Annotated in this window: 110 protein-coding genes, 1 tRNA gene, 1 other RNA gene and 2 riboswitches (2 of these 114 only partly in view); of the genes, 66 read left to right on the top strand and 46 right to left on the bottom strand. The window is 69.6% G+C overall.

Going from position 1 to position 110,276, the window contains the following annotated elements:
* The 3 genes from AC0IY0_RS06275 to AC0IY0_RS06265 all read left to right on the top strand — a co-directional run.
* Positions 1-727, top strand: the 3' portion of a protein-coding gene (locus tag AC0IY0_RS06275; protein WP_147905840.1) for a CTP synthase. Its footprint begins 902 nt before the window's first position; 727 of the gene's 1,629 nt are visible here — the last part of the coding sequence; its start codon lies beyond the left edge, outside the window; its stop codon occupies positions 725-727.
* A gap of 64 nt (positions 728-791) precedes the next feature.
* A complete protein-coding gene (locus AC0IY0_RS06270; RefSeq protein ID WP_471763329.1) occupies positions 792-1,244 on the top strand; it encodes a DNA polymerase III subunit chi in 453 nt (150 codons plus the stop codon).
* Positions 1,245-1,246: 2 nt separating this feature from the next.
* Positions 1,247-2,818: a S10 family peptidase gene (locus AC0IY0_RS06265; protein WP_471763462.1), complete on the top strand. Its 1,572-nt coding sequence runs from the start codon at positions 1,247-1,249 to the stop codon at positions 2,816-2,818.
* Positions 2,819-2,821: 3 nt separating this feature from the next.
* Here AC0IY0_RS06265 and AC0IY0_RS06260 read toward each other — a convergent pair whose 3' ends face one another.
* Together AC0IY0_RS06260 and AC0IY0_RS06255 are read right to left on the bottom strand one after the other, a co-directional pair.
* Positions 2,822-4,177, bottom strand: a complete 1,356-nt coding sequence (locus tag AC0IY0_RS06260; protein WP_471763328.1) for a coagulation factor 5 8 type domain-containing protein — start codon at positions 4,175-4,177, stop codon at positions 2,822-2,824.
* Positions 4,178-4,300: 123 nt separating this feature from the next.
* Complete coding sequence (locus AC0IY0_RS06255; protein ID WP_471763327.1) at positions 4,301-5,323, bottom strand: DUF4424 domain-containing protein; 1,023 nt, start codon at positions 5,321-5,323, stop codon at positions 4,301-4,303.
* A 229-nt stretch (positions 5,324-5,552) separates the two neighbouring features.
* A riboswitch (cobalamin riboswitch) is annotated at positions 5,553-5,747 on the top strand.
* Between the two features lie 34 nt (positions 5,748-5,781).
* On the opposite strand from AC0IY0_RS06255, the gene AC0IY0_RS06250 reads away from it, so the two are divergent.
* From AC0IY0_RS06250 to cobJ, 9 genes are all read left to right on the top strand, one after another.
* Positions 5,782-5,964 (top strand): CbtB domain-containing protein, encoded by a 183-nt coding sequence (locus AC0IY0_RS06250; protein ID WP_471763326.1) that lies wholly within the window; start codon positions 5,782-5,784, stop codon positions 5,962-5,964.
* A gap of 16 nt (positions 5,965-5,980) precedes the next feature.
* Positions 5,981-6,730, top strand: a complete 750-nt coding sequence (locus AC0IY0_RS06245) for a CbtA family protein (RefSeq protein WP_471763325.1) — start codon at positions 5,981-5,983, stop codon at positions 6,728-6,730.
* 7 nt (positions 6,731-6,737) lie between these two features.
* Positions 6,738-7,136 carry a DUF1636 family protein gene (locus tag AC0IY0_RS06240; RefSeq protein WP_461230815.1) on the top strand — a complete coding sequence of 133 codons (399 nt, stop codon included), beginning with the start codon at positions 6,738-6,740 and terminating at the stop codon, positions 7,134-7,136.
* Positions 7,133-8,167, top strand: coding sequence for a cobalamin biosynthesis protein CobW (cobW, locus tag AC0IY0_RS06235; protein WP_147938658.1), 1,035 nt, complete (start codon positions 7,133-7,135; stop codon positions 8,165-8,167). The genes AC0IY0_RS06240 and cobW overlap by 4 nt, the downstream gene beginning before the upstream one ends.
* Before the next feature lie 72 nt (positions 8,168-8,239).
* Complete coding sequence (gene cobN, locus AC0IY0_RS06230) at positions 8,240-11,713, top strand: cobaltochelatase subunit CobN (RefSeq protein ID WP_471763324.1); 3,474 nt, start codon at positions 8,240-8,242, stop codon at positions 11,711-11,713.
* Positions 11,710-13,071 (top strand): precorrin-3B synthase, encoded by a 1,362-nt coding sequence (cobG, locus tag AC0IY0_RS06225; protein WP_471763323.1) that lies wholly within the window; start codon positions 11,710-11,712, stop codon positions 13,069-13,071. Before cobN ends, cobG begins: the two co-directional genes overlap by 4 nt.
* The gene (locus AC0IY0_RS06220) at positions 13,068-13,748 is read left to right on the top strand and encodes a precorrin-8X methylmutase (protein ID WP_147905849.1); all 681 of its coding nucleotides are present in this window, start codon (positions 13,068-13,070) and stop codon (positions 13,746-13,748) included. Before cobG ends, AC0IY0_RS06220 begins: the two co-directional genes overlap by 4 nt.
* Positions 13,748-14,527, top strand: coding sequence for a precorrin-2 C(20)-methyltransferase (locus AC0IY0_RS06215; RefSeq protein ID WP_147905850.1), 780 nt, complete (start codon positions 13,748-13,750; stop codon positions 14,525-14,527). Before AC0IY0_RS06220 ends, AC0IY0_RS06215 begins: the two co-directional genes overlap by 1 nt.
* Entirely contained in the window at positions 14,524-15,285 is a 762-nt protein-coding gene (gene cobJ / locus AC0IY0_RS06210; RefSeq protein ID WP_471763322.1) for a precorrin-3B C(17)-methyltransferase, read from the top strand. Before AC0IY0_RS06215 ends, cobJ begins: the two co-directional genes overlap by 4 nt.
* Here cobJ and AC0IY0_RS06205 read toward each other — a convergent pair.
* Positions 15,252-16,049 carry a cobalt-precorrin-6A reductase gene (locus tag AC0IY0_RS06205; RefSeq protein WP_471763321.1) on the bottom strand — a complete coding sequence of 266 codons (798 nt, stop codon included), beginning with the start codon at positions 16,047-16,049 and terminating at the stop codon, positions 15,252-15,254. The genes cobJ and AC0IY0_RS06205 overlap by 34 nt on opposite strands.
* Between AC0IY0_RS06205 and cbiE the strand changes: the two genes are divergently transcribed.
* From cbiE to AC0IY0_RS06185, 4 genes are read left to right on the top strand one after another with little or no spacing between them, the layout of a single operon-like run.
* Positions 16,048-17,268 (top strand): precorrin-6y C5,15-methyltransferase (decarboxylating) subunit CbiE, encoded by a 1,221-nt coding sequence (gene cbiE / locus AC0IY0_RS06200; RefSeq protein WP_471763320.1) that lies wholly within the window; start codon positions 16,048-16,050, stop codon positions 17,266-17,268. The two genes, AC0IY0_RS06205 and cbiE, sit on opposite strands and share 2 nt — an antisense overlap.
* A complete protein-coding gene (locus AC0IY0_RS06195; RefSeq protein WP_246692203.1) occupies positions 17,265-17,669 on the top strand; it encodes a cobalamin biosynthesis protein in 405 nt (134 codons plus the stop codon). The genes cbiE and AC0IY0_RS06195 overlap by 4 nt, the downstream gene beginning before the upstream one ends.
* Positions 17,666-18,442, top strand: coding sequence for a precorrin-4 C(11)-methyltransferase (gene cobM / locus AC0IY0_RS06190; protein ID WP_461230810.1), 777 nt, complete (start codon positions 17,666-17,668; stop codon positions 18,440-18,442). The genes AC0IY0_RS06195 and cobM overlap by 4 nt, the downstream gene beginning before the upstream one ends.
* The gene (locus AC0IY0_RS06185) at positions 18,439-19,758 is read left to right on the top strand and encodes a cobyrinate a,c-diamide synthase (protein WP_471763319.1); all 1,320 of its coding nucleotides are present in this window, start codon (positions 18,439-18,441) and stop codon (positions 19,756-19,758) included. The genes cobM and AC0IY0_RS06185 overlap by 4 nt, the downstream gene beginning before the upstream one ends.
* An 87-nt stretch (positions 19,759-19,845) precedes the next feature.
* On the opposite strand, the gene AC0IY0_RS06180 is transcribed toward AC0IY0_RS06185, so the two are convergent.
* Positions 19,846-20,256, bottom strand: coding sequence for a helix-turn-helix domain-containing protein (locus AC0IY0_RS06180; protein WP_419830010.1), 411 nt, complete (start codon positions 20,254-20,256; stop codon positions 19,846-19,848).
* 484 nt (positions 20,257-20,740) lie between these two features.
* Between AC0IY0_RS06180 and hmuQ the strand changes: the two genes are divergently transcribed.
* Together hmuQ and AC0IY0_RS06170 are read left to right on the top strand one after the other, a co-directional pair.
* Positions 20,741-21,085 (top strand): heme-degrading protein HmuQ, encoded by a 345-nt coding sequence (gene hmuQ / locus AC0IY0_RS06175; RefSeq protein ID WP_471763318.1) that lies wholly within the window; start codon positions 20,741-20,743, stop codon positions 21,083-21,085.
* 440 nt (positions 21,086-21,525) lie between these two features.
* Entirely contained in the window at positions 21,526-23,031 is a 1,506-nt protein-coding gene (locus AC0IY0_RS06170; RefSeq protein WP_147905857.1) for an undecaprenyl-phosphate glucose phosphotransferase, read from the top strand.
* A gap of 17 nt (positions 23,032-23,048) precedes the next feature.
* Here the strand turns inward: AC0IY0_RS06170 and AC0IY0_RS06165 are convergent, their stop codons facing one another.
* The gene (locus tag AC0IY0_RS06165) at positions 23,049-23,534 is read right to left on the bottom strand and encodes a transcriptional repressor (protein ID WP_147905858.1); all 486 of its coding nucleotides are present in this window, start codon (positions 23,532-23,534) and stop codon (positions 23,049-23,051) included.
* 124 nt (positions 23,535-23,658) lie between these two features.
* Between AC0IY0_RS06165 and AC0IY0_RS06160 the strand changes: the two genes are divergently transcribed.
* From AC0IY0_RS06160 to AC0IY0_RS06150, 3 genes are read left to right on the top strand one after another with little or no spacing between them, the layout of a single operon-like run.
* The gene (locus tag AC0IY0_RS06160; RefSeq protein ID WP_281407053.1) at positions 23,659-23,793 is read left to right on the top strand and encodes a hypothetical protein; all 135 of its coding nucleotides are present in this window, start codon (positions 23,659-23,661) and stop codon (positions 23,791-23,793) included.
* Positions 23,790-24,608 (top strand): metal ABC transporter ATP-binding protein, encoded by an 819-nt coding sequence (locus tag AC0IY0_RS06155; RefSeq protein ID WP_147905859.1) that lies wholly within the window; start codon positions 23,790-23,792, stop codon positions 24,606-24,608. The genes AC0IY0_RS06160 and AC0IY0_RS06155 overlap by 4 nt, the downstream gene beginning before the upstream one ends.
* A 47-nt stretch (positions 24,609-24,655) precedes the next feature.
* Positions 24,656-25,480 (top strand): metal ABC transporter permease, encoded by an 825-nt coding sequence (locus AC0IY0_RS06150; RefSeq protein ID WP_147906000.1) that lies wholly within the window; start codon positions 24,656-24,658, stop codon positions 25,478-25,480.
* On the opposite strand, the gene AC0IY0_RS06145 is transcribed toward AC0IY0_RS06150, so the two are convergent.
* From AC0IY0_RS06145 to AC0IY0_RS06135, 3 genes are read right to left on the bottom strand one after another with little or no spacing between them, the layout of a single operon-like run.
* Positions 25,481-26,344 (bottom strand): SDR family oxidoreductase, encoded by an 864-nt coding sequence (locus tag AC0IY0_RS06145; protein ID WP_471763317.1) that lies wholly within the window; start codon positions 26,342-26,344, stop codon positions 25,481-25,483.
* Positions 26,341-27,486: a tRNA epoxyqueuosine(34) reductase QueG gene (gene queG, locus AC0IY0_RS06140; protein WP_471763461.1), complete on the bottom strand. Its 1,146-nt coding sequence runs from the start codon at positions 27,484-27,486 to the stop codon at positions 26,341-26,343. The genes AC0IY0_RS06145 and queG overlap by 4 nt, the downstream gene beginning before the upstream one ends.
* A gap of 29 nt (positions 27,487-27,515) precedes the next feature.
* Positions 27,516-28,208, bottom strand: a complete 693-nt coding sequence (locus AC0IY0_RS06135) for a glutathione S-transferase family protein (RefSeq protein ID WP_007561448.1) — start codon at positions 28,206-28,208, stop codon at positions 27,516-27,518.
* Between the two features lie 255 nt (positions 28,209-28,463).
* Here AC0IY0_RS06135 and AC0IY0_RS06130 point away from each other — a divergent pair, with 255 nt between their 5' ends.
* The 5 genes from AC0IY0_RS06130 (at position 28,464) to AC0IY0_RS06110 (ending at position 33,023) form a co-directional block, all read left to right on the top strand.
* Complete coding sequence (locus AC0IY0_RS06130) at positions 28,464-29,267, top strand: undecaprenyl-diphosphate phosphatase (RefSeq protein WP_147905861.1); 804 nt, start codon at positions 28,464-28,466, stop codon at positions 29,265-29,267.
* A gap of 96 nt (positions 29,268-29,363) precedes the next feature.
* Positions 29,364-31,241: a methylmalonyl-CoA mutase family protein gene (locus AC0IY0_RS06125; protein ID WP_471763316.1), complete on the top strand. Its 1,878-nt coding sequence runs from the start codon at positions 29,364-29,366 to the stop codon at positions 31,239-31,241.
* A gap of 34 nt (positions 31,242-31,275) precedes the next feature.
* Positions 31,276-31,683, top strand: coding sequence for a hypothetical protein (locus AC0IY0_RS06120; protein WP_471763315.1), 408 nt, complete (start codon positions 31,276-31,278; stop codon positions 31,681-31,683).
* 126 nt (positions 31,684-31,809) lie between these two features.
* Positions 31,810-32,256, top strand: coding sequence for a hypothetical protein (locus AC0IY0_RS06115; RefSeq protein WP_147938706.1), 447 nt, complete (start codon positions 31,810-31,812; stop codon positions 32,254-32,256).
* A gap of 47 nt (positions 32,257-32,303) precedes the next feature.
* Positions 32,304-33,023, top strand: coding sequence for a glutathione S-transferase (locus AC0IY0_RS06110; protein WP_471763314.1), 720 nt, complete (start codon positions 32,304-32,306; stop codon positions 33,021-33,023).
* Between the two features lie 9 nt (positions 33,024-33,032).
* Here the strand turns inward: AC0IY0_RS06110 and AC0IY0_RS06105 are convergent, their stop codons facing one another.
* On the bottom strand, positions 33,033-34,775 hold the full coding sequence (locus AC0IY0_RS06105) for a protein kinase domain-containing protein (RefSeq protein ID WP_471763313.1): 1,743 nt from the start codon (positions 34,773-34,775) through the stop codon (positions 33,033-33,035).
* Positions 34,772-36,310 carry a YifB family Mg chelatase-like AAA ATPase gene (locus AC0IY0_RS06100; protein ID WP_419829304.1) on the bottom strand — a complete coding sequence of 513 codons (1,539 nt, stop codon included), beginning with the start codon at positions 36,308-36,310 and terminating at the stop codon, positions 34,772-34,774. The genes AC0IY0_RS06105 and AC0IY0_RS06100 overlap by 4 nt, the downstream gene beginning before the upstream one ends.
* A gap of 158 nt (positions 36,311-36,468) precedes the next feature.
* Here AC0IY0_RS06100 and AC0IY0_RS06095 point away from each other — a divergent pair, with 158 nt between their 5' ends.
* The 5 genes from AC0IY0_RS06095 (at position 36,469) to AC0IY0_RS06075 (ending at position 39,579) form a co-directional block, all read left to right on the top strand.
* Complete coding sequence (locus AC0IY0_RS06095; RefSeq protein ID WP_147905868.1) at positions 36,469-36,729, top strand: PepSY domain-containing protein; 261 nt, start codon at positions 36,469-36,471, stop codon at positions 36,727-36,729.
* Positions 36,730-36,770: 41 nt separating this feature from the next.
* Positions 36,771-36,869: signal recognition particle sRNA small type (gene ffs / locus AC0IY0_RS06090), an RNA gene on the top strand.
* Positions 36,870-36,917: 48 nt separating this feature from the next.
* Complete coding sequence (locus AC0IY0_RS06085; RefSeq protein ID WP_147905869.1) at positions 36,918-38,810, top strand: DNA polymerase III subunit gamma/tau; 1,893 nt, start codon at positions 36,918-36,920, stop codon at positions 38,808-38,810.
* Positions 38,811-38,890: 80 nt separating this feature from the next.
* A complete protein-coding gene (locus tag AC0IY0_RS06080) occupies positions 38,891-39,214 on the top strand; it encodes a YbaB/EbfC family nucleoid-associated protein (protein WP_147905870.1) in 324 nt (107 codons plus the stop codon).
* A 215-nt stretch (positions 39,215-39,429) separates the two neighbouring features.
* Entirely contained in the window at positions 39,430-39,579 is a 150-nt protein-coding gene (locus AC0IY0_RS06075) for a hypothetical protein (RefSeq protein WP_471763312.1), read from the top strand.
* 36 nt (positions 39,580-39,615) lie between these two features.
* On the opposite strand, the gene AC0IY0_RS06070 is transcribed toward AC0IY0_RS06075, so the two are convergent.
* Positions 39,616-41,235, bottom strand: coding sequence for a phosphoenolpyruvate carboxykinase (locus AC0IY0_RS06070; protein WP_147905872.1), 1,620 nt, complete (start codon positions 41,233-41,235; stop codon positions 39,616-39,618).
* A 428-nt stretch (positions 41,236-41,663) separates the two neighbouring features.
* On the opposite strand from AC0IY0_RS06070, the gene recR reads away from it, so the two are divergent.
* The 4 genes from recR (at position 41,664) to truA (ending at position 44,614) form a co-directional block, all read left to right on the top strand.
* Positions 41,664-42,269, top strand: a complete 606-nt coding sequence (recR, locus tag AC0IY0_RS06065; protein ID WP_471763311.1) for a recombination mediator RecR — start codon at positions 41,664-41,666, stop codon at positions 42,267-42,269.
* A 142-nt stretch (positions 42,270-42,411) separates the two neighbouring features.
* Positions 42,412-42,927, top strand: coding sequence for a peptide deformylase (gene def / locus AC0IY0_RS06060; RefSeq protein ID WP_147905874.1), 516 nt, complete (start codon positions 42,412-42,414; stop codon positions 42,925-42,927).
* Positions 42,928-42,932: 5 nt separating this feature from the next.
* A complete protein-coding gene (gene fmt / locus AC0IY0_RS06055) occupies positions 42,933-43,862 on the top strand; it encodes a methionyl-tRNA formyltransferase (protein ID WP_471763310.1) in 930 nt (309 codons plus the stop codon).
* Positions 43,862-44,614, top strand: coding sequence for a tRNA pseudouridine(38-40) synthase TruA (gene truA / locus AC0IY0_RS06050; RefSeq protein ID WP_147905876.1), 753 nt, complete (start codon positions 43,862-43,864; stop codon positions 44,612-44,614). Before fmt ends, truA begins: the two co-directional genes overlap by 1 nt.
* Before the next feature lie 22 nt (positions 44,615-44,636).
* On the opposite strand, the gene dapE is transcribed toward truA, so the two are convergent.
* From dapE to AC0IY0_RS06035, 3 genes are all read right to left on the bottom strand, one after another.
* The gene (dapE, locus tag AC0IY0_RS06045) at positions 44,637-45,806 is read right to left on the bottom strand and encodes a succinyl-diaminopimelate desuccinylase (RefSeq protein ID WP_147905877.1); all 1,170 of its coding nucleotides are present in this window, start codon (positions 45,804-45,806) and stop codon (positions 44,637-44,639) included.
* 376 nt (positions 45,807-46,182) lie between these two features.
* Positions 46,183-48,525: an amylo-alpha-1,6-glucosidase gene (locus AC0IY0_RS06040; protein ID WP_147938679.1), complete on the bottom strand. Its 2,343-nt coding sequence runs from the start codon at positions 48,523-48,525 to the stop codon at positions 46,183-46,185.
* Between the two features lie 148 nt (positions 48,526-48,673).
* Positions 48,674-49,804, bottom strand: a complete 1,131-nt coding sequence (locus tag AC0IY0_RS06035) for a glycosyltransferase family 4 protein (RefSeq protein WP_471763309.1) — start codon at positions 49,802-49,804, stop codon at positions 48,674-48,676.
* Between the two features lie 374 nt (positions 49,805-50,178).
* Here AC0IY0_RS06035 and rpmI point away from each other — a divergent pair, with 374 nt between their 5' ends.
* The 5 genes from rpmI to AC0IY0_RS06010 all read left to right on the top strand — a co-directional run bounded on the left by rpmI (position 50,179) and on the right by AC0IY0_RS06010 (position 55,692).
* Positions 50,179-50,382, top strand: coding sequence for a 50S ribosomal protein L35 (gene rpmI / locus AC0IY0_RS06030; protein WP_007561407.1), 204 nt, complete (start codon positions 50,179-50,181; stop codon positions 50,380-50,382).
* Positions 50,383-50,432: 50 nt separating this feature from the next.
* The gene (gene rplT / locus AC0IY0_RS06025; protein WP_147905880.1) at positions 50,433-50,810 is read left to right on the top strand and encodes a 50S ribosomal protein L20; all 378 of its coding nucleotides are present in this window, start codon (positions 50,433-50,435) and stop codon (positions 50,808-50,810) included.
* 164 nt (positions 50,811-50,974) lie between these two features.
* Positions 50,975-52,057: a phenylalanine--tRNA ligase subunit alpha gene (pheS, locus tag AC0IY0_RS06020; RefSeq protein WP_471763308.1), complete on the top strand. Its 1,083-nt coding sequence runs from the start codon at positions 50,975-50,977 to the stop codon at positions 52,055-52,057.
* Between the two features lie 322 nt (positions 52,058-52,379).
* Positions 52,380-54,800, top strand: a complete 2,421-nt coding sequence (gene pheT, locus AC0IY0_RS06015) for a phenylalanine--tRNA ligase subunit beta (RefSeq protein ID WP_471763307.1) — start codon at positions 52,380-52,382, stop codon at positions 54,798-54,800.
* 10 nt (positions 54,801-54,810) lie between these two features.
* Complete coding sequence (locus tag AC0IY0_RS06010; RefSeq protein WP_471763306.1) at positions 54,811-55,692, top strand: DUF1186 domain-containing protein; 882 nt, start codon at positions 54,811-54,813, stop codon at positions 55,690-55,692.
* Here the strand turns inward: AC0IY0_RS06010 and AC0IY0_RS06005 are convergent.
* The 3 genes from AC0IY0_RS06005 to AC0IY0_RS05995 form a co-directional block, all read right to left on the bottom strand.
* Positions 55,681-56,466: a HesA/MoeB/ThiF family protein gene (locus AC0IY0_RS06005; RefSeq protein WP_471763305.1), complete on the bottom strand. Its 786-nt coding sequence runs from the start codon at positions 56,464-56,466 to the stop codon at positions 55,681-55,683. The genes AC0IY0_RS06010 and AC0IY0_RS06005 overlap by 12 nt on opposite strands.
* A 98-nt stretch (positions 56,467-56,564) precedes the next feature.
* Complete coding sequence (gene infC / locus AC0IY0_RS06000; protein ID WP_007561393.1) at positions 56,565-57,086, bottom strand: translation initiation factor IF-3; 522 nt, start codon at positions 57,084-57,086, stop codon at positions 56,565-56,567.
* 228 nt (positions 57,087-57,314) lie between these two features.
* Positions 57,315-58,538, bottom strand: a complete 1,224-nt coding sequence (locus AC0IY0_RS05995) for a glycosyltransferase family 4 protein (RefSeq protein ID WP_187278889.1) — start codon at positions 58,536-58,538, stop codon at positions 57,315-57,317.
* A gap of 170 nt (positions 58,539-58,708) precedes the next feature.
* On the opposite strand from AC0IY0_RS05995, the gene AC0IY0_RS05990 reads away from it, so the two are divergent.
* Positions 58,709-59,476, top strand: a complete 768-nt coding sequence (locus tag AC0IY0_RS05990; RefSeq protein ID WP_147905885.1) for an alpha/beta fold hydrolase — start codon at positions 58,709-58,711, stop codon at positions 59,474-59,476.
* A 21-nt stretch (positions 59,477-59,497) separates the two neighbouring features.
* On the opposite strand, the gene AC0IY0_RS05985 is transcribed toward AC0IY0_RS05990, so the two are convergent.
* Positions 59,498-59,782, bottom strand: coding sequence for a BQ00720 family protein (locus AC0IY0_RS05985; protein ID WP_147854535.1), 285 nt, complete (start codon positions 59,780-59,782; stop codon positions 59,498-59,500).
* A gap of 148 nt (positions 59,783-59,930) precedes the next feature.
* Positions 59,931-60,359: an Hsp20 family protein gene (locus tag AC0IY0_RS05980; protein WP_147906003.1), complete on the bottom strand. Its 429-nt coding sequence runs from the start codon at positions 60,357-60,359 to the stop codon at positions 59,931-59,933.
* Positions 60,360-60,784: 425 nt separating this feature from the next.
* On the opposite strand from AC0IY0_RS05980, the gene AC0IY0_RS05975 reads away from it, so the two are divergent.
* The 7 genes from AC0IY0_RS05975 (at position 60,785) to AC0IY0_RS05945 (ending at position 65,196) form a co-directional block, all read left to right on the top strand.
* The gene (locus AC0IY0_RS05975) at positions 60,785-61,276 is read left to right on the top strand and encodes a hypothetical protein (protein WP_147905886.1); all 492 of its coding nucleotides are present in this window, start codon (positions 60,785-60,787) and stop codon (positions 61,274-61,276) included.
* Positions 61,277-61,339: 63 nt separating this feature from the next.
* Positions 61,340-61,816, top strand: a complete 477-nt coding sequence (locus tag AC0IY0_RS05970) for a Tat pathway signal protein (RefSeq protein WP_147905887.1) — start codon at positions 61,340-61,342, stop codon at positions 61,814-61,816.
* A 130-nt stretch (positions 61,817-61,946) separates the two neighbouring features.
* The gene (locus tag AC0IY0_RS05965) at positions 61,947-62,642 is read left to right on the top strand and encodes a MotA/TolQ/ExbB proton channel family protein (protein ID WP_147854539.1); all 696 of its coding nucleotides are present in this window, start codon (positions 61,947-61,949) and stop codon (positions 62,640-62,642) included.
* Positions 62,643-62,791: 149 nt separating this feature from the next.
* Positions 62,792-63,265 (top strand): ExbD/TolR family protein, encoded by a 474-nt coding sequence (locus AC0IY0_RS05960; protein WP_147905888.1) that lies wholly within the window; start codon positions 62,792-62,794, stop codon positions 63,263-63,265.
* Between the two features lie 5 nt (positions 63,266-63,270).
* On the top strand, positions 63,271-64,257 hold the full coding sequence (locus AC0IY0_RS05955; RefSeq protein ID WP_419829295.1) for an energy transducer TonB family protein: 987 nt from the start codon (positions 63,271-63,273) through the stop codon (positions 64,255-64,257).
* A gap of 303 nt (positions 64,258-64,560) precedes the next feature.
* Positions 64,561-64,920 carry a hypothetical protein gene (locus AC0IY0_RS05950; protein ID WP_147905890.1) on the top strand — a complete coding sequence of 120 codons (360 nt, stop codon included), beginning with the start codon at positions 64,561-64,563 and terminating at the stop codon, positions 64,918-64,920.
* Between the two features lie 6 nt (positions 64,921-64,926).
* Positions 64,927-65,196 (top strand): BrnA antitoxin family protein, encoded by a 270-nt coding sequence (locus tag AC0IY0_RS05945; protein ID WP_147854718.1) that lies wholly within the window; start codon positions 64,927-64,929, stop codon positions 65,194-65,196.
* A 677-nt stretch (positions 65,197-65,873) separates the two neighbouring features.
* Here the strand turns inward: AC0IY0_RS05945 and AC0IY0_RS05940 are convergent.
* From AC0IY0_RS05940 to AC0IY0_RS05930, 3 genes are all read right to left on the bottom strand, one after another.
* Entirely contained in the window at positions 65,874-67,910 is a 2,037-nt protein-coding gene (locus tag AC0IY0_RS05940; protein WP_471763304.1) for a PAS domain S-box protein, read from the bottom strand.
* The gene (locus tag AC0IY0_RS05935; RefSeq protein WP_147905892.1) at positions 67,900-68,643 is read right to left on the bottom strand and encodes an alpha/beta fold hydrolase; all 744 of its coding nucleotides are present in this window, start codon (positions 68,641-68,643) and stop codon (positions 67,900-67,902) included. The genes AC0IY0_RS05940 and AC0IY0_RS05935 overlap by 11 nt, the downstream gene beginning before the upstream one ends.
* A gap of 399 nt (positions 68,644-69,042) precedes the next feature.
* Positions 69,043-69,789: a glucose 1-dehydrogenase gene (locus AC0IY0_RS05930; RefSeq protein ID WP_147905893.1), complete on the bottom strand. Its 747-nt coding sequence runs from the start codon at positions 69,787-69,789 to the stop codon at positions 69,043-69,045.
* A gap of 107 nt (positions 69,790-69,896) precedes the next feature.
* On the opposite strand from AC0IY0_RS05930, the gene AC0IY0_RS05925 reads away from it, so the two are divergent.
* From AC0IY0_RS05925 to AC0IY0_RS05910, 4 genes are all read left to right on the top strand, one after another.
* Complete coding sequence (locus tag AC0IY0_RS05925) at positions 69,897-70,250, top strand: ArsR/SmtB family transcription factor (RefSeq protein ID WP_147905894.1); 354 nt, start codon at positions 69,897-69,899, stop codon at positions 70,248-70,250.
* Between the two features lie 418 nt (positions 70,251-70,668).
* On the top strand, positions 70,669-71,526 hold the full coding sequence (locus AC0IY0_RS05920) for a manganese catalase family protein (RefSeq protein WP_147938690.1): 858 nt from the start codon (positions 70,669-70,671) through the stop codon (positions 71,524-71,526).
* A gap of 134 nt (positions 71,527-71,660) precedes the next feature.
* Positions 71,661-72,833 (top strand): zinc-dependent alcohol dehydrogenase, encoded by a 1,173-nt coding sequence (locus AC0IY0_RS05915; protein ID WP_147905895.1) that lies wholly within the window; start codon positions 71,661-71,663, stop codon positions 72,831-72,833.
* Positions 72,830-73,405 (top strand): cyclase dehydrase, encoded by a 576-nt coding sequence (locus tag AC0IY0_RS05910; RefSeq protein WP_147905896.1) that lies wholly within the window; start codon positions 72,830-72,832, stop codon positions 73,403-73,405. Before AC0IY0_RS05915 ends, AC0IY0_RS05910 begins: the two co-directional genes overlap by 4 nt.
* Before the next feature lie 97 nt (positions 73,406-73,502).
* Here the strand turns inward: AC0IY0_RS05910 and AC0IY0_RS05905 are convergent, their stop codons facing one another.
* Genes AC0IY0_RS05905 through AC0IY0_RS05895 form a run of 3 tightly spaced genes read right to left on the bottom strand, consistent with a single transcriptional unit; the run spans position 73,503 to position 75,252 of the window.
* On the bottom strand, positions 73,503-73,976 hold the full coding sequence (locus tag AC0IY0_RS05905; protein ID WP_147905897.1) for a YaiI/YqxD family protein: 474 nt from the start codon (positions 73,974-73,976) through the stop codon (positions 73,503-73,505).
* Positions 73,973-74,176 (bottom strand): hypothetical protein, encoded by a 204-nt coding sequence (locus AC0IY0_RS05900; RefSeq protein WP_147905898.1) that lies wholly within the window; start codon positions 74,174-74,176, stop codon positions 73,973-73,975. The genes AC0IY0_RS05905 and AC0IY0_RS05900 overlap by 4 nt, the downstream gene beginning before the upstream one ends.
* Positions 74,176-75,252, bottom strand: coding sequence for an adenylate/guanylate cyclase domain-containing protein (locus AC0IY0_RS05895; RefSeq protein WP_147905899.1), 1,077 nt, complete (start codon positions 75,250-75,252; stop codon positions 74,176-74,178). The genes AC0IY0_RS05900 and AC0IY0_RS05895 overlap by 1 nt, the downstream gene beginning before the upstream one ends.
* 276 nt (positions 75,253-75,528) lie before the next feature.
* Between AC0IY0_RS05895 and AC0IY0_RS05890 the strand changes: the two genes are divergently transcribed.
* Together AC0IY0_RS05890 and AC0IY0_RS05885 are read left to right on the top strand one after the other, a co-directional pair.
* Positions 75,529-76,368 (top strand): aldo/keto reductase, encoded by an 840-nt coding sequence (locus AC0IY0_RS05890; protein WP_471763303.1) that lies wholly within the window; start codon positions 75,529-75,531, stop codon positions 76,366-76,368.
* A 99-nt stretch (positions 76,369-76,467) separates the two neighbouring features.
* Positions 76,468-76,914 (top strand): DMT family transporter, encoded by a 447-nt coding sequence (locus AC0IY0_RS05885; protein ID WP_147938694.1) that lies wholly within the window; start codon positions 76,468-76,470, stop codon positions 76,912-76,914.
* Between the two features lie 11 nt (positions 76,915-76,925).
* Here the strand turns inward: AC0IY0_RS05885 and AC0IY0_RS05880 are convergent, their stop codons facing one another.
* Entirely contained in the window at positions 76,926-79,106 is a 2,181-nt protein-coding gene (locus AC0IY0_RS05880; RefSeq protein WP_471763302.1) for a transglycosylase domain-containing protein, read from the bottom strand.
* A gap of 142 nt (positions 79,107-79,248) precedes the next feature.
* On the bottom strand, positions 79,249-79,623 hold the full coding sequence (locus tag AC0IY0_RS05875; protein WP_471763301.1) for an ATP-dependent helicase: 375 nt from the start codon (positions 79,621-79,623) through the stop codon (positions 79,249-79,251).
* A gap of 415 nt (positions 79,624-80,038) precedes the next feature.
* Between AC0IY0_RS05875 and AC0IY0_RS05870 the strand changes: the two genes are divergently transcribed.
* Positions 80,039-80,284, top strand: a complete 246-nt coding sequence (locus tag AC0IY0_RS05870) for a pilus assembly protein PilZ (RefSeq protein ID WP_147938696.1) — start codon at positions 80,039-80,041, stop codon at positions 80,282-80,284.
* A gap of 10 nt (positions 80,285-80,294) precedes the next feature.
* Here AC0IY0_RS05870 and AC0IY0_RS05865 read toward each other — a convergent pair whose 3' ends face one another.
* The 3 genes from AC0IY0_RS05865 to AC0IY0_RS05855 form a co-directional block, all read right to left on the bottom strand.
* Positions 80,295-81,362: an acyltransferase family protein gene (locus AC0IY0_RS05865; protein ID WP_471763300.1), complete on the bottom strand. Its 1,068-nt coding sequence runs from the start codon at positions 81,360-81,362 to the stop codon at positions 80,295-80,297.
* A gap of 105 nt (positions 81,363-81,467) precedes the next feature.
* Positions 81,468-81,842 (bottom strand): HNH endonuclease family protein, encoded by a 375-nt coding sequence (locus tag AC0IY0_RS05860; RefSeq protein WP_147905906.1) that lies wholly within the window; start codon positions 81,840-81,842, stop codon positions 81,468-81,470.
* Positions 81,843-81,863: 21 nt separating this feature from the next.
* Complete coding sequence (locus AC0IY0_RS05855; RefSeq protein WP_471763299.1) at positions 81,864-82,703, bottom strand: alpha/beta hydrolase; 840 nt, start codon at positions 82,701-82,703, stop codon at positions 81,864-81,866.
* Positions 82,704-82,904: 201 nt separating this feature from the next.
* Positions 82,905-83,010: riboswitch (TPP riboswitch) on the top strand.
* Positions 83,011-83,084: 74 nt separating this feature from the next.
* Here AC0IY0_RS05855 and thiC point away from each other — a divergent pair.
* Positions 83,085-84,971, top strand: a complete 1,887-nt coding sequence (gene thiC / locus AC0IY0_RS05850) for a phosphomethylpyrimidine synthase ThiC (protein ID WP_147905908.1) — start codon at positions 83,085-83,087, stop codon at positions 84,969-84,971.
* Between the two features lie 22 nt (positions 84,972-84,993).
* Here thiC and AC0IY0_RS05845 read toward each other — a convergent pair whose 3' ends face one another.
* A complete protein-coding gene (locus AC0IY0_RS05845; RefSeq protein ID WP_471763298.1) occupies positions 84,994-85,602 on the bottom strand; it encodes a TY-Chap domain-containing protein in 609 nt (202 codons plus the stop codon).
* Positions 85,603-85,765: 163 nt separating this feature from the next.
* On the opposite strand from AC0IY0_RS05845, the gene AC0IY0_RS05840 reads away from it, so the two are divergent.
* Positions 85,766-86,101, top strand: coding sequence for a hypothetical protein (locus tag AC0IY0_RS05840; RefSeq protein WP_471763297.1), 336 nt, complete (start codon positions 85,766-85,768; stop codon positions 86,099-86,101).
* A 190-nt stretch (positions 86,102-86,291) separates the two neighbouring features.
* Positions 86,292-86,365, top strand: a tRNA-Gly gene (locus AC0IY0_RS05835).
* A gap of 270 nt (positions 86,366-86,635) precedes the next feature.
* On the opposite strand, the gene AC0IY0_RS05830 is transcribed toward AC0IY0_RS05835, so the two are convergent.
* The 7 genes from AC0IY0_RS05830 to AC0IY0_RS05800 form a co-directional block, all read right to left on the bottom strand.
* A complete protein-coding gene (locus AC0IY0_RS05830) occupies positions 86,636-87,799 on the bottom strand; it encodes a M20 aminoacylase family protein (protein ID WP_471763296.1) in 1,164 nt (387 codons plus the stop codon).
* 100 nt (positions 87,800-87,899) lie between these two features.
* Complete coding sequence (locus AC0IY0_RS05825; protein WP_471763295.1) at positions 87,900-89,261, bottom strand: DUF3100 domain-containing protein; 1,362 nt, start codon at positions 89,259-89,261, stop codon at positions 87,900-87,902.
* A gap of 165 nt (positions 89,262-89,426) precedes the next feature.
* Positions 89,427-90,965, bottom strand: a complete 1,539-nt coding sequence (locus tag AC0IY0_RS05820) for an aldehyde dehydrogenase family protein (RefSeq protein WP_471763294.1) — start codon at positions 90,963-90,965, stop codon at positions 89,427-89,429.
* Positions 90,965-91,849 carry an NAD(P)-dependent oxidoreductase gene (locus AC0IY0_RS05815; protein ID WP_471763293.1) on the bottom strand — a complete coding sequence of 295 codons (885 nt, stop codon included), beginning with the start codon at positions 91,847-91,849 and terminating at the stop codon, positions 90,965-90,967. Before AC0IY0_RS05815 ends, AC0IY0_RS05820 begins: the two co-directional genes overlap by 1 nt.
* 93 nt (positions 91,850-91,942) lie before the next feature.
* Complete coding sequence (locus AC0IY0_RS05810) at positions 91,943-92,851, bottom strand: LysR family transcriptional regulator (RefSeq protein ID WP_471763292.1); 909 nt, start codon at positions 92,849-92,851, stop codon at positions 91,943-91,945.
* Positions 92,852-92,965: 114 nt separating this feature from the next.
* Positions 92,966-94,132 (bottom strand): alanine racemase, encoded by a 1,167-nt coding sequence (gene alr, locus AC0IY0_RS05805; protein WP_471763291.1) that lies wholly within the window; start codon positions 94,130-94,132, stop codon positions 92,966-92,968.
* 41 nt (positions 94,133-94,173) lie between these two features.
* Positions 94,174-95,430: a D-amino acid dehydrogenase gene (locus tag AC0IY0_RS05800; protein ID WP_471763290.1), complete on the bottom strand. Its 1,257-nt coding sequence runs from the start codon at positions 95,428-95,430 to the stop codon at positions 94,174-94,176.
* 228 nt (positions 95,431-95,658) lie between these two features.
* Here AC0IY0_RS05800 and AC0IY0_RS05795 point away from each other — a divergent pair, with 228 nt between their 5' ends.
* Positions 95,659-96,099: an Lrp/AsnC family transcriptional regulator gene (locus tag AC0IY0_RS05795; protein ID WP_147905918.1), complete on the top strand. Its 441-nt coding sequence runs from the start codon at positions 95,659-95,661 to the stop codon at positions 96,097-96,099.
* 7 nt (positions 96,100-96,106) lie between these two features.
* On the opposite strand, the gene AC0IY0_RS05790 is transcribed toward AC0IY0_RS05795, so the two are convergent.
* The 3 genes from AC0IY0_RS05790 to AC0IY0_RS05780 form a co-directional block, all read right to left on the bottom strand.
* Positions 96,107-96,565 (bottom strand): type 2 periplasmic-binding domain-containing protein, encoded by a 459-nt coding sequence (locus AC0IY0_RS05790; protein WP_471763289.1) that lies wholly within the window; start codon positions 96,563-96,565, stop codon positions 96,107-96,109.
* Between the two features lie 50 nt (positions 96,566-96,615).
* On the bottom strand, positions 96,616-96,831 hold the full coding sequence (locus AC0IY0_RS05785) for a helix-turn-helix domain-containing protein (protein WP_471763288.1): 216 nt from the start codon (positions 96,829-96,831) through the stop codon (positions 96,616-96,618).
* Positions 96,832-96,916: 85 nt separating this feature from the next.
* Complete coding sequence (locus tag AC0IY0_RS05780) at positions 96,917-98,179, bottom strand: serine hydroxymethyltransferase (protein WP_471763287.1); 1,263 nt, start codon at positions 98,177-98,179, stop codon at positions 96,917-96,919.
* 179 nt (positions 98,180-98,358) lie between these two features.
* Here AC0IY0_RS05780 and AC0IY0_RS05775 point away from each other — a divergent pair, with 179 nt between their 5' ends.
* Complete coding sequence (locus AC0IY0_RS05775; protein ID WP_187278514.1) at positions 98,359-99,294, top strand: LysR substrate-binding domain-containing protein; 936 nt, start codon at positions 98,359-98,361, stop codon at positions 99,292-99,294.
* A gap of 43 nt (positions 99,295-99,337) precedes the next feature.
* Here AC0IY0_RS05775 and AC0IY0_RS05770 read toward each other — a convergent pair whose 3' ends face one another.
* From AC0IY0_RS05770 to AC0IY0_RS05750, 5 genes are all read right to left on the bottom strand, one after another.
* Positions 99,338-100,708, bottom strand: coding sequence for a D-serine ammonia-lyase (locus AC0IY0_RS05770; RefSeq protein WP_471763286.1), 1,371 nt, complete (start codon positions 100,706-100,708; stop codon positions 99,338-99,340).
* Positions 100,709-100,968: 260 nt separating this feature from the next.
* On the bottom strand, positions 100,969-101,979 hold the full coding sequence (locus AC0IY0_RS05765) for an asparaginase (protein WP_471763285.1): 1,011 nt from the start codon (positions 101,977-101,979) through the stop codon (positions 100,969-100,971).
* Between the two features lie 105 nt (positions 101,980-102,084).
* Positions 102,085-103,089, bottom strand: coding sequence for an AraC-like ligand-binding domain-containing protein (locus AC0IY0_RS05760; protein WP_471763284.1), 1,005 nt, complete (start codon positions 103,087-103,089; stop codon positions 102,085-102,087).
* Positions 103,090-103,155: 66 nt separating this feature from the next.
* Positions 103,156-104,052, bottom strand: a complete 897-nt coding sequence (locus AC0IY0_RS05755) for an amino acid ABC transporter substrate-binding protein (protein WP_147940475.1) — start codon at positions 104,050-104,052, stop codon at positions 103,156-103,158.
* An 84-nt stretch (positions 104,053-104,136) separates the two neighbouring features.
* Positions 104,137-105,318: an aminotransferase class V-fold PLP-dependent enzyme gene (locus AC0IY0_RS05750; RefSeq protein WP_471763283.1), complete on the bottom strand. Its 1,182-nt coding sequence runs from the start codon at positions 105,316-105,318 to the stop codon at positions 104,137-104,139.
* An 823-nt stretch (positions 105,319-106,141) separates the two neighbouring features.
* Between AC0IY0_RS05750 and AC0IY0_RS05745 the strand changes: the two genes are divergently transcribed.
* The 6 genes from AC0IY0_RS05745 to AC0IY0_RS05720 all read left to right on the top strand — a co-directional run.
* A complete protein-coding gene (locus tag AC0IY0_RS05745; protein ID WP_471763282.1) occupies positions 106,142-107,038 on the top strand; it encodes an amino acid ABC transporter substrate-binding protein in 897 nt (298 codons plus the stop codon).
* A 40-nt stretch (positions 107,039-107,078) separates the two neighbouring features.
* Positions 107,079-107,846 (top strand): amino acid ABC transporter permease, encoded by a 768-nt coding sequence (locus AC0IY0_RS05740; protein WP_471763281.1) that lies wholly within the window; start codon positions 107,079-107,081, stop codon positions 107,844-107,846.
* Positions 107,843-108,538 carry an amino acid ABC transporter permease gene (locus AC0IY0_RS05735; protein ID WP_147940471.1) on the top strand — a complete coding sequence of 232 codons (696 nt, stop codon included), beginning with the start codon at positions 107,843-107,845 and terminating at the stop codon, positions 108,536-108,538. Before AC0IY0_RS05740 ends, AC0IY0_RS05735 begins: the two co-directional genes overlap by 4 nt.
* A gap of 11 nt (positions 108,539-108,549) precedes the next feature.
* Entirely contained in the window at positions 108,550-109,329 is a 780-nt protein-coding gene (locus AC0IY0_RS05730; RefSeq protein WP_147905929.1) for an IclR family transcriptional regulator, read from the top strand.
* A gap of 11 nt (positions 109,330-109,340) precedes the next feature.
* Positions 109,341-110,111 carry an amino acid ABC transporter ATP-binding protein gene (locus AC0IY0_RS05725; protein ID WP_147940470.1) on the top strand — a complete coding sequence of 257 codons (771 nt, stop codon included), beginning with the start codon at positions 109,341-109,343 and terminating at the stop codon, positions 110,109-110,111.
* Between the two features lie 146 nt (positions 110,112-110,257).
* On the top strand, positions 110,258-110,276 hold the beginning of the coding sequence (locus tag AC0IY0_RS05720) for an aspartate ammonia-lyase (protein ID WP_147906005.1). Its footprint extends 1,481 nt past the window's final position; only the first 19 of its 1,500 coding nucleotides appear in the window; the start codon lies at positions 110,258-110,260; its stop codon lies off the right edge, out of view.

Raw genomic sequence — 110,276 nt, 5'->3', positions numbered from 1 at the left:
AAAGGACGCCTACAAGTCGCTCACCGAGGCTCTGATCCACGGCGGCATCAGCCACCGGGTGAAGGTCAACCTCGAATGGATCGAGGCCGAGGTGTTCGAGCGCGAGGATCCCGCGCCGTTCCTCGAGGGCCTGAACGGCATTCTGGTGCCCGGCGGCTTCGGCCAGCGCGGGGCAGAGGGCAAGATCCGGGCGGCCCGCTACGCCCGCGAGAAGCGCATCCCGTATTTCGGGATCTGCTTCGGCATGCAGATGGCCGTGATCGAGGCCGCCCGCTCGCTGGCCGGGGTGCCGAACGCCAACTCCACCGAGTTCGGCGAGACCTCCGAACCGGTGGTCGGTCTGCTGACCGAGTGGCTGCGCGGCAACGAGCTGGAGCGCCGCGCGGCGGTCGGCGATCTCGGCGGCACGATGCGGCTCGGGGCCTACGACGCACAGCTCGACCCCGATTCGAAGATCGCCAAGATCTACGGGTCGGAGCGGATCTCCGAGCGGCACCGCCACCGCTACGAGGTCAACATGGCCTATCGCGAGCGGCTGGAGGCGAAGGGCCTGCGCTTCTCCGGCCTCTCGCCGGACGGGCTCCTGCCCGAGACCGTCGAGCATGTCGGGCACCCGTGGTTCATCGGCGTGCAGTTCCACCCGGAGCTGAAGTCTCGCCCGTTCGAGCCGCACCCGTTGTTCAAGGGGTTCGTCGGCGCGGCGATCGAGCAGAGCCGGCTGGTCTGAGCGCCGGGGCGCGGCTCCGCGCCGCTGCTCGCGCCCGGGCCCCGAACCCTATATCGGTCGGATCGTGACCGAGATCCTGTTCTACCACATGCAGCGCCAGCCCCTGGAGAAGGTGCTGCCGAACCTCGTCGAGCGCTCGCTCGGCCGGGGCTGGCAGGCCGCGATCCAGGCGGCCACCGAGGAGCGGCTTCAAGCCCTCGACGACCACCTATGGACCTATTCCGACGAGAGCTTTCTGCCCCACGGCACCGACCGTGATCCCGACGCGGCCGGGCAGCCGGTGGTACTCACCTTGCGCGACGTGAACCCCAACACCGCCTCCATCCGATTTTTGGTGGAGGGCGCCGACCTGCCGCCGGACGCAGAGTGCTACGAACGGATCTGCATTCTGTTCGACGGGACCGACCAGGACGCCCTGCTGCGCGCCCGCGAGCAGTGGCGCCAGGCCAAGGAGGCGGGCCATACCGTCGCTTACTGGCAGCAGGACGATTCGGGCCGCTGGAACAAGAAGGCTTGACCGTGCTCCTCCGCAAACGTCTCGCGCATACCGCGCTCGTCCTCATCCTGACGGCGCCGCTGCCACTCCACGCGCAGGACGCACACCATCCCGGCCCTCAAGCGGAGGCCAAGCCAGCGCCTCGCGGGCCGGAGGGCCGGCGCCTTCCTCCGGATTCGACCACGCGCCAGAGCGTGACGCTCCCCGACGGCCGGACCCTCGACTTCACCGCCACGGCCGGCAGCCTGCCGCTCGTCGACGAGGCCGGGAAGCTTCAGGCCGAGGTGGCCTACGTCGCCTACACGATGGCCCCGGAGGCCGGGCGCCAGCGGCCCGTCACCTTCGCGGTCAACGGCGGCCCGGGAGCAGCGGCCGCCTACCTGAATATCGGGGCGATCGGGCCGTGGCGCCTGCCCACCGGCGGCGCCAGCATCAGCCCATCGCAACCGGTGGCGCTGACGCCCAACGACGGCACCTGGCTCGACTTCACCGACCTCGTCTTCATCGATCCGGTGGGCACCGGCTACAGCCGGGCCGCGGACGGGAACGGCAAGAGTTACTGGAGCATCGACAGCGACGCAGCCACGCTCGCGGCCGTCATCGCCCGCTACCTGCGGGTCAACGACCGCATGGCGAGCCCGAAATTCTTCGTCGGCGAGAGCTACGGCGGCTTCCGCGGGCCGCTGATCACCGAGAAGCTGCAGGAGGATATCGGTGTCGGCCTGTCCGGGCTGGTGCTGCTGTCGCCGGTGCTGGATTTCGGCTGGCTCGAGACGCCGCGGGCCAATCCCTGGGGCTACGTACTGAAGCTGCCGTCCCTGGCGGCCGGCGCCCTCGAACGGGCCGGCACGGCGCCGAGCCCGGCTTTGCTCGGCGATGCCGAGGCCTACGCGGTGGGCCCCTATCTCGCCGACCTGCTCAAGGGCCCCGGCGACAAGGCCGCCGTTGCGCGCATGACCGACAAGGTCGCGGCCTTCACCGGGTTCGACGCAGCCTTCGTGAAAGCGCAGGCGGCGCGCCTGTCCACCCGCAGCGTTCAGCGCGAGTTCGACCGGGCGGAGCAGCGCGTCACCAGCGCCTACGACACCGGCATCACGGGCTGGGACCCGAACCCGGACGCCGCACAATCGGGCTTCGAGGATCCCCAGCTCACCGCGCTCCAGGCGCCGCTGACCAGCGCGATGCTCGACCTCTACGCGCGCACGTTGAAGTGGCCGGTGCCGAACATGCGCTACGAGTTGCTGAACAACGCCGTGAACCGCGGTTGGACCTGGGGCTCGGGCCGGCAGGCCCCGGAGGCGCTATCGAACCTGAAGGGCGTGCTGGCGCTGGACGGCCGGCTCAGGGTGCTGGTCGCCCACGGCTTCACCGATCTCGTGACGCCCTACTACGCCTCGAAGCTCCTGCTCGCGCAGGTGCCGGCCTACGGCGCCGGGCGGGTCAGCCTCGCGGTCTACCCCGGCGGCCACATGTTCTACTCGCGGGACGATTCCCGGGCCGCGTTCAAGCGGGACGTCGAGCGCCTGTACCGGGATGCCGTACAGGCGCGCGGGGCGACCGCAGACCCCGTCGAGCACCGTGAGGACAAGCCCTGATCCTCAGGTGGCGTCGTCGAAGGCCAGCGCCTCGGCCGGGTACTCGATCATCATTCGGCGCTGCGCGTCGGTGTTCTGCCACGCGCCGACCTTGATATAGCGCTCCTCCAAGTCCCGGACCTCGATGACCCGGTCGATCGACGGAATACCCCGGAAGATCTGCGGCCAGTTGGACGCGAAGTAGAAGACCTGCTCGACCCGCTCGGACAGGTGGCAGATCGCCGGGCCGAAGGTCCCCAGGCCGAACACGAGGTAGCGGCCGTTGACCAAGGCCGTGACGTCGGCGATCAGCGACTCGCTCTGCGTCTCCACCGGCAATCCGAGACCCTGCGCATAGGCCTCGACCGCGGCGATCACCGGGTTCAGCCGGTTCTCGAAGACCAGCTTGATCGAGCGGATGCGGCCCTCGCCGAGCAGCCGGTCGATCACCATGCGGTAGAACGCGAAGGGCGGCTGGGGATAATGCGGGTCGACCCAGGTGCTGAAGATGTCGCCCGAGCGGATGTGGATCAGGAGCTGGTCGTCGGGCTTGGGCGGGACCGTCGCCGGCAGGCCGTTGAACAGGGGGCGGATCATCCCCTGGATGATCGCCCGTGAATCCGGCGGCGCGTCGAGGCTCACCTGCCGCTGGAACTGCGTCGGATCGAAGAACAGGCCGGACAGGAAGTACCCGTCGGTCGGCAGCGGCTCGTCCGGAGGCAGGAAGGTGATGCCGTCACAAGTCAGCCGCTCGGTCAGGAAGATGACTTTGCTGCGGTCGAACTTCGGAACCGCCACGTATTTCAGGTTCAGCGCCTTCGCGACCGACAGGGCGATGATGTACTGGATCAAGCAGTTGCCGAATGCGCCGTTCTGGAACACCGCCACGCCCACGAGGGCGCCGCTCGTGCGACCCGGACTGCTCTCCAGGGTATAGGCGGTGAAGGCGTTGGCGCCGGGCTTCTCGTTCAGGAGCGTCACGTCGAGGCCCAGCATGGCCCGCAGGGCGATCAGGTCGAACGCCGCCTCCTCGCACATGACCCGGACCGTGACGTTCGGCAACGAGGCCGGCATCGCGACGCGGACGGAACGCGTCCAGGCGCGCTCGTCGGCCTCAATGACGACCGTGCCGGCCTCCGACTCGACCGGACGGGACGTGATGCCCGGTGCGGACCAGGTCACGCCGTCCTGCGAGAACAGGATGGCGCCCTCCGCGACCGAACCACCCTCCCCGCACGGGATCCCGACAACGGACCGGACCGGGAAGCGGCCGCCGAGGTCGAGGTCCAGCCAGGTCCTATCCGCCTCGACGACCCGCTGCGGGGCGCGGCCGGCCGCGAGATCGACGAGGGCGGATGTCGGGGCGTCTTCCGGGGCCATCGTGTCTCCGAGGCGGGCTGGACCAAACGCGCCGAGGTCGGGGCCGGAGGGCGCGCCCGGCGGTGCCCGTATCGAACCCGACGCGTCAAGCCCATGGGCGCACCGCGAGGGCGCCCGACTAGTTCATTCGCCCGTCTTGGTCTTGAGCAGCAGGATCTCGATATCGCGCTGCGGGACGAAGTCCCTCATCACCGTCTCGAAGGTCGTCGGGCCGGTCTTCTTCACGTTGGCCCCGCAGAACGAGACCAGGGTCGTAGGATCCCCCTTGTCCACGACCAGCTTGAACTGGCCGATCGGGCCAGCCCAGTTGCCGCCGGAGCTGATCACGTGGGAGAGGGACCGTTCGTAGGCCTGGAACGCCCGGCTGCCGTCGGCGCTCGACCGCCGGTACAGGGCCTGGGCCGCCCGCTCGAAGGTCGGGTCCGTGCAATATCGGGTCGCGTAGTGCGCCTTCTGCGCCGGGTCGAGGTTCGGCCCGCCGTAGGACAGGCTCGCGAGACCGCCGAGGCTCGGGACGTAGCTCTGGCGCACCGCGATCTCGCGCCCGGCGGGAAAGACCTGCCGGCGCCAGAATTTCGACTTCAATGTCCAGAGCGGGGCATCCGCGATCGTCCCGTCCTTGTGCTCCTGCCGCTCCAGGATGCCGGCCGCGATCAGGTCGCGCCGCTGGCGCTCGCCGAGGCGGCGCAGGGCCGCTTCCGTCGCCGTGGTGGTTGGCACGAGCGGGATCCCCAGCGCCTTGAGCCGAGCGGTGATCTCCACGGGCGGTGTATCGCTCCGCATCAGGAACGCCCGCTGCTCGACCTGCGATTCGACGGGCTCGCCATCGACCGCGGACTGGAACTTCAGGAAGTTGTCGTGCGCCGGATCGGGGAGCGAAACCAGCATCTCGGAGTCACCGGTGATGTCGGGCATCGGGAACGCGATCGTGGTCTCGATGTCGGAATCGGTCAGGTTGCGGAACCGATAGTCGATCTGCACGGCCTGCTCGGAGAGGTACATATCCTCGGCCGCGAGGGCGATCGTGCCGGCCTTTTCCAGGACGAGCCCCCCGGCGATGAGCGCGGCGGTGCTGTCGTCGGACCGGACCGGAAGGGACGTGGCCGCCAGGACGACGAGGGCCAGCGACAAGGTACGCATCGACATCAACGCTCAAGGGTTCGAGAATCGGACAGGGGCCGGAATCGTCCACGCCGGCCGTTACACGGCGCCGGTGCCGCGGGCCAAGCGCCGACGGCGGTCGCGACGCGTCGAAGTCCGTCCCCCCAATGCGTTTCGACACTCACGGCCACCGCCCGACCCGCATATCCGTGCCGTACCCCAGGAGTCCGAAACGATTCCGCCGGGCCTCCGTTGTGCGAGAGCTGTCATGCGTCTACAACGATGGCGTGACGGTGCCCCGGAGACGGGGTGAAAAGGGAATGCGGTGAGGGGTACGAACCTCGAAACCGCGGCTGCCCCCGCAACTGTGAGCGGCGAGCGTCTGCCAGTAGGCCACCGGAGCGATCCGGGAAGGCGGCAGGCGCGCCGAGCCGCGAGCCAGGAGACCTGCCGTCACGATGAGATCCCGCAATGCCGCCGGTGGGGCGGCTGGAGACATGTTGATGACCACCTCGACCCTCGCCCCCATCGCCACCGGCATCCGCGCCGGAGAGCGTCCGGTTGCCGTCGCGCTCGCGGCCTTCCTGGGCCTCGGCCTCCTGTTCATGGCGGGCTTCTCGCCGGCGATCGCGCTGCACAACGCCGCGCACGATTTCCGGCATACCCAGAACTTCCCCTGCCACTGACGCCCCTGGCGCAGGGATGATCATCCGGCTTCTGTCGGCGGCCCTGGCCGCCGGCTTCCTCGCGGCCGTCGTCGTGACCGGCCTCGAGTTGACGCTGACGTCGCCGCTGATCGTGGCGGCCGAGCGCTATGAGACCAAGCAGACGCACCAGGCCGAGCGCAGGCTCCCGATCATGTCGGCTCAGGTCGTGCTGGCTCATGCGGGGCACGATCATGGCACACCGGACGCCGCACCCGAGTGGCAGCCCGGCGAGGGGTTGCCCCGGATGGCCTTCACCGCTCTGGCGACGCTCGTGGGCGGGGTCGGCTACGCCCTCCTGCTCGGTGCGGTGATCTTGGCCTGCGGCCGTGAGCCGACGCGGCAGGTCGGTGTCGCGTTCGCGATCGCGGGCTTCGCCAGCGTCGCTCTGGCCCCGGGCCTGGGATTGCCGCCGGAATTGCCGGGCAGCGAGGCGGCACCGCTCGCCGCCCGTCAGGCCTGGTGGGTGATGACCGCCGCCGCCACCGGGATGGGCCTGTACCTGATCACGGTCCGGCGCTCGCTGATCGCGATCCTGGGCGGCCTCGTGCTGATCGTGGCGCCGCACGTCGCCGGTGCGCCGCAGGCTGCGGAGGTGTCCTCGGAGCTTCCCGCGGCACTTGCGGCGCAGTTCGCGGCGCGCTCGCTGGCGATCAGCTTCGTCTTCTGGATGCTGATCGGCCTCGGCTTCGGCTGGGCCTGGCAGGCTTTCGGCCGTGGAAACGCAAGCGGGACGGTGCATGCCTGAGGCCGTCATGCCTGAGACCGTCCTTTACGTTTGTACGACCTGCCGCCGCCCGGGCGACGATCCGGACGGGCCCCGGGCCGGCGCGCGCCTGCTCGAGGCCCTGCGCGCGCGCAACACGTCCGGGCAGCTGCGGATCGAGGGGGTCGAGTGCCTGTCGGTGTGCAAGCGGCCCTGTTCCGTGGCGGTCGCGTCCGAGACCCGCTGGACCTACGTCTACGGCGATATGGACCCGTCCGAGTCGGCGGCGACCATCCTGGACGGGCTGGCCGCCTACGCGGCGACGCCGGACGGCATCGTGCCCTGGCGGGAGCGCCCTGCCGCATTCAAGACCGGCGTGATCGCCCGCATCCCGCCCTTTCCCGATCCCCGCCCGCTTCCGGCCGGCACCTTGGAGGCTGCGGAATGACCATCGTGACCAAGATCCCCTGCACCATCGTCACCGGCTTCCTGGGGGCCGGCAAGACGACGCTGGTCCGCCACGTCATCGAGAACGCCAAGGGCCGCCGCCTGGCGATCCTGGTCAACGAGTTCGGTGATGTCGGCTTCGACAAGTCGTTCCTGGCCGCCTGCGGCGTCGAGGGCTGCACCGAGGACTCCATCGTGGAGCTGCCGAACGGCTGCATCTGCTGCACGGTCGCCGACGACTTCGTTCCGGCGCTCGAGAGCCTGCTCGGTCGCGCCGAGCCGCCGGAGCACATCCTGATCGAGACCTCCGGCCTCGCCCTGCCGAAGCCGCTGGTCCAGGCGTTCCAGTGGCCGGCCATCCGCTCGCGGGTCACCGTCGACGGCGTCGTCGCCGTGGTGGACGGGCCGGCCGTGGCCGCGGGCGCCTTCGCGGAGGATCCCGAGGCCCTGGCCGCCCAGCGCGCCGCCGACACGGCGGTCGACCACGACAACCCGCTGGAGGAGGTGTTCGAGGACCAGCTCCTCTGTGCCGACCTCGTCGTGCTCAACAAGTCCGACCTGCTCGACGCCGAGACCCGCGCCCGGGTTCGCGCCGAGGTCGAGGCTCACCTGCCCCGCGCCGTGAAGGTGGTGGAGACCGAGAACGGCGCCATCGACCCGCTGGTGCTGCTCGGGCTCGGCGCCGCGGCCGAGGACGACCTCGACGCCCGCCCCTCGCATCACGGCGACGGCGAGGACCACGACCACGACGACTTCGAGACCGTAGCCCTGCCGATCCGCCCGGCCGTCACGGCCGGCAACCTCGCGGCCCGCGTCGAGAAGGCTGCCGAGGCCGCGGGTGTGCTGCGGATCAAGGGCTTCGCCGAGGTCGAGGGCAAGGCCATGCGCCTCGTGGTGCAGGGCGTCGGCCGGCGCGTGGCCCACCATTTCGACCGGCCCTGGCGGGCGGGCGAGAACCGGGACGGTCGCCTGGTGGTGATCGGCCTGAAGGGCTTCGACCAGGGCGCCGTCGCCGCGGCGCTCGCGGGATGATCGCGATCGCGCGCGCTCCCTCGCTGAGACGCTGCGCGCGCGCCCGATCTGGCGGGGCCTAGGAAGCGCGCCATGCATCTCGTCCGCATCGATACGGTCTCCCTCGACGAGGGCGAGGCGGCGGTGGATCTCGGGCAGGAGCCGGGCGACCTCGTCGTGCTCTCGTTCACCGACAGCGACCTCGCGGGCATCGGGCAGGCCCATGCCGGCGAGCCCGGGCTGCCGAGCCTGCGGCTCGCAAAGCTCGCCAAGCTCCGGCACCCGATGTCGGTGGATCTCTACGTCGAGCGCGTGGTCGCCCGCGCGAAGCTCGTCGTGATCCGCTGCCTCGGCGGGTTGGATTACTGGCGCTACGGCATCGAGCGCTGTGCCGCCGCGGCGCGGGCGCACGGTGTCGTGCTGGCGGTGCTGCCGGGCGACGACCGGCCGGACCCGCGCCTTGCCGGCTTCTCCACCGACCCGGATCTGGCCGAGCGGCTCGAATGCTATTTTCGCGCCGGCGGCCCGGAGAACCTGCGGCGGATGCTGCGCCTCCTGGCCGTCCGGGTCGGCGCGGGAGGCACGGTCGAGCCGCCTCAGCCGCTGCCGCGGGGGTTTCCCTGGTGCCCGGGCTGTGGCGCGCTGCCCCTGGGCGTCGCCGTCGCGGCGGCCGAGACGGCGGTGCCGCTGGCCGACATGCGGGCAAAGGCGCCCTTGGCCCTGCTCCTGGTCTACCGCTCCGCGGTGCTGGGCGGCGACACCGCGCCGTTCGTCACCCTGGTCGCGGCCCTGCGCGCCCGCGGGATCGGCGTCTTGCCGATGGCGGTGTCGAGCCTGAAGGAGCCGGAGGCGGCCCGGGCGGTGGCCGAGGCCGTGCGCGCCCGCAAACCGGATCTGGTGATCGCCGCCACCGCCTTCTCGGCGCGGGAGGACGGGATCGATTTCGTCCTCGACGGCGCCGATTGCCCGGTGCTTCAGGCCTACACGGTCGGCTCGCCCCAGGCGGCCTGGGAAGCCTCGGCGCGCGGCCTCGGGGCTGCGGACCTCGCGATGCAGGTCGCCCTGCCGGAATTCGATGGCCGACTCTCCGGCTTTCCGATCTCGTTCAAGGAAGAGGCCGCCGAGGTCGCCGGCTTCGCCGAGCGCCGGGCGGTTCCGTATCCGGCCGGCATCGAAGCCTTGGCCGAACGGGCGGCGGGTTGGCTGCGTCTCGCCGCCCTCCCCCGGGCCGAGCGGCGGGTGGCCGTCGTCCTGTCCGATTATCCCGCCCGTGGCGGCCGGGCCGGCTTCGCGGTCGGCCTCGACACGCCCGAAAGCGCCCGCGCGATTTTCTCTGATCTTGCCGGGTCGGGTTACGCGACCGGTTTGCCGCCCGAGCCGGCTGCACTGATGCAGGCGCTCACCGAGGGCGAGGCGGGCTTCGCGGTACCGCTTGGGGATTATGTCGCTTGGCTCGCCGAATTGCCGGCGGCGCAGCGTGAAGCGCTGACGGCTGCCTGGGGCGAGCCAGCGGACGACCCGACGTGCCGCGGTGGTCTTTTCCGGTTCCGGATGGTCACGGCGGATGCGGCGGCCCCTCCGCTCACCGCAGCCGACCGGATACGCCCGCGGCCGATCGCATCGCCGGTCCCCTCTCCCGTGCAGGAGGGGGAGCACGCCGCATGTTTCGCGGGCCGGGGCGCGAACACCGACGCCTTTGGGATGGCGGGCGGACACATCGCGCTCTTCCTCCAACCCGACCGCGGCCGCGACCCGGATCGGAAGACCGGCTACCACGATCCGGAGCGCGTCCCGACCCACGCCTACTTGGCGTTCCACCTCGGGCTCCGGCAGCGTTTCGACGCGCTGGTGCAGCTCGGAACCCATGGGACCACCGAGTGGCTGCCAGGCAAGACGGTGGCGCTCTCGCCGGATTGCTTTCCAACGCTCTGCGTCGGCGGATTGCCGGTCATCTACCCGTTCATCGTCGACGATCCGGGCGAGGCCGCACCGCTCAAGCGCCGGCTGGGCGGGATCGCCCTCGGCCATCTCACCCCCGATACCGAGGTGCACGCCCTCTCGCCGGAGGCCGCGCGCCTGCGCGAGCTGGTGGAGGAGTATTCCGCCGCCAGCGTGCTCGATCCGCGCCGGGCCGGACTGATCGCCACCGCGATCCTTGAGGATGCGGACGCCGCGGGGCTTCTGTCGGGCGCCGGGATCGGGCCGGACACGCCCATGGACGAGGCGCTCACCCGCCTCGACGCCCATCTCTGCGATCTTGGCGAGACGACGTTCCGCGACGGGCTTCACGTCTTCGGGCGCGCCCCGGCCGATGCACGGGAGACGGTCCTGGCGAGCGCCGCCGGCGAGCGGGCGGGCCTTCTGGCGGCCCTGGACGGCCGCTTCGTGCCCCCGGGCCCCTCGGGCTCGCCGTCCCGCGGCCGTGCCGACGTGCTGCCCACCGGGCGCAACCTCGCGACCCTCGACCCGCGGGCGATCCCGAGCCGCGCCGCAGCGCTGCTGGGCGAGAAGGCCGCCGCCTCCGTGGTGACGCGCTACCTCCAGGACGAGGGCGAGTACCCGGCCCGGATCGTCATGGATCTCTGGGCGTCGCCGACCCTGCGCACCGGAGGCGAGGACGTCGCCCACGCCCTGGCGCTGATGGGCGTCCGGCCGGTCTGGGACCATGCCAGCACACGGGTCACCGGCTTCGAGGTGCTGCCGCTGGCGATGCTCGACCGGCCGCGCATCGACGTGACGGTCCGCGTCTCGGGCGCGTTCCGCGACACCTTCCCGGATACGCTGGCGCTGCTCGATCGCGCCGCCCGTGCGGTGGCCGAACGGGACGAGGAGGATTGTGAGAATCCCCTGGCCGCCGCGCGCCGCCGTGGTGAGACGACCGCCCGGGTCTACGGTGCGGCACCGGGTCGCTACGGCGCCGGCACGGCCGCCACCGCCCTCGACGGCGCCTGGGACGTCCGGGCCGATCTCGGACGGGCTTACCTCGCGGCCAGCAGCCACGCCTACGGCGACCGCGAGGGGCCGGACGCGGAGTTCGGCGCCCGGATCGCGGCGGCGGACGCCTATCTGCACGCCTTCGACGTGGCCGAGCGCGACCTGTTCGACGGCGATGCCGCGGTGGACGCCATGGGCGGGTTCGCGGCCGCCGCCACGCTCCAGGGCGCCAGCCCCACCTTGTACAGCCTCGACGTCTCTGTTCCCGACCGCCCAAAGGCCCGCACCGCCCGGGAGGATGCAGCCCGGCTGATCGGTGGCCGCCTGGCAGACGCCCGCTGGATCGCGGGCCAGCTCCGCCACGGTTACCGCGGCGCGCAGGAATTGGCCCAGGGCCTCGACGCCGTGTTCGTGCTGGCCGCAGCGAGCGACGCCGTGACCGATGCCGGCTTCGACCGCCTCTACGCGGCCTGGATTGCCGATGCCGACGTCTTCGACCGCCTGCGTGCCGCCAACCCAGCCGCGACCCGGGCGATCCTGGAGCGGTTCGACGAGGCCCGCGACCGTGGCCTGTGGCACAGCCGGCGCAACGCGCTGCCGGCCGACGCGCTGATGCCGGAGGCCGCCGAATGAGCGCCTCCACCCATCGCAGGGTTCTGCCCCAGGCGCCCGCGCGCCGGGGCTGGTGCCCGGGGCTCAGCCGCCCGATGCCCACCGGCGACGGCCTGCTCGCCCGGGTGCATCCGCCCCTCGGGATCCTGACCCTGGCGCAAGCACACGCCGTAGCCGACGGCGCTCGTCGCTTCGGCAATGGCCATCTCGACCTCACCGCCCGCGCCAACCTCCAGATCCGCGGCGTGTCCGAGGCGACGCGCACGCCGCTCGCCCGGCTGCTGGAAACCGCCGGCCTCGGCGACGCGCGCAGCGATGGCGGTCCGCAGCGGCTGACGCTCACCAGCCCGCTCGCCGGCCGCGATTCCGCGGAAACGCTCGATGTGCCGGCCCTCGCGCGTGCCGTGGAGGCGGCGGGACTCGCGGTGGCGGGGCTGCCGGCCAAGACGCTGGTGGTGGTCGAAGGGCGCCTGGGTGCGGAGGTGCCTGAGGGCGATGTCCGTATGTTCCCCTGTGCCGCCGGCGATGTCGGGATTGCGGTCGCCACGGAGCACGGTCTTCACGATCTCGTCGCCTGTACCCGGGAGGAGGCACCGGCGGCGGTCGCAGCGCTGCTGAACGCCTTCGCCCGGACCGGCCGGCGGCGGATGCGCGATCTGTCGCCCGATGAGTTCGGCGCGGTGGAGAATGCCGTTGGGCTCGCGATGCAGGTGCTAGTCCCCCCTCCCATGCGGGAGAGCGGGCGCGGTAGCGTCTCTCCGCAGGGAGCGCCTTTCTCGCCGCTGACCGGCGTCACATCTTTGGCGCCGGGCCAATCAATGCTCGCCGTGGATGCGCCGTTCGGTCGCTGCACAGCCGCTGCCCTCGACCACCTCGTGGACCTTGCCGCTCGCCTCGGCGCCGAGGAGATCCGCTTGTCCCCGGCTCGCGGCTTCGTGTTGCTGCCGCGTCAGGATCCGTCCGCCGCCGATCTCACCGCTCTGGCCCGAACCTTCATCATCGCCCTCGATGATCCGCGGCGCAGCGTCGCCGCCTGTACGGGGGCGCCGGCCTGCGCCTCCGGATCGACGCCGACGCTCGTGGATGCCGCGCTTCTCGCGACGATATTCGCGCCACTCGGCCTGGAGGGGCGCGTGGCCCACGTCTCCGGCTGTGCCAAGGGCTGCGCCCGGCCGGGCCCGGCCGACCTGACCCTGGTCGGCCGGGATGGGCTCTACGGCGCCGTCATTGGCGGCGCGCCGGGCGATGAGCCGGCGATACACCTCCCTATCGAGGCGGTGATGGAGCGGTTAGGAAGGGCCAAGACCGTCGGGCTCGCCGCCGCCTTCGCGCCGGGGAACACCGTGACGGAATTTGGGAGGTACGAGAGACCGGCATGAGCGCGAGCCAGAACGCCCTGCGCCAGGCAGGTTCGGAGCCGGAGGCGGCCTCCCGGTACGACTATATCCGTGACGGTGCGGCGATCTACGCCCGCTCCTTCGCGATGATCCGGGCCGAGGCCGACCTCGCGCGCTGGTCGGGTGCGGCCGAGCGCGTCGTCGTCCGGATGATCCATGCCTGCGGCATGACCGACCTCCCGGTAGACGTGGAGATGTCGGATGGGTTCGCCGAGGCGGGGGTCGCGGCGCTCCAGGCCGGCGCCCCGATCCTGTGCGATGTCCGGATGGTCGCCGACGGCGTCACCCGGACGCGGCTGCCCGCCAAGAACGCGGTGATCTGCACGCTGGGCGATCCGCGCGTGCCGGACCTCGCCAAGAGCCTGGGCACCACCCGCTCGGCCGCCGCCATGGAACTGTGGCGGGAGCACCTGCCGGGCAGCATCGTCGCAGTCGGCAACGCCCCCACCGCCCTGTTCCGCCTGCTCGAACTGCTCGACGCCGGCGTGCCGCCCCCGGCCGCCGTGATCGGCATCCCGGTGGGCTTCGTCGGCGCGGCCGAATCGAAGGATGCCCTGGCCCGGGACGGCCGGGTGCCGTTCGTGGTCGTCCACGGCCGGCGCGGCGGCAGCGCGATGACCGCGGCGGCGGTCAACGCGCTCGCCAGCGAGGTCGAGTGATGGACGGGTTCGAGCGCGTCGAAGCCCCCGTCGAGGAGATCCCCGCGATCGCCGTGACCGGCACCCTCTACGGGGTCGGCATGGGCCCGGGCGACCCGGAACTGCTCACCGTGAAGGCGCAGCGCATCCTGATGCGCGCACCGGTGCTGGTGCATTTCTGCAAGCGTGGCCGGCGTGGCAACGCCCGTACCATCGCGGACGCGATCCTGCGCGACCCCGCCCGCGAGATGCCCCTCGCCTACCCCTACACCACCGAGATCCACCCGGAGCACCCGGATTACGTGGCGGCGCTGGCCGCCTTCTACGACGACGCAGCCGGCCAGCTCGCCGACCATCTCGGCGCCGGGCGCGACGTCGCGATCCTTTCGGAGGGCGACCCGTTCTTCTACGGTTCGTTCATGCACCTGTGGCGGCGCCTCAAGGACCGCTTCCCCGTGGAGGTGGTGCCGGGCGTCACCGGCATGTCGGGCTGCTGGACCCGGGCCGGCACGCCGATCACCTGGGGCGACGACATCCTCACGGTCCTGCCGGCCACGCTGCCGCTGGACGCGCTCACCGAGCGCCTGCGCGGCACCGACGCCGCCGTATTGATGAAGCTCGGCCGGCACTTGCCGAAGGTGCGGGCTGCGCTCACCGCCGCAGGGCTGCTGAACCGGGCCGTCTATGTCGAGCGCGGCACCATGGCGGGCGAGCGCGTGGTGATGCTCGCCGACAAGGCCGACGACGAGGCGCCCTACTTCTCGATGGTCCTCCTGCCCGGCGAGGGGCGTCGGCCGTGAGCGGCAGCGTCACGGTGGTCGGCCTCGGCCCCGGGGATCCCGGGTTGCTGACCGAGTCCGCCCGCCGGGCCCTCGACGCCGCGCAGGATCTGATCGGCTACTTTCCCTACGTGGCGCGCGTGCCCGAGCGCCCGGACCTCATCCGTCACGCCAGCGACAACCGCGTCGAAGTGGACCGCGCCCGCCACGCCCTGCAGCTCGCCGCCTCCGGGAGGCGGGTGGCGGTGGTGTCCGGCGGCGATCCGGGCGTTTTTGCCATGGCCTCGGCCGTGTTCGAGGCGGTGGAGCACGGCGAGCCCGGATGGCGCGACCTGACCATCACGGTCGAGCCGGGGATCACCGCGATGCTGGCCGCCGCCGCCCGGCTCGGCGCGCCGCTGGGCGGCGATTTCTGCGCCCTGTCGCTTTCGGATAACCTGAAGCCCTGGCCGGTGGTGACCGCCCGGCTCGACGCGGTGCTGCGCGCCGACTTCGTGATCGCGCTCTACAACCCGATCTCGGCCGCCCGGCCCTGGCAGCTCGGCGCCGCCTTCGATCTCGCCGCCGGGATCCGGGCGCCCGAGACGCCGGTGATGTTCGCCCGCGCGATCAGCCGGCCGGACGAGGCGATCCGGGTCTCGACGCTCGCCGAAGCGCATGCCGTACCGGCCGACATGGCCACGATGGTGATCCTCGGCGCCTCGACCACGCGGCTGATCTCACGGTCCGGCGGCGTGCCGTTCGTCTACACCTCGCGCAAGGTCGCGGGCCCGGCATGAATGCCGGTCTCGAGCCAGCGCAGAGCGCCCGCGGCGTCGGGGACGCTCGGCACGTCCGGCTTCTCCGGCCGGCGCACCATCACCACCGGGATCGCGAGGCTGCGCGCCGCCGCGATCTTGCCGTAGGTCGCCGCACCGCCGGAATTCTTGCTGACCAGGATTTCGGTACCGGTGGCACGCATCAGCGCGGCCTCGGCCGCCGCGTCGAACGGGCCCCGCGCCTCGATGGCCGTGAGGTCCGGCACGGGCAGAGCCGACCCGAGCGGCTCGACGCTCCGGGCCAGATAACTGTGCTGCGGCGCCACCGCGAAGGCGCCGGCCTCCTGACGGCCGATCGTCAGGAACACGCGCCGGGGCGCCGGCCCGAGGGCCGCGACCGCCTGTTCCATGGTCGCCACCTCGGTCCAGAGGTCGCCCGCCTCGCGGCGCCAGCCCGGCCGGCGGATCGCCAGCAGCGGCACCCCTGCGACCTCCGCGGCGGCGGCGGCGTTGGCCGAGATGGTCGCCGCGAACGGGTGCGTCGCGTCGATCAGGCGATCGATAGCCCCCGCGCGCAGATAATCGGCGAGGCCCACGGCGCCACCGAACCCGCCGATCCGGGTCGGCACCGGCTCGGCCTTCGGGGCCGCGGTCCGGCCGGCCAGCGACAGCGTTACGGCGTACGCGTTCCGGTCGGCCAGCGCCCGGGCCAAGGCGCTCGCCTCGCCGGTGCCGCCGAGGATCAGGATTCGCATCGCACCGCGGTTCATGGGGGTCTTGTCCATGAGCGCTGATCCCCTGTCGAGCCACCGCTGGCTATCGATCGTCGGCATCGGCGAGGATGGACGCTCGGGCCTCGCGCCGGCGGCTGCCGCGGCGCTCGATGCCGCGCAGGTCGTGTATGGCGGGCGGCGCCACCTCGCCCTGGCCGCCCCCCTCGACGCCGAGACCCGGACCTGGCCGAGCCCGATCCACGACGCCTATCCGGAGATCCTGGCCCGGCGTGGACGGCCGACCTGCATCCTCGCGACCGGCGACCCGTTCCACTACGGCATCGGCGCCGAGGTTGCCCAGCTGGTGCCACCCACCGAAATCCGCGCCTTCCCGCAGCCCTCCGCCTTCAGCCTCGCCTGCGCGCGGCTCGGCTGGCCGCTGGCCGAATGTGGTCTCGTCACCCTGCACGGGCGGGCTCTGGCGCGGATAGTGCCCCACATCCAGCCAGGGGCCCGGCTCCTGGTCTTGTCCTGGGACGGCACCACACCGTCGGCGCTGGCGGGGCTGCTCACCGAGCGCGGCTTCGGCGCCTCGACCATCACGGTGCTGGAGGCGATGGGCGGCCCGCGCGAGCGGGTCCGCAAGGGCCGGGCCGATGTCTTCGACCTCGGTACGATCGACCCGCTCAACACCGTGGCCATTGCGGTGGCAGGCGCAGGACAGGCCCTACCGCTGGCGCCCGGCCTCGACGACGGGCTGTTCGAGAATGACGGGCAGCTGACCAAGGCCGAGATCCGCGCCCTGACGCTGGCGGCTCTGCAGCCGCATCCGGGCCAGCATCTCTGGGATGTCGGGGCCGGGGCGGGGTCCATCGCGATCGAGTGGATGCTGCGCCATCCGAGCCTGCGCGCCACCGCCATCGAGGCTCGGCCGGACCGGGCCGAGCGGATCCTCCGGAATGCTCAGGCCCTCGGGGTTCCGGACCTGTCGGTGGTCACAGGCGCAGCCCCGGCAGCCCTAGCCCGTTTAGCCGCCCCGGACGCGGTCTTCATCGGCGGCGGCGTTTCCGAGGCGGGGGTTCTGGCGGATACGCTCGGTTCCCTCCGGCCGGGCGGGCGCTGCGTGGCCAACGCGGTCACGATCCAGGGCGAGGCGGCGCTGCTCGCGGCCTTCGCCCAACATGGCGGAAGCCTGCGGCGCTTTTCGGTCGATCGGGCGAGCCCGGTGGGGGGGATGCATGGCTGGCGTCCCGCGATGCCGGTGACCCAATGGGCCTGGACCAAGCCATGACCGACCCGCTCGTAGCCGGGATCGGGTTCCGGCGCGGCACCGGCGCCGACGAGATCGCCGCGCTCATCGCCCGCGCCCTCGGTGCCGTCGGTGCCGCCCGGACCGATCTGACGGCCATCGCCACGGCGTCAGACAGGGCCGCGGAACCGTCTATCTGCGCGGCGGCAGCGGCGTTCGGTCTTTCGCCCTGGCCGGTCGAACCGGCAGCCCTGGAAGCCTGCGACCCAAAAGTCGTCACGCGCTCGGCCCGGATCGAGCGCCTGCGCGGCGTCGGCTCGCTGGCCGAGGCGGCCGCCCTGGCGGCGGCGGGTTCCGAGAGCCGCCTCGCCCTTCCCCGCATCGCCAGCGCCGGCGCAACCTGCGCCCTCGCGATCCCGCACCAGACCGCTCGGCACCCATGACCGTCCACTTCATCGGCGCCGGACCCGGCGCTGCCGACCTGATCACTGTGCGCGGGCGCGACCGCATCGCCGCCTGCCCGGTCTGCCTCTACGCCGGATCACTGGTGGCGCCCGAGATTTTGGGCTGGTGCCCGCCGGGCGCCCGCATCGTCGACACCGCACCCCTCGATCTCGATGCAATCATGGCTGAGATCGAGACCGCGAATGCGGGCGGGCACGACGTGGCGCGGCTGCATTCGGGCGATCTGTCGATCTGGAGTGCGCTCGCCGAGCAGATGCGCCGGCTCGACCGGCTCGGCATCGCCTACACGGTGACGCCGGGCGTCCCGGCCTTCGCGGCCGCCGCCGCGATGCTGCGCCGGGAGCTCACGGTGCCGGGGGTATCGCAATCCGTCGTGCTGACCCGCACCTCGGGCCGGGCGAGCGCGATGCCGGAGCGCGAGACGCTCGCCGCCTTCGCGGCGACCGGGGCGACGCTGGCGGTGCATCTCTCGATCCACGTGATCGAGAAGGTCGCGGCCGAGCTGATCCCATTCTACGGCGCGTCCTGCCCGGCGGCGGTGGTGTTCCGCGCCTCCTGGCCGGACGAGCGGGCGCTGACCGGCGACCTCGCCGGGCTCCCCGCCCTCGTGGCGGGGGCCGGTCTCGAACGCACCGCCCTGATCCTCGTCGGGCCGGCGCTCGGCGCAGCCGACTTCCGGGAAAGCGCGCTCTACGCCCCCGATTACGACCGGCGCTACAGGCCGGGCGGGACCGTGGGGGGCGCGGTATGAGCGCCCCCGGCCTGCTGGTGGCCGCCCCGCGCTCGAGCTCGGGCAAGACCACCGTCACCCTCGCGCTGATGCGCGCGCTGACCCGGCGGGGCCTGCGTGTCCGCGGTGCCAAATGCGGGCCGGACTACATCGATCCCGCCTTCCACCGGGCGGCGACCGGCCAGCCGAGCTTCAACCTCGACAGCTTCGCCATGGCGCCCGGGCTCCTCGACGCGCTGGCGGGCGAGACGGCCGCGCGGGCCGATATCGTGGTCGCCGAGGGCTCCATGGGCCTGTTCGACGGGGTCCGGGCCGCGGAGAACCGGACCGGGGCAAACGCCGACATCGCGGCCCGCTTCGGCTGGCCGGTGGTACTGGTGATCGACGTGTCCGGCGCGGCGCAATCGGCCGCCGCCGTGGCGCTCGGCTGCACGCTCTACGACCCGCGAGTCCGTATAGCCGGGGTGATCCTCAACAAGGTTGCGAGCGCCCGCCACCGCCGGCTCGTGGAGGCCGGCCTTGAGCGCGTCGGCCTCCCGGTGCTCGGCGCCCTGATGCGCGATGCCGAGCTAGTCCTGCCCGAGCGCCATCTCGGCCTCGTCCAGGCGGGCGAGACCGCCGACCTGGAGGCGCGGCTCGACCGCCTCGCCGACCTGGCGGAAGCGGGTATCGACCTCGATGCCGTGATCGCCTGCGCCGGCGGCAGCGCTCCGTCGTCGGTGGGCGTGCTGCCGCGACCGCCCGGGCAACGGATCGCGGTGGCCCGGGACGCGGCGTTCAGCTTCCTTTACCCGCATCTCGAAGCCGGATGGCAGCTGGCTGGGGCCGAGATCGTCCCGTTCTCACCCCTCGCCGACGAAGCGCCGCCGGAATCGTGCGACGCCTGCTGGCTGCCCGGCGGGTATCCGGAATTGCATGCCGGGCAACTCGCTGCCGCGACCCGCTTCCTCGATGGCCTGCGCGCCTTCGCGGCGACACGGCCGGTCCACGGGGAGTGCGGCGGCTACATGGTCCTGGGTCGGACGCTCGAGGATGCGGATGGCAACACCCACGCCATGGCGGGGCTGCTGCCGGTCGCCACCTCGTACCGCAAGCGCAAGCTGCATCTCGGCTATCGTGTCGCCCGCCTCAGCAGCGACGGTCCGCTGGGCCACCGCGGCGCCCGGATCGTGGGCCACGAGTTCCACTATGCCAGCGAGCTGTCACCCTCCGCCGCGGAGGCGGACGCCCTTGCTCGCGTCACCGATGCGGAAGGCACGGATCAAGGCTTGGCCGGGCACCGGGTGGGCCTGGTGGGCGGAAGCTTCTTCCACCTCATCGCAGCCGAGGAGCTCTAAGAGGCACTCAGCGTGCGGGATCGTCGCGGCCGAAACGCGATGGATTTGATTGCCTGATGTGTACGGGACCGCCCCGGTCGAAACCGTTCAGACCGGATCGGCTGCGGGCGGTACGGTGCGGGCCTGCGCCAGCCGCGCGGCGCTCCGGACCAGCGCCAGGACGTCCCGGCGCATCTGCTCGTCCTCGATCAGCGCGTAGGCGCGCAGCAACTCGATCGCCCCGTGGGCGCTGAGGAAGCCGAACACGTCCTCCTGGGCGTTCTCGCGGGGCTCGCTCTCCTCGAAGAAGGCCGACACCGGCACCTCGAGCAGGCGCGCGATCTCGCGCAGCCGGCCCGCACCGACCCGGTTCTGGCCCTTCTCGTATTTCTGAACCTGCTGGAACGTGACGCCGACGGCGTTGCCGAGCGCGGTCTGGCTGAGGCCGCGGGCCTTCCGCAGCGCGGTGATGCGAATACCGACCAGACGATCGACGTCGGTGGTCTGCTTCGGCATGATCTGACTGGTCACGTCCTTGTCCGCGCTTTGAACAGCGTCCCCTTGCGGATCCGGTGTTCTCGCCTCGCCATCGCGCCGCTTCACCGTCCGACCCTCAATCTCATAACGCGCCTATACCTAACGTGCGGTGCCGCACGCTAGAGCAGCAACCGAATGCATTGCAAACGGTACCGGCTCTAAGCCCTTATTGTCACTTGCTCCCGTGCGCCGAACAAATTTTCGCGTCGATTGCGAGCGGTATAGCAATCGGATGACACCCCGACTGCGACACAATATGGACCGTCCCGCAATTGGACACGAAGTTGTTAAGCTCCGCAAGTCTAAGCATACATCTTGTGGTTTAACCTGGCGTATCTTCGAAACATTGTTGCTGAAATGTCGATCGGATAAGTCTGCGCAGAGCTTCGCGCGCGCCCCGTCGCCGCAGCAGGGCTCGCCCGGACCGGCTTCGGGGCCTAAATTCAGCCTCTCAACGGAGAACAGCATGTTTATCGCGATGAATCGCTTCAAGGTCGTTAAGGATGCGACCGAGGACTTCGAGGCCGTCTGGCTCGGGCGCGACAGCCATCTCGGCGAGATGGTTGGCTTCGTCGAATTCCACCTGTTGCGTGGGCCGGAGCAGGAGGATCATGTCCTCTACGCCTCGCACACCGTCTGGCGCTCACGCGCCGAATTCGAGGCCTGGACGCGCTCCGAGCAGTTCCGCAAGGCGCACAGCCGGGCCCCTTCGACCAAGCCGCTGTATCTCGGACACCCGCAATTCGAGGGCTTCGAGATGGTGCAGACCGTCGGCGGCGCCGAGACCGCGAAGCAGGCCGCTACCGCCTGACGTTGCAGTTACTGCCTTCATGACCCGCCGCCGGACCGAAATGTGGTCTGGCGGCGTGACGACGTAAGGTTGGGCGACCCCGTCGACGGCCGCGCGCAGGAACCGCGCCGCCCCTGTGTCCGGGATACCGCGAGACTCGGCCAAGCTTCTTGGTCCGCCAGAATTCAACCCTTCAGCAACGTCCCGGCATTACCACGCAACTGCTGGTATCAAGCCGTCGAACGGTCACGCACTGCATGTCTCCGTATTCTGGTGACTCAGCATTTACCATGTATTGCCGACCGGCAGACGTTCGCTTACATGGGCGGCCACCTCGAAGCGGCCGGACTACCGGATTTCGCGGCTCACCCCTTGCTCCGTCATCGGCAGATGCCGGCGCTGAAATCTTTCGTGTTTCAGACCGGTACAAAGTCCGATCAAACCGGGACGCGGCGGGCAACATGTTTCACGAGCGGGTTCCGGAGACGTTCCAGCCCCTTCCGACTTCGGCCGAACGCCGTCGCAGCGTGTGGTCGGCGCTCCTGCCGCGCCGCGGTCGGGCGTTCGCGCGAATCGTGATGTCGTCGTCGCTGGCCGCGGCAGAGATCGGGGCGATCGTCGCCGTCATCCTGGCCGTCGAGTTCGGCTACCAGATCGCCTTCGAGGGCGACAGCGTGTGGGTGACCGCCTTCCGGGGCCTGCGCCTGGCCGCGCTGCTCAGCGCGATCATCGTCTCTTCGAACATCCTGCGCGAGGATTACAGCCTCGACGGCATCATGGCGCAAAAGCTGAACGTCCAGCGCATAGCCTCGCTCTGGCTGGTCGCCTGGGCGGCGGTGCTTGTGGTCGGCTTCCTCACCAAGACGACCAACGATTACTCGCGCATCGTCTCGATCACGGCGTTCCTGCTCGGCCTGCCGGCTCTCCTCCTGACCCGCACCGTGGCGACCCGCCTGGTGCGCCGGAGCCTGACGGCGGGATCGGCCTCGGCCAGCCGCGTCCACCTTGTGGGGTACGAGGAAGACATCGCCCGGTTCTACGCCAGCCACGAGGCCGAGCAGCTCGGGTCCCGGATCGTCGGCACCAGTTACCTGCGCCGGGTCGATCCGGGCGCCGACACCGTGTCGCGGCACGATCAGCTCCAGGAGGATCTCGACCTCGCCGTGTCGGTGGTCCGGTTCCTGCGCCCGGACGACGTGTTCGTGCTGGTGCCGTGGACCGACACCGCCGAGGTCGAGCGCTGCATCGACGCGTTCCTGCGGGTACCGTCGGCCCTGCACCTGCGGCCCGGCAGCGTCCTCGACCGGTTCCCCGACATGCAGGTCGCCCGGGTCGGCGGCGTCTCCGGCATCAATATCGGACGCCGGCCGCTCAACGTGACCGAGATCCTGCTCAAGCGTGCCCTCGACCTCACGGTGGCGGCGATCGCCCTGGTGTCGCTTTCGCCGCTGCTCGCGGCCATCGCCGTGGCGATCAAGCTCGACAGCCCAGGTCCGGTCTTCTTCCGCCAGAAGCGCTACGGCTTCAACCAGCAGCCCTTCGGCGTGTTCAAGTTCCGGTCGATGCGAGCGGACGCCAACGCGGTGTTCAAGCAGGCGACCCGCAACGACAGCCGCATCACGCAGGTCGGCGCGATCCTGCGGCGGACCAATCTCGACGAGCTGCCGCAGCTCCTGAACGTCCTCAAGGGTGAGATGTCGCTGGTCGGCCCGCGCCCCCACGCCCTGGCGCATGACCGCAGCTTCGAGCGGCGGATCGCGCTCTACGCCCGGCGGCACAACGTGCGCCCCGGCATCACCGGCTGGGCCCAGGTCAACGGCTATCGCGGCGAGACCCTGACCGACCTCGACATGGAACGTCGCGTCGCCTGCGACCTGCACTACATCGACAACTGGTCGATCTGGTTCGATCTCCAGATCATGGTCCAGACCATCGTCTCGCGGCGGGCCTACAAGAACGCGCGCTGAACGACTCGGGACGCGCCTCAGGTTTCCTGCGCACGCTCCCGGCAGGCCCCGCAATCACCCTCGACTTCCAGGATGCTGTGGGCCGGCGTGAAGCCCGCCCGCTTCAAGGTGCGGCCGAGGCCGTCTTCCAGCTCCTCGGACGAGGCCTCGTCGACGCCGCCGCAGGTGCGGCAGATCAGGAACACGACCCCCTCCCCCGGGGCATGCCCGTGGGCGCAGGGTATGAACGCGTTGCGGCTTGCGATCCGGTGGACCAGGCCCTGCTGCATGAGGAAGTCCAGGGCGCGGTAGACCGAGACCGGCGCCACGCGCTTGCCCGGCGCACTGAGCTTCTCGGCGATGTCGTAGGCGCCCTGGGCCTTCCCGGCCTCCGCCACCGCTTCCATCACCTCACGGCGCAGCGGCGTGAATTGCAGCCCGCGCTCGCGACAGACGGCTTCCGCCCGCGCGAGCATGTCGCCGACGCCCGCCTGGCACGCGTCGTGACCCTCGTGACGGTGCATGATCGCTCCAACCCCGAAACCGCCAGTTGTCCGGCGGGTTTGTTACAGTGTATCACCGCGGCCCCGGAACGCACCAGTAGCCCGACCGGTCCCCGCGCCGGCCCGAGCGCGCGACGAGGACGTCTTGCCCCCGATTTCCAGCCCACGCCAAGCGGCTCCGCGATCCCTGTTCCGCAGCGGCATCGGCCCACGCCTCGCCCTGGCGGTAACGCTGTCGGTCGTGGTCTGGCTGGCGATCGCCTGGGCGCTGGCCGCATGAGCGACCGTCCCGCCATGCAGGATGCGATCCGGCTGGTCGGCCTGACCCTCGGCTACGATCGGCATCCGGCAATCCACCACCTGTCGGGGACCGTGCGCGCCGGCGACCTGCTGGCGCTGGTCGGGCCGAACGGCGCCGGCAAGTCGACCCTGCTCAAGGGCATGGCCGGCGAGATCCGCTGCCTCGAAGGGTATATCGAGCGCTCGGGCGCCCTCGCCTACCTGCCCCAGGCCGACGAGATCGACCGGAGCTTTCCGCTGAGCGTGATGGACCTCGCCGGCATGGGCCTGTGGCGGAAGGCCGGATCCTGGCGCAGCCTGGGCCGGCGGCGGCCGGAGATCGCGGCGGCCCTCGAGGCGGTCGGGCTCGGCGGCTTCGAGGCGCGCCCGATCAGCACCCTCTCGGGCGGGCAGTTCCGGCGGGCCCTGTTCGCCCGCCTGATCCTGCAGGATTGCCCGGTGATGCTCCTCGACGAGCCGTTCACCGGGATCGACAACCGCACCGTGGACGACCTGCTGGCGCTGATCCGGCTCTGGCACGGCCAGGGCCGTACCGTCGTCGCCGCTCTGCACGACCTGTCCCAGGTGCGCGAGCATTTCCCGACCACGCTCCTGCTGGCCCGGGAAGCCGTGGCCTGGGGGCCGACCGCCCGAGTCCTGACGCCGGAGAACCTGGCGCGTGCGCGCAACCTCTCCGAAGCCTGGGATGAGGACGCGCCGGTCTGCATCGGGCCCCGGACAGCCGACGCGCGCGGGCATGATCACGGGTCGCACGGCCCGGACGCCCACGACCATCATCACGAGGACGCGGCGTGATCGATCCGTTCGGGCCGCTGCTGGCACCCTTCGTGGAGTTCGGCTTCATGCGCCGGGCGCTGGCGGGCTGCCTCGCTCTGTCGGTCTCTGCGCCGCCGGTCGGGGTCTTCTTGACCCTGCGCCGGATGAGCCTGATGAGCGACGCGATGAGCCACGCGATCCTGCCGGGTGCCGCAGCCGGCTTCCTGGTCGCCGGCCTGTCGCTGCCGGCGATGACCCTTGGCGGACTGGTCGCCGGGCTGGCGGTGGCGCTTCTCGCCGGCGCGGTCACCCGGGCCACGGTGGTGCGCGAGGATTCGAACCTCGCAGCCTTCTACCTGATCTCGCTGGCCGGCGGCGTTCTGCTGGTCTCCCTGCGCGGCTCGCAGATCGACCTGATGCACTTCCTGTTCGGCTCGGTGCTGGCCCTCGACGACGCCGCGCTGATCCTGCTCGGCGGCATCAGCACGCTGACCCTGGTGGTGCTCGCCGCGATCTACCGGCCGCTGGTGATGGAATGCGTCGATCCGCTGTTCCTGCGCACGGTGAGCCGCAGCGGCGGCCCGGTGCATCTCGCCTTCCTGGCGCTGGTGGTGGTGAACCTCGTCGGCGGCTTCCAGGCGCTCGGGACCCTGCTGGCGGTCGGGCTGATGCTGCTGCCGGCCGTGGCGGCCCGATTCTGGGCGCGCGACCTGGGCGGCCTGATCCCGATCTCGATGCTGATCGCCGCGGTGGCGAGCGTGACCGGGCTCAGCCTGTCCTACCAGCTCGACCTGCCGAGCGGCCCGGCCATCGTGCTCGCCGCCGGCGCGCTCTACATCGTCTCGATGCTCGCCGGCCCGCGCGGCGGCCTGCTCCGCCGCCTCGTCCGGCCGCGGCACCTGGAAGCCTGATCAGGCCTGATCTTTCAGGGCGGCCAAGCCCTCGCGATAGGTCGGGTACGCCAGCGCGACGCCGAGTTCGTCGCGGATCAGCCGGTTCCGCACGCGCTTGTTCTCGCCGTAGAAGCTGCGCGCCATCGGTGACAGGTCGGCGGTCTCGAAGTCGACCTCCGGGGGCAGCGGCAAGCTGGCGAGCGCCGCGGCGTGCTCGGTCACGGTCTGAGGCGGCGCCGGCTCATCGTCGGTGACGTTGTAGACCGCCCCCGGCCTCGGACGGTCGAGCGAGGCCATCAGGGTCGTGGCGATGTCGTCGACATGGATGCGGTTGAAGACCTGGCCCGCCTTCACGATGCGTTGAGACCGGCCCTCGCGCAGCTTCACGATCGGGTTGCGCCCCGGGCCGTAGATGCCCGACAGCCGGAACACCTGCACGGCCTTGCCGGTCCGGGCGCCGAGATCGAACCAGGCCGCCTCGGCCTCGAGCCGGATCCGGGAGCGGGCGCTGCGCGGCGCGGCCGGCGTGGCCTCGTCGATCCAGGCGCCACCCTGGTCGCCGTACACGCCGATGGTCGAGAGATAGCCGATCCAGCCGACCCGGCTCGCCGCGATCGCGTCCTCGTAGCGCCGGAGCACCGGGTCGCCCCGCTCGGAGGGGGGCGCCGAGACGAGGAGCGCGTCGGTGTCGGCGAGGTCGTCGGCGATCCGGGGATCGTCCGCCTCCGGCCCGAAGGCCCGCATGGTGAAGCCGGTCTCGGTGGCGATGCGCTCGGCACTCGCCGGGTCGGTGACGGTGCCCCGCACCGTCTGGAAGCGGTCGCGCGCCCGCTCGGCAAAACGGCGGCCGGTGAAGCCGAGCCCGAAGATGAAGAGATTCATGCCCGGGATGTCTCGCCGGTCCGGAGTTCCGTCAAGGCGGTGGCGGCGATCCACTCGCTGCGAACATGAGAATCCGTCTCGGCTGCTTCGTGCTGTTGGCGCAGTGCCTGAACGGAGGCGGGCTTCAGCAGGCGGCCGCAGGCCCACACCGCCATGCCCCGCACCAGCGGCGAGGCGTCCGCGAGCCGCGCGATCGCCGCATCCGCGAGGTGGGGATCGCCGGAATTGCCGACTGCGATCATGACGTTCCGCAGGAACCGGTCCCGGCCGGTGCGCTTCACCGGGGTTCCGGCGAACAGTTTCCGGAAGGCCGCGTCGTCCAATCCGGCGAGGTCCGCCAGCGCCGGAGCGGCGAGGTCGGCCCGGGCAGCCAAGCGGGCATCGGCCGCGGTCCGGGCGAACTTGTTCCAGGGGCAGACCGCCAGGCAATCGTCGCAGCCGAACACGCGGTTGCCGATCGCCGTCCGGAACTCCGTCGCGATCGGCCCGGCATGTTCGATGGTGAGGTACGAGATGCAGCGCCGCGCATCGAGCCGGTACGGAGCCGGGAAGGCGTCGGTCGGGCAGATGTCCAGGCAGGCCCGGCAGGAGCCGCAATGGCCGCGCCCGGGATCGTCGGGCTCGAACTCGGCGCTGGTGTAGATCGCGCCCAGGAGCAGCCAGTTGCCGTGCTCCCGGGAGAGCAGCACCGTGTGCTTGCCCTGCCAGCCGAGCCCGGCCGCCTCGGCAAGCGTCTTCTCCATCACCGGGGCGGTGTCGCAAAACACCTTCACCCGGACGTCGCCCTTGGCCGACAGGTAGCCCCCTAGTTCCTTCAGGCGGCCTTTCAAAACGTCGTGATAATCCCGGCGGCGGGCATAGGCCGCGATCGCGCCGCGCTCCTTCAGGGCCACGAGGTCGAGCGGATCGTCGTCCGGGCGGTAGCTCATGGCGAAGACCAGGATGCTGCGCAGGCCCGGCCAGAGGCCGACCGGGCTCGCGCGCTGGTCGGCGCGGTCCGCCATCCAGTCCATCGTGCCGTGGGCGCCTTCCTCCAGCCAGGACGACAGGCGCGCGGGCAGGTCCGGGAGCCGGTCGGGCCGCGTCACCCGCATCCCGCAGAAGCCGAGATGGCGCGCCCGCCCCTCGACGAGGCGGCGCAGGTCGGCACCGTGATAGGTCCGTCGTGCGCTCAGAAATCCAGATCCGCGTAATGGGCCGCCGGTGGCATGCCGGCCACCCGGTCGGCCAGCAGCCCCCGGAACGAGGGCCGCGACTTGACCCGGGCATACCAGTTGCGGGCCATCTCGTCCTCGTCCCACGGCACGTCGCCGAGATAGTCGGCGCAGGAGAGGTGGGCGGCGGCCGCGAGATCGGCATAGGTCAGGTTGTCGCCGGCGAGCCAGCGTCGGCGAGCGATGAGGTAGCCGATATACTTGAGATGGTAGCGCACGTTGGTGCGCGCCGCCCGAATCGCGTTCATGTCTGGCGGGCCGCCGCCCTCGTGCGCCGACATGAAGCGCTTCGAGATCTTCTCGTTGACCAGATAGCCGGTCACTTCGGAGTCGAACTTGATCAGGAACCAGTCCAGCAGGCGCCGGACCTCGACGCGCTCCACCGTGTCGTCCGGCAGCATGCGCCGGCCGGATAGCCCGAGGCCCCTCGTCTCGTCGAGGTATTCGGCGATGACGCCGGCGCCCGGCACGACCAGGCCGGTCTGCTCCAGCAGCACGGGCGTGGAGCCTGCCGGATTGATCAACAGGAAGTCGTCCCGGCGCTCCCACGGGCGCTCCTCGAACAGCGTCGGTTCGAGACCCATCTCGGCGAGCACGAGACGGATGAACCGGGAGTTCGCGCAGAAGGGGAAGTGGTAGAGCGTCGCCATTGAGGCCGTGAGGACAATGCGTTCAGACGGCGCGGACAGTCCCACGCCGGTCGTCGGCCCCGGCGCGTTAGATTTCGGCGCGCAGGACTTCAGAGCGAGCGTTATTGCTCGATCGTTGCCGAGCCCTTAACACGCGCGGCCCGCTCCGGTAACCGCTCGTCAACCCTGATGGGCGAAGCCTCCGGGCACATTCTTTGGACGGTTCGCGACGCGCCTGGTTCGGGCCGGCGTGCGCCCGCGGCGCGAGGCTCGACAATGGATCCGGTAAGCATCGGGAAGGCGGTCCTTCTCGCCCTGGTGGAGGGCGCGACCGAGTTCATCCCGGTCTCGTCCACCGGTCACCAGCTCCTGGTCGGCCACTTCATCGGCTTCCACTCCCCCAACAACACCTTCGAGGTGCTGATCCAGCTCGGGGCGATCCTGGCGATCCTGACGGTGTATTTCCGCCGCCTCGTCGGCATCGCCACCGCGCTCCCCACCAACCCGCAGGCTCGCCGCTTCGTGATCGGCATCCTGGTCGCCTTCCTGCCGGCCGCGATCATCGGCGGCCTCTTCTCGAAGGTGATCAAGGCCTACCTGTTCAACCCGTGGATCGTATGCGCGACGCTGGTGGCCGGCGGCCTGGTGCTTCTCGTCCTCGACGACACCGACCTCGAGGTTAAGAAGACCGACGTCTACGACTTCTCCCTGCCGATGGACCTGAAGATCGGCATCTTCCAGTGCCTGGCCATGATCCCGGGCGTGTCGCGCTCGGGCGCGACCATCGTGGGCGCGATGCTGATGGGCGCCGACAAGCGCTCGGCCACCGAGTTCTCGTTCTACCTGGCGATGCCGACCATGGCCGGCGCCTTCGCCAAGGACCTGTTCGACAATTACAAATTCCTCTCGCGCGACGATATCGGCCTGATCGTGATCGGCTTCATCGTGTCGTTCGTCTCGGCCCTGTTCGTGGTCCGCGTGCTGCTCGACTACGTGTCGCGCCACGGGTTCCGGCTGTTCGCCTGGTGGCGGATCATCGTCGGTGCATTGGGCTTCGCCGGGCTGATCATCCTCGGATAACAATCCTCGCCCAACGGGCGATTGCCTCCGGGCGAGCGGCGTGCGAGGCAAGTCCCCGAAAGCGGTGCACAAGACGCCGCGCCCGGGGATTTTCCGATGGACGACACACCGCTCGCCGACCTGTTCAAGCCCGCCGACCGGGCGCGCTGGCTCGGCCTTGTGGACAGCGTCCTGAAGGGCGCAGACTTCGAGAAACGGCTGGTCTCCCGGACGAGCGACGGTCTGCGGATCGAGCCGCTCTACGAGCGTGCCGAGCCGACCGCGCAACCGTTCCGGGAGCCCGGTCCCTGGCGCGTGTCCCAGCGGGTCGATCATCCGGAGATCGCAAGCGCCAACATCCAGGCGATGACCGACCTCGAAGGCGGCGCCGACGCGCTGGCCCTGGTGTTTTCCGGCGCGGCTGGCGCCCGGGGCTACGGCTTGACCGCCCGCAGCGTCGAGGATCTCGACGCCGTGCTTAAGGGCGTGATGCTGCCGCTGATCGCCCTGCGGTTCGACGCGGGCGCGTCCGGCCTGGAGGTCGCCGGCTTGGTGAAGGGCCTCGCGGCCCGCCGCGGGGAAGACCTCTCCACCTACGACCTCGACCTCGGCATCGATCCGGTCGGGACGCTCGCCGCCACCGGCAGCCTCGGCGCGGTGTGGTCCGAGATCGCCCCGCGGCTGGCCGCCACCGTCTCGGACCTCGAAGCCGCGGGCTTCACCGGCCGGGCGCTCCTGGCCGACGGACGGCCCTACCACGAGGCCGGGGCCGGCGAGGCGGCGGAGCTTGCCGCCGTCCTGTCCACCGCGGTGACCTACCTGCGTGCCCTGGAGGCCGCGGGCCACGACCTCGCCACCGCCCGCGACCGGATCTCGGTGCTGCTCGCCGCCGATGCCGACGAGTTCGTCACGGTGTCCAAATTCCGCGCCCTGCGACGGCTCTGGGCCCGGATCGAGCAGGCCTGCGGGCTGGATCCGAAGCCCCTGCGCCTCCATGCCGAGACCGCGTGGCGGATGATGACCCGGCGCGATCCGTTCGTGAACATCCTGCGCACCGGCATGGCCGCCGCGTCGGCCGGAATGGGCGGCGCCGACAGCGTCACGGTCCTGCCCTACACGCTGGCGCTCGGCCTGCCCGACGCGTTCGCCCGGCGGGTGGCACGCAACAGCCAGATCGTCCTGCTCGAAGAATCCCACCTGGCGCGGGTCAGCGATCCGGCGGCCGGTGCGGGCGGGTTCGAGACGCTGACCGCCCAGCTCGCCGAAGCGGCCTGGGAGGCGTTCCAGGCGATCGAGGCCGAGGGCGGGATCGTCGCCTCCCTCAGCGTCGGCAAGCTGCAGCGGCGCATCGAGCTGACCCGCGAAGCTCGCGCCAAGGCCGTGGCCACCCGTCGCGAGGCCCTGACCGGCGCGAGCGAATTCCCGAACCTCGCCGAGAAGCCGGTCACCGTCCTGGACGTGAAGCCGGTGACCGCCGGCCCGGCCTCGAATTTCGGTTCCGGTTCGGCCGTCGCCTGCGATGCGCTGCCGGCGATCCGTCTGGCCGAGCCGTTCGAGGCGCTGCGCGACGCATCCGACGCCGTCCTGGCGAAATCCGGGCGCCGCCCCGCCGTGTTCCTCGCCAATCTCGGCACGGTCTCCGTTTTCAACGCCCGGGCGACCTTCGCGGCCAACGCCTTCGCGGCGGGCGGCATCGAGGCGGTGTCGAACGACGGCTTCACGGACCCGGCCGCCCTCGCGGCGGCATTCCGGGAATCCGGCGCGCTGCTCGCCTGCATCTGCTCGACCGACGCGCTCTACGCCGAGCACGCGGTGGTGGCCGCAGAGGCCCTCAAGAAGGCCGGCGCCGGATCGATCTACGTCGCCGGCAAACCAGTGGACCTGATCGATCCCCTGAAGGCGGCGGGCGTCCACGCCTTCCTGCATGTCGGCTGCGATCTGGTGAGCCTGCTCGACGGTGCCCTCCGTGCCGCCGTTCGGCCGCCCGCCACCTGAGACGATCACGAGACCGCCTGCCCCGATCATCGCCATGAGCCGACGCCGTTTCGGGTGCCTGACCGGCGCCGCTCTGATCCTCGAACTCGCGGTCCCCGCTGCGGCGACGCCGCGGGGCGTCCGGATTCCGGACCGGTTCGACGGCACTTCCTGGTTCGACGGCACCTGGAGCGTCGAGATCCTCACCGAATCCGGTCCCTGCGACCGGGCCTACCGATACCCGGTGGGCATCGAGCACGGGCAGGCCCGCTTCATGGGGACGGCCTTCGTCGTGCAGGGCAGCGTCGCTCAAAATGGTATTGTCCGGGGCTCCATCGCCAACGGTCTCGGCACCGCCGACGTCGCCGGCCGGCTCGGCGCGAACGGGTTCGGCGCCGGCACCTGGGTCGCGTCCGGCGCCCTCGCCTGCCGCGGCCGCTGGCAGGCCGAGCGGCGGCGCTGAACGCGGTCGCGAAATCGTCCGCATCTTGCCCGAGATCGGGCGGATGCAACGTCCCGTCAGCCGCGATCCCGACGCAATCATGAGGGAATGCTGAACGCCATTCGGACACCCGACGAGGCCGCCCGCATGAAGTCCACGATCCTCGCCACCTTCGCCGTCCTCGCGCTGGCATCGACGGCTCAGGCGCGTCCCCACCGCCATCCCGCTGCCCCGGTGGTGAACAAGGCGGAGGCCGAGAAGGTGCTGGGTCCGCTGCGACAGGCGGCGACGGAATGCTTCGCCGAGACCGTGCTGGCGAACCCGAAGGCGACGGCCGAGGCCCGGGCCGGCCACTGGTACGAGGCGGTGGGCATCACCGGGTTCCTGTGCCGCCCGGAGGTGGCCGCGATGATCCAGGCCCACGACCGGCTCTACGGCGCAAAGACGGGTGAGCGCTACTTCAAGGGCGCCTACGTCAAGCATCTGGACCAGCAGCTCGCCGAGCACCTGCAGCCGATGCTGGCCCACAAGGCGGTCGCCAGCGCCGAGCCGCTGCCCGAGAAGGCGACCGACGGCGACGCCCCCGGCAACTGAGCGGGAACCACGCGCCGGCATCGCGCCTTCCCGGTGGAGGAGACGCGATGCCCTACGAGCTGCATTACTGGCCGATGATCCAGGGGCGCGGCGAGTTCGTCCGCCTCGCCTTCGAAGAGGCCGATGCCGACTATGTCGACATCGCGCGGCGGGACGACGAGGCCGGCGGCATCGAGCCGATGCTCGACCGCCTCACCGATCCGGGCAATCGCCGACCGCCCTTCGCACCGCCGTTCCTGCGCGACGGCGATGTCGTGATCGGACAGAGCACCGCGATCCTGCTGTATCTCGGGCCGCGCCTCGGCCTCGTCGGCGCATCCGAGGCGGACCGGATCTGGACCCATCAGCTGCAGCTCACCATCGCGGACGCGGTGGACGAGGCCCACGACACGCACCATCCCCTCGGGGTCGGCCTATACTACGCCGACCAGAAGCCGGAGGCCGCGCGCCGGGCCGAAAGGTTCCGCCAGGACCGCATCCCCAAATTTTTCGAGTATTTCGAGCGCGTGCTGGCGGCGAACGGGAGCGAACGCCTGGTCGGATCAAAGCTGTCCTACGCCGACCTATCCCTGTTCCAGCTGGTCGCCGGATTGCGCTACGCCTTCCCGAACGCATCCAATGCTGCCCTGCGAGACACGCCGCATGTCGCCCGGCTGCACGAGGCGGTGGCGCAGCGTCCGCGCATCGCCGCCTATCTGGCGAGCGAGCGCCGCATCCCGTTCAACGAGGACGGGATCTTCCGCCGGTATCCCGAACTCGACGGTTGAAGCGCCGGGTCACCGGGGCGGGTGGGCGATCAGGATGCTGGCCAGCCCGAGTGCGATGAGGCCCAGCACCAGCGACAGAAGCCGCCAGAACAGCAGCGGATCGCGCTCCAGCAGCGACGCCCGGCGGGTCTCCGTCAAACCGGGATTGGGGTACCGGAGATCGTGGACGAATTCCGAGAGCGCCTGGTACCGCCGGGCGGGATCGGGATGCACGGCCTTGCGCAGCGCCCCGTCGACCCAGGCCGGCAGCAGCGGCCGGGCGTTGCGGGCCGAGACGTAGCGGAGCTTGCGCTGGGCCGCGCGCGTCAACGCCCGGGGCACCCGGTCACCGTAGGGCAGCCGGCCGGTGAGCATCTGGTACGTCATCACGCCCACCGCGAAGATGTCGGAGCCGGCCGTCGACGGCTCGCCCAGGAAGCCTTCCGGCGCCGTGTACTGCACGGTCCCCAGGATCTCGGCGGCATCGTTCCGGGGATCGCCCTCCACCACCCCGGCCACCCGGGTGGCCCCGAAATCGATGACCTGGACGGTTCCGGCGGTGTCGATCAGGACGTTGTCGGGGCGCAGGTCCTGATGGACCATCTCCTTTCGGTGGAAGGCTTGCACGCCCTTGGCCATCTGCTCGACGAGGCCGCGCACCGCTTCCAACTCGGGCGCAGGGTGATCGCGCATCCACTGGGTCAGGGTCTGGCCCTCGACGTAGCGCATGACCGTGTAGAGGTGGCTGCGGCGGCGGCTCTGTGGATGGGCCTTGAGCACGTGCGGGCTGTCGATGCGCCGGGCGATCCACTCCTCCAGGGCGAACCGCTTGCGCTGGGCCGGGTCGTCGCGCAGATCGAGCGAAAGGACCTTCAGCGCGACCGGATCCCCGGTCTCCGCGTCAAGCGCCAGGTAGACCCGGCTGCGCGGCCCGGAATGCAGGATGCGCAGCAGCCGGTAGCCGTCGAAATCGGCCGGCGGATCGAGCAACGGCGCGGGATCGAGTCCCTCGACGCCGCCGAGCAGGTCGGCCGGCTCGCCATCGGGCACGGCTTCGATGCGGATGATCTGGACCGTGAGGTTGTCCGGGCTGCCGGCGGCGTGCGCGGCCTCCACGATCGCCCAGGCGGCGGCGTCGAGATCGTCCTCGGCGGCCGCGATCATCGCGGCCAGGTCGCGCGGCCGGACGTGCTCGTGAACGCCGTCGGTTGTCAGCACGAAGACGTCGCCGGCGTCCAGGCTCGCCGTGTGGTAGTCGATCTCGACATGACCGCCCGCCCCGAGCGCGCGGCCGAGATACGATTCCGCCGCCGAGACCACGACCCTGTGATCCTCGGTGAGCTGCTCCAAGGACCGGCCGGCGACACGCCAGATCCGGGCATCGCCGACATGGAACAGGTGCGCGGTGCGCGCCTTCAGGATCAGCGCATCGAAGGTGGTGACGTAGCCCTTGTCGGCATCGTAAGGATCGCGCCCGCGCCGCGTCTGCGCGTAGAGCCAGGAATTCGTTGCCGCGATCACCCGCTGCGCCGAACTCTTCACCGCCCACGTGTCCGGGGTGGCGTAATAGTCGCCGAGGAAGCTCTTGACCGCGGTCTCGCTCGCCAGCGCGCCGACCGCGCTGCTGCTGATGCCGTCGGCCAGCGCCACCGCGATGCCCTTGAGACCGAGTGCCGGCTGCACCGGCACCAGGGCACCGTGGAAATCCTGATTCGCGTCCTTGCGGCCGGCCGCGCTGGCCTGTCCGATCGTGACGGTCAGGTCCGTACTCACGCGGCCGCCGCCGACGCGTCGCTCCGGCCGCGATAGGACAAGGCCTCGGCCAGGTGCAGCCGGCGCACCTGCGCCTCGCCGTCGAGGTCGGCCAGCGTCCGCGCCACCCGCAGGGTGCGGTGGAAGCCGCGGGCGGAGAGCCGCATGCTCTCGGCCGCCTGCCGGATCAGTGCCGTGCCCTCGGCATCGGGGCTTGCCACCGCCTCAATCAACGTCGCCGGGCATGTGGCGTTGGTGGTGGCTGCCGGCAGGGCGTGGGCGGCGTAGCGCGTCGTCTGTCGATTGCGGGCTTCGGCGACCCGGGCGGCGGCCTCGCGGGAGCCCTCGGCCGGGGGCGGCAGGATCAGGTCGGCGGCCGTGACCGCGGGGACCTCGATGCGCAGGTCGATCCGGTCGAGCATCGGCCCGGAGATCCGCGATTGGTATTGCGCCATGCAGCGCGCGTTCGGCCCGCGCCGGCAGGCATAGCCGGGCTCCAATCCTTGCCCGCAGCGGCATGGGTTCATGGCCGCCACGAGCTGGAAGCGCGCCGGGTAGGTCACCCGGTGGTTCGCCCGGGCGATCATCACCTCCCCGGTCTCCATCGGCTGCCGCAGGCTGTCGAGCGCCTGCGGGTTGAACTCGGGCAGTTCGTCCAGGAACAGCACGCCGCCATGGGCGAGCGACACCTCCCCGGGTCGCGCGCCGAGGCCGCCGCCGACGAGCGCGGCCATCGAGGCCGAGTGATGCGGTTGCCGGAACGGCCGGCGGTTCGAGAGCGCGCCGCCCTTCAGCTGGCCCGCCACCGACTGGATCATGGAGATGTCGAGCAATTCCCGCGGCGTCAGCGGTGGCAGGATCGACGGCAGCCGGGCGGCGAGCATCGACTTTCCGGAGCCGGGCGGCCCGTTCATCAGAAGGTTGTGGCCACCCGCCGCCGCGATCTCCAGGGCCCGCTTGGCGCCCTCCTGACCCTTGATGTCGGAGAGATCCGGCAGCGGGCCGGCCAGGCTGGCCACGGACGGTTCCGGCCGGGCCATGACCTGGCTGCCCTTGAAGTGGTTGGCGAGTTGGATCAGCGAGCGCGGGGCGAGCACGTCGAGATCGCCTCCCGCCCAGGCCGCCTCGGACCCGGTCGCGGCCGGGCAGATCAGCCCGAGGCCGCGGGCCCCCGCCGCGATGGCCGCCGGTAGGACCCCGCTCACCGCCGTGATGCTGCCGTCCAACGCCAACTCGCCGAGCACGCAATAGCCCCCCAGCGCATCGGCCGGGATCGCCCCGATCGCCGCCATGACGCCAAGGGCGATCGGGAGGTCGTAGTGCGAGCCCTCCTTGGGCAGGTCGGCCGGGGCCAGGTTGACGGTGATGCGCTTGGCCGGCAGCGCAAGACCCGAGGCGATCAGCGCGCCACGCACCCGCTCGCGCGATTCGGCCACCGCCTTATCGGGCAGGCCGACCACGTTGAAGACGACGTTGCCCGGGATGATCTGGACCTGCACGTCCACGGCCCGGGCCTCGATCCCCTCGAACGCCACGGTGGCGACGCGTGTGACCATAGGTCGGCAGTCCTGGGCCGCGGCGCCGGAGCGGCGCAACGGGCAACCTTAGCTGTGCGGGAAAATCGAAGCGGCCTCAAGAGGATCGCGGTTCACGCGGAACCTGGGCGCGGTCTTCCTGTTCAAAGGCGGCACGCAACACCGAAACGGAGCCCCTCATGCGCCTCGCCGCCCCCCTCCTCGCCCTCACCCTGGCCGCCGGCCTCACTAGCGTCGCCCGGGCCGACGAGAAGCTCCCGCCCGACCAGCAGGCCAAGGTCGAGGCCATGCTTCGCCAGGAGGGCTTCACCAAGTGGAAGGAGATCGAGCTCGACGACGGCATGATCGAGGTCGACGACGCGATCGACGCCAACGGCAAGCAGTTCGACCTGAAGCTCGATCCCAAGACCCTCGCCGTGGTCAAGCGCAAGGCCGAGTAGCCGGCGCTTGCGTTCGGCAAAGAGCCCGGCCATATAGCCGGCGGGGGGTTGGCGAGGGACGTTTCACTCGCCAACCGGGTCAGGTCCGGAAGGAAGCAGCCCTAACGAGACCGAGCGGGTCTTCGTCCAGCCTCCCACCTTATTTCTTGCCTCGTTTCTTGGCGCTCGGCAGCCCGACCCGATACGGCATGGACGCTACGACCGGCACGCCTGACGACGAGCCGGGCCTGCCCGGGTTCGCGAGCCCCGCTGGCGCGGTGACGCCCTATCGGGTGCTGGCGCGGAAATACCGTCCGACCAATTTCGGCGACCTGATCGGCCAGGACGCGATGGTCCGGACGCTGGCCAACGGGTTCTCGGCCAACCGCATTCCCCAGGCCTGGATGCTGACCGGCGTGCGCGGGGTCGGCAAGACCACCACCGCCCGCATCCTCGCCCGCGGCCTCAACTACGCCCGCGCCGGCGTCCCCGATACCGGCCCGACCGTCTCGATGCCGGAACTCGGCCTGCACTGCGCGGCGATCATGGAATCCCGGCACATGGACGTGCTGGAGATGGATGCCGCCTCGCACACCGGCATCGACGACGTGCGGGCGATCATCGACGGCATCCGGTATGGGCCGGTCTCGGCCCGCTACAAGGTCTACATCGTGGACGAGGTCCACATGCTCTCCGAGAAGGCGTTCAACGCCTTCCTGAAGACGTTGGAGGAGCCGCCGCCCCACGCCAAGTTCGTGTTCGCCACCACGGAGATCCGCAAGGTCCCGGTGACGATCCTGTCGCGCTGCCAGCGGTTCGACCTGCGCCGGGTCGAGGCGCCGGTCCTGCACGCGCATCTCGCCAAGGTCTGCGCGGCCGAGAAGGTCGAGGCCGAGGACGAGGCGTTGAGCGCCATCGTGCGTGCGGCCGAGGGCTCGGTCCGCGACGCGCTCTCGCTGCTGGACCAGGCCATCGCGCACGGCGCGGGCGCCGTCACCGCACAGAGCGTCCGCGACATGCTGGGCTTGGCCGACCGGGCGCGCATCCTCGACCTGTTCGAGGCGGTGATGCGCGGTTCGGTGCCGGCGGCGTTCGCCGAATTGCGGGCGCAATACGATTCCGGTGCCGACCCCTCGGTGGTGCTGTCCGACCTCGCGGCCTTCACCCACCTCGTGACCCGCCTGAAGGCCGTGCCGGAGACCGCCTCCGACCCGACGCTCAGCGAGACCGAGCGGGTCCGCGGCGGCCAGTTCGCGGAACAGCTCTCGATCCGCGCCCTGTCGCGGGCCTGGCAGATCCTGCTCAAGGCGATCCCCGAGGTCCAGGCTGCGCCCCGCCCGCTGGCGGCGGCCGAGATGGCGATCGTCCGCCTAGCCTACGCGGCCGACCTGCCGACACCGGACGAGGCCCTGCGCCAGCTCAAGGCCGAGGCCGCGGCGGCACCGACCGAGGAGGCGCCGCCATCCTCCGGCCGTCCGCCCCTGCCGCCGATTCCCGACCTGCGCGGTGGTGGGCAGACGGCAGCGGCCGTCGCACCCCGTCCCATGTCGGTCTCCGCACCGATGGCGGCGCCCGCTGCCGCTTCAATGGCGGCGCCGGTGGCGATGGCCGCCCCCTCCGTCATGGCCGCCCCGGCCGAGCGCCCGGCTGCGCCGCCCGCGCCACGGCTCGCCCGGTTCGAGGACGTGGTGGCGCTGGCCGATGCCAACCGCGACATCCTGCTGAAGACCGCCCTGGAGCGCGACGTCCACCTCGTACGCTTCGAGGAGGGGCGGATCGAGTTCGCCCTCGCCCCGGGCGGCCGGGCGACGCTGGCCACCGACATCGCCGCCGCGATCCTGCGCTGGACCGGCCAACGCTGGGTCGTCGCGGTCTCGAAGGAGGCCGGCGCCCCGACCCTCGACGCCGCCGTAAAGGCCGCGACAGAGACCCGCCGCGAGAATGCCGCCGCCGACCCGTTCGTCCGTGAGGTGCTGACCCGCTTCCCCGGCGCGGAGATCGTGGATGTGCGGGAGACCGCGCCGCTCCCCTCGCCCGATCAGGAGATCCCGGGGGACGGCGATCCGGTGCCGGCGGACGAGGCCCCGGACGACGACTTCTGACACGCAGGCGCCGTCCCACATGGCGGCGGGCCGACGCGATACCCAAGTAGACTGACCGAGACACCACACGAGAGAGCTGCATGCGCGACCTGATGGGCATCATGAAGCAGGCTCAGGCCATGCAGGAGAAGATGGGCTCCCTGCAGGCCGAGCTCGACGAGATCGAGGTGACCGGCGCCTCGGGCGGCGGTTCCGTGCGGGTAACCATGTCCGCCAAGGGTCAGATGAAGGGCGTCACGCTCGACCCCTCCCTGTTGGTCGCCGACGAGCGCGAGATCCTCGAGGATCTGATCGTGGCCGCCTGCAACGACGCCCGCGGCAAGGCCGAGGCGACCATGCAGGAGCGGATGGCCGAGTTGACCAAGGGCCTGCCCCTGCCGCCCGGCATGAAGCTGCCGTTCTAGGCGCGGGCTCGAGCCGCGTCCGCGTCACCGCGGCCGGCGGCTCACCAGGACGACCCTGGCCAGGATGAGCGGAATTGCCAGCGCGAGGATCGGCGGGAAGCTCTCGCCCAGCAGCGCAACCGCGAGGCCCTCGCCGGTGATCGCAGATCGACCACCTGGAGAAAGCCGATCTGATCGAGCGGCGCAAACATCCGACGGACCGACGCGGGACATTGGTGGCGCTGACGGATGCGGGCAAAGCGCTGATCGACACCCTGCTGCCGGTCCATGTCGAGACCGAGCGCAAGATCCTTGCCGTCCAGACGGATGGCGAGCAGCGCACGCTGAACGCGCTGCTGGCGAAGTTGCGGAGCGGGCTCGGGTGAACGGGCGGCAGCGGCAACCGCCGCCCGATCCACATGTTACGCGGCAATGGCCTGCGCGGTCGGCCCGGCGGCGCGCACGTCGGCATCGACGTGGGCCTCGAAGCGCTTGAAGTTGTCGTCGAACATCTTCACCAGCCGCGCCGCCGTCTCGACGAAGGCACTCTTGTTGCCCCAGGTCTTGACCGGGGTGAGGATCTCCGCCTCGACGCCCGGGACCGAGACCGGCACCGCAAAGCCGAAATACGGGTCGCGGCGGAACTCCGCCTGGGCGAGAGATCCGTCGAGGGCTCCGGCGAGCAGGCGGCGGGTCACGCGGATCGGCATGCGCCGGCCGGTGCCGACGCCGCCGCCGGTCCACCCGGTGTTGACCAGCCAGCAATCGACGTCATGCGCGGCGATCAGGTCGCGCAGCAGGTTGCCGTAGGCGCTCGGATGCCGGGGCATGAACGGCGCGCCGAAGCAGGTCGAGAACGTCGCTTCCGGCCCGGTGAGGCCGCGTTCAGTGCCGGCGACCTTGGCGGTGTAGCCGGACAGGAAGTGGTACATCGCCTCGGCGCCGGTGAGCTTGGCGATCGGCGGCATCACCCCGAAGGCGTCGCAGGTCAGCATCACGATATTCTTCGGATGCCCGGCCCGGCCGGTGACGCTGGCATTGGCGATGAAGTCGAGCGGGTAGGCGCAGCGGGTGTTCTCGGTGAGCGACCCGTCATCGAAATCCGGCACGCGGCTGACCGGATCGATCACCACGTTCTCCATCACGGTGCCGAAGCGCTCCGTGGTGGCGTAGATCTCGGGCTCGGCATTGCGCGAGAGGCGGATCGTCTTGGCGTAGCAGCCGCCCTCGAAGTTGAAGATGCCCTCACTCGACCAGCCGTGCTCGTCGTCGCCGAGCAGCTGCCGGGACGAATCGTTCGACAGGGTGGTCTTGCCGGTACCCGACAGTCCGAAGAAGATCGCCGAGCCCCCCTCGGCGTCGAGCGCCGCGTTGGCCGAGCAATGCATCGGCATCACGTTCTGGCCGGGCAGGATGTAGTTCAGGTAGGTGAAGACCGACTTCTTCATCTCGCCCGCGTAGGCGGAGCCGCCGATCAGGACGAGCTTCTTCGAAAAGTCGATGGCGATCACAGTCTTGGACCGGCAGCCATGCCGGGCCGGGTCCGCCTGGAAGCTCGGCAGGTCTATGATCGTCAGGTCCGGCACGTAGGACGCGATCTCGGAGCGGTCCGGCCGGATCAGCAGGTTGCGGATGAACAACGAGTGCCAGGCGAGCTCGGTGAACACCCGGGCTTTGACCCGGTGGGCCGGGTCGGCACCGCCGTAGAGGTCCTGGGCGAACAGCTCCTTGCCCTCGGCGTGCTTGAGGAAGTCCTGGTGCAGGACCGCGAACTGCTCCGGCGTGATCGCGCCGTTATTCTCCCACCAGATCTCGTTCTCGGTGCTGGCATCGCGCACCACGAACTTGTCCTTGGGCGAGCGGCCGGTGTGGCTGCCGGTGGTCGCCACGAAGGCGCCGCCGCGGGCGAGCTGGCCCTCCTTGCGGGCGAGCGCCTCTTCGTAGAGGCGCGGAGCCTCGAAATTCCAGTGGACGGCCTTCAGAGCGTTGAAGCCGGCCGCGTCGGCATCGTGGGCCGCGTTGTGATCACCGATGTTGGTCAAGAGCGTATCTCCCGGGGCCCCTGTTCGTGCCGTCCACGCGACAAGACCGGACGCCAGGGGCGCCCGGGACTTCCCGGGGGACGTCCGTGCGGGCGTACAGGACCGCCGCACGCTGGATCACCGTTCCCCGGTTGCTCGCCCCCATACTGGATAGGCGGCCAAGCGTTGCCGTCTTACTGGGTGTTGCTGAACGCCCGCAACATCATGAAGCGTGTTTGACCGCAGTGCTGATCGCAAGAGGCCGTTCATGTAACGCGTTGCTGATCGGTATTCTTAATTTTGGCCCGAGCAGAACGCGTTCGGAAAACCTATATCCTGGCTGGGCTGAGATGCGCCCTTGCGCGTTGCCCGGTGACGGCTATGCCCGCCGGACGTTTCGAAGGTTCGACCTTCGAAATCCCCACTGTCGATCCCCGCCAAGAGGTACGATGCCCCAAGCCGTCGCCGGCCCCGAGATCGAACGCCTGATCCAGCTTCTGTCCCGGATGCCAGGTCTAGGGCCGCGTTCCGCGCGGAGGGCCGCGCTCCAACTCATCAAGAAGCGCGAGACCTTGCTGGCCCCGCTGGCCGATGCCATGCGGGTGGCGGCCGAGCGCATCGTGGTGTGCACGAGCTGCGGCAACGTCGATACCTCCGAGCCGTGCACGATCTGCCGGGACGTCGAGCGCGATCCCACGATCCTGGTGGTGGTGGAGGACGTGTCGGACCTGTGGGCGCTCGAGCGGTCCGGGGCGGTCAAGTCGCGCTACCATGTGCTCGGCGGCGTGCTGTCGGCACTGGACGGCGTGCGGCCCGAGCACCTGAACCTCGCCAGCCTCGTGGAGCGCGCGGCCGATCCGTCGGTCAAGGAGATCATCCTTGCGCTGAACGCCACCGTCGACGGCCAGACCACCGCCCACTACGTCACCGAGTCGATCCGGCACCTCGACCGCAAGGTGACGCGCCTGGCCCACGGCGTCCCGGTCGGCGGCGAACTGGATTACCTCGACGAAGGCACGCTCACCGCGGCGATCCGCAGCCGTACGGCGTTCTGAGCACAGCCGGCGGTGCGGACGGCGCGGCAACCCTGGATAGGAGGGTTCGGAGGACCGGAATTTGACCGGCCCCCACCCACGCCATATTGCCTCGGGATCCCCGGGGCACACGTTCGATGCGCGCCCCCTGCCGGTTTCCGCCATGACCATCCGTCCGCTCGTCATCCTCCCCGACGCCGTCCTGCGCCGCGTCTCCGATCCGGTCGGGCCGATCACGCCCGAAATCCGCACCCTCGTCGCCGACATGTTCGAGACGATGTACGACGCGCCGGGCGTCGGGCTGGCGGCGATCCAGGTCGGCGTCGCCAAGCGGGTCGTGACCATCGACACCTCGAAGGAAGAGGGCGTGCGCGACGCGCGCGTGTTCATCGATCCGGAGATCGTCTGGGCATCGGAGGAGAAGCGGGTCTACGACGAGGGCTGCCTGTCGATCCCGGAATATTACGCCGAGGTCGAGCGGCCTGACCGGGTCCGGGTGAAGTTCCGCGACATTGAGGGCGAGGTGCAGGAGATCGAGGCGGACGGCCTGCTGGCGACCTGCATCCAGCACGAGATCGACCACCTGAACGGCGTGCTGTTTATCGACCACATCTCGAAGCTGAAGCGCGACCGGGTGATCAAGCGCTTCGCCAAGGCGGCCAAGCGCGACGCGGCGTGACGGCCATGCGCGTCGTCTTCATGGGCACGCCGGATTTCGCGGTGCCGACCCTCGCACGTCTCGCGCAGGACGGGCACCAGATCGTTGCGGTCTACACCCGCGCCCCGGCCAAGGCCGGCCGCGGCATGAGCCTGCGCCCCTCGCCGGTCCACGCGTTCGCGGACACACTCGGGATCCCGGTTCTGACTCCCGGGACCTTGCGGACACCGGAGGCCGCCGAGACCTTCGCCGGGCACGCGGCCGATGTCGCCGTGGTGGTCGCCTACGGCATGCTGCTGCCCCAGGCGATCCTCGACGTGCCCCGGCATGGATGCCTCAACCTGCACGGATCGCTGCTGCCGCGTTGGCGCGGCGCCGCGCCCATCCAGCGCGCCGTGATGGCGGGCGATGCCGAGAGCGGCGTCGGCATCATGCGCATGGGGGTTGGGCTCGATACCGGACCGGTGGCCCTGGAGGCACGGGTCCCGATCACGCCGGGCATGATCGCTGGTGAACTGCACGATGCGCTGATGCCGGTTGGTGCCGCGTTGATGTCCCAGGCCCTCGAATGCCTGAGCCGCAGCGACCTGACGTTCACGCCGCAATCGACCGAGGGTGTGGTCTACGCGCACAAGATCGGCAACGACGAGGCGCGGATCGACTGGTCGCGTCCGGCCGGGGAGGTGGCGAACCATATCAACGGCCTGTCGCCGTTCCCCGGCGCGTTCTTCGAACTCGATCTCGGCAAGGGGGCGGAGCGGGTGAAGGTGCTCCGGGCGTCGGCTGCCGAGGGCGCCGGGGCACCGGGGACGCTCCTCGACGCCGAGGGCCAGGTCGCCTGCGGCGCGGGCGCAGTCCGGCTGCTGGAACTGCGGCGGGCCGGCAAGGGCGGCAGCGCCAACGGGGCCGAGTTCGTCCGCGGCGCGCGCATCGCGCCCGGCACGCATCTCGGCTGATGCCCCGCTACAAGCTCGTCATCGAATACGACGGCACGCCGTTCTACGGCTGGCAGCGCCAGCCCGAAGCACCCACGGTGCAGGGTGCGATCGAAGCGGCTGTCACCCGCTTCTCGGGCGAGCAATCCCGGCTGACCTGCGCCGGCCGGACCGATGCCGGGGTGCACGCCATCCATCAGGTCGCCCATCTCGACCTCGTCAAGGATTGGCGGGCCGACACGGTGCGGGATGCGCTGAACGCCCATCTGCGCCCCAAGCCGGTGGCGATCCTCTCGGCCCGGATCGTCCCGCCGAGCTTCGACGCGCGCCATTCCGCGATCCGCCGGCACTACCGCTATCGGATCCTCAACCGTCGAAGCCCCGCCGCGCTCACCCGCGCCCATGTCTGGCAGGTGCCCTGGCCGCTCGATCCGGACGCGATGGACCGCGCCGCGCAGCGCCTCGTCGGCCACCACGATTTTTCCGCGTTTCGGGCCGCCGAGTGCCAGGCCAAGAGCCCGATGCGGACCTTGGAACGGCTCGACGTCGCCCGCACGACCATGGCGTTGCATGAGGAGATCGTGGTGACGACCTGCGCGCGCTCGTTCCTGCACCATCAGGTCCGGGCCATGGTCGGGACGCTGATGCTCGCCGGCTGCGGCCGGCTCTCGGCCGACGATGTCGCCGACATCCTGGCTTCGGGCGAGAAGCGCCGGTGCGGGCCGCTCGCGCCGGCGGCCGGGCTGACGTTCGTCGGGGTGGATTACGCGTGACGATTCGAGGCGTATGCTGGACTCAGCTCCAGGGTCGAAAATACGCCTCCAGCACCCGCTCGTAGATCGCCGTCAGCCGGTCGAGATCGGCCACCGCCACGCATTCGTCGACCTGGTGCATGGTCTCGCCGACCAGCCCGAACTCGATCACCGGGCAGGCATCCTTGATGAAGCGCGCGTCCGACGTCCCACCGGTGGTCGACAGGGCGGGCGTCAGGCCGGTCTCGACCCGGATCGCCTCGGAGACGAGGTCCACGAAGGCGTCCGGTTGGGTCAGGAAGGCGGGTGCGTTCGACGGCTGCAGGTCCAGGCTGAAGCGGATTGCGTTGCCGGCCGCCTGCTCCAGCCGCCTGCGGAGTTCGGCGCCCAGGCTCTCGGCGGTCCAATCGTCGTTGAACCGGACGTTGAAGGTGGCACGGGCGGTCGCCGGGATCACGTTGGTGGCCGGGTTGCCGACGTCGATCGTGGTGAATTCCAGGTTCGAGGCATCGAAATGTGCCGTGCCGCGGTCGAGCGGCTCCGCGACCAGCGCCGAGGCGAGCCGCAGCAGCCCGGGAATCGGGTTCTCGGCCTTATGCGGGTAGGCGACGTGGCCCTGGCGGCCCAGCACGGTCAGCTTGCCGGTGAGCGAGCCGCGGCGGCCGATCTTGATCATCTCGCCGAGCTGACCCGGATTGGTCGGCTCGCCGAGCAGGCAATGGTCGAAGCGTTCGCCCCGGGCGCGGGCCCAGTCGAGCAGCTTGACCGTGCCGTTGACCGCCGGCCCCTCCTCGTCGCCGGTGATCAGGAAGGCGATGGAGCCGGCGAAGTCGCTGCCCCGGCGGCCCAGGAACGCCAGGGTCGCGGCCAGCATACAGGCGATACCGCCCTTCATGTCGGCGGCGCCGCGGCCATAGAGCATGCCGTCCGCCACCGCCCCGTCGAACGGTCCGTGGCGCCAGGCCCCGTCGCCTTCCGGCACTACGTCGGTGTGGCCGGCGAAGACGAGGCAAGGACCACGCGTGCCGATGCGTGCGTACAGGTTCGGCGTATCGGGATAACCCGGCTCGGCGAAGACCGGCCGCTCGATCGCGAATCCAACCGCGCCGAGAGTCTGCGCAACCACATCGAGGGCGCCGCGATCCTCAGGGGTCACGGACGGGCAGCGGATCAGCGCTTGAGCGAGCGACAGAGCGGAATGGTCGGTCGGCATGGGGCGTGTCCCGGAACTGAGGAATTCGGGCGGCCCCTTACAGCAAGTCGGGCCGCCCGGAGACGGGAGATGAGCGAGACCCTGACATCCCAGAGCGTCGTTGTTTCCGCAGCGCTTTTCCCGGAGTGCATACAGCGGCAGCGGGATGCAATCCGGGGTCCAGCACGAAGGCACGCGCAGCGTCCACCGGATCGTCTGTGCCGCTTCTCGGCGCGTTCGTCACCTGGATACCGGATCGCCTTCCACCGACCCGGCAGGCGGCCAGGAAAGGGCGGCCAGCGGTTCCGTCCTCGACCTGCCACGAAAGGCCGTGGGCTGGCCTCGGCCACGGACCGCCGCGGCACCGTCATCGGGCCGCGGCGGCTGGCGGGCCCGCCTACTTCGTCACGATCAGCTGCACGTCACCGTGGCGGCGCAGCACTGAGACCGTGACGTCGTCGTCGTAGCGCTGAAACCGGATGTCCAGGCGCGAGTGCCCCAGCTTGACGTTGTAGAGCGTCACACCGTCGAGGAAGCCGGGCAGGACCGGGTTCTTCAGCCGGACGCTGTTGCGGTCGTGATCGAGCTCCAGGCCCAGGCAGGCGGCCAGGAACGCGAACGGTGCCGCCGCCGCCCAGGCCTGCGGGCTGCAGGCCACTGGGTATGCCACCGGCCCGCGCTGGCGCCGGCGCATGAAGCCGCAGAACAGCTCCGGCAGCCGCTTCTGGTCCTGGTAGAGCGAGGTGTCGAACATCCCCTGGAAGATGCGCGCCGCCTCGTGCTTGCGGTCGTAGCGGGCCAGCCCCATCGCGATCAGGGCGTTGTCGTGCGGCCAGATCGAGCCGTTGTGGTACGACATCGGATTGTAGCGCGCCTCGCCCTTGGCGATGGTGCGCACGCCCCAGCCGTTGAAGCCGTCCTTGCCCAGCAGGGTCTCGGCGACCCGGGCGGCCCGCTCCGGCTTGGCGATTCCGGTGAACAGCGCGTGCCCGGCATTCGACGAGCGCACGGCGCACTGCTTCTTGGAGCCGTCGAGCGCGAGTGCGTAGGTGCCGATCTCCTCGTTCCAGAACGCGGCGTCGAAGCGTTCGCGCAGGGCGGTGGCTTCGTGCGACAGGCGCTCGGCCATCGGATCGTGCCCGAGCAAAGCCGCGAGCTTGGCCATGCCATTTTTGGCGGCGTAGACGTAGCCCTGCACCTCGCACAGCGCGATCGGCCCCTTGGCGAGTTGGCCGTCGGTGTGGAAGATCGAATCGTGGCTGTCCTTCCAGCCCTGGTTCTCAAGGCCCTTGTCGGTGTCGCGGGCGTATTCGACGAAGCCGTCGCCGTCGCGATCGCCGTACCGGTCCATCCATTCGAGGGCGAGTTCCAGGGACGGCCAGATCGCCCGGATGGTCTCGAGATCGCCCGTGACGGCGTAGTACTCCCAGGCCAGCATCACGAAGAGCGGCGTGCCGTCGATGGTGCCGTAGTAATGACGGAAGGGTACCTCGCCGAGCATCGCCATCTCACCCCGGCGTGTCTCGTGCAGTACCTTGCCGGGCTGGGCATCGGCTGCCGGATCGACCGCCCGGGCCTGGGTCGCCGCGAGGTAGCGCAGGACGCCGCGGCCGAACTTCGGATCGATCCACAGCGCCATCATGGCGGTGATGATGCCGTCGCGGCCGAACACCGTGGAGTACCAGGGGATCCCGGCGAACGGGTAGATCCCCTCCGGCGTGCGGCTCGCCAGCATGTAGAGGTCGGCCGTGGCCCGGCACAGGCCCTCGTTGAACTGGTCGTTCGACGAGATGATCGTGGTGATCCCCGCCGTCAGCTCGCGCAGGTCCCGGCGCGAATCGCGATAGGCCCGGGCGAAGATCATGCCCTCGGCGAGGTCCTTCGGCTCGCGACGGGCGCCGCCGACATTGGCCGCCAGGGTCAGCTTGGCGGCCGCGTCCTCGCCGACCATCTCGGCACCCGGGGGCTTGGTGAAGGCCCGGTGGGCCTCGAAGGCCACGCGGATGAACAGGGAAGCACGGCCCTCCGGCGGCAGAGACACGTCGAAGGCGACGCGGCCCGGCTCGATCACGTCCGGCTTCGGGCCGAAGTGAAGGGAGGTCGTGCGCACGATCTCATCGAGCCCGACATAGCGGAACTGCACCTCCCGGTCGCTCGCCACCAGGACGCCGCGCTTGCCGCGCTCCTTGCGGTCCGTGCCGCGCACTTCGAACAGGTCGCGGTAATCGGCATCGAACGTGATGGCGATGCGCAGGCGCCGATGCTTCGAATCGAACGAGCGCAGGCCGATGCGGTCGTAGCAGGCGCCCCGGAACAGGAACTTGGTGCGCTCGATCGCGATGGTCTCGCGCGGGATCGAGGTCTCGTCGTGGGCGTCGAGGCGGATGTCGGGCGTCGTCATGTCGACGCTCAGAGCGCCGTTGTCGTCCTGCATGACCGAGGACAGCATCAGCGGACGCTGGCCCTCCACCGTGAGCTCGAGGCGGGACAGATACCGGGTGTCCTGGAAGTACAGGCCCTCCGGCCCGGGCTGGACGCCGATATCCCCGTAGGAGTCCAGGACCCCGAACGCCTCGCCGAACTTCAGGGCCCGCAGCGGGCGCTCGACCAACGAGGTGTGGGCCTCGATGTGGTAGGTCGGCAGCACATCGTCAGCGTCCTGAAAGCCGGGCGCCACCGAGACGGTGCCGCCCTGTGTCCGCGCGGTCGCATCGTGGGCCGCCGTATTCTCCGCCGCCATGCAGAACGTCTCCGAGTGCGTGTGAGGGGTACGAATCGAGAGGGCCGCCGCATCGGTACTGATGCGGCGGCCCTCGTGACCATTCGGATGAGGCGCCTTTGCGACGCTAGGCCGGGCTGGCCGTTCCTCGCAAGCCCGATGCCGAATCTCAGGCCGGCATCGCGGCGACCGAAATGGCCGGACGCGCGGAGCCGTTGACGTCACCGTAATGCGGCTGGAACCCGGACTTCTGCATCTGGATCACGTCGGCGCCCCGGGACAGAAGCTCCTCGTAGGCGGCGACATACTTCTTGACCATGCACTCAGCGGTGAACTGGCTTTCGAAGTGGCGGCGCACGCCCTCGCGGCTCATGGTCTTGACCTTGGCCACCGCGTTCACCGCGTCGTCCATCGTCTCGCAGAGCACGCCGCTGACACCGTCCTTGATCACCTCAGGCACGGAGCCGTTCCGGAACGCGATCACCGGGGTTCCGGCCGACATTGCCTCGATCATGACGAGGCCGAAGGGCTCCGGCCAGTCGATCGGGAAGGCGAGCGCCAGTGCGTTGCCGAGGAAGGACTTCTTCTGCTCTTCGTTGATCTCGCCGATGTACTCGACCAGCGGGTGATGGGTCATCGGCTCGATAACCTCGTCCCAGTAATCCTGGTCCGCCTTATCGACCTTGGCGGCGATCTTGAGCGGCGTGCCCGAACGGATCGCCATCTCGATGGCACGGTCGGGGCGCTTCTCCGGAGAGATGCGACCCAGGAACGCCAGATAACCGCCGGCGGCCTCGGGGGTGTACGGGCAGTTCTGCGACGGCAGGCCGTGATGGATCGTGGCCAGCCAGTTGACGTTCGGCGGCATCGGCTCGCGCTGGTTGTCGGAGATCGACACGAGCGGCATGCCGGTGAAAGTGCGGTAGACGGGCATGAAGTCCGGAACGTCGAGACGACCATGCATCGTGGTGATGCACTTGTGGTTCAGATCCTCGAACATCGGATACTGAAGCAGATCGATGTGGAAGTGCAGGATATCGAACTCGTGCGCCCGGCGATGGACCTGATGCAGCATAGCCAGGTGGCTGGCGGTGTGATCCCGGTAACCGAGCAGACGCAGGCCTTCGGGCGTGCAGGCCGCAAGCTTGGCCGACGTCTCCGAATCGCCGCTGGCGAACAGGGTGACGTCGTGGCCCTGGCGGACCAGTTCTTCCGTGATCCAGCTGACGACGCGCTCGGTGCCGCCGTAGAACTTCGGAGGGACGGCCTCCGACAACGGAGCGATTTGGGCAATGCGCACGAAGTGTCTCCTGGTTGGCCGACTTTGACGAAAGATCTAACCCTGCCGGCCTGAGCGGGACATGAATGAAACCGACGGCCAAGGTTATGGTTCCTGCGCCTGCAGGTTGTCTCGATAACTTTTGTGCAGCGCGGAAGCTGTCCCCGCATTCCCCGATGCGCGCCCACCCTCGGGCTTCGGCTGCGGCGCACCCCGATGCCACCGAAGCCGTTGCCGTGGCTTCGCGTTTCTGTCATAAGCCGCCCCGCGTCGAACCGCCCGGCCGATAGGGCTGCCGTGGCGGCTCGTGCTGCTCCACCAGAAGCATCATCGCGCACACCTCATCCGACCCTCACGGGTCGGCCCGGAGGAATTTTCGCGCAACGGAGAGCCAAATGCCCAAGCTGAAGACCAAATCAGGCGCCAAGAAGCGCTTCAAGATCACCGGCACCGGCAAGGTGATGTACGCCCAGGCCGGCAAGCGCCACGGGATGATCAAGCGGACGACCAAGCAGATCCGCAACCTGCGCGGCACCACGACCCTGTTCGAGGGCGATGCCGCCAACGTGAAGAAGTACTTCCTGCCGAACGCACGGTAAGCCTTCGACACCCGTTGCCACTGTCTTTCGTCGAAACCAGGAGATAACCGATGGCCCGCGTCAAACGCGGCGTGACCAGTCACGCGAAGCACAAAAAAGTTCTGAAGGCCGCCAAGGGCTATTACGGCCGGCGCAAGAATACCATCCGCATCGCCAAACAGGCGGTCGAGAAGGGCATGCAGTATGCCTATCGCGACCGCAAGAATAAGAAGCGCACGTTCCGCGCCCTCTGGATCCAGCGCCTCAACGCGGCGGTCCGGGAGCATGGCCTGACCTATTCGCGCTTCATCAACGGTCTTGCCAAGTCCGGCATCATCGTCGACCGCAAGGCGCTGTCGGAGCTGGCGATCCACGAGCCGGCGAGCTTTGCCGCCGTGGTCGAGAAGGCCAAGGCCGCCCTCCCCGAGACCACCGCCAAGGCCGCCTGACTTCAGGCCCTCGGCGAGACACAGGAAGGCGCGGCTCTCCCCCGAGAGTCGCGCCTTCTGCGTTCCCGGGGCGCGGCCCGGCCACGCGCGCGCTTGCGCGACGGCGAACAACGCGCGAGAGCACGCCGCGACGGCGGCTCCGACAACCCTGCTCGAAGGCAGCGATGACCGATCTTGATACCCTCGAACGCGACCTCCTGGCTCAGGTGACGGCGGCCTCCGACGAGGCGGCGCTCGACGCGGTGCGCGTCGCCGCACTGGGCAAGAAGGGCAGCGTCTCGGACCTGCTGAAGACGCTGGGCGCGATGACGCCGAACGAGCGCAAGGAGCGCGGGCCCCTGATCAACGGCCTGCGCGACCGGATCCAGGGCGCCGTCACCGCTCGCAAGACCGTCCTGATGGAAGCCGCGCTGGAGGCTCGCCTCGCCTCCGAGCGGGTGGACGTGACGCTGCCGCTGCGGGACGCCCCGGAGGTCCGCGGCCGGATCCATCCGATCACCCAGGTGATCGACGAGATCACGGCGATCTTCGCCGACATGGGCTTCGCCGTCGCGGAAGGCCCCGATATCGAGACCGACGAACTGAACTTCACGGCGCTCAACTTCCCGCCCGGCCACCCGGCGCGCGAGATGCACGACACCTTCTTCCTGGCGGCCGACCATGCCGGAAAGCGCAAGGTGCTGCGCACCCACACGTCACCCGTCCAGATCCGCACGATGCGGTCGCAGGCGCCGCCGATCCGGGTGATCATCCCGGGCCGGACCTACCGGCACGATTCCGACCAGACGCACACGCCGATGTTCCATCAGGTCGAGGGCCTGGTGATCGACACGGCAGCCAACATCGCGAACCTGAAATGGGTGCTGGAGGCGTTCTGCAAGGCGTTCTTCGAGGTCGATGGGGTGAAGATGCGCTTCCGCCCATCGTTCTTCCCGTTCACCGAGCCGTCGGCCGAGGTCGACATCCAGTGCTCCCGCAAGGGCGGCGAGATTCGCTTCGGCGAGGGCGACGACTGGCTGGAGATCCTGGGCTGCGGGATGGTCCACCCGAACGTCCTGCGCAATTGCGGCCTCGATCCGGACGCGGTGCAGGGCTTCGCGTTCGGGGTCGGCATCGACCGCATCGCCATGCTCAAGTACGGCATGCCGGACCTGCGTCCGTTCTTCGAGGCGGATGTCCGCTGGCTGGACCATTACGGTTTCCGGCCGCTCGACGTGCCGAGCCTGATCGGCGGTCTGACGGGGTAGGGAGAGGTTTGGGGGGGACCATGATGACGAGTGCGAGCGCGGAGATCCGTAATGCCGCGTCTCGGCAATTCCATCATCTCCGATCTTCTTGAAGTGGCCGAAATGCCAGCCCACCAGAGCGGTCGGATGAACTTGCGCACGGCACCGCTGCGACGTGCCGTGAGCACTGTCTATTACACCGTCTCCCACGGTCTTTGTTTCGATGGCTCGCGCCCGAGAGGCCGTGGAGGCCCTTGAGTCCCTGGGCGACGACCAGCGCCGCAAGCTGGCTATCCTCCTCATAACGAAAGCCCGGCTCTCCTGAGCCAAGAGGTTACGATCGATGAAATTCACCCTCTCCTGGCTCAAGGACCACCTCGACACCGAGGCTTCCCTCGACACCATCACCGAGACGCTGACGCGCATCGGCCTCGAGGTCGAGGGCGTCGAGGACAAGGCGGCCGCGCTCAAGCCCTACGTCGTCGCCCGGATCCTGACAGCCGAGCAGCATCCGAACGCCGACCGTCTGCGGGTCTGCACCGTCGAGACCGGGGCGGGCGTGCCGATCCAGGTGGTCTGCGGTGCGCCGAACGCACGCGCGGGTCTCGTGTCGGTGTTCGCGCCGCCCGGCACCTATGTGCCCGGGAAGGCGATCACCCTCTCGGTCGGCACGATCCGCGGCGTCGAGAGCCACGGCATGCTGTGCTCGGGGGCGGAACTCGGACTCGGCGAGGACCATGATGGCATCCTCGAACTCCCGGCCGATGCGCCGGTCGGCCAGGGCTACGCCCTCTATGCCGGGCTCGACGATGCGGTCATCGAGATCAACCTGACGCCGAACCGTCCGGACTGCACCTCGGTGCACGGCATCGCCCGCGACCTCGCGGCGACCGGGATCGGCAGCCTCAAGCACGAGGCCGCGCCGGGCGTGCGCGGCGAAGGTCCCTGCCCGGTCGAGGTCGACCTGGCCCTCGCGCCGGAGGATCGCGGACTTTGCCCGCTCTTCGCCCTTCGACTCGTGCGCGGCGTGAAGAACGGTCCGTCGCCGGCCTGGATGCAGGCCAGGCTGCGGGCGATCGGTCTTCGACCGATCAACGCCCTCGTGGACATCACCAACTACGTCACCTTCGATCGCGGCCGGCCGCTGCACGTGTTCGACGCCGCCAAGGTCTCGGGCAACCTGACGGTGCGGCGGGCCCACGGAGGCGAAAGCCTCCTGGCGCTCGACGGACGGACCTACACGCTCACCGACGACACCGTGGTGATCGCCGATCAAGCCGGCGTCGAATCGATAGCCGGCATCATGGGTGGCCAGGCCTCCGGCTGCGACGAGTCCACCACGGACGTGCTGATTGAATCGGCGCTGTGGGACCCGGCCAACATCGCCCAGTCCGGGCGCCGGCTCGGCATCATCACCGATGCGCGCTACCGGTTCGAGCGCGGCGTCGACCCGGCCTTCACGCTCCCCGGCCTGGACCTCGCCACGCGCCTCGTGGTCGATCTGTGCGGCGGCACGCCCTCCCAGGCGACGATCGCCGGCGAGCCCCCGGAATCGGAGCGGATCATCGATTTCCCGTGGACCGAGGTGCGGCGCCTGGCCGGCATCGAACTGCCGCAGACCGAGATCAAGCTGATCCTGGAGACGCTGGGTTTCCAAATCTCCGGCACCGGCGACCGGGTGGAGGTCCTGACACCGTCCTGGCGGCCCGATGTCGAGGGCAAGGCCGACTTGGTCGAGGAGGTCATCCGTATCGCCGGCCTGGACCGGATCGAGCCGAAGCCGCTGCCGCGGATTGCCGGGATCGGCCGGCCGCTGCTCACGGTGATGCAGAAGCGCACCCGGACGGCCAAGCGGGCCCTGGCGAGTCGCGGCCTGATGGAAGCGGTGACCTGGTCCTTCGTCCCGCATTCCGATGCCGAGCTGTTCGGCGGGGGCGGCGCCGACCTCGTGCTCGCCAACCCGATCGCGTCCGAACTGTCGGACATGCGCCCGAGCCTGGTGCCGGGTCTGCTGCGGGCGGCGCAGCGCAACGCCGACCGCGGCTATCCGGATGCGGCCCTGTTCGAGGTCGGTCAGTGCTTCGCCTCGGACGAGCCGGAAGGGCAGAGCATCCGCGCCGCCGCAGTGCGTCGCGGCAGCGCAACCCTGACGGGTGCCGGGCGCCATTGGGACGGCTCGGCCGGGACGGTGGACGTCTTCGCCGCGAAGGCCGACGCCCTCGCCCTGCTGGGCGCCCTAGGCGTGCCGACCGGCGGCCTCCAGGTTACGGCAGGCGGCCCGACCTGGCTCCACCCCGGACGCTCGGGCACGCTGCGCTTCGGGCCGAAATCCGAGATCGGCTGGTTCGGCGAGGTCCATCCGCGGACCCTGCAGGCCCTCGACCTCAAGGGCAGCCTGGTGGCGTTCGAGATCGTGCTCGACGCCCTGCCTTTGCCCAAGCACAAGCCGACCAAGGCCAAGCCCGCTCTGGCCCTCTCCGAGTTCCAGCCGCTGTCCCGGGACTTCGCCTTCCTGGTCGGCCGCGACGTCCCGGCAGGCGACATCGTCAAGGCGGCGCAAGGGGCGGAGCGCAAGCTGGTCACCGGCGTCGAGGTCTTCGACCTCTACGAGGGGACCGGCGTGCCGGACGGGTCCAAGTCGGTGGCCATCGCGGTTCACCTGCAGCCGGTGGAGCGCACCCTCACCGATGCCGAGATCGAGGCGGTGAGCGCCAAGATCGTCACGGAAGTCTCGCGCCGGACCGGCGCGACCCTGCGGTCCTAAGGAAAACGGCATGAACCGGATCGCAGCGCTCATCGAGGACCTGGCGGCGTCCGAGCACCTGCCGACCAAGGCGCTGCGGGAAGCGCTCGGACATCCGGCCGAGATCGCCGATGCGACTCTGCCGCTGCTCGAAGCCGCGGCCGAGGGGCGGGAGATCTCGCCGGAGGACGCCAACCTCCTGTTCTGGGGCGTGCACGTCCTGGCGCATGCCCGGGATACGCGCGCCCTCGCGCCGCTCCTCAAGCTCCTCCGGCAGGACGAGGAAACGCTCGACGCGATCCTGGGCGACGCCGTGACGGCGACGCTCTCCAAGGTCGTGGCGAGCCTGTTCGACGGCGATCAACTGCCGCTGTTCCGGCTGATCCTCGACAGCACGGTCGATGACCTCACCCGCATGGCGCTGCTGTCGGCCTGCACCTTCCTGACCCTGGAGGGCCGGATCGACCGCGACGCGATGCACGCGCTGCTGGTCCGCTTCGACGACGCGCAGGCGGCCGTCGAGGAGGGACCGGCCTGGGTCGGCTGGGAGGAGGCGATCGCACATCTGGGCTTTCGCGATCTCGCCCCGCGTGCCGCGGCGGCTCGGGCGGACGGGCGGATCACCGACGAGATCAGCGACGCGGCCTGGTTCAAGGAGGCGCTGCGCAAGGCCGAGACCAAGCCGGAGGACCGGGACCGGCTCGGGCCCTACCAGTACGGCTATCTCGACGATCCGGTCGAGGCGCTCGACTGGACCGCGGAGGGCGCCGGCGAGCCGCAGCGCAATCCGTTGAAGGATGTCGGGCGCAACGATCCGTGTCCCTGCGGCTCGGGCAAGAAGTTCAAGAAGTGCTGCCTCGGCAAGCAGGAGGCCGAGGGCCCGTGGATGCCGCCGGGTGCCCTATTGGGCTGAGGCCGCGGTGCCGCTGAGCGGATTGTCCGGGTCCCAGCCGTAGCGCAGCGTCTCGAATCGCATCGAGCGGGCGTCCACCATGAGCAGGCGCCCGACCAACGGTTCGCCGAATTGGGCCACGGCGCGGATCACCTCCATGGCCATCAGCGAGCCCATCACGCCGGCCAGCGCCCCGAGCACGCCGGCCTCGGCGCAGGCCGGCACGCTGCCGGGCGGCGGCGGGTTCGGGAACAGGCAGCGATAGGTCGGGTTCGGCTTGCCGTCCGGGCCGGTCTCGTGCGCGCGGATCGTGGTGAGCGTCCCGTCGAACCGGCCGAGCGCAGCGGTCACCAGCGGTCGCCCGGCGTGGAAGCAGGCATCCGAGACGGCGTAGCGAGTGGCGAAGTTGTCGGAGCCGTCGGCCACGAGGTCGTAGCCGGCGATCAGATCGACGGCATTGTCCGGCGTGATGCGGAACGGATTCGGGACCACCGACACGTGCGGGTTGAGGCGTTCGACCGCGTCGGCCGCGCTCTCGACCTTCGGCCGGCCGAGATCCGGCGTGCCGTGAATCACCTGGCGCTGCAGGTTCGACAGCGAGACGGTGTCGTCGTCGACGATGCCGATCGTGCCGATGCCGGCGGCCGCAAGATACTGGATCAGCGGCGCGCCGAGCCCCCCTGCCCCGATCACCAGCACCCGGGCCGCCTTGAGGCGTGCCTGCCCGGGGCCACCGACCTCGGCCAGGACCAGGTGACGGGCGTAGCGTTCGATCTCTTCGGGAGCGAGGGCCATAGTCAGGAGATAGTCGCCTCCGCGGCTTTGCGGAAGCGCTACAAATACGAACGCCGCCCCGGGTCAGGAGGCGGCGTAAATCGCTGTGGCCGAGCGGATCAGCGCGGCGCGAGGATCATGATCATCTGGCGGCCTTCGAGCATCGGCTCGCTCTCCACCTTGGCGATCTCGGCCGTCTCGTTTTTCACGCGCTCCAGGAGGCGCAGGCCGATATCCTGGTGAGCCATCTCACGACCGCGGAAGCGCAGGGTCACCTTGACCTTGTCGCCCTCCTCGAAGAAGCGATGAACCGACTTCATCTTGGTATCGTAATCGTGCTTGTCGATGCCGGGGCGGAGCTTGATCTCCTTGACCTCGACGGTCTTCTGCCGCTTGCGCGCCTCGTTCTGCTTCTTCTGCTCGTTGAAGCGGAAGCGCCCGTAATCGAGCAGCTTGCAGACGGGCGGCACCGAGTTCGGCGCGATCTCCACGAGATCGAGGCCGGCCTCCTCAGCGAGAGTCAGCGCGTCGAAGAAGGGGACGACGCCGCGGTTCTGCCCGGTATCGTCGATCAGCTGCACTTCCCGCACCCCGCGAATGTCGCGGTTGGCGCGCGGCCCGTCCTTCTGCGGGGCCGGCATGGCTCTCATCGGTCTACGAATGGCTTCGGTCTCCTGCTGCAACGACGAAACGGCGGATCTGGCGACCCGTTCCGTGGATCCCCTGACCGCCAGCCGTTCCGGTCTGTCCCGGACCTACTACGTTGGAGGAAGCTCCACGAGAGTCAACGGGTCGCCGGCGTGGTCGGTGAAATAATCGCCACCCCGTGGTCGTCTGGCCGGCCCACAGTGCCCAAAGGCGCAGGTTTCTCAGCTCTGCCGCCCCAGCAGCTGGGCGTAGACGGCCAGGGTGTCGCCGGCCATGCGCTCCAGCGAAAAATTCGCCTCCACATGGGCGCGCCCGCGCCGGACCAGCGCATCGCGGGCGCTGGCACCGAGAGACAGGGCTTCGGTGAGGGCTGCGGCGAGGGCGCCGGCATCGCCGGGTGGCACCCGCCAGCCGGTCCGCTGGCCGGACGCGACGTCCGGCGGCGCCAGCACCGTCTCGGGGACCGCGCCGAGATCGGAGACGACCACAGGCGTGCCCAGCGCCTGGGCTTCCACGGCCGAGCGGCCGAACGCCTCCGGCTCCACCGACGGGACGGCCACCACGGACGCCGCGCGGAACGCCGCGGGCATATCGGTGCAGTGGCCGACCCGGCGCACGATGCCGCCCAGGCCGCGGGCGGCGATCAGCGCATCGAGCTCGCGCTCGTAGGATGTCCGGCCTTGCGGGTCTCCGGCGAGCACCACCGCGAGGTCCGGCACGCCCCGATCCCGCATCTGCGCCGCGGCGTCGATCAGCACCCGATGCCCCTTCCAGGCGGTCAGGCGGGCAGCGAGCAGGATCACCCGCTCGTGGGGTGCCACGTTCCAGGCCCGACGCAGCGCCTCGACCCGTCCGGCGCCCACCGCCACCGGATTGAACACCGCGAGATCCGTGCCCCGGTGGATGACCCGCACGCGATCGCCGGCCTGCTCGGCGTGCAGGCGATGGATCAGGTCGGCGGTGTAGCGCGAGTTGGCGATCACCACGTCGCCCCGGGCCATCACGGAATTGTACAGCACCTTCACGCCGGTCCGGCCGGAATAGCTGCCATGGTAGGTCGTGACGAACGGCAGGCCGAGCCGGCGTGCGGCCCCGAGGGCGACCCAGGCCGGCGCGCGCGACCGGGCGTGGACGATCTGCACGCCCTCTCGCCGACACAGCGCCATCAGCCGCACGACGTTCACCGCCATGCCGACCGGATTCTTCGACGCGGCCGGGAAACGGAGCCAATGCCCGCCCTTCGCCTGAAGCTCGCCGATGAGGCGGCCGCCCTCGGTGGCGACCAGGGCCCGGGCGCCCACTGCGGCCAAGGCGCCGGCCACGTCGACGGTCGTCCGCTCGGCGCCACCGGCATCGAGTTCCGGGATGATCTGCAGGACGCGGGCGCCCGCAAGGACATCGATTTCGGCGGGGAAGCCCGTCAGGCCGCGCGTCACATCACCCATCCGCGCTCGTTCGGCGTGGAGACGCAAGCCTCCCGCTGGCATCTGCAACATGCTGGTACCCATTGCCCCAGCATCGCGGTCGCGCTTTACGGTCTGGTAAACGCAGGTTGAAGCCGTTCCGGTCAGGGATGGACTTCTTCAAGCCCGAGATAGGCCTACCGGAGAGATCGATGACCGATACAGGGCCGACCTTCATCAGCGTCGGTGAAGGTGACGCAGCACGCAAGATCGCCGTGCGGGTTCGAGAAGGCGCCGGGCCCCCGGTGGTCTGGCTCGGGGGATTCCGCTCCGACATGACCGCCACAAAAGCCGCGGCCCTGGACGCGTGGGCCACCGAGGAAAAGCGCGCCCTGGTGCGGTTCGACTATGCCGGCCACGGCGCCTCCGGCGGCACCTTCGCCGACTGCACCATCTCGTCCTGGCTGGAGGACGCGCAAGCCGTCCTGTCGGCCTACGTGCCCGAGCCGCCGATCCTGGTCGGTTCGTCGATGGGCGGCTGGATCGCAAGCCTGGCCGCCCGCGACCGCGCCGCACGCGGCCAGACGACTGCGGCACTGGTGCTGATCGCACCGGCCCTGGACTTCACCGAGGATCTGATCTGGTCCAATCTCGACGGGCCCGCCCGCGCAGCGTTGACGCGAGACGGCGTGCTCCGGAGGCCAAGCGACTATGCGCCGGAGCCAGATCCGATCACCCTGGCGCTGATCGAGGACGGCCGGAGCAACAGGCTGCTCGAGCACCCCTTCGACCCTGCCTGCCCCGTCCACATCCTGCAGGGGATGCGCGACCGGGACGTGCCGTACCAGCACGCCCTGAAAACGGTGAGCCGCCTTCCCGCCGAGGGTACCGTGCTCACGCTGATCGCGGACGGAGACCACCGCCTGTCACGACCGCAGGACATTGCGCGGCTCGTGGCGGCGGTGGCAGCAATCAGCTGACCGAAGACGGTCTGCCCGGCGTCAGTGCAGGCTGACGGCGTGGAGATCCTGGGCCACGGCATTGGCCAGCACCACGTCGCGGGAATCGGCCAGCATGATCGGCTCCCCGCTCGCCGAGAGGAGTGCGAACAGGTCGAGGCCGGGCATCAGTTCCGGAGCCTGCGGGAACAGGCGACGGACCTCATCGGAACGTATCGGGCGAACGTAGGCGATATGGCCCTCGCCGAGCGCCGCGAGATCTGCCGGGTTGAACTCGGTCGGGTCGAGATCGGCGGGGGTGAGGGGCGATGCGTTCAAGTTCGTCATGTTTAGCCCTCCTAGGGTGGCAGAGCGTCTACCTCCGGTCCCGGAGGCACCGGTGGTTCCATCCTGATGTGGTGTGTTTCGGCGGCCAATCAATCGACCACGGGCATCGCCGGGCTGCGTTCACGCCGCACCCGCGATCGCCGTTGCACTAGCCACGCGCGCCGATATCGATCTTGCGCACGATCCGGTCGGGCTCCGGGCGGACGAGATCGATGGAGAGCAGGCCGTTGGCGAGATCTGCCCCCAGCACTTCCATGCCGTCGGCCAGCAAAAACGTCCGCTGGAACTGCCGCGCCGCGATGCCACGGTGCAGGAAGTGCCGCTCACGCTCGTCCACCTGCCGGCCGCGGACGACCAGCTGATTTTCCTCGAGCGTCACGTCGAGTTGATCCTGGGTGAAGCCAGCCACCGCAAGCGTGATGCGCAAGCGTTCGGGCTCGCGCTCCGTGCGGGGCAACCGTTCGATATTGTAGGGGGGATACCCGTCGTTGGCGCCCTTGGCGACCCGGTCGAGCGCCTGCTCGATCTCGTCGAAGCCGAGCAGGAACGGGTGCCCGAAAGGCGAGGGTCGAGTCATCGCGGCCGCCATCCTCACAGCGAGGCCTCCGACACGAGGGCTAGCCGCAGCCCGCGGATCTCCGAGCACCTCGACTCCATGGAGCCCGTCCGGGACAGCGCTCCGCCGGGCGGAACGCCGCCGGTAAATCGGATATGGCCAAGCGCGCCAACCCCATCAAGGGAACCGGGAAATTTCCCCGTGGGAAGGAGAGGTGCACCGCGAAAACCATCGAGGAATTGGGATCTTTCGGCAGATTAGGCCAGGATATTCCAGCAAGTCCGAGAACGGCCACGCTTCCAACTAACAGTTTGGAACTGCTCTGATTTTCTCGTCGGGCCTTGATCCAGGAAGCGCCCATAGCTACTGCCCCGACTGGTGATCGTCCGGTTCGGGCGGACACTCGCCGGAAGTTCCCGAACCCGACGGGACGGAGCGGAGTCCCGATGAGCGCGCCTTCGACACCGGCCAGTCATGCGGCGATGCAACGGGTCGCCGACGTGTGCGGCGATGAGGCCGATATCCTGGCCCTGTCGGTCGCTCGGTTCGTCGCGGCCGGATATATGACCAGCGACATCGCCTGTTGGAATGCCGCCTACGACGGCGCGGAGCAGCTGCTCGGAGCAACGGAAGGCTGCCGTTTCGTCGCGAGCGTGGTTGCGATTGTGCGTGCGCTCCGGGCGGAGCGCGAGGACGACTGGTCCTTCATGCCTGCGAGCTGTTGCCGGGTCACCGGCCACGAATGCGCCCTGGTCGCCCTGATCGGTCGTGGACGACGTCGGCTCTGGGCGGAACTTGAAGAGGCCGCCGCCGAAATCACGGGGCGGGAAGCGGCGCCCCGCCTGGTCGAGGCGGTCCGTGCCGCCGTGGCGACCCTCGACGCGGCGGCGGAGCGCCTAGCGCCGGCAGCCTGCCCGCGGCGGGTCGTGCTTCACTGAGTCGGCCGCTTCGACGGTCTGGTCCGGCGACAGCCGACCCTGAGAAAAGAGGAAATCAGCCTGGTGCTTGCCCTGAGCGTCCCACTGTACCGCCGACGGATCGGTCGGATCGCCCTCGATACGGCCGCGTGCTTCGCACTCTCGGCGCTCCTTGTCGCCTCTGCGCTGGCGCAGGACGCCGGCGCCGATAAGACGCCGCTGAAGCTGCAACTCAACAAGCTGGAGACCGCGGGCGAGGCCTGCCGGGTGACCATGGTGGTCGACAATGCCAAGGGCGTTGGCCTCAAATCGTACAAGGTCGACTTGTTCGCGTTCGATCCCGAAGGCGTCGCCCAGAAGCGCGTCGCGGTGGAACTCGGCCCCCTGCCGGCCCGCAAGACCATCGTGAAGATCTTCGACTTCCCGGGCATCGCCTGCGGCAAGGTCGGACGAGTGCTTCTGAACGACGTTCTGGCCTGCGATGGCGGCGATGCCGCCCGCGAGGCATGCCTGGAGCGGACTGAGACCGAGAGCAAGGCCGGCCTCGCCTTCGACCGTTGATGCGGGCGCCATAAGGGTCTGTTCGACCACACCGCCCGGCGGCGCGCCGCCGGACGGCCAGCGGCTTTCGCCGCCCCTCGATGCGATGGCGGCCCCCGGCCGCGTGACACCACGATCCCAGGAGCCCGCGATGGACCCGACACAAGCCCCGACCGAGGTCGCCCACGACTTCTCGTTCCTCGGCCTGTTCCTGCAGGCCGACCCGATCGTGAAGGGCGTGATGATCCTGCTGGTCATCGCCTCGATCGCGTGCTGGACGGTAGTGTTCGAGAAGATCATCCGGCTCTCCGCGGCCCGGCGTCAGGCGAAGGCGTTCGAGAAGCTGGTGCGGTCCGGTGGCAGCCTCGACGGCAATCACAAGGGCCTGACTGGCCACGTCGTGAAGGCCGCCATCGATGCGTGGCGCGACCAGGACCCGACGGAGACCCGGGCCGAGCGGCGCGAGCGGATCGAGCGGGCCATGCGCGGCGCGCTGGGCCTCGAGGTGAAGCGTTTGCGCACCGGCCTGTCGCTGCTGGCAACCTCGGGTTCGACAGCCCCGTTCGTCGGCCTGTTCGGCACGGTCTGGGGCATCATGAACTCCTTCTCGTCGATCGCACGGAGCCAGGACACCTCGCTCGCCGTCGTCGCCCCCGGCATCGCCGAGGCGTTGTTCGCCACCGCCATCGGCCTGGTCGTCGCGATCCCGGCCGTGATGGCCTACAACAAGCTCGCGGGCGACATCGGCGGCATCCAGAGCTCTTTCACGTCCTACATCTCGTTGCTGGGCGATCGCCTCGCCCGCGAGCGGACGGGGGCCGGACAGCACCGCGCAGCCGCCGAGTAGGTCTCCTGCGGCGCAGGGGCCCTTCGCGACCGGGCCCGGCGCGCCGCCCCTGATCCAAGGCGCCCAACCGGTCGGCCACGTGCTGCGGCCGAGGACGCCTCGAACCCTGGCTCGAACCGGGCCGAACACCTTCATTCGGAGACGCCGCCATGGCGATGGCATCGCCCCGCGCAAGCGACGATGACGACAACGACGACCTGCCGATGTCGGACATCAACGTGACCCCCATGGTCGACGTGATGCTGGTCCTGCTGATCATCTTCATGGTCGCCGCGCCGCTGATGACGACCGGCGTGCCGGTACAGTTGCCCAAGACCGCAGCCGCCAAGGTCGCGCAGTCGAAGAAGCCGCAGGAGGTCACGGTCGACAAGGACGGCAACCCGTCGATCGCCAAGGAGGTGTTCACCATGGACAGCCTGGTTCCGCGCCTGCGCGAGATGGCGTCGGCCGACAAGGATCAGGTGATCCTGGTCCGGGGTGACCGGGACGTGCCCTACGGCAAGATCATGCAGGTGATGGGCCTCGTCGGGCAGGCAGGCTTCACCAAGGTGTCGCTGATCGCGCAGTCGCCGGGCGGCCCCGCCCCGGCGGCACCGGCCGCCCCCGCAGAGACCGCCCGCTGACATCCATGAGCACGCTGACTTCGACGGATCTGTCGGCCGGGCCCGGCGAGCCGCGCCCGACCGGGCTGCTCGCCGCCTTCCTGGTCGCGTTCGCGCTGCACGCGCTCGTGCTCGTGGCGGTGATGTTCTATCGGCTGACACCGCCGGCGCCCCCCGGCGAGCAGCAGATCTCGATCGATCTGGCGCCGGTGATGACCGAGGCCTCGACCGAGGCTCCGGCGGAGCAGCAGATGAGCCAGGCCGCGCCTCCGGAGGCGAAGCCGGTGGAGCTGCCGCCCGACGAGGCCGTGCAGCCGCCACCGCCCGAGATGACCGAGGTCAAGCCGGACGAAACCGAGGCCGTCACCGAGCCGCCGCAGGAGGCCGTTCCGGTAGAGGCCCAGAGCGAGGTCATCACCTCGACAGCCGAGTCCGCCGAGCCGCTGGCGCCGCCGCCGACCGAGGTCGCCAAGACCGAGGAGCCGCCGAAACCGACGCCGGATCCGGCCAAGATCAAGGCCGAGCGCGAGGCGAAGCTGCGCAAGATCCGCGAAGAGAAGCTGCGCGAGCAGAAGCGCGAGGAGCGTCTCGAGGAGATCCGCGAAGCGAAGCAGAAGGCAGCCCGCGAAGCGAAGGCGAAGCAGGCCAAGGCCCAGCAGGGGGCCGAGGCGCGCAACTCGGCGTCGGCATCGCGCCAGAACGCCGCCGGCCGGGCCGCCGCGGGCAGCGATCCGAGCGCGCTGCGGCAATGGACCGGAGCGATCAGCGCGGCGATCCATGGTCGGATGAATCCAGGCGCCGCCGCCGGCACCGCCGGAGGTACCGCCATGGTCCGGTTCACGGTGATGCGTTCGGGGGCGGTGTCGGGCGCGGGCCTCGCCCGGTCCAGCGGCGTAGGCCAGATCGACAGCGCCGCCCTGGCGGCGGTGCGGGGCGGCCTGCCGCCGGCGCCCCCCGGCGTGACGCAACCGAGCCTTTCGGTGACGATCCCGCTCAACTATCGCGTGCGCTGAGAGCGAATAGACGGCGCGCGCCGACGCAGAGGCGCCGGTTTCGATTGAACAGGCGCTCCACGATCCGAGACGAATACGTTCGTCTGTCGAGCACGATCAACAGGCCGGATTCGCCATCCGGCGCGGGAGCGTGCTAATGCCTTTTCGATCACGGCCTCGAACAGTCGTCTCAGGACGGCGCGGCGGGGCGGATCATCCGGCCTTGCCCCTTCACCCCTCGAACAGGCCGGACCCGCTCCAGAGACCGTTCCGGCGCGCGACGCGCAGGACGCGGTTCCGCTGGACCGGGGCGAAAGGCATAGGATGAGCGACGAGACTGAGACCGACCTCGACGAGGCCGAGGACATCCGCGACGCGGAAGCGGAAGCGAAGACCCGGGCCGACAACCGCGCCGAGCGTGCGGAGCGGGCCGAGCGCATGGCCCGCGAGGGCGCGCAGGCGATGGCCGAGCACCACGCGTCGATCAAGGCGATCGACGAGCGGACGCTGAAGCTGCGTTCGCTGCGTCTCGCCAAGGAAGCGGCCGAGGCCGAGGTCAAGGCCGCCGAGGTGCAAGCCAAGGTTGCCGAGAAGGAAGCCAAGGCCGCCGCCAAGATCGCGAGCAAGACTGCAAAAGGTGCCGCCAAGAAGGCCGCGCCGAAGAAAGCCGTCGCGAAGGACTGAGGGCCGATGGCCGACGATCGCAACCGCCGCCGCTTCACCGATCCGCGCGCGGCCGCCGAGGCGGCTTTCAAAGCCGCCACGACCGCCAAGCCCGCCGCTGCTCCTCCACCACCCGCGCCGTCGGCTCCCCGCCCGACGGCGGTCCCGGGCGCGCGCGAGATGGTCACGTTGCGCCTCGACAGCGCCGTGTTGGCCCATTTCCAGAAGGACGGCCCGGGCTGGCAGGACCGCGTCAACGAGGCGTTGAAGACCCTCGTTCCAGCTGACGACGCGTAGGGCGGATCGGGACTTTCCGATTGGATAGCCGGGCTCCTCAAAGGCGCCGGGTGTTCGCGGCCGCTTGCGCGCGCCGCCGTTCCCCTCTGGGCCGGCCCACCGCTTGCCGTCGGGGTGGATCGATCGTGCTCGAAGTCTTGGCCTGCGGCATTGCGCTGATACGCTCAGGCTCTCCTCACGGTCCCCGCGTTCACGCAGGTGTTGACGGCGAACCAGCTTCCACGTCGGTAGCGAGCGGCCTCACGCATCGTGCTCCCCGAATGCTAAGCCTTCCGGTTCGCCGCTCCGGGCAGAGGATGCGGCGCGCCCGAGATCTTCCTGTCCCCGTCCAGAGACGGGACATTCCCGAAGGCTTGCGGGCCAAAGGCAATGGTAGACAGTGAACACCCGATCCCGTCGGCAAGCAGTTGCCGTCATCTGCAAGTGCAAGACGCGCAGGTCTCGACCCTTCCCAGGTGTTTGCAGCAACGGGCGGCATATGGCTGCCCCGCCTGGCCGGCAACCATGGTCTCCGCGACGGGGCAGCGGCTGAAGGGTCCGCGGAAACCTTGGATCCGTGGATGAGTATGGCCCTCTGTGGCCCGTCGCTCTTACTTCCATGCCGCGTTCTCGGCTGCCACTCGGGCGGGAGATTGGCGCATGCCGTCGGACCTGGCCCGCGTCTCTGAGCCGGAACGTCACCCTCGCGGCTCGATCTCCGTCATCGTTTGCCCGAACGCCGGCGACAGCACGCGGCCGAGAATGCGGCCGAGCTGATCGGCCGAGTATGGCTTGTGGATCAGCTCGAACCCGTGCAGCCCGTCCTGGGCCAGGACGTGACTGTAGCCGGTCGCCAGCAGCACCGGCAGGTTCGGCATCCGGCGCTGGAGCAGCCGCGCAAGCGCGATGCCGCCCATGCCGGGCATCACCACGTCGGAGAACACCACATCGAAGCCGGCGCCGTCCGGCCCGAGCTTCTCGATCGCATCCTCGGCGTTGGCCGCCCAGGTCGCCTGGTAGCCGATATCCTCCAGGATCTGGGTGGCGAAGCGCCCGACCTCGACATTGTCCTCGACGATCAGGACGTGCTGGCCGCCGCCCGCCGGAAAACCCTCGCGGAGATAGGGGACCACAAGGTCCTCCGGCGCCACGACGTCGATCTCCGGTAGGTAGAGCGTGAAGGTCGTGCCACTACCGACGACGCTGTGAACCGCGACGTCGCCACCGGATTGCTTGGCAAACCCGAACACCTGGCTGAGCCCGAGGCCGGTGCCCTTGCCGACCTCCTTGGTGGTGTAGAACGGCTCGAAGATGCGGCTGAGCATGTCCGGCGCGATGCCGGTCCCGGTATCGGTGAGCGACACTGCCGCGAACGGACCGAGGGCGGCCGCGTGGCCGCGGATCGGCGGCAGGGCGCTGGCGCAGGTCAACCGGAGCGTGAGCGTGCCTTCGCCGTCCATGGCGTCACGGGCGTTGACCGCCATGTTGACCAAGGCGGTCTCGAACTGGCTGAGATCCGCCTTCACGTAGCAGGGTTCGGCCGGCAGGTCGGTGCGCATCTGGATGCGCGCACCCGTCAGGGTGTTGAGCATGTCGGCGACGCCGCGCAGGCGCTCGCCGACTTCGAACGCCTCGGGCTTGAGCGTCTGGCGCCGGGCGAAGGCCAGGAGCTGGCTCGTCAGCTTCGTGGCGCGGTCGACCGTGTCGGACACGGCATCCATGTAGCGGTCGCGCCTGTCCGCCGGCAGGTCGGGGCGGCGCAGGAAGTCCACTGACGAGCGGATGATGGTCAGCAGGTTGTTGAAGTCGTGGGCGACGCCGCCGGTAAGCTGGCCGACCGCCTCCAGCTTCTGCGACTGGCGCAGCGCCTCCTCCGCTCGCTGAAGCGCGTCGGCCTGCTCGTGCTGCGCGGTGGTATGCCGGCCGGTTCCGTAGATCTGCCCGTCCTCGAACGCCCCCGTCCAGGCGAAGCGGCGATAACTCCCGTCCACGTGCCGCAGGCGGGACTCGAACGGGACACTCACGGGAGCCGTCACGATTCCGGCCAGCGCAGCCTGGGCCGCCGCAAGGTCGTCCGGGTGGATGAACGCGGAGACTTTTTGCCCGACGAGATCGGCGGACTGCCAGCCGAGCAGGGTCGTCCAGGCGGCATTCACGGCCGTCACGACGCCCACGGCATCCGCCGCCACCAACAGATCCGGGGAGAGCCGCCACGCCCGATCGAGGGCGCGGGCCCGTTCCGCCACCCGGGCCTCCAGCGTCAGGTTGAGGTCTTGCAAGGCGATCCTTGCCTGGTCGGCGTGGCGGCGGGCCTCCAGGAGATCGCGCTCGTAGCGGCGGCGGTCCGAGGCATCGAACGCGGTGATCCGGATGAAGCGGACGTCGCCCGCGTCGTCCCGGCGGACGACTGCGTTGGCGATGACCGGCAGGGTCGTTCCGTCGCGGCGCACCAGATCGAACGCCACCTCCTTGAACGATCCCTGCAGGCGCAGGAGCGGCGCGAAATGGGTCTCGTAATAGATCTTGCCCGCAATGGTCAGCAGATCGAGGAACCTGCGTCCGACGAGTTCCGCGGGCGGATAGCCCAGCCAGTTGGCCAGCGTCCGGTTGACCCGGGAGAACCGCCCGTCCGGCAGGGCCGAGGCGTAGCCGCACGGGGCGTTCTCGAAGAGGTCTTCGAGGTCGTCGACGTCCGGCCCGGGGGCGCAGGGCGGCGCGTCGCCCTTAGCCGCCAAGGACGAAGGCCTCGATCGCCGCGATGGTCTCCTCCGGGGCGCTCAGGTTCGGGCAATGGCCCGACGCCTCGAAATGGACCAGCGTGCTGTTCGGCAGCTTGCGGTGGACATACGCGCCGACTTGCTGCGGCGCGACGATGTCGTCCGAGCACTGGATGACGAGGCATCGGGCGGTGACGCCATCCAGGTCAGCCCGGTTGTCCGACGTGAAGGTGGTCCGGGCGAAGCGCTTGGCGATCTCGGGATCCGTGCGGCAGAAGCTGTTGGTGAGTTCCTGCCCGAGTTCCGGCCGATCGGGGTTGCCCATGATCACTGGGGCCATCGTGTGCGACCAGCCCATGTGGTTGCTGTCGAGGAAGTCGAGCAGTTCCTCCACCTGCGCCGGAGTGAAGCCGCCGACGTAATCGCCGTCGTCGATGTAGCGCGGCGACGGGCAGACCAGGACGAGGCTGTCGAACAGGTCTGGCGCCCGCTTCCAGGCGAGGATGCCGATCATCGCGCTCACCGAATGGCCGACGAACACGCCGCCCCTCACGCCGAGCGCACGCGACACCGCCACGACGTCGTCGGCGTAGCCCGCCAGGGTTGCGTATTTCACCGGGTCGTAGGCCGACAGATCCGACCCGCCGGCGCCGATATGGTCGAACAAGACGGTGCGGAAGCGGTTCTCGAACGCAGGTGCCACGAAGCGCCACATGTTCTGATCACAGCCGAACCCGTGGGCGAAGACCATGGCAGTCTCGCCGGATCCTGCGACCCGCACATTGTGACGTTGGAGGACCGACACGTCCGCTCCCTTCGACCGCGTTTCGGTCTAAGGCCGTTCCGGATCGTGAAGCAATCCGGACCGCGTCGCAGCCCTACAGGGAACGCACCCCTTTTTGGCGCCATCGGCGCCGATCACGGCAGCGGGCGGCCCGCGCTTCGTAATAAGGCGGCGTGCTGTCCCGGAACTGGTGCCCGTCTCCACCGTACAAGGCTTGGCGTATCGTCCCGAACGGCAGAAGCCAGCTGTCGAGACGAATCACCTGGAATACCCGCCTCGGGGCAACGGCGTGCGCCTACGGCACGACCGTTTCGGGAACCCGCGCGGCCCCGTCGCCGATGACCACGCGGAATCGGGCGTTGCGGATCAGCGGATTCCGCCGCTGGCGGTGATCACCTCGCCGGTCAGCCATCGGGCGTCGTCGGAGGCCAGGAACGTGACCACGCCAGCGATGTCGTCCGGTCGTCCGGCGCGGCCGAGCGGCGTTTGGGCGATGAAGCCGGCCTCCATCTCGGAGCCGACGATTCCGGCCGTATGCGTGCCCTCGGTCACCACGAAGCCCGGGCTGACCACGTTCACGCGAATCCGGCGGGGCGCCAGCTCATTGGCCAGGACGCCCGAGATCGCGTTCAGCGCCCCCTTGGTCCCGGCATAGGCCGCGGCGGCGGGCGTGTGCACGTGGGTGATGGCCGACGAGATGTTGATGATGCTCGCGCCTTCGCCGAGATGCGGCGCGGCGGCCTGGCTGGTCAGCAGGACACCCAGCACGTTGACGTCGAACAGCCGGCGGTAATGCGCCTCCGTGATCTCCTCCAGCGTGGCGAACTCGTAGACGCCGGAATTGTTGACCAGCACGTCGAGCCGGCCGAACTGCGTCACGGTGGCCGCGATCAAGCCCTGCGCCTGGGCAGCCTTGGATACGTCGCCCTGCACCGCGATGGCCTTGCCGCCCTCCGCGTTGATGGCCGCGGTCACGGCCTCGGCATCCGCCCGGCTGCTGGCGTAATTGACCACGACCGCGGCGCCCTCCCGCGCCAGCGCCGTTGCGATTCCGGCCCCGATGCCCTTCGATGCGCCGGTGACCACGGCGACCTTGCCCTCGAGCTTCGACATGTGTGCTAACCTCGGCACGGGACCGGCGCCGGTATGGCCGCCTTAGTCCCATAGTTCGGAATTTCGGAACTAACGGTGCGCGGATCAAGACCCTACATGCGGAAATCATGAGGCCGCTGTTTCACCCCGCCATCGAGGACATCCGACCGGAGGCGATCCTCCACGCCCTGTCCGACCCGAATCGGGCGGCGATTTACGCGCAGATCATGCGGTCGGGCTGCGTCGAAGCCTGTTCCGCCGTCTCCGCCCTGGGCGACCGGGTCATCCCGAAATCGTCGCTGTCCGCGCACTTCAAGGTGCTGCGTGAGGCGGGCCTGATCCGGAGCGAGCGCCACGGAGTGGAGATGCGCAACCACTCGCGCTGCGCCGAGGTGGAGGCGCGGTTTCCGGGCCTGCTGGCGGCGATCCTCAACGCCTACGCGTCGGACGCCGGCAAACAAGCGCGCGGGCCCGACGCGTAACGTTCGGCACTGGGTACCGCCGACCCGGCCGCGTCGCACGCTTGGGCCGGTCCGCAGACAAGGCCCCCTCCCGTCGATCACCAGCACCGGCCGAAGCTCGCCGCAGCCTTATCGCCGGCATACCCACACGCTTATTCCCGGCGCCGGGAACAACCCGGGCGCATGGCACAACATATGTTGGTCCATCATGTCGGGTTAAGCGCGGCAATTGGCTAAAAAACTAACATCGTTTGGTTCTCGCTCTTCAAAATCGCCATCCGCGGCGCAAAAAGCGCATCCTGATCGGAAGAAATACTGAACCGCTCCCGCCAAACGCGGTTGATCGGATAGCGCGACGGGATACCCCGACGGTATCGAGCCCGCACGAGTTTGCGCGCCGAAAGCCGGCGCCCATCATCATCAGCGAGGAGCAAACCGCATGTACTACCTCGACAAGCGTCTCCAATACCCGGTCAAGGTCGACAGCCCAGACCCGATCTACGCGCGGATGCTTCAGCAGGCGATCGGTGGAATCGAAGGCGAGATCCGGGTCTGTATGCAGTATTTCTTCCAGGCGTGGGGTAATCGCGCGCCGACCACGAAGTATCGCGACATGCTGCTCAACACCGCCACGGAGGAGCTGGGCCATATCGAGATGCTCGCCACCGCGGTGGCGATGAACCTCGAGACCGCACCGACCAAGGTGCAAGAGGCAGGTGCAGCCGACGCCATCGTCGGCGCCGTGATGGGCGGCGAGAACCCGCGCCACATCGCTGAGGGGATGCTGCACAAGACGCTGCTATCCACCGGCATGGCGGCTTTCCCGGGTAATTCCGACGGCCTGCCGTTCGACATGAGCCACATCTACGCCAGCGGCAACATCGCCGCCGACATGTACTGCAACGTCGCCGCCGAGAGCACCGGCCGGGTGCTGGCCGTGCGCCTGTACAACGCGACCAACGATCCGGGCATGCGCGACATGTGGAGCTTCCTCATCGCCCGGGACACGATGCACCAGCAGCAATGGCTGTCGGTGATCGAAGAGCTGGGCGGCCATACCGGCACCCTGCCGATCCCGAACTCCTTCCCGCAGGAGAAGGAGAACCAGAAGTTCAACTACAACTACTTCTCGTCCTCGGCTGACGGCTCGCCGCCGCCCGAGGGCCGCTGGACCCAGGGCCCGTCCCTCGACGGCAAGGGCGAGTACAGCATCGTGCAGAACCAGCCGATGGGTCAGGAGCCCGTGCTCGGTCCTGCACGTCCGGACAGCGGCGCCCAGTCCGAGCAGATCGGCTGATGACTCAGCCTTCCGAGGCGCGGGCGTGACGCCCGGCCCCGGGGGGCAATCGACGCACGCGGACAGAAGAACGCCGGAGTTCGGGTCGGTCCGACGCCGATCGGACGACGAACAGAAGCGGGAAGAACGCCCCCATGAAGGCACTAGTCTGGCACGGCACCGGTGACGTCCGTTGCGATTCGGTCCCGGATCCGGAGATCGAGGACGAGCGGGATGCCATCATCAAGGTGACGAGTTGCGCAATCTGCGGCTCGGACCTGCATCTCTACGACCATTTCATGCCCGGCATGAAGTCGGGCGACATCCTGGGCCACGAGGCCATGGGCGAGGTTGTCGAAGTCGGCAAGGACAACAAGGCTCTCAAGCCCGGCGACCGGATCGTCGTCCCGTTCACCATCACCTGCGGCCAGTGCGATCAGTGCCGGCGCGGCAACTTCTCGGTGTGTGAGCGCTCCAACCGCAACAAGGCGCTCGGCGATACCGCGTTCGGGCACACCACCGCCGGCCTGTTCGGCTACACCCATCTCACCGGCGGCTACGCGGGCGGCCAGGCCGAGTACCTGCGCGTGCCGTATGCCGACGCGACGCACATCAAGGTGCCGGACGGCATCTCCGACGAAAAGCTCCTGTTCCTGTCCGACGTCTTCCCGACCGGGTGGCAGGGCGCGGTCCAATGCGACATCCAGCCAACCGACACGGTGGCGATCTGGGGCTGCGGGGCTGTCGGCCAGATGGCGATCCGCTCGGCGATCCTGCTCGGCGCAAAGCGTGTCATCGCGATCGACCGGGTCCCGGAGCGCCTGAGGATGGCCGAGGCCGGGGGTGCCGAGGTGATCGACTACAACACGGAATCCAACATCGTCGGCCGCTTGAACGACATGACCGACGGCAGGGGCCCGGAGAAGTGCATCGACGCGGTCGGGCTCGAAGCCCATGCCACGGGCGCGGTCGATGCGGTCTACGACCGGGCGAAGCAGGCGATGTTGCTCGAGACCGACCGGGCCCACGTGCTGCGCCAGATGATCATGGTCTGCCGTCCGGCCGGCGTGCTCTCGGTCCCGGGCGTGTATGGCGGCCTGATCGACAAGTTTCCCATCGGCGCGCTGATGAACAAGGGCCTGACGGTCCGCACCGGGCAGACGCACGTCAACAGGTGGACACCGGACCTGCTGCGGAGGATCGAAGACGGGCAGATCGATCCGTCCTTCGTCATCACCCACACCATCGGGCTGGAGGACGGCCCGGAGATGTACCGGGTGTTCCGCGACAAGCAGGACGGCTGCATCAAGGTGGTGATCCGGCCATGAGCGATAAACAGCATTCGCAGACGACCCGGGGCGCACCAGGGCGCGGTCCCGAGACCGGACACGACGCGCTGGCGCGCGGGCTCGGCTGGTTCTCGATCGGCCTCGGCATCCTGGAGCTGACGGCCCCGCGCGGCCTGTGCCGGGCACTCGGCCTGCGCGGTCGGGAATCGCTGGTGCAAGCCTACGGCGTCCGTGAGGTCGCCACCGGCGTCGCGATCCTCATGAGCCATGATCCGACGCCCTGGATCATCGGGCGCGTCGGCGGCGACGCGCTGGACCTCGCCACACTGGCGACCGGCTTCGAAGGCGACAACCCGAAGCGCACGAACCTCGCCGCCGCGACCGCCGCCGTGGCGGGGGTGACGGTCCTCGACGTCATATGTGCGCAAGGGCTGATCGGGCAGAAGCGCCTGTCACCCCCTGGGACCTTCGATTACGGCGACCGGAGCGGCTTCCCGCGTGGCGCCAGGAGTATGCGCGGCGCTGCCTCCGACTTCGCGCCGCCGGCCGATTTCCGCATCCCGGAGCCGCTGCGGCCATGGTCGGGCGAGCGCGTCGCGCCAGGAACCTGAAGGGTCGTTCCGAGAGGTGGCCGTCGGCTTTCGGTGACAGGCGACCCTAGACGAGGGTCCGGCGCATCGTGCCGGTCCCGATACCCGGCGCGATGCGCTAGGGCCGGTCCCGCAGAATCCGCATCACCGCCCGGTCGAGGGCCGACAGGAACGCCGAGCGGTCGGCCCGGGAGAACGGCGCCGGGCCACCCGTGATCGTGCCGGCCTCGCGTAGGGACTGCATCAGGTCGCGGGTAGCCAGCGCCATGCCGATCGAGGATTCGCTGAACGGCTTGCCGGTGAAGGCCAGGACCGTGGCGCCGGCCTTCACGCAGCGAGCGGCCAGCGGCACGTCGGCGGTGAGCACGATGCTGCCGTGCCCGGCCCGCTCCGCGATCCAGTCGTCGGCGGCGTCGAGGGCGGAACCGACGACGACGCGTACGATCCAGGGCTCGCGCGGCAGGTTAAGCACGCTGTTGGCGACGACGTGGACGGTGAGGCCGTAGCGCGCCGCTACCCGGTAGGTCTCATCCTTCACCGGGCAGGCATCGGCATCGAGATAGATCGTCGGCCGGTTCTCGGTGGCGCTCATCGCCGGGGCACCAGCTTCGAGGTGAAGCCCGCTAGGATCAGGAGCGCCCCGAGGGCGAACTGCCAACGCTCGATATCCCCGCCGATCGACAGCACCACCGCGCGGCCGATGACGATCAGCCCGAGCAGCGGAAAGCCGAAGCGCAGGGCCATCTTGACGACGATCAGTGCGGTCCGGGGTCTGGCCTGGGCTGGTGCCATCAGCGGATCGCCGCGACCCTGCGCGGGGCCGGATCCTCGGTCACCGCGACGCCGGCCTCGTCACCGCGCTCCAGCGTCGCCACAGACAACGGTGCGCCGCGGCCACGCAGGGCGTGGGCGCCCAGCGAGCGCGCCCGCACCCCCGCGGGCAGGCGTGGCAGCCGGCCCAGGAGATCCTGCGAGATCAGGATGCCGACCCCGAGTGGCCGGCACAGGGCTTCGATCCGCGAGGTCACGTTCACGGCGTCGCCGAAATACGCGATCTTGTGGCGGTCGACGCCGACTTCGGCGGTGACCACCGAGCCGCCATGCAGCGCGGCGCGCAGCTTCGGCACCGTGCCGAACCGGCCGGTCCACGCGGCCTCGTCGGCCTCGATCCGGTCGATGACGTCGAACACGCAGGTGACGCAGCGCGCGTCCTTCAGGCCGCGGCTCATCGGCCATGTCACCATGGCCAAGTCGCCGATATAGTCGTCCACCGATCCGCCGTTGCGGCGCACCGGCTCGGCCAGCGTCGCGAAGACCGCGCTGAGATATTCCTGCGCGCGCAGGTCGCCGTGCGCCTCCGCGAAGGCGGTCGACCCGACCACATCCAGGAACAGGAAGATCCGCTCTTCGGCCACCGGCTTGTGGTAGCGGCCGATCATGAAATTCACGAAGATCTCGCCGCCGACGAGGTCGCGCATGCGGATGACGAAGACCAGCAGGCCAGCCACCGCCAACGCGTAGGCGAGGACGCGGGCCGTCATCCGGGTCGCCACGGCGAGTTCGTCGCCGGTCAGGCCGAAGCTCCAGACGATCAGGCCGCCCAGCGCGTTGCCGGCCACGATCATTAGCACGTAGGCCAGTTCGGCCGCGATGACGTAGAGCCAGGCCGGGAGCCGGCGGATCCGGGCCTGCAACCCGGCCAGGATCAGGCCGCGGTCGAAGGCCAGCACGGTGGCGCCCATGGCCAGGCCGTAGGTGAAGCCGGCGAGCGGCGCGGCGGCATCGGCGAAGATGACGTTGTACAGCAGCCCGGCGCCGGCGGCGGCTAGGAGGATCAGCGACCAGAACATCCGGTGAGCCGGCAGCATCAGCGCGTCCCCCCCAGGGTCGGCTCGGCGCCGGCGCCGCACGGGGCGCTCCAGGCCCGCGCGGGCAACCGGGCAGGCCGCTTGGTAGGCCCTGTGGCGGCCTCGTTGAGCGCGGTGTGAGACACTGGCCTAAAGTTCAACACCGGAGCGGCGACGGCCCATTGCTCATCCCCCCAAGATGGCGCGAGTAAGGCGCAGCGGGGTCCGCGTATCGGCTCGATCGGGTCGGGCGGACGATCAGAACGAGACCCCGCGCGGCCGGAAGGGAGCGCTGCCATGTACGCCAGAAGCTTCGGGGCGACGCGCGTCTCGGTGCCGGTCATCGGCCAGGGCACGTGGCATATCGACGGCTCGGACAGGGCAGACGCCGTTCGCGCCCTGCGGGCCGGCATCGATGCCGGGATGACGCATATCGATACCGCCGAGATGTACGGCGACGCCGAGGCGATCGTGGCCGAGGCGACCGCGGATTGCCGCGAGGAGGTGTTCCTCGTCTCGAAGGTGGTCCCGGGCAACGCCACGCGCCGCGGCGTCGTGCGGGCCTGCGAGGCCTCCCTGCGGCGGTTGAAGACCGACCGGCTCGACAGCTACCTGCTGCACTGGCCCGGCCAGCATCCCCTGGCCGAGACGATCGCGGGGTTCGAGGACCTGCGCCGGGCCGGCAAGATCCTGTCCTGGGGCTTGAGCAACTTCGACGTCGACGACCTCGACCGGGTCCTGGCCATCGCCGGGCCGGACCGGATCGCCTGCAACCAGGTGCTGTACCACCTCAACGAGCGGGCGATCGAGCACGCGGTGCTGCCGTGGTGCGAGAGGCACGGCGTCGCGATGGTCGGCTACTCGCCGTTCGGGAGCGGCGAGTTCCCCGACCCTTCCAGCGCCGGCGGCCGCGTGCTCGACGGCATCGCCAGCACCCACGGCACGACGCCCTACGCGGTGGCCCTGGCCTTCCTGACCCGCCTGCCCGCGACCTTCACGATCCCCAAGACCGGCCGGCCGGCGCGGGCGATCGAGAACGCGGGCGCCGCGGAACTGCATCTCGGCCCGGCCGAGATCGCCATGATCGACGCGCATTTCCCCCGCGGGCCCCGGCCCCGGATGCTGCCGATGTTGTGAGCGACGGGGGCAGCCGGATACCGTCGACGCGAATGGCGGGAGGCGGGGAATCGCTGTACCGCGGCCGTCACGCGCGCCGCCCGAAAGCCCCCGACCGTCATGCTGAAATCGCTCCTGCCCTCGGCGCTCGCCCTCACGGCGGGCGTCAGCATCGTCATCCAGCAGGCGCTGAACGCGAATCTGCGCACCGCCCTCAACTCGGCTGCCCTGTCGGGGGTCGTGAGCTTCACGGTCGGGGTGGGCTGCATGGTCGTGTTCGCGCTGGTCGCCCGGGACCCGATGCCGTCCGCCGGGGTGCTCGCGCGGATCCCCTGGTGGGCGTGGAGCGGCGGGATGTTCGGGGCGATCTTCATCGGCCTCGGCATCGTCCTGGTCCCGCAGCTCGGGGCCGGAACTTTTCTGGCGCTCCTGGTCACCGGCCAGATGCTGGCCTCAGTCCTGTTCGACCATTACGGCTGGCTCGGCCTCGCCCAGCGCCCGGTCGACCTGCCGCGGGCGCTCGGCGTCGCGCTGCTGATCGGCGGCGTGGTCCTGATCCGGCGCTGAGCCGGGCCGGCTTACTCGCCGATCCCGAACAGCTTCTCGACGAAGTTGCGGTCGTCCTTCGGGACCGCCCGGCGTGCCGGGGCCTGCTGGCGGGGCGCGGGCGCGGCCGGATCGCCGAAGATCTGGCTTAGGAGGTCGGCCGGGGAACTCGGCGCCGCGCTCGCCACGGAAGCCGTGGTCTCGGGCGGCGGCTTGCGCCAGCGGTTCAGGCCCGGCAGCGGAACCGGGTTCTGGCCCTTCAGCGCCTGGGTCATGTAGGTCTTCCAGATCTCCGCCGGCAGGTTGCCGCCGGTGACCTTCTTGGTCAGCTCGCCGTCGTCGTTGCCGAGCCAGATCCCGGTGACGAGGGTACCCGAGTAACCGATGAACCAGGCATCGCGGAAATCCTGGGTCGTGCCGGTCTTGCCGGCCAGCTCCCAGCCCGGGATGTCGGCCTTCTTGGCGGTGCCGGACACGAAGGTCTCGTGCATCATCGCGTTCATCATGCCGTCGGCGTTGGCGTCGATGACCCGGCCGAGACCGTTGTCGGAACGCTTGTACAGCATCTTGCCGGCGGCACTCTTCACGGAGGTGACCACGTACGGGATCACCCCGGTGCCGCCGTTGGCGAAGGCCCCGTAGGCGCCGACCATCTCCAGCAGGGTCACCTCGGAGGTCCCGAGCGCGATCGAGCCGTTGGCCTGGAGCGGCGAGGTGATGCCGAGGCGCTGGGCGGTCTGCACCACCGTCTTCGGGCCGACTTCCTGGCCGAGCCGCACCGCCACCGTATTGAGCGAGTGCGCCAGCGCCATGCGCAGCGTCACCGGGCCTTCGTAGCGGTGCGAGTAGTTCTCCGGCGCCCAGGTGCCGATCCGGATCGGCGCGTCCTCCTTCACCGTGTCGGGGGTCGCCCCGTGCTCCACGGCGGCGAGGTAGACGAACGGCTTGAACGAAGAGCCGGGCTGCCGCTTGGCAGTGGTCGCGCGATTGAACTGGCTCTGGGCGTAGTCGCGCCCGCCGATCAGCGCGCGGATCGCCCCGTCCGGCCGCATCGAGACCAGGGCGCCCTGTCCGACGTTGAAGCGCGTGCCCTTGGCGTTCAGCTCGTCGGTGAGCGCCTTCTCGGCGAGCGCCTGCAGGCCGGTGTCGACGGTGGTCTGGACCGTGATGTCGGTGTCGAACTTGCCGACGTAATCGTCGAGCACGTCCATCACGAGGTCGGCCACGTAGTTGGCCGAGCCGCCGCCGCGCGCGTTGGCGGGCCGGGCCGGCTGGGCGAGCGCCACCTTGGCGTCCTGCGCCGGGACGAAGCCGAGTTCCTGCATGGCAGCCAGCACCTGCGCGGCGCGGGCCTGGGCGGCGGGCAGGTTGCGGTTCGGGGCGAGCCGCGAGGGCGCCTGCACGAGGCCGCCGAGCATCGCGGCCTGGGCCAGCGACACCTCCTTGGCGGGCTTGCCGAAGTAGCGCTGCGCCGCGGCCTCGACGCCGTAGGCGCCGGCGCCGAAATAGACCCGGTTCAGGTACAGTTCGAGGATCTCGTCCTTGCTGTACTTGTGCTCCAGCCACAGGGCGAGGATCGCCTCCTGGATCTTGCGCGAGGCCGAGCGCTCGGGGGTCAGGAACAGGTTCTTGGCGAGCTGCTGGGTCAGGGTCGAGCCGCCCTGCGCGACGCCGCGGCGTGTCAGGTTCTGGCCAATCGCCCGGAGGATGCCCACCGGGTCGACGCCGAAATGCTGGTAGAACCGCCGGTCCTCGATCGCCACGAAGGCGCGGGGCAGGTAGGGCGGCAGCTCCTTGATCGAGACCACCCGGCCGCCGGTCTCACCCCGGTTGGCCAGCAGCGAGCCGTCGCTCGCCAGGATGGCGATGTTGGGCGGGCGCTTGGGCACCGCGAGCTGGTCGATCGGCGGCAGCTGCGAGGCATGGTAGGCGATGAGGCCGGCGACGCCGATCACCGCCCACAGGCCGAGCACCACGGTGCCGTAGGCGATCCGGCCAAGCCACGAGCGCCGGCGCCGGCCGGACTTCTTCTGGGTCCGGCGTGGCGCCGTCTTAGCCGGAGCCCGCGCCATCTCGTCCGCTCGCTTACCCACGCGTTCCCCTGTCGCGGCCCGGTCGTCCCGGGACAGGCGCAGGTCGAGTTCGCCGCGATCCCGGACGCGCCCTTCCGGCACGTCGAAATTCGGCTCCATCCTGCCCCGACCCTTGGCCATGCATCCCGTCTTCGAACGATCCGAAACCAGCGCGCGCGTGCGTTGCGGCGTAGCCCGGTTACGGCACGCTAAATGCGGCGGTTTAAGGGGTCGTTAGCGTTCCGTTCAGCACCCCGGCCCCGGCCGCTAGCATCCCGGCGCCTTAACCCGAGGCGGTCGGATCCTGCCCCAGCACCCGCCGTGCCTCGGCGAGCAGCACGGGGTGCCGAACCGATTGCGGGCCGGAATCCGGCGTCTCGCGGCCGAGCCGGGCGATACGCGCCGTGAACAGCTTCCGGCGCAGGCCGAACCGGCCGATGCTGGCCGTGAGCGCCAGCAAGACGACCCGCACGGCCTCGGTGCGCTCCCGCTCCTGCACGATCTCGTTCTTCAGCGCCTCCTCGCGCTGCAGGGCGGCATCGAGTTCGAGCCGGACGGCGGCCCGGCTCGCCTCGTCCCGGCGCGCGGTCTCCAGCTGGATCCGGCATTCCTGCAACGCGCTGAGGATCATGAGCTCCTGCGCCGACGCATCCCGCATTGAGTCCTCCCGGTGCACCATCGCCCGGTGAACAACCCGGCACGCGCCCGATCCCTGTCATGAAAATTCGGCCCCGACCTGCGAAGGCGTCGAAGGGCGGACCGTCGCTGCGGTTCGCCTTACCGATGCCGGGCGCCAGCCGGAAGCCATCGCCCCACGATATCGAGGTCGCGATCAGCGGCGAAGCCGGGATCGACGCCATGCGTTGCAGGATTGCCGTAGCCCTGGGGGCATCCTGAACGCCGCGAAGCTGGCGAGCCTGCAGCGGCGGCGCATCTCCTGGATGACCCAAACACGTATTGAGTTTCGGCCTGGGATACCAGTCTCCGCCCGCCATCCAGCCCGTTAACCGTCTCGCCGTATTGTTCAGTCCGCGCGCCTGGGTGTCGCGGACCGGGACCGGAGAGAGGGTGCGATGACGGAGGATCGCCGCGGGGCATTCCGCAAGAACGCCTTCACGTTCGGCACGCTGCTGCTCGCATGCGGCGAGGTCGGCTGCCTCGTCTGGGACGCCACCGAGACCGGCGCTCAGATCGAGGTCGAGGAGGATCAAGCCGTGCCGGACCGCTTCCCGCTCCGTCTGACGGACGGGGCCGACCCGCGGCAGGCCGCCGTGGCGTGGCGGCGCAGCCGCCGGATCGGCATCGCGTTCGAGAGCTGAGCTGCCGGCCTCAGGTGGCCGCGAGGGACGGACGCGGGCGCGGCGCTCCCGCCAGCCGGAACCAGGCCGGACGCACGAACAGCAGGGCGAGCGGCGTGTGGCGCACCAGCCGCTCCAGGGCCAGCGGCACCAGCAGCGCCGCCGCCATGACGATCAGGCTCGCAAGCCCGATATCGTTCACGAGCCCGGTGCGGACCAGGATCTCGCGGGTCGCGGCCATCGGCAGCGAGAAGGCAAGATAGATCACGATCGAGCGCTGGCCGCAGGTCCGGAGGGCTTCGGCGACGGCGGTCCCCGACCGCTCGATCAGCGCGGCCACGACTACGATCGCCAGGGCGCCGGCCGCCCCGAGGGCGAGGCTCGCGATCGGCAAGCTGGCGAGGGTCGGGTAGGCCGGATGGCCGGCGGGCGTCAGCGCCATCCATCCTTCCAAGACGGCCCAGGCGGCGAGGCCGCACAGCGCGGGGCCGACATGCCGGCGGGCCGCGTCGGCCAAGGCGAAGATCCGGCCGGCGAACAGGTAGCCCGCCACGAAGTAGACGTAGCGGCCGCAGAACTCCTCGACGAGGGTCGCATCGCTGCGGATGTCGGCGACCTGCAGCAGGGCCGCGCCGGCCAGCAGCAGCGCCCCCGGGCACCGGCGCAAGACCTTGGTCACCACGGAGAAGACCGCCAGCAGGTAGACGAACCACAGGCTGGAATACGGCTCGACCAGCGCGTGGGCGAGATGGGCGGCGAAGGCGCCCGGCCCGGCATCGCCGACGATACCGCCGTAGCGCGCCGCCGACTGAATCACCAGCCAGAGCCCGTAGAAGTAGGCGAAGTGCAGGACCCGGCGGTCGGCGAACAGGCGCCAGTCCCGGTCGATCACCCGCCCCAGGAACAGGCCGGACAGCAGGAAGAAATCCGGGATCCGAAACGGTTTGGCGAAGGCCACCACCGGGTGCAGGAATCCCTCGCCGCCCAGGGCCGCACCGGTGCCGATGACGGAATGCATCATCACCACCAGGAGGATGCAGATCCCCTTGGCGATATCGACCCAGGCCAGCCGGCCGTCCGCGTCCCCTGCCCCGCCCATCGTTCAGCTCCCAGACCGGGGCCAGTGTGGATCGACAAGGTTGACGGGGTTGCCGGCCCGGGACCGGAACCTGCAGATGTCCTGAGCGCCGGGTAAACGGCTACCTCAATCCCGACGCTTGCCCGCGCGGCGGTCGCGGGTCATGCGCGTGGCGGCGTGGAAGTCGTCGGGCTTGCCGCGGATCCAGACCACGAAGCGCGCGATCTCGGGATCGTCCCGCAGCGCGTCCACGTCGGCGAGCCGACGGGCGATCTCGGCCTCGCTGTAGCGGGCATGGATCGCCGAGTGGCAGATCTGGTGCAGCCGCACAGTGCCCTGGTGGGTGCCGCCCTTCAGCTTCGGGGTGAGGTGGTGCAGGCTGGATCGGGCGCGGGGCGGGATAGGCCGGCCGCAGAGCGGGCAGACCGGATCCATCCGGGCAACCGCGCCGGGCATCTCCGGATCGTCGGCGTTCCAGCGCCGGGAGCGGCGTCCGACCAAACGATGTCTCCTCCCGTCCTTTCAGGGCACAGCCTGATCCGGCGTCCTGCAGGCCGGCCCCACACGTCCGCGGAACCACGCCTCGGCCTCGCGATCCCGGGACCCGAAGATCGACATGTGGTCGCCCGGCACCAGCTCGAACCGCGCTCGGGGCCCCGCCGCCGTAGCGAGCGCCCGGGCGAGCTCGGCCGGCACCACCGGGTCGTCGGTGCCCTGGACGATCAGGACCGGCGCGGACGTGCCTTGGATGCGCCGGTCCGAGCGATAGGTGTCGCGCAGGAGCCAGGATGGTGCCAGCGGGACATGCAGCCGCACGGCATGGGTCAGCGAGTCGAACGGTGCTTCAAGGTAGAGCCCGATCGCCTCGACTTGCCCGGCGATCGCGACCGCCACCGCGGCACCCAGGGAATGGCCATGCAGCAGGATCGGCGCCCCCGGAGACCGTGCCTCAGCGGCCGCGACCGCCGCCAGCCCGTCCCGGATCAGGCCGTCCTCGCTCGGCGTGCCGGTCGAGCCAGGATAGCCGCGATAGGCCGGCGCCAGCACACCCCAGCCGGCCGCGCGCCACGGATCCGCGGCGAAGCGGGCCGCGTGCGGCTCGGGTTGGGAGCCGTTGCCGTGAAAGCTGATGACGATGCCGCAGCCGGAATGCGGCGGCCGCCACAGGGCGAACAGCCGCTCGCCGTCCACTGTCGCCACCGTGACCGGCTCGGTCCCGGGCGGTGCCGCCTGGATGCGCACGGGTTGCCCGTTCCAGGCCGCGCCCGGGTAGATCAGCCGCCGCTGGAACAGCACCAGGGCGACGAGCCAAGCCAGGTAGAGCACCGCCAGGGCGGCCAGCAGCAGGAGCAGGATGCGCATCGTTTCTTGAAGGTTCAAAGATGGGCATCGTAGCCAAGTTTGTTTGGCCCAGGACGGCTTTGATGAGTGGTTGGGCGGCCCTGCCCCTACACAGGGCTCTTGTCTTTGGGCGACCGGAGCTTCTCCCGCCGGACAACACCAGCCTGTTATCCGCTCGGCTCGCCGCAGCATTGACAAACCCATCCCCGGGGCCGAGTCTTGAACCGTTCCGAGGGGGGCCCTGAAGGGGGCTGAGATTGGGCATGCTGCCCTGACCCTTGAACCTGATCCGGCTCATACCGGCGGAGGGACGGGAACCTGCGGCTGCTCGCGTGCGTGCGGCCGGATCTCATCTCAGCCATCGCGTGGTCCGGAGCGCTCCAACACGAGGAGAGGCCCACGATGAACGCACCCGTTCTCCCCAAGGACGTGAAAGGCAGCCCCGAGACCGTGACCACGGGTCCGGTCACCGGGTCGCGCAAGGTCTACGCGAATCCGGTCGGCCGGCCGGACATCCGGGTGCCCTATCGCGAGATTGCCCTGTCCGATCCGAAAGAGGAGCCGGTGCGGGTCTACGATCCGTCGGGCCCCTACACCGAGACCGACGCCCGCATAGACCTCACCGCCGGCCTGCCCGGCGTGCGCGAGCCCTGGATCGCGGCGCGCCGCTACACCGCGGTTGAGCCCCGTGCGGTCAAGCCGGAGGATAACGGCTTCGCGGGCGACAAGCTCGTGGCGCCCTGCCCCGCTACCCGGACGATCCGCATGGCGGCCCCCGGGCAGATGGTGACGCAGTACGAGTTCGCCCGAGCCGGGATCATCACCGAGGAGATGATCTACGTCGCCCACCGCGAGAACGCCTGTCGCGACGCGATGCTGGCGGGCGCCGAAGCCACGCTGGCAGACGGCGAGAGCTTCGGTGCGTCGGTGCCGCCGTTCATCACCCCAGAATTCGTGCGCGACGAAATCGCCCGCGGCCGCGCGATCATCCCGGCCAACATCAACCACACCGAGCTGGAGCCGATGGCGATCGGCCGGAACTTCCTGGTCAAGATCAACGCCAACATCGGCAATTCGGCCGTGACGTCGTCGGCCGCGGAAGAGGTCGAGAAGCTGGTCTGGTCGATCCGCTGGGGCGCCGACACGGTCATGGACCTGTCCACCGGCCGCAACATCCACAACATCCGCTCGTGGATCATCCGGAACAGCCCGGTGCCGATCGGGACCGTGCCGATCTACCAGGCGCTCGAGAAGGTCGGTGGCGACCCGCTCAAGCTCGATTGGGAAGTCTTCAAGGACACGCTGATTGAGCAGGCCGAGCAGGGCATCGACTACTTCACCATCCATGCCGGCGTGCGGCTGGCGCACGTGCCGCTCACCGCCCGTCGGGTCACCGGCATCGTCTCGCGGGGCGGCTCGATCATGGCGCGCTGGTGCCTGGCCGGGCACCGGGAATCGTTCCTGTACGAGCATTTCGACGAGATCTGCGACATCATGCGTGCCTACGACGTGTCGTTCTCGCTCGGCGACGGCCTGCGTCCGGGCTCGATCGCCGACGCCAACGACGCCGCGCAGTTCGGCGAGCTGGAGACGCTGGGCGAACTGACCAAGATCGCCTGGGACAAGGGTTGCCAGGTGATGATCGAGGGCCCCGGCCACGTGCCGATGCACAAGATCAAGGTCAACATGGAGAAGCAGTTGCGGGAGTGCGGCGAGGCGCCGTTCTACACCCTCGGCCCGCTGACCACCGACATCGCCCCCGGCTACGACCACATCACCTCGGGCATTGGCGCCGCCATGATCGGCTGGTTCGGCACCGCGATGCTCTGCTACGTCACCCCGAAGGAGCACCTCGGGCTGCCGGACCGCGACGACGTGAAGACCGGGGTGATCACCTACAAGATCGCCGCCCACGCCGCCGACCTCGCCAAGGGCCACCCGGCCGCCCAGCTGCGCGACGACGCGCTGAGCCGCGCCCGGTTCGACTTCCGCTGGGAAGACCAGTTCAACCTGGGCCTCGATCCGGATACGGCCCGTCGCTACCACGACGAGACCCTGCCCAAGGACGCCCACAAGGTCGCGCATTTCTGCTCGATGTGCGGGCCGAAGTTCTGCTCGATGAAGATCACCCAGGACCTGCGCGCCGAGGTGCTGGCGATGGAGGAAGCGGGCGAGGTCGTGGGCGCGTCGCCCGCTATGTCGAAGGCCGAGGCCGAGGCCGGCATGCGGGCCAAGTCCCAGGAGTTCCTGGCCGAAGGCGGCAAGCTCTACATCGACGCCGCCGAATGAGGAGCCGGCACGCCCCGTCCGCTCAAGACGTGGGCGTGCCGCACCCGCCGCCGCCGCCGCGCGGTGCCGTGATCTCGATCGCCGAGTCCGGCTCGGCCCCGTAGGCATCGTAGAGCGCCGCGAGCATCAGGTCGGCGGCGATGCCGACATCGGGAGGATCTCCGAGGCTGACGGTGCGCGAGAAATTCGCTTCTCCGTCGGCTTGGGCATACTGAAGGGCCCGGAGGGCGGCCTGGGATTGCGCCTGGAGCCGAAAACCCGTTTTCCCGTAGGCGCCAGACGAGGCTTCGCACAACATCACGGTATCGAAGGGCTGGAAGATGCACTGGACATAGTGCATCGGCCGATCGCGCAGCGCCACCACGATGAAGCGATCACGCGACGTTTCGACGGGCCCGCGCCGATGGATCGCGTCAAGGCGCGCCACGACCTCGCAGCGATGCTGCCGGATGAACGCCCCCGGGGTGATAATCCTGATCGCGCCTGTCCGCTGACCGGTGGTGCCTCGGCAAACGCCGCAATCGGGAGCGCCACCGCTATTCGGGTCCAGCGCATGGATACCTCCGGACGCGTGCCGTTCCCCGTGGCGCAATAGCGACACGGATCGCCCCACCCGCGCGGTGCGCGGCATCAAGGACCAGACGAATCGCAAAATGATGCCGTTCCGGTAACGCGATCTTCATCGCGACTCCGGCTGCCGCGCAACCATCCCCTGCGCCGGGGGGGGCCGTTAACGGACGCTTAGGCGGCAGAACCGCTGAATCCCTCGATCACAGGATCGCAGGAGATCAGCCATGGATATCCGTCCGCTCAATGCGACGACGCCGGGGCCGCAGGGTCTCGAGTCGCTCGCGGCATCGGCCGCTCCGGCCGCCACCGAGGACACGACGCCGGCCCAGGCCGCCACCGCTCCGCTGGAACCGGCGGTCAAGCTCGACATCACCCCCACCAGCGACAAGGCGCGCTACATCCAGGATCCGGACACGAGCTCGATCGTGTTCCAGGTGGTGGATTCGCGGTCCGGCAACGTCGTCGAACAGCTGCCCAGCGAGACGGCCCTGCGCAACCGGGCCTATGACGCCGCCCGCGAATCGCACGCCGCCGCGGGGAACCTGTCCCGGATCGCCTGAGACGCTGGCTCCGGCGCAGGTCGCTCCACTGGGCGAGGTCCGGCTTGCGAACACGCTTTCCTGCAGAAACCGAAAGACCCCGTTTGACGGACTTGTCGGCGGGCTGCTAGATCGCATTCATACACGGGTGCACGGAGCACCCACGAGGCCCCGGCCTTGTGGGCGCCACTCCACCGCACCGGCCGTGTCCGCGGGCGTAGTTCAGTGGTAGAACGTCAGCTTCCCAAGCTGAATATGCGGGTTCGATTCCCGCCGCCCGCTCCACTTTTTTCTACTTTACATCAGCCCGTCAGTTCCGCTCGCCGCGACTGATCAGCCCCACGGGGAGGCGAGATGTGTTCGCCACGGGCGCGTTGGCGCCCGGGGCTCGAGACGCCTCTCAGGGACGCATCCTGTAAGATCAGCGTGTCGAGCGTCAGATCTGCGATTACCGGCAAAAGATGCCGGTTCTCCGTCTCAAGATCCATCATCCGCCTGCGAAGCCGTTCGGCAACTTCGCAGGCTCGGGCCTCGATACCCGAAGCGTCGGCAAGCTTACGTACGGGCCGCTTCGAGCATGCCGGTCGCCAGGGCCACCCAATAGGCGGCCCCGATCGGCAGGGCGTCGTCGTTGAAGTCGTAGCCGGGATTGTGAAGCGGCCGGCCGGGCTCGGCGCCGTCGGTGCCGAGCCAGACGTAGGCGCCGGGGCAGGCCTGCAGCATGTAGGCGAAGTCCTCCGAGGCCATCGACGGCGCGACATTTCCGTGCCGGGTCGGTATCGCCGGGACCCGGGCCGCCGCGGCGAGCGCGAGCGGGACGGCGTCCGGTGCGTTGACCGTCGAGGGATATCCGGTGTGGTAATCGACCTCGGCGGCGCCGCCATGCGTGCGGGCGGTGCCCGTGGCGATCTCCGTGATGAGAGCCGCCACCGTCCCGCGCACGCTCTCGGACAGGCAGCGGACGGTCCCCCGGATCGTGGCGAGGTCCGGGATCACGTTCCAGGCGTCGCCGCCGTGGACCTGGGTGATGCTCACCACCGCGGGATCGAGCGGGGCGATCCGGCGGCTGACGATCGTCTGCAGGGCCAGAACCGTCTCGGAGGCGATCACCAGCGTGTCGATGCCCCGCTCCGGCATGGCGGCGTGCGTCCCCGAGCCCCTGACGCGTATCTCGAACGTGTCGAGGGAGGCCATGATCGGGCCCGGGCAGGTGGCGAAGGCTCCGAGTGGCAATCCCGGCCAGTTGTGCAGGCCCCAGACCGTGTCGCAGGGGAACATCCGGAATAGGCCGTCCTCGACCATCGCCCGGCCGCCGCCCTCGCATTCCTCGGCCGGCTGGAAGATGACCCGGACCGTACCGCGCAGGTTCTCGGCGCGGGCGAGCTGGCTGGCGGCGCCGAGCAGCATCGCGACATGCCCATCATGCCCACAGGCATGCATCACCCCCGGGTTCCTGGAGGCGTGGGGCAGACCGGTCGCCTCGTGGATGGGCAGCGCGTCCATGTCGGCGCGCAGGCCGACGATCGGGCCCTCTCCCCGGCGCAGCGTCCCGACGACGCCCGTCCGGCCCAGGCCGCGATGGACCTCGAAGCCGCAGGCGGCGAGCTCGCGCGCGACGAGGTCCCCGGTTCGGACCTCCGCAAAGGCGAGCTCCGGGTGGGCGTGCAGGTCGCGCCGCCAGGCGACCATGCGACCGAGGATGTCCGCGTCTATGCTCATGCCGTTCGCTCCCTGGCCGTCACAGGTCCGATCCCGGCCATCCCTGCGGGTCGGTCGATCCACCAACAAACCCCGGCACGGTCGCGGATCGATCGGTGTCTCACGTCACCGGGACATGCATCCAGAACTGCGCGATCAGGGTCGCGCCCAGGAATGTGCCGGCATTCGCCATGAACGAGACCACGACGATGCGCCAGCCCAGTTGCCGGAAGGCGGGGATGTCCTTGGCTATGGACAGGCCGGCGAATGTCAGGATCGGAGTGGCCAGGGCGAGAAAGTTGATCTTGCCGGTCATCGCGGCGATCTCGGCCGCGTACGGCATCGCCGGATAGGTCAGCGCCATGCCGATCAGGGAGACCCAGATCACCGCGGGAAGCTTCCGCGCCGAGATCACGTAGAGACCCCAGCCGAGGATCACGACGCCAATGATGATCGCCATCCCGCCCACGACGGCGGCGTCGGGGATCACGCCGTAGGTCAGATAGTTGCCGATGAGCCCGTAGGCGCCGATCAGCAGCCACGCCACCAGCATCTCGGCGAACCCGATCGTCGTTTCCTCGTGCGCCGGGGTCACGGCGACGGCCGAGGGCTCCCGGACCGTGTTGGGGCGGTTGCGTCCGAGGATCGGTTCGAGCTTGCCGTAGGCCCAGATCGTGAAGGGCAGCGACAGGAAGAGCGTGAAGTAGGTTCCGATGGTCGTGGTGATCAGGTTGCTCGCTGCCGCGAAGGTGGCGACATCCTTGGCCACCTCGGGGGTCTGCTGCGCCGCGATGGCCCCCGACGCGGCGGCCATCATGCTGCCGGATCCGACGCCGGCCCCCATGGCGAGCGCGAGGGGATTGAAGATGTTCAGGCTGGCGATGAGACCGGCCAGGACGGCGATGAAGACGGCCCCGAACACTGTCCCGGTGAGGTATTCCGCGAGCACGCCGCGCCCCTCGGGGGAATCCATCCCGTAGCGCTCGCCGATGATGGCCAGGCTCGGCTCCCGGCCGACCGAGAAGGTGGCGCCGATGGCCTCTCGCTTGATGCCGAGGAGAAGGGCGACCGGAAGGCCGAACACCATGGTGCCGAAGAAGTGGCCGAACTCCTGGAACACGAGCGACCATCCCGACGCGAAGATCCTCGGCAGCGAGCCGCCGACCAGCAGGCCGAGCTTTGCGATGAAGACGAGGAGGGCCGGCTGCAGGAAGGCGGCCGCGGCCGACTGCGTCGAGGACCGCAGGCGCAGGAGGGCCGGGAGCCGGGGGCTCGCCAGACCGAGGGCTCCGCCGAGCAGGAGGGCCCACAGCAGGGGCAGCAGGACGATCTTTCCGGTCCCGACGGGGATGTTGATGTTGCCGATGGCCTCGGCGATGACGACGATGACCAGGGCGATCAGGAACAGGCGGACGCGGCTCGGTCTTTCGGCCGGGTTGGCCTCGACTGGGACCGGGCCTCGATGGATTGCTTCCTGTGCCATGGCTGTTGTCCTCCCTGCGATGGGTCGCGGCGCTTAGGGTCCTGATTGTTGTTCTTGCGCCGGCGTCGGGGCCCGCGGACCTGGTTGTGGGCCCGCGGGGCGTCGAGGGCGTCCGTGTGGCGGCGGCCCGTTCGGGCGGGCGCCGTTTGGTTCAGCCCACCCGGCTCAGCCGACGTAGCCGAAGGCGACGCCGGGTTGGGCTGCGGTCTCGACCCACACGCTCTTGGTCTGGGTGTAGGCCATCAGCGCCTCGCGCCCGGAGGACCTGCCGAAGCCGGAGCGGCCGAACCCGCCGAAGGGCGAGGCGACGTTGATCGTCTTGTAGCCGTTGACCCAGAACGTCCCGGCCCTGACGGCGGCGGCGACCCGGTGAGCGCGGCCGACATCGTTCGTCCAGACCGCGCCGGCGAGGCCGTACGGCGTGGCGTTGGCGATCGCGACCGCCTCGTCCTCGGTCTCGAACGGCAGGACGGTCAGGACCGGGCCGAACACCTCGTCCCGGGCGATCGCCGCATCGGGCGTCACGCCGTCGATCACCGTCGGACCGAAGTAGAAGCCGCCGGTGTCCCGCAGGTTGGCCGGACAGGCGCCGCCCGCGGCGATGCGGGCGCCGGCATCCACGGCCTGGCCCACCATCGCGGCGATCTTGTCGCGTTGCCGCCGGTTGTTGATCGGGCCGATCTGGGTCGTCGGGTCGGTGGGCGCGCCCACCGGGATGCGGCCGGCGGCGTAGGACAGCCGCGCCACGAAATCGGCGTGCACCGACCGGTGGACGAGGAGGCGCGAGCCGGCCACGCAGCTCTGCCCGGCGCCGCCGAAGATCGCCGCCTGCGCGCCCACCAGGGCACGGTCGAGGTCGGCATCGGCGAACACGATGTTGCCCGACTTGCCACCGAGCTCGAGCACGCTCGGCACGATGTTGCGCGCTGCCGCGGCCGCAATCTGCGCCCCGGCCTCGGCGGAGCCCACGAAGACCACCAGCCGCGTGTCGGCATGGGCGACGGCCGCCGCCCCGGTGGTCGGGCCCGCGCCCGCCAGCACCGAGACCAGGCCGCGCGGGATCCCCTCGGCCCGGTCGCACAGCATCCCGAGCGCCAGGGAGGTCAGAGGCGTCAGCTCGGAGGGCTTCAGCACCACCGCGTTGCCGGCGCACAGCGCCGGGGCGATCTGCCAGCCGGCGGTGAAGATCGGGGCGTTCCACGGCGTGATCTGCACCACGGTGCCGAACGGCTCGGCGCGGGTGTAGTTCAGGTGCGAGGTCGGGACCGGGATGACCTCGCCGTGCAGCTTGTCGCACCAGCCGGCGTAATATTCGAACATCTCCGCGACCTTGCCGACCTCGCCGCGCGTGTCGCGGATCGGCTTGCCGGCCGACAGGGTCTCCAGCTCGGCCAACGCGTCGGCGTTGTGCCGGATCAGGGCGGCCACCGCCCACATCGCCCGGCCGCGGGCCGCCGCCGTCATGCCCCACCAGGTCCGCTGGGCGGGCCGGGCCGCCGCCATGGCGGCATCCACGACGGACGCGCCGGCATCCGCAAAGCTCGCCACCACCCGGCCGTCCGCCGGGTTCACGAGGTCGAGGGTTTCCCCCGTTCCCATGAGGATCTCGCCGGACACCAGGCTGCCGATGCGGTCGCCCAGGGAAAGGGCGGACAGGAGGTCCCGGATGCGCTGCGCCGCATCGCCGTGCACGCTGGTCGACATCAGTTGGCTCCGTTCGAGTTGCGGTAATCGGCCATGCGGGTGAAGTCCGCGGCGTCCGGGATGGCGTCGCGGGTGGTCGCCCAGATCTGCGCGACATGGGTGGACAGCGGCAGGTCGGCGCCGCTCTCGGCGGCCAGCGCCATGGCGAGGCGCACGTCCTTGCGCATCAGCCCCGCGGAAAAGCCGCTGTCGAAGGTGTTCGACACGATCCAGCGGGGAAACATCACCTCGCTGATCGCGCTGCGCCCGGTGGCGGTGTTGACGACCTTGATCGCCTCCTCGGCCGACAGGCCGGCCGCCTCGGACAGGCGCATCGCCTCGCCCGTGGTCACGAGGTGGGCGGCGACCAGCAGGTTGTTCACGAGCTTGACGATGTTGCCGGCGCCGGACGGCCCGACATGCGGGGCGCGGGCCGACATCGCCGAGAGCACCGGCTCGGCCAGGGCGTAGTCGGCCTCCGAGCCGCCGACCATCATCGTCAGCGTGCCTTCGGCGGCCCCCGAGGGGCCTCCGCTCACCGGCGCGTCGAGCAGGGCATGGCCGGCCTCGGCGAGGCGCGCCGCCAGCCGCCGCGTGGTGCCGGGATCCGAGGTGGAGGTATCGACGACGACGACCTTCCGGTCGGTCCGGGACAGCAGGCCGCCTTCCGCCGTGACCACGGCCTCGACATCGCGGGCCAGGGGCAGCGAGAAGACCAGGGCGTGCGCGCGACGCAGGACGTCGGTCAGGTCCGGGACGAACGAGACGCCGGCCGCCTCGACGGCGGCGCGCCGGGCGTCGCTGATGTCGTAGCCGATGACCGCGAAGCCCTTGCGCGCCAAGGTCGCCGCCATGCCGAGACCCATATTGCCGAGCCCGACGACACCTATCGTCTCAATGATCATTTCGACACCTTCCGTTTAGGAAATGGTATCGATCGTCGATACGGTCGCTACAAGACTTGCTTTGCGAACAAGTCGTTCTTGTAAAGGCAACACTCAGCGTTGCGGCTGGAAGGCGACCAGGTGTTCGGTGAGCCAGCCCAGCAGCCGGCCCATCGCTTCCGGCAGCCGCCGTCCCGAGCGCACGACGAGGTGTGCGCTCGCCTCGGACAGGACCGGGTCGAGCAGGGGGATCACGGAGACGGTGCCGGTCTGCAGCTCGGCCGCGACGGCGAAACGCGGCAGGAACGCGACGCCCAACCCCGCCGTCACGAAGCGCCTGTGCAACTCGAACGACGCTGTCTCCAGGCGTGCGACGAGCCGGAAACCGCCATCGGCCTCGACGCGTCCCAGCAACTGGCGCACGCCATGATCGGAGGGAAGCAGGACGACCGGCTCGGAGGCGAAGGTGCGCAGGCCCACGGAGGTCGAGGAACCGGCGAGGGGATGGTCGTTCGGCAGGACGGCCAGCAGCGGGTGCCGCGCCGATACGACGCCGCGCACGTCCGGATGGGCGGGCGGGTTGTAGGCGAGACCAATATCCGTATCGCCCTGTGCGACCGCCGACAGCACACTGTCCGTTGTCCCAAGGGAGACCTGAAACGAGATTCCGGGGTAGGCCGTGACGAAGTTGGCCAGGCCGTTATCGAGCAGGTCGACTAGGAAGCCCGCGCCGCAGGTCAGCCGGATCGTCCCCCGCTGGACGCCGCGCAGCCGTTTGAGGTTGTCCTCGAGAAGGGCAGCCTCGTCGGCCTGGCGCTGCGCGTGCTGGGCGACGAGGCGCCCGGCCTCCGTCGGCACGACGCCGCGCGGCAGCCGCTCCAGAAGGTTCTCGCCGCACTCGGCCTCCATCTCGCTGATGTGGCGGCTGACCGCGGAGGCCGCGACGTTGAGCGCCTCCGCGGCGCCTCGGACGGAGCCGGTCCGGACGACGGCCAGGAAGTATCGCAGCGCTCGATCGTTCATCGTCAGGCGAGCCTGCGCTTTGGTCCTCCGCATATCAAGGCGTGAGCCCGCATCGACGGGGCCGAGCCATGCCTTCTGCCCATCGACCTTCGCCTGTGCCGCGCGGCCGGTCGCCTACCGTCGAGGCCCGACGCTCGGATCTCGCGTCGGACCAGCGGTGTCCGCCCCGTGGACGTACCGGCGGTCGAACCGATCACCCAGGCCGGTCAGCACCTCGTACCCGATGGTACCCGCATCGGCCGCGACCGCGTCTAGCGAGCGGTGCGGGCCGATGATCTCAACCGCGTCGTCCTCGGCCAGCGCCCGGGGCGGGAGAGCCGAGGCGTCCACCACGATGCTGTCCATCGATACCCGGCCGAGGATGGGCAGCGCGACGCCGCCCGCCCAGACCGCGCCGCGACCGCTGGCACTCCTCAGAAATCCGTCCGCATAGCCGACCGCCACGGTCGCGAGGCGCGACGCGACCGCCGTCCGTGCGGTGTAGCCGTATCCGACCGCCGTCCCGGCCGGCACGTCGCGCACCTGCAGGACGCGGGCCTCCAGCTTGATCACCGGCTGCAGGGGGTTGGGACGCCCAGCAACCGGCGCCACCCCGAACAGGGCCGCACCCGGCCGCGCGACATCGTAATGGTAATCCGCTCCCAGGAAGATGCCGGAGGACGCGGCGAGGCTGGCGCGCATGGGCGGCAGCCGGCGCCGCGCATCCTCGAAGCGGGACCGTTGCGTCGGGTTCGCATCGCTGTCGGGGGCGTCCGCGCAGGCCAGGTGGCTCATGATGAGCCGCCACGCCACGGCATCGTGCTCGCTCGCCCGACCCGCGACGGCCGCGACTTCGGCGGGAGACAGGCCGAAGCGGCTCATGCCGGAATCGACCTGCAACAGCCCCGGCAACCGGCATGCCCGCGTCCGGGCCAGCGCGGCCCAGCGCGCGAGCTGGCCCGGCGTATTGAGGACCGGCACCAGCCCGTGCTCCAGGCACTCGGCTTCGGCCCCGCGGGGGGCTCCGTGCAGGATCCACACGGCGGCGGCCCGGGGAACGTGCCGCCGGAGGGCGATCCCTTCGTCGAGATGGGCCACGAAGAAGGTTCGGCATCCGGCGGCGGACAGGACGGGGGCAACGCGCGCGGCGCCCAGGCCATACGCGTCCGCCTTCAGCACCGCGGCACATTCCGCCCCGGCGAGGCGGCCTGACAGGATCCGGTAATTGGCCGCGATGGCGTCGAGATCGACCGTTAGAATTGCCCCCGCGTGCGGACGCCCGCCATCGTCGAACGCGTCCACCCTATCCGCCTCCCGATCACACACGCGCGCGTCCACCGGTCTCAGGCCGCGTAACGGCCGACGGCGAGGTCTTCGTGGGCGATGTCGGGCGCCCGGGCGGACATCAGGTCCGCAAGGAGCCGGCCTGACCCGCAGGCCATGGTCCAGCCAAGGGTGCCGTGGCCGGTATTCGTATACAGGTTGTCATACCGCGTCGCCCCGACGATGGGCGTCCCGTCCGGCGTCATCGGGCGCAGGCCCGTCCAGAACGTCGCCCGGCTGAGGTCGCCCCCGGCCGGAAACAGGTCGTGGACGCATCGCTCCAGGGTCGCGCGGCGGGGCGGGCGCAGGGCCTGGCTGAAGCCGGCGAGCTCGGCGGTGCCGCCGACCCGTATGCGGTCGCCGAGCCGGGTCAAGCCGACCTTGAACGTCTCGTCCATCACGGTGGAGACCGGAGCCGCCTCCGGATCCGTGACGGGCAGGGTCAGGGAGTAGCCCTTGACCGGGTAGATCGGCAGGTTCAGCCCGAGCGGCCGCAGGAGCGCCGGGGTGAAGCTGCCCATCGCCGCCACGTAGGCGTCGGCGCGCAGCACCTCGGACCCGCAGGCGACGCCGGTCACGCGACCGCCCGAGGCCTGGAGCCCCGTCACGGTCATGGTGTAGCGGAACGTCACGCCGAGCCCCTCGCAGATGGCGGCGAGCCTCTGGGTGAACAGGTGGGCATCCCCGGTCTCGTCACGGGTGAGACGCAGGCCGCCCGCGATCTTGTCCTTCACGCGGTCCAACGCCGGCTCGGCGGCGACGCAGCCCGCCGGGTCCAGGACCTGATAGGCCACGCCGTAGGCGTCCAGGACCTTCGTGTCGTCGCCCACGTGGTCGAGCTGCTTGCGCGTGCGGAACAGCTGCAGCGTGCCCTGTTCGCGGTGGTCGTAGGCGATGCCGGTCTCGTCGCGCAGGTCGCGCAGGACGTCGCGGCTGTATTCCGCGAGCCGCACCATCCGGCCCTTGTTGCGGGCGTAGGCCTCCTCCGTGCAGTTCGCCAGCATGCGGGCGAGCCAACCGTAGAGACGGGGCTCGACGGACGGCCACAGGACCAGGGGGCGGTGGCGCATCATCAGCCACTTCATCGCCTTGACCGGGATACCCGGCGCGGCCCAGGGGGCGGAATATCCGGGGGAGACCTGGCCGGCATTGGCGAAGCTGGTCTCCAGGCCGGAGGCGGGCTGCCGGTCGATCACCGTGACCTCATGGCCGGCCTTCGCCAGATAATAGGCAGAGGACACGCCGACCACGCCACTTCCCAGAACCAAGACCCGCATGATCGCTCTCCTCGGCACCGAACATCCGCATTCGGCGCTCAGCCGCCACCCGGAACGCCGCGATCGCGGAATCCTCAGAGAGGTCTGCGGGAAACGCGTCGCCCGGTCGCCGGCCGAGGTGTATCGAACATCGAAAGCCGCGCACGATGCTGCGAACATGTTGCAGGTTCTGCCAAACCGATGCCATGCAACGACAGGAACTGCCACGGAACGACAGATCGTTGCGCGATGCCACAGGATGAAATTGACACCGCCATCCTCCACGCCCTGCGCGCGGATGCCCGGATGCCCAACGCGGCCCTGGCCAAGCGCGTCGGCCTGTCCGCTTCCGCCTGCCTGCGCAGGCTGCGGATGCTGGAGCGGGACGGGACGATCCGAGGCTACACCGTGCTGCTCGACGCGTCGGCGGCATCGGGCCTCGTGGTGATGACCCAGATCGAGCTGGAGCGGCAGACGGAGGATTACTTGAACCGATTCGAGGCCGCCGTCCGCCGCTGCCCGGACATCCAGGACTGCTACCTCATGACGGGCAGCTCGGATTACCTGCTGAAAATCCGGGTGGCCGATGCCGGGGAGTACGAGCGGCTTCACCGATCCGTGCTGTCGAAGCTGCCCGGTGTATCCCGGATCCAATCCAGCTTCACGATCCGGAGCGTCGTCGGCCGCTGACCTGCGATCACCCGATATCCGGCCAGCATGACGGGCAATCCGCGGCCGAACGGCCATCACCGGATCCAGCGCAGGCGGCCTGCCCCCGATCGCGGCGGCCGGCTGACACGCCATCGCATCGCGGGACGGGACATCCGTCGCCCGCGCCGAGGCCTGCGGGACGGCGGCGATCGATAGGTTGGGTCCACCTATTCCGGCGGAACGCCCACGAGATCCGCCGGGCGATGGGCGAATCGCGCTCGATCAGACACAGGCTTCGGCCGGTGCCCCCCAGCCTGAAGTGCGGTCGGATCGCGACGCAGCAGCCGGCCTCCACGATCGCCTGCACGACCTCGAAACCGTGACGATGCGCCTGGATCTTCGGCTCGCAGCCGACGGGGCGGCAGGCCCCGACTACGATCTCCGGATAACCTTTGTCGGGGTTGTCCAACGCGCGGATTTCGATCCGCAGGTCGTGGAGCGTCACGGCCGCCCTGCCGGACGAGGCGGAGGCGGTGTTCGGAGAGATGACCCCGATTACCGTCTCGGCGTGCAGGACGAGGCGTGCGCCGGCGGGTGAGGACGGATGCCCCCTCGGCCGCGCCCTTCGACCAGGGTGATGCCCAGCTCGGCTTCGAGGCGAGCGATCTGCTGGGACAAAGCCGCCGGCGAGACGCCCAGCGCTTCGGCCAGCGAAGCCGTGGTCCCGCGCACGGACAGCTGCCGGAGCGTGCGCCGGAGCGTGGGAGCCATTGCCCGCGCCCGGCTGGTGACTGTCTCCACGACGGCGCCGGCCGCCGGAGCCCCCGGCTTCGCGAGCCGAGGGGCACCGGTTCGATTACGGGTAGATCGGGAAGCGAGCGCAGAGTTCCGTGACCTGCCCATGGATCGCGCGGACGAGGGCCTCGTCGGACGGGGCCTTGACGATCTGCGCGATCCAGGTGCCGATCGCGCGAAACTCGTCGCCCCCGAAGCCGCGCGCGGTGCCGGCGTTGCTGGACAGGCGCAGACCCGACGGCGCCTCCGGGGGGCGCTCGTCGAACGGGATCTGGTTTTTGTTCACCGCCAGGCCCGCGTGCTCCAGCGCCTTCGCGGCGATGTCGCCGGTGATACCCTGGTTGACGAGATCGACGAGCATCAGCCCGCAATCCGTGCCGCCGGCGACCAGGCGGACGCCGGCCTCCGCCAGCGTGGCGGCCAGCATCCGGGCGTTATCGAGCACCGCCTGGTTGTAGCCCTTGAATTCCGGCCGGAGGGCCTCGCCGAAGCAGGCCGCCTTGGCGGCCACGATGTGCAGCATCACCGAGCCCTGCACGCCCGGGAAGATGCCGTAGTTAATCTTGTCGCTCAGCGCCTCGTCGTTCCAGAGCACGAGGCCGCCGCGGGCACCGCGGAGCGACTTGTAGGTGGTCGAGGTCACCACATGCGCGTGCGGCAACGGATCGGGATAGATCCCCGAGGCCACCAGCCCGGCGAAGTGGGCCATATCGACGACCAGGTAGGCGCCGACCTCGTCGGCGATCGCGCGCAGTCCGGCGAAGTCCAGGACCCGGGCGTAGGCAGACCCGCCCGCGATGATCATCTTGGGCTTGTGCTGGCGGGCGAGGCCGCGAAGCTCGTCCAGATCGACGAGTTCGGTGTCGCGATTAACGCCGTACCGGACGATGTTGTAGTCCCGCCCGGTCAGAGTGGCGGGATGTCCGTGGCTGATATGGCCGCCCGCGGCGGTGTTCATCGACAGGATGGTGTCGCCAAGCTTCAGCAAACCAAGGAAGACGCCGCCATTCGCGTTCGATCCAGAATGCGACTGCACGTTCGCGAAGCGCGCGCCGAAGAGTTTCTTGACCCGCCGAAGGGCCAGATCTTCCACCGCGTCGGCGAATTCTGCGCCGCCGTAATACCGCGCGAAAGCGAAGCCCTCGACGGTCTTGTTGGTGAGGGCCGAGCCCTGCGCCTCGAGGACGAGGCGGGACACGATGTTCTCGGACGCGATCAACTCGATCCCGTTCTGCTGGCGTCGCAGCTCCCCGCGGATGGATGCCGCGAGTTCGGGATCGGCGTCGAGCCCCTCCGTGAAGTAGCCCTTGTGGAGGTATGTCATGTCGAAAGGCCCGGGCCGCAGAGAAGGAGGGAGACGCGGGTCGGCAGCCGTCGGGGCGCCGCGTGGGCGTGCCGCCGACCGCCCGTCCGCGATCCGTGATCGCCCTTTGGATGCGGTTTTTGCCGAGGGTCCGCAAACGACATATCGTGGCTGCGAGACCAAGCTCACCTAGGCCTTCGATGCCCCTTTCGCCGCCACGGCCGTCCCTCCCCTCGCTGAAGGCGCTCCGTGCCTTCGAGGCGGCCGCCCGCCACGAGGGCTTCGTCGGCGCGGCCGACGAACTCTGCGTCACCGCGGCCGCGATCGCGCAGCAGGTTCGCGCGCTGGAGGATTGGGTCGGCAGGCCGCTGTTTCACAGGAAGGCCCGGGGCCTTCAGCTAACGAGCGAAGCCCGGGCGATGCTGCCGCGCCTTGTCGAGGCGTTCGATGCCCTGGCCGGCGCGGCCCACGGCCTCCGTCGGCACGCTGACCGGCGGGAGATCCAGATCGCGGCCCTCCCCTGCGTGGCGCAGCTCTGGCTCTCGCCGCGCCTCGGGGCGATGCGCAAGGCGTTCCCGAACCTCGAATTCTCGGTGGTCGCGCTGGAGAACCCGCCGGACTTCACCCGGGAGCTGTTCGACCTCGGCCTGTTCTTCGTGGACGGAAGCCTGCCCAATTGCACCGCCCACACGCTCGTGGAGGACCGGCTGTTTCCGGTCTGCTCGCCCCAACTCCTGGCCGGGCGCGGGCACAGCCTGGATCTGGCGGGCCTGGCCGACATGACGCTGCTCCACGACGCGCGATGGCGCAACGACTGGGCGCGATGGCTGCGACATGCCGGCGACAGGCGGGTCGACGCCCGCCGCGGATCGACGTTCTCGCTCTACAGCATGGCCGTGGAGGCGGCGATCGAGGAGGCCGGACTGCTGATCGGCCACAGCAGCCTCCTGCAGGCCCCATTGGGGGACGGGCGCCTGCTGGCACCGATCGATGATGGGGCCGCCCTGCTCGGTCCCCCACTCTCGCTGATCCTGCCCGAAGGGCGGGGGCTCGAGGAGGGAACGGAAGCCGTGGTCGCGTGGCTGCGCGAGACGGCGTCGCCCCCCCGCAGCACGGTAGGCGACCGGGCAGGCTGATCGCCTCAACGGCCGCTGCGCGCGTCGCGGATCGCGACACCTGTCACGCTGAACGTGCCACCCCTGTACCGGCCCGGCGGAGGTATGCGCGCGCCTCCTCCGGGGGGACCATGCTGCCGCCGGTAGCCCAGATGATATGCGTGGCCGCCTCCAAGCGGTCGCGGTCGAGGTTCAGGCGGGCGCGGTAGGCGTCGTCGGCCACGATGCGGGCGGGGCCGGGTGCGCCCGCGACCGCGGAGGGTTCCAACATGAGGCCTTCGCTGGCCTCGAGCAGAGCCAGGAGGTCGAGCAATTCCTGGTCGGCCACCGTGAAATAGCCATCCACCAGACGCTGCATCGCCCGGCCGACGAAGCCCGACGGCCGCCCCACCGCAAGACCGTCCGCGACGGTCGCGTTGGAGATGCCGAAATCCTGAACCGCGATCTGCTCGTGCAAGCCGGTATAGACGCCGAGCAGCATGCAGGGCGAGGGCGTGGGCTCGGCAAACAGGCAGCGGACCGCATCCCCGAACACCAGCTTGAGCCCGAACGCGACCCCGCCCGGGCCACCGCCGACCCCGCAGGGCAGGTGGACGAAGAGCGGGTGCTGCGCATCGACCGGCACGCCGAGGGCGGCGAGCTGCGGCTTCAGCCGCAGGCCGGCGACCGCGTAGCCAAGGAACAGATCCTTCGAGTGCTCGTCGTCGACGAAATGGCAGTTCGGATCGGCGTCGGCCTCGGCACGCCCCTGGGCCACCGCGGCCCCGTAATCGCCGGCATGCTCGACCACCGTGACCCCGAAGGCGCGCAGGCGGTCCTTCTTCCACTGCCGTGCATCCGCCGACATGTGGACCGTGGTTCGGAACCCGATCTTGGCGCTCATGATGCCGATCGACAGGCCGAGATTGCCGGTGGAGCCGACCGCGACGCTGTAATCTGCGAAGAAGGCGCGCGCGCTTGCCCCGCCGAGCGCCGTGTAGTTGTCGCCGGTCGTGATCAGCCCGGCTCCGAAGGCCAAGGTCTCGGCCCGCTTCAGCACCTCGTAGAGGCCGCCGCGCGCCTTGATCGAGCCCGAGACCGGCAGGTGGCTGTCCTTCTTCAGCAGAAGCCGGCCGCCGCCCTCGTAGCCGTAGCGCCGACGGAGGGCGTCCGCGAAGGCGGGTACAGCGACGAGGTCCGACTCGATGATCCCCCCGGTGGCGGCGAGATCCGGGAAGAACCGGACGAGCAGCGGAGCGAAGCGCGCCAACCGCGCGCTCGCATCCTCGACGTCCGACAGGGTGAGCCCGGCATCGGCGAGCCCGGTCGCCGCCGGCGCGATGCCGGGGTTGAACCACGCGGTCTCCCGGCCCGCGATCAAGTCGCCGATCAGGGGATGAGTGGAGAGCCACACATCGAGCGGCCGTCCATGGATCGAAGGGGCTTGCCGGGTCATCGGGAGGGTCCTGGCTGGTCGACGCTCCGGCCCGGCGATCGCCGGGCGCCGGGTCGCAGACGGCGGGTCAGACCGTGTCATAAACCGGGACGCCGAGCGCGCGCAGCTCCCGGAGGATCGCCGCGCGGGTGCTGGCAAGCGCCCGGCTGACGCTCAGTCGATTCTCAGGGCGTTCGTGCGAGCGATCGAACGGATCTTCCTCTGGAGCTCGGGACCGGCGAGCCCCTCACCGTCCCATCCGCCCGCTCGCAGCCCTGCATTCAGTATCGCGAGAACATCTGCTGTATCTGCTTGGCATCGCTCGTTTTCGTGAGCGCCAGCATCAGAAGGACCCGGGCCTTCTGCGGGTTCAGGGTGTCCGACGTCACGGTGCCGAGGGCGTCGTCGTCGTGTTCGCCATTGCGTTCGACCAAGCCGCCGTTGACGCGGGACGAACGCACGACGACCACTCCCTTGCCCACCCCGGCCGCGACCGCCGGCTGGACGGCCTTGGGGATGCTGCCGTTACCGGTTCCGGCATAGACGATGCCCTTGGCACCGTCTCCGATGGCCGCGTTCAGGAGGGCGGGGCCGACATCGACGTAGGAATAGACGATCGCCACACGCGGCAACGCGCGCAGCGTGGAGACGTCGAACTCCGTCGCGGCGGTGTGCGGTCGCGTCGTCGTCCGGTAGAAATGCGGCTTGTGCCCCTGCATGATGCCCAAGGCACCGATATCGGGCGCCTTGAACGCGTCCAACCCGGTGGTGTTCGTCTTCGTCACATCGCGGGCGGCATAGATCCCGTCGTTGAGCGTGACCAGCACGCCGGCCCCCCTGGCGGTGGGGTCCGCGGCGATGGCCACGGCGTTGGCCAGATTCGCCGGTCCGTCGGCGCTGACGGCGCCCGATCCCCGCATGGACCCGACCACCACGACCGGCTTATCGCTCTTGACGACGAGGTCGAGGAAATACGCCGTCTCCTCCAGCGTGTCGGTTCCGTGCGTGACCACGACGCCGTCCGCGGCGCCGGAGGCCAGGACCTCGTCGATCCGACGGGCCAGGCGCAGCCAGACCTCGGCGGTGATGTCCGGGCTGGAGACCTGCGCGATTTGCTCGGCGCTGACGTCCGCGGCGGCATCCAGCCCTGGGACCGCGGCGACCAGCGCAGAGCCCGACAGGACGGAATCCTTGCCGGTCGTCTGCGCGATGGTCCCACCGGTCGCCAGGACCAGGACCCTCGGCTTCGCTTGCGGTCCGGCCGCGGAGGCGGGCGCGCCGCCGAGGGTCATGACCGCCGATAGGGTGGCGACGGTCGCGCCGATACGTCCGAGCGTGTCTGATTCTGTCCTTCGACGCGGCCGGACCACGAGCCGGCGGGTGGATGTTCCAGGGAGCTACGATCGGGGGGACGCAGCTGCAGGCGCCGTCGGACCCGGTCGTGCGTTCATCAGTGCCGCGTGACGATGCTCGCTGGGAGCCATCCCGTAGCGTGCCTTGAAGCGGCGGGCGAAGTGGGCTTGGTTGGCGAAGCCGCAGCCATAGGCCAGGGCGCCGATGGACAGGTGCGTGCAACCCGGATCGGCTAGGCGGGTGGCGGCCGCCTCCAGGCGTTTTTGCCAGATCCAATCCGAGATGTGCTGGCCGCGCTCGTGGAACAGCTCCTGCAGCCGCCGCAGCGAGACGCCGACGGCTGCCGCAAGCATGGGCGGATCGAGGGTCGGGTCGCCGAGGTTGGCCTCGATGAACGCCTTGGCGCGCTGGATCACGAGCGTCCCGTGCAGCGGTCGCGGCACCTCCTGTGCGAGGCGCTCGGCGAGGCAGGCGACGATGAGATCGATCCCGACCCCGACCATGCGCTCGGCGCTGTGAGCCGGCAGCCGATCGCCCTGATGCAGCAGGTTGGTCAGGAACGAGCGGGCCAGGGTCGTGACCGGCCGGTCGCCGTCGACGGTCAGGCCGGCGAAGATCCGGGCTGGGCCGAGCACGCTCTCCAATCTCTGCCGCGGGATCGCGATGGCCAACACTTCGCTGTGGCCGCTATGCTCGATCGTCCAGGGCGTGTTCGTATCACGGACCGCGAAGTCGCCGGCCCTGTCCGTGCTCGAGCGATCGTTCTGATCCGAGCGCACGGTACCGGACAGGACCATGCTGACGAAGAGATGATCGGTCCGATGATTCTCGTGCCGGAGCGTTCGCGGTGTCGTCGATGCTCTGAGATTGCGCAACGAAAACATGCTGAAGTCCAAGCCGCCGAAACTTGCCCCGTCGATCGTCGCGTCGAACGTCTCGTCACCGAGGCATGATTGTTCCATCGGGACGATACGGTCTTCGCAGACATCCCGCCAATGGCGAAACCGATCTTTCGGCGGCAGCCCGTCTGTCGAGAAGATGGTCTGCATCGCGCTCAACTCTATGCGGATCGGGAGTCGTCGTGCCGCATCGGAACGAGCGCGCTCGGCGCGCGGTCAGAACTCGATCGCGTCGCTGGGGTGCGCGACGCGCTCCTTCAGGGCGTCCGACATCGGGAAGGTCAGGTTCTCGCCGCGGGGTGGGATCGGGCTCTCGAACCACTTGGCGTAGAGCGTGGCGAAGGCTCCCGAAGCCATCATGCCCTTCAGGACGCCGTCCGCGAGCGCCTTGAACTCAGGATCCTCCCTGCGCAGCATCAGGCCGTAGGCCACCAGGTCGTAGGTCTCCGGGAGGAAGGTGAGGGCGGCCGGATCGGGCGCGCGGGACTTCAGGCTGGCGAGCAGGATGTCGTCCTCCATGAAGGCGGCGGCCCGCCCGCTTTGGAGCACCAGCATCGACTCGCCGTGATCCTTGGCCTGGATGACGGTGAAGGTGCCGCCCTTGGCCTTGATGCCGAACGCGAAGCCCACCGCGTTCGACCCCTGCGTGACCACCACGGTCTTGCCGTCGAGGCCCTTCACGTCGTGGATGCCCGACGAGACCTTGGTCAGCCACCGGGCCGAGGACACGAAGGTCGCGACCGTGAAGGCGACCTGCTTGAGCCGGGCGGCGCTGCTGGACGTGCCGCCGCATTCGATGTCGATGGTCCCGTTCTGCATGAGCGGGATGCGGTTGGCGGAATCCACCGGCTGGAGCTTGACCGCGAGGTTGTCGAGCTTGAGATCGGTCTTGATCTCGTCCACGACCTGCGCGCACAGATCCATCGAGAAGCCGACCGGCTTCTGATCGACGTCGAGGTACGAGAACGGGATCGAGGCCTCGCGATAGCCGAGCGTTATGGTCCCCGTGCGCTTGATCTTGTCCAGCGTCGGGCTCTCGGCCGACGCGGCCGTCGCGGCAAGACCGAGCGCGAGCGCGCCTGATAGTCGAACGAACGCTCCGTGCAGGGACATCGGTTTTCTCCTCTCGACGGTTGCGGGTCTTGCGAGGCCTAGCGGCGCGGGCGCCGTCAGCGATACGGGGAGGGGTTCGGGGGCCTATCCGAGCGTGGACAGCACGGCCGTACGGGCCTGCATCGACGGCGCGTTGCGGGCGCGGATGGCCTCGATCAGCCGGTCGATATCCTCAGCGGTGTTGAACATGCCGAGGGAGACGCGGATGCCGTCGCGCTCGGGCGAGACGCGGATGCCGCTCAGGGTGAGGTAGTCCAGCCACTCGCCCGCAGGCAGGGCGATGACGTAGATGTGCGGGGCCCGGTGCCGCCGCTCGCGCGGACCGACCAAGTCGACGCCGAGCTGGTCGAGCTGCTCGATCAGGTAGTCGCCCAGATCGTAGCAGTGAGCCTGGATCTTCTCGACGCCGATGGAGCCGATGAGGTCGAGGGCCGCCCCGAGCCCCTGGATCGCCGGCAGGTTGAAGTTGCCGAGCTCGAACCGGCCGGCCGAGGGAGCCAGCGCCATGTTGTCCGGGCGGGCGATGAAGTCCGAAGGCGGCGCGGCCAGGCTGATCGCCGCCATGTAGGCCGGCTCCAGCTCGGTCAGGCGCGTGTCCCACCACAGCAGGCCGAGCCCCTGGGGCGTGAGCAGACCCTTGTGCGTACCCGAGCCGACGAAGGTGGCGTGGAGCGCCTTCACGTCGAGCGGGACGACGCCGATGCCCTGCATCACGTCGACCACGAAGTAGAGCCCCTTCTCCTTGCACAGCCGGCCGACGCTCTCGACGTCGAAGCGATGGCCGGCGTGGAAGGTCACCTGCGACATCGAGATGACGCGGGTCTTGTCGTCGATGTGCGGCCGGAAGCTCTCGGCATCGACGACCTCGGTCATCGGGATGAACGCGATCTCGACGCCCTTCTTCTTCAGGTTGAGGAACGCGTAGGCGTTGTTGGGGTGGTCGCCATCGATCATCAGGACCTTGTCGCCCGGGCGCAGCGGCAGCGCGTTGGCGGCGATGTTCATGCTCTCGGAGGTGTTCTTGGTGAAGGCGACCTCCTCGGGCCGCGCCCCGATGAAGTGCGCGAGCTTGGTGCGCGTCTCCTCCAGCCGGTTGAGCCAGACCTGCTTGGGACCGGCGGTCTCATAGCCCTCGCGCAGGAAGCGCTCGTAGGCTTCCTTCACAGGGCGCGCGAGCGGCGTCTGGAAGCCCGCGTCGAGGTAGACGATCGACTCGGCGGCCGGAAACGCCTTCCGCACTGCGGCGACGTCGTAATGCTGGGACATATCTACACTCCTGCATGAGGTCGATGAAGGTCGGCTGGCGGCGTCGGAGGCGGCCTGGTCCAACCCGCGGGCTTTCATCGGCGCGGGCCCGAGGTCAGAACTGGGATGGTCCAGGCGCGCGAACGGCTGATCGTTCTCGCTTCGGTCCCCGGGTTGAATCGACGGATGCGCGCCCAAGCGGTCGATGACAGCGTCCGCGGTCAAAGAATGACGTGGGATGACAACTGGCCAGATCCCGCAACGAGATCAGCCTCCATGTCCGCAATCCTTAATCTCACCTCCCGGGATCTGAAAAGTCTTTCTTTCGACTATCTTTGTCGATGTATCGATTTATGAGACTCTGATCGGAATTCGAGACATGTGATCGTGCAAGCGGTTCCTGTAACGGGACCGGCCCGAAGTTTTCGCGGTGCCGCAGACAAGTGGTTGCCGGTTGTGCACCTGCGAATTAATTCACCCCGCGCTGTCTACCGGCTAAGCAGATGGCTCGATCGGGAACCCGGTGCCACGAGCAGGTCGTCTCAAAATCCGGACAGACTTTTCCGTTACCATTCAATAGCTTGATCAAGCTGTGGTGCGAAAGGCTGTCCGACGGGATCACTGGGCGTGAGACAAAAAATATCATTTTTTGAGACCGGATTGACGGCACAATAGCTCGTTCGTCATAACTGTTCCGAAGCCCGGCCTCGTTCCTCCGCAGTACATCGTGGCGTGTTTCGGCCGCGGGCCCCTGGTGTTATTTTCGGCATGGGATCGAACACTCGTCCAAAAATTAACGACGAGTTGGCATCTCGACGATTACTGTATAACTTCGGAGATGCGAATGTACGCCCGTATCCATCTCGTCACGCTGTCGCTCGCGATGGCACTTGGTCTTCTCACGACGTCCGCATCTGCGGAAAGCCCGACCCTTGCCAAGATCAAGCGGACCGGAACGGTGACGTTGGGCTATCGCGAGTCTTCGATCCCGTTCTCGTATCTGGGCGCGGATCAGAAGCCGATCGGGTTCTCGCTCGACCTGTGTTCGCAAGTCGTCGACAAGATCAAGGAGGACATCAAGCTCGATAAGCTCGCCGTCACCCTGCAGGCGGTGAATTCCTCCAACCGCATCCCGCTCATCCAGAACGGCACCGTCGACATCGAATGCGGCGGCACTTCCAGCAGCGCGGCACGGCTCAAGCAGGTCGCGTTCACGGTCGCGACCTTCGTCAGTTCGGCGCGCTGGATGACGAAGGCGTCGTCCGGCATCCAGGACGTGAAGGCGCTCGACGGCAAGACCGTCGTAGTCACGCAGGGTTCGAACGCCGTCGGCTTCGCGCAGGGGATCAAGGCCAAGGGCGCGACCTTCGCGATCGTCCAGGCCAAGGACCACGCGGAATCGATGCTGATGCTCCAGAGCGGACGCGCGGCCGCCTTCATGGAGGACGACATCCTGCTCGCCAGCCTGCGGGCCCGCGCCCCGGACCCGGCGGCCTTCGCGTTCCTGCCTGAGACCTACGAGAAGGTCCCCTACGGCCTGATGCTTCCGAAGGACGATCCGGAGTTCAAGGCCCTCGCGGACGGCGTGCTCAAGGGCCTGATGGCCTCTGGCGCCTTCACCAAGCTCTACGCGAAATGGTTCGAGAGCCCGATCCCCCCGAACGGCGAGAACCTCAGCTTCCCGATGAGCGACGCCTTGAAGGAGCGTGTCGCCCATCCGAGCGACGCCCTCGACTTCTGATCGTCCTCGCCCGCCGCGCACCGTCACGAAGGCGACGCCGATGTTCTCCGTGCTCTTCGAGGAGGCCCCCGACGGCCAGCGTTACATCGACTGGCTGATCTCGGGCCTCCAATGGACCGTGGCGCTCGCCTTCTTCGGGTGGTGCATCGCCTTCGTGATCGGGGTCGCGGTCGGCGCGGGCCGCACCTCGCCGAGCCGGGCCATCGCGATCCCGTGCCGGTTCTACACGGAGTTCTTCCGCAACATCCCGGTGCTGATCCAGATGTTCCTCTGGTACTTCGTGGTGCCGGAATTCCTACCCTTCGGCCTCGGCGATGCCATCAAGCAGATGCCGCCGCCCTGGGGAGCCTTCTGGCCGGCCCTGATCTGCCTCAGCCTCTACACCTCGGCCCGCGTCTCGGAGCAGGTCCGGGCCGGGATCGAGGCGCTGCCCAAGGGACAGCGCGAGGCCGCCAACGCGCTCTCGCTCTCGACGTGGAAGACCTACCGCTACGTGCTGATCCCGCAGGCGCTCCGGCTGATCGTGCCGAGCCTGACCTCGGAGGTCATGGGCATCTACAAGAACACCTCGGTGGCGCTGACCATCGGCCTGCTCGAACTCACGGCTCAGGCACGGCAGATCAGCGAGGCGACGTTCCAGACCTTCGGGGCCTTCGCCAGCGCGACCCTGATCTACCTCGCCCTCGCCCTGGTCACGTTCCTGATCATGACCGCCGTCGAACACGCGGTCCGCATCCCCGGCCAGGAACCGGCGACCGGCCGGAAGCGGCCGCGCAAGCTCGCTCTGGCCCAGGAGCCGAAGCCGTGAACAGTCTCGACTTCTCCATCGTCGGGCAGTCGCTGCCCTACCTGCTGCACGGGCTCGCCTTCTCGCTCCAGCTCACGGTCTTCGCCTTCCTCACCGGCCTGGGGCTCGGCATCGTACTGGCGCTCGTGCGGCACCTGAAGGTGCCGGTGCTGGCGCAGCTCGTGGTCGGCTACATCACGCTGATCCGCTCGATCCCGCTCATCCTCGTTCTGTTCTGGTTCTTCTTCCTGGTGCCGATCCTGCTGACGCCGTTCTCGGTGGACGGGCGGCCGATCCCGGTCGGCGCGGGCCCGACGGCCTTCGTCACCTTCAGCCTGTTCGAGGCGGCCTACTACGCCGAAATCATCCGCACGGGCCTGCGGTCGCTCAGCAAGGGCCAGTTCGAGGCGGCGGCGGCCCTCTCGCTCTCGACCTTCAAGACCTACCGCTACGTGATCATCCCACAGGTGATCCGCGTGGTGAGCCCGATCCTGCTCACGCAGACCATCATCCTCTTCCAGGATACCTCCCTGGTCTACGTCCTGTCGGTGGTCGATCTCACGGGAGCCGCGGTCAAGATCGCCCAGCTGAACGGAAGGCTCGTCGAGATGTATCTCGTCGTCGCCCTCGTCTACCTCGCGATCTGCTCCACCGCCTCGCAGGCCGTGGCCATACTCAGGGAGCGCCAGATGCGCACCCTGCGGACGCGATAGGGAGACCGCCCATGCCCCCGGTGCGACGCCCCGGCGTGACCGTCTCTCCCGACGTTCCCGCCCCCATCGGACGGATGCTCGCGATCGTCGAGCTGGTCGCCGTGACCGGGACGATCTCGGTGGCGCAGGTCGTGGAGACGCTCGGCATCCCGCGGCCGACGGCCCACCGGATGGTCGCGATGCTGGAGGCCGTCGGCTACCTCCAGAAGCTGCCGGGGCGCACGGGCTACGGCCCGGCCCCGAAGCTGGTCTCGCTCGCCTCCGACATCATGGCGTCGACGGTCGTCTACTCGGCCCTCAACACCACGCTCACCGAACTCGCCGCGCGCATCGGCGAGACGTGCAGCCTGGCGATGCTGTCGGGCGGCGACGTCGAATATATCGCCAGCGCGTTCGGCGGCTCGCCGCTGACGCTGCAATTCCAGGCCGGGCAGAAGACGCCGATCCACTGTACGTCGAGCGGCCGGATCTTCCTCGCCAACCTGTCCGACGAACGGCTGGAGACCTTCCTGGCTTCCGGCCCCTGGCAGCCGGTCACGCCCCAGACCCTCACCGACCCGCGCAGGTTGCGCGAGGAGCTGAAGGTCATCCGTGAGCAGGGCTACGCCCTCAACGATTCCGAGTTCATCGTCGGCGTGGTCGGGGCGGCGGTGCCCGTCCGCAACACGGAGGACCGCGTCCTTGCGGCCCTGACCGTCTCGGCCCCGAAGAGCCGCGTGCCGCTGGACAAGCTGAAGACCTTCATTCCCGCGATGAAGAGCGCGGCCGCGCGCATCGCCCGATCCCTGTGAGGAGACCGACCATGGCCGCGACCCAATCGACCGCGGGGACGTCCGCCGGCGCCGAGGCGGTGACGATGATCGACGTGAACAAATGGTACGGGTCGTATCAGGCGCTCACCGACGTCCGGCTCAACGTCGCCCCCGGAGAGAAGATCGTCGTCTGCGGCCCGTCCGGTTCGGGCAAGTCGACCCTCATCCGGTGCATCAACCGCATCGAGAAGCATGATGGCGGCCGGATCATCGTCAACGGGACCGAGCTGACCGCCGAGACCCGCAACATCGACCACGTCCGCCGCGACGTCGGCATGGTGTTTCAGAGCTTCAACCTGTTCCCGCATCTCAGCGTGCTCGACAATTGCACGCTGGCCCCGATCAAGTCCCTCGGCATGGGCGCGCGGGAGGCGCAGGAGCTGGCGATGCACTTCCTCCAGAAGGTGCGCATCGCCGATCAGGCGAAGAAGTACCCCGGGATGCTCTCGGGCGGCCAGCAACAGCGCGTCGCGATCGCGCGGGCGCTGTGCATGAAGCCGAAGGTGATGCTGTTCGACGAGCCCACCTCCGCGCTCGATCCGGAGATGGTCAACGAGGTGCTCGACACCATGGTGGCTCTGGCGCTCGAAGGCATGACCATGATCTGCGTCACGCACGAGATGGGCTTCGCCCGAAAGGTCGCCGACCGGGTCGTGTTCATGGACCGGGGACAGATCGTCGAAGTGGCCTCCCCCGAAGCGTTCTTCCAGTCGCCCAAGACCGAGCGCGCCCGCGAGTTCCTCGCGCAGATCATTCACTGACCCAGGCGGGACCACCCGTGAAGATGCCCGCCGCGTCCCCGACGGATCGAGCCAAGTACCGCCGCCGCGGGCGGCGAGCCCCCATCGGCACCAGCGAACGGATGGACAGCGTGAGCACCGAGACAGCGCAGGCCAACCTCCCGCCAATGACCCCCGTGGAGGATT

This window comes from Methylobacterium sp. AC315, assembly GCF_979253755.1.
Note: the sequence above shows the minus strand (reverse complement) of the source record. Positions and strands in the feature narration are given on the sequence as shown.

What these genes read in the sequence shown, in the direction of transcription:
- AC0IY0_RS05900 (WP_147905898.1), bottom strand. Translation starts at nt 74,176, where the DNA reads ATGGCACCAGCCCAGGCCAGACCCCGGACCGCACTGATCGTCGTCAAG.
- AC0IY0_RS06005 (WP_471763305.1), bottom strand. Translation starts at nt 56,466, where the DNA reads ATGGCCCTCGCTCCCGAAGAGATCGAACGCTACGCCCGTCACCTGGTC.
- AC0IY0_RS05920 (WP_147938690.1), top strand. Translation starts at nt 70,669, where the DNA reads ATGTACTACCTCGACAAGCGTCTCCAATACCCGGTCAAGGTCGACAGC.
- AC0IY0_RS06260 (WP_471763328.1), bottom strand. Translation starts at nt 4,177, where the DNA reads ATGGCCCCGGAAGACGCCCCGACATCCGCCCTCGTCGATCTCGCGGCC.
- hmuQ (WP_471763318.1), top strand. Translation starts at nt 20,741, where the DNA reads ATGTTTATCGCGATGAATCGCTTCAAGGTCGTTAAGGATGCGACCGAG.
- AC0IY0_RS05855 (WP_471763299.1), bottom strand. Translation starts at nt 82,703, where the DNA reads ATGCGCATCCTGCTCCTGCTGCTGGCCGCCCTGGCGGTGCTCTACCTG.
- AC0IY0_RS05755 (WP_147940475.1), bottom strand. Translation starts at nt 104,052, where the DNA reads ATGTCCCTGCACGGAGCGTTCGTTCGACTATCAGGCGCGCTCGCGCTC.
- AC0IY0_RS05955 (WP_419829295.1), top strand. Translation starts at nt 63,271, where the DNA reads ATGAGCACGCTGACTTCGACGGATCTGTCGGCCGGGCCCGGCGAGCCG.
- AC0IY0_RS05765 (WP_471763285.1), bottom strand. Translation starts at nt 101,979, where the DNA reads ATGACCCTCGGCGGCGCGCCCGCCTCCGCGGCCGGACCGCAAGCGAAG.
- AC0IY0_RS06245 (WP_471763325.1), top strand. Translation starts at nt 5,981, where the DNA reads ATGATCATCCGGCTTCTGTCGGCGGCCCTGGCCGCCGGCTTCCTCGCG.
- AC0IY0_RS05935 (WP_147905892.1), bottom strand. Translation starts at nt 68,643, where the DNA reads ATGGTCTTCGCCCACGGGTTCGGCTGTGATCAGAACATGTGGCGCTTC.
- AC0IY0_RS06110 (WP_471763314.1), top strand. Translation starts at nt 32,304, where the DNA reads ATGCCCTACGAGCTGCATTACTGGCCGATGATCCAGGGGCGCGGCGAG.
- AC0IY0_RS05785 (WP_471763288.1), bottom strand. Translation starts at nt 96,831, where the DNA reads ATGGCTCCCACGCTCCGGCGCACGCTCCGGCAGCTGTCCGTGCGCGGG.
- AC0IY0_RS06145 (WP_471763317.1), bottom strand. Translation starts at nt 26,344, where the DNA reads ATGAATCTCTTCATCTTCGGGCTCGGCTTCACCGGCCGCCGTTTTGCC.
- AC0IY0_RS05885 (WP_147938694.1), top strand. Translation starts at nt 76,468, where the DNA reads ATGCTGAAATCGCTCCTGCCCTCGGCGCTCGCCCTCACGGCGGGCGTC.
- AC0IY0_RS05725 (WP_147940470.1), top strand. Translation starts at nt 109,341, where the DNA reads ATGGCCGCGACCCAATCGACCGCGGGGACGTCCGCCGGCGCCGAGGCG.
- AC0IY0_RS06010 (WP_471763306.1), top strand. Translation starts at nt 54,811, where the DNA reads ATGAACCGGATCGCAGCGCTCATCGAGGACCTGGCGGCGTCCGAGCAC.
- AC0IY0_RS05810 (WP_471763292.1), bottom strand. Translation starts at nt 92,851, where the DNA reads ATGAACGATCGAGCGCTGCGATACTTCCTGGCCGTCGTCCGGACCGGC.
- AC0IY0_RS05905 (WP_147905897.1), bottom strand. Translation starts at nt 73,976, where the DNA reads ATGAGCGCCACCGAGAACCGGCCGACGATCTATCTCGATGCCGATGCC.
- AC0IY0_RS05840 (WP_471763297.1), top strand. Translation starts at nt 85,766, where the DNA reads ATGGATATCCGTCCGCTCAATGCGACGACGCCGGGGCCGCAGGGTCTC.
- cbiE (WP_471763320.1), top strand. Translation starts at nt 16,048, where the DNA reads ATGAGCGCTGATCCCCTGTCGAGCCACCGCTGGCTATCGATCGTCGGC.
- AC0IY0_RS05845 (WP_471763298.1), bottom strand. Translation starts at nt 85,602, where the DNA reads ATGCCGCGCACCGCGCGGGTGGGGCGATCCGTGTCGCTATTGCGCCAC.
- cobM (WP_461230810.1), top strand. Translation starts at nt 17,666, where the DNA reads ATGACCGTCCACTTCATCGGCGCCGGACCCGGCGCTGCCGACCTGATC.
- AC0IY0_RS06040 (WP_147938679.1), bottom strand. Translation starts at nt 48,525, where the DNA reads ATGGCGGCGGAGAATACGGCGGCCCACGATGCGACCGCGCGGACACAG.
- AC0IY0_RS05880 (WP_471763302.1), bottom strand. Translation starts at nt 79,106, where the DNA reads ATGGCCAAGGGTCGGGGCAGGATGGAGCCGAATTTCGACGTGCCGGAA.
- cobG (WP_471763323.1), top strand. Translation starts at nt 11,710, where the DNA reads ATGAGCGCCTCCACCCATCGCAGGGTTCTGCCCCAGGCGCCCGCGCGC.
- AC0IY0_RS05995 (WP_187278889.1), bottom strand. Translation starts at nt 58,538, where the DNA reads ATGGGTGATGTGACGCGCGGCCTGACGGGCTTCCCCGCCGAAATCGAT.
- AC0IY0_RS05925 (WP_147905894.1), top strand. Translation starts at nt 69,897, where the DNA reads ATGAGGCCGCTGTTTCACCCCGCCATCGAGGACATCCGACCGGAGGCG.
- AC0IY0_RS05760 (WP_471763284.1), bottom strand. Translation starts at nt 103,089, where the DNA reads ATGCAGACCATCTTCTCGACAGACGGGCTGCCGCCGAAAGATCGGTTT.
- AC0IY0_RS06080 (WP_147905870.1), top strand. Translation starts at nt 38,891, where the DNA reads ATGCGCGACCTGATGGGCATCATGAAGCAGGCTCAGGCCATGCAGGAG.
- infC (WP_007561393.1), bottom strand. Translation starts at nt 57,086, where the DNA reads ATGCCGGCCCCGCAGAAGGACGGGCCGCGCGCCAACCGCGACATTCGC.
- AC0IY0_RS05870 (WP_147938696.1), top strand. Translation starts at nt 80,039, where the DNA reads ATGACGGAGGATCGCCGCGGGGCATTCCGCAAGAACGCCTTCACGTTC.
- AC0IY0_RS05795 (WP_147905918.1), top strand. Translation starts at nt 95,659, where the DNA reads ATGCCACAGGATGAAATTGACACCGCCATCCTCCACGCCCTGCGCGCG.
- AC0IY0_RS06215 (WP_147905850.1), top strand. Translation starts at nt 13,748, where the DNA reads ATGGACGGGTTCGAGCGCGTCGAAGCCCCCGTCGAGGAGATCCCCGCG.
- AC0IY0_RS05830 (WP_471763296.1), bottom strand. Translation starts at nt 87,799, where the DNA reads ATGAGCATAGACGCGGACATCCTCGGTCGCATGGTCGCCTGGCGGCGC.
- AC0IY0_RS06165 (WP_147905858.1), bottom strand. Translation starts at nt 23,534, where the DNA reads ATGCACCGTCACGAGGGTCACGACGCGTGCCAGGCGGGCGTCGGCGAC.
- cobN (WP_471763324.1), top strand. Translation starts at nt 8,240, where the DNA reads ATGCATCTCGTCCGCATCGATACGGTCTCCCTCGACGAGGGCGAGGCG.
- AC0IY0_RS06135 (WP_007561448.1), bottom strand. Translation starts at nt 28,208, where the DNA reads ATGGCGACGCTCTACCACTTCCCCTTCTGCGCGAACTCCCGGTTCATC.
- AC0IY0_RS06195 (WP_246692203.1), top strand. Translation starts at nt 17,265, where the DNA reads ATGACCGACCCGCTCGTAGCCGGGATCGGGTTCCGGCGCGGCACCGGC.
- AC0IY0_RS05875 (WP_471763301.1), bottom strand. Translation starts at nt 79,623, where the DNA reads ATGCGGGATGCGTCGGCGCAGGAGCTCATGATCCTCAGCGCGTTGCAG.
- AC0IY0_RS05865 (WP_471763300.1), bottom strand. Translation starts at nt 81,362, where the DNA reads ATGGGCGGGGCAGGGGACGCGGACGGCCGGCTGGCCTGGGTCGATATC.
- truA (WP_147905876.1), top strand. Translation starts at nt 43,862, where the DNA reads ATGCCCCGCTACAAGCTCGTCATCGAATACGACGGCACGCCGTTCTAC.
- AC0IY0_RS06250 (WP_471763326.1), top strand. Translation starts at nt 5,782, where the DNA reads ATGACCACCTCGACCCTCGCCCCCATCGCCACCGGCATCCGCGCCGGA.
- AC0IY0_RS06115 (WP_147938706.1), top strand. Translation starts at nt 31,810, where the DNA reads ATGAAGTCCACGATCCTCGCCACCTTCGCCGTCCTCGCGCTGGCATCG.
- AC0IY0_RS05980 (WP_147906003.1), bottom strand. Translation starts at nt 60,359, where the DNA reads ATGACTCGACCCTCGCCTTTCGGGCACCCGTTCCTGCTCGGCTTCGAC.
- AC0IY0_RS05780 (WP_471763287.1), bottom strand. Translation starts at nt 98,179, where the DNA reads ATGACATACCTCCACAAGGGCTACTTCACGGAGGGGCTCGACGCCGAT.
- def (WP_147905874.1), top strand. Translation starts at nt 42,412, where the DNA reads ATGACCATCCGTCCGCTCGTCATCCTCCCCGACGCCGTCCTGCGCCGC.
- AC0IY0_RS06120 (WP_471763315.1), top strand. Translation starts at nt 31,276, where the DNA reads ATGAGCCGACGCCGTTTCGGGTGCCTGACCGGCGCCGCTCTGATCCTC.
- AC0IY0_RS05930 (WP_147905893.1), bottom strand. Translation starts at nt 69,789, where the DNA reads ATGTCGAAGCTCGAGGGCAAGGTCGCCGTGGTCACCGGCGCATCGAAG.
- AC0IY0_RS06095 (WP_147905868.1), top strand. Translation starts at nt 36,469, where the DNA reads ATGCGCCTCGCCGCCCCCCTCCTCGCCCTCACCCTGGCCGCCGGCCTC.
- AC0IY0_RS06130 (WP_147905861.1), top strand. Translation starts at nt 28,464, where the DNA reads ATGGATCCGGTAAGCATCGGGAAGGCGGTCCTTCTCGCCCTGGTGGAG.
- AC0IY0_RS05950 (WP_147905890.1), top strand. Translation starts at nt 64,561, where the DNA reads ATGAGCGACGAGACTGAGACCGACCTCGACGAGGCCGAGGACATCCGC.
- AC0IY0_RS06255 (WP_471763327.1), bottom strand. Translation starts at nt 5,323, where the DNA reads ATGTCGATGCGTACCTTGTCGCTGGCCCTCGTCGTCCTGGCGGCCACG.
- AC0IY0_RS05800 (WP_471763290.1), bottom strand. Translation starts at nt 95,430, where the DNA reads ATGCGGGTCTTGGTTCTGGGAAGTGGCGTGGTCGGCGTGTCCTCTGCC.
- AC0IY0_RS05915 (WP_147905895.1), top strand. Translation starts at nt 71,661, where the DNA reads ATGAAGGCACTAGTCTGGCACGGCACCGGTGACGTCCGTTGCGATTCG.
- cobW (WP_147938658.1), top strand. Translation starts at nt 7,133, where the DNA reads ATGACCATCGTGACCAAGATCCCCTGCACCATCGTCACCGGCTTCCTG.
- fmt (WP_471763310.1), top strand. Translation starts at nt 42,933, where the DNA reads ATGCGCGTCGTCTTCATGGGCACGCCGGATTTCGCGGTGCCGACCCTC.
- AC0IY0_RS05965 (WP_147854539.1), top strand. Translation starts at nt 61,947, where the DNA reads ATGGACCCGACACAAGCCCCGACCGAGGTCGCCCACGACTTCTCGTTC.
- AC0IY0_RS05750 (WP_471763283.1), bottom strand. Translation starts at nt 105,318, where the DNA reads ATGTCCCAGCATTACGACGTCGCCGCAGTGCGGAAGGCGTTTCCGGCC.
- AC0IY0_RS06205 (WP_471763321.1), bottom strand. Translation starts at nt 16,049, where the DNA reads ATGGACAAGACCCCCATGAACCGCGGTGCGATGCGAATCCTGATCCTC.
- AC0IY0_RS05910 (WP_147905896.1), top strand. Translation starts at nt 72,830, where the DNA reads ATGAGCGATAAACAGCATTCGCAGACGACCCGGGGCGCACCAGGGCGC.
- AC0IY0_RS05775 (WP_187278514.1), top strand. Translation starts at nt 98,359, where the DNA reads ATGCCCCTTTCGCCGCCACGGCCGTCCCTCCCCTCGCTGAAGGCGCTC.
- AC0IY0_RS05745 (WP_471763282.1), top strand. Translation starts at nt 106,142, where the DNA reads ATGTACGCCCGTATCCATCTCGTCACGCTGTCGCTCGCGATGGCACTT.
- AC0IY0_RS05890 (WP_471763303.1), top strand. Translation starts at nt 75,529, where the DNA reads ATGTACGCCAGAAGCTTCGGGGCGACGCGCGTCTCGGTGCCGGTCATC.
- AC0IY0_RS06150 (WP_147906000.1), top strand. Translation starts at nt 24,656, where the DNA reads ATGCGCCGGGCGCTGGCGGGCTGCCTCGCTCTGTCGGTCTCTGCGCCG.
- AC0IY0_RS06220 (WP_147905849.1), top strand. Translation starts at nt 13,068, where the DNA reads ATGAGCGCGAGCCAGAACGCCCTGCGCCAGGCAGGTTCGGAGCCGGAG.
- AC0IY0_RS05975 (WP_147905886.1), top strand. Translation starts at nt 60,785, where the DNA reads ATGAGCGCGCCTTCGACACCGGCCAGTCATGCGGCGATGCAACGGGTC.
- rpmI (WP_007561407.1), top strand. Translation starts at nt 50,179, where the DNA reads ATGCCCAAGCTGAAGACCAAATCAGGCGCCAAGAAGCGCTTCAAGATC.
- AC0IY0_RS05990 (WP_147905885.1), top strand. Translation starts at nt 58,709, where the DNA reads ATGACCGATACAGGGCCGACCTTCATCAGCGTCGGTGAAGGTGACGCA.
- pheT (WP_471763307.1), top strand. Translation starts at nt 52,380, where the DNA reads ATGAAATTCACCCTCTCCTGGCTCAAGGACCACCTCGACACCGAGGCT.
- AC0IY0_RS06100 (WP_419829304.1), bottom strand. Translation starts at nt 36,310, where the DNA reads ATGGTCACACGCGTCGCCACCGTGGCGTTCGAGGGGATCGAGGCCCGG.
- AC0IY0_RS05895 (WP_147905899.1), bottom strand. Translation starts at nt 75,252, where the DNA reads ATGCTGCCGGCTCACCGGATGTTCTGGTCGCTGATCCTCCTAGCCGCC.
- AC0IY0_RS05815 (WP_471763293.1), bottom strand. Translation starts at nt 91,849, where the DNA reads ATGATCATTGAGACGATAGGTGTCGTCGGGCTCGGCAATATGGGTCTC.
- dapE (WP_147905877.1), bottom strand. Translation starts at nt 45,806, where the DNA reads ATGCCGACCGACCATTCCGCTCTGTCGCTCGCTCAAGCGCTGATCCGC.
- AC0IY0_RS05770 (WP_471763286.1), bottom strand. Translation starts at nt 100,708, where the DNA reads ATGACCCGGCAAGCCCCTTCGATCCATGGACGGCCGCTCGATGTGTGG.
- AC0IY0_RS05740 (WP_471763281.1), top strand. Translation starts at nt 107,079, where the DNA reads ATGTTCTCCGTGCTCTTCGAGGAGGCCCCCGACGGCCAGCGTTACATC.
- AC0IY0_RS06185 (WP_471763319.1), top strand. Translation starts at nt 18,439, where the DNA reads ATGAGCGCCCCCGGCCTGCTGGTGGCCGCCCCGCGCTCGAGCTCGGGC.
- AC0IY0_RS06125 (WP_471763316.1), top strand. Translation starts at nt 29,364, where the DNA reads ATGGACGACACACCGCTCGCCGACCTGTTCAAGCCCGCCGACCGGGCG.
- AC0IY0_RS06240 (WP_461230815.1), top strand. Translation starts at nt 6,738, where the DNA reads ATGCCTGAGACCGTCCTTTACGTTTGTACGACCTGCCGCCGCCCGGGC.
- AC0IY0_RS06085 (WP_147905869.1), top strand. Translation starts at nt 36,918, where the DNA reads ATGGACGCTACGACCGGCACGCCTGACGACGAGCCGGGCCTGCCCGGG.
- AC0IY0_RS05945 (WP_147854718.1), top strand. Translation starts at nt 64,927, where the DNA reads ATGGCCGACGATCGCAACCGCCGCCGCTTCACCGATCCGCGCGCGGCC.
- AC0IY0_RS05960 (WP_147905888.1), top strand. Translation starts at nt 62,792, where the DNA reads ATGGCGATGGCATCGCCCCGCGCAAGCGACGATGACGACAACGACGAC.
- thiC (WP_147905908.1), top strand. Translation starts at nt 83,085, where the DNA reads ATGAACGCACCCGTTCTCCCCAAGGACGTGAAAGGCAGCCCCGAGACC.
- pheS (WP_471763308.1), top strand. Translation starts at nt 50,975, where the DNA reads ATGACCGATCTTGATACCCTCGAACGCGACCTCCTGGCTCAGGTGACG.
- AC0IY0_RS06155 (WP_147905859.1), top strand. Translation starts at nt 23,790, where the DNA reads ATGAGCGACCGTCCCGCCATGCAGGATGCGATCCGGCTGGTCGGCCTG.
- recR (WP_471763311.1), top strand. Translation starts at nt 41,664, where the DNA reads ATGCCCCAAGCCGTCGCCGGCCCCGAGATCGAACGCCTGATCCAGCTT.
- AC0IY0_RS06170 (WP_147905857.1), top strand. Translation starts at nt 21,526, where the DNA reads ATGTTTCACGAGCGGGTTCCGGAGACGTTCCAGCCCCTTCCGACTTCG.
- AC0IY0_RS05985 (WP_147854535.1), bottom strand. Translation starts at nt 59,782, where the DNA reads ATGACGAACTTGAACGCATCGCCCCTCACCCCCGCCGATCTCGACCCG.
- AC0IY0_RS05730 (WP_147905929.1), top strand. Translation starts at nt 108,550, where the DNA reads ATGCCCCCGGTGCGACGCCCCGGCGTGACCGTCTCTCCCGACGTTCCC.
- rplT (WP_147905880.1), top strand. Translation starts at nt 50,433, where the DNA reads ATGGCCCGCGTCAAACGCGGCGTGACCAGTCACGCGAAGCACAAAAAA.
- AC0IY0_RS05820 (WP_471763294.1), bottom strand. Translation starts at nt 90,965, where the DNA reads ATGTCGACCAGCGTGCACGGCGATGCGGCGCAGCGCATCCGGGACCTC.
- AC0IY0_RS05825 (WP_471763295.1), bottom strand. Translation starts at nt 89,261, where the DNA reads ATGGCACAGGAAGCAATCCATCGAGGCCCGGTCCCAGTCGAGGCCAAC.